General features: G+C 56.6%; 103 protein-coding genes and 2 pseudogenes (1 of these 105 running past the window's edge). 68 read left to right on the forward strand and 37 right to left on the reverse strand.

Annotated elements, in window-relative coordinates; all coding sequences use genetic code 11:
- Positions 1–142 precede the first annotated feature (142 nt).
- The 13 genes from ACESQ2_RS20260 (at position 143) to ACESQ2_RS20320 (ending at position 18,059) form a co-directional block, all read left to right on the forward strand.
- Positions 143–5,089 carry an alpha-2-macroglobulin gene (locus ACESQ2_RS20260; RefSeq protein ID WP_373171165.1) on the forward strand — a complete coding sequence of 1,649 codons (4,947 nt, stop codon included), beginning with the start codon at positions 143–145 and terminating at the stop codon, positions 5,087–5,089.
- On the forward strand, positions 5,090–7,414 hold the full coding sequence (gene pbpC / locus ACESQ2_RS20265) for a peptidoglycan glycosyltransferase PbpC (protein ID WP_373171167.1): 2,325 nt from the start codon (positions 5,090–5,092) through the stop codon (positions 7,412–7,414).
- Positions 7,415–7,584: 170 nt separating this feature from the next.
- Positions 7,585–8,016, forward strand: coding sequence for a nucleoside-diphosphate kinase (ndk, locus tag ACESQ2_RS20270; protein WP_004114414.1), 432 nt, complete (start codon positions 7,585–7,587; stop codon positions 8,014–8,016).
- A 352-nt stretch (positions 8,017–8,368) separates the two neighbouring features.
- Positions 8,369–9,535: a bifunctional tRNA (adenosine(37)-C2)-methyltransferase TrmG/ribosomal RNA large subunit methyltransferase RlmN gene (locus tag ACESQ2_RS20275; protein ID WP_224260666.1), complete on the forward strand. Its 1,167-nt coding sequence runs from the start codon at positions 8,369–8,371 to the stop codon at positions 9,533–9,535.
- Positions 9,536–9,812: 277 nt separating this feature from the next.
- On the forward strand, positions 9,813–10,784 hold the full coding sequence (gene rodZ / locus ACESQ2_RS20280; protein WP_025106603.1) for a cytoskeleton protein RodZ: 972 nt from the start codon (positions 9,813–9,815) through the stop codon (positions 10,782–10,784).
- A 26-nt stretch (positions 10,785–10,810) separates the two neighbouring features.
- Complete coding sequence (ispG, locus tag ACESQ2_RS20285) at positions 10,811–11,932, forward strand: flavodoxin-dependent (E)-4-hydroxy-3-methylbut-2-enyl-diphosphate synthase (RefSeq protein ID WP_004104485.1); 1,122 nt, start codon at positions 10,811–10,813, stop codon at positions 11,930–11,932.
- 91 nt (positions 11,933–12,023) lie between these two features.
- Complete coding sequence (gene hisS, locus ACESQ2_RS20290; protein ID WP_025106604.1) at positions 12,024–13,298, forward strand: histidine--tRNA ligase; 1,275 nt, start codon at positions 12,024–12,026, stop codon at positions 13,296–13,298.
- Between the two features lie 34 nt (positions 13,299–13,332).
- Positions 13,333–13,953, forward strand: a complete 621-nt coding sequence (locus ACESQ2_RS20295) for a YfgM family protein (RefSeq protein ID WP_025106605.1) — start codon at positions 13,333–13,335, stop codon at positions 13,951–13,953.
- Between the two features lie 10 nt (positions 13,954–13,963).
- Positions 13,964–15,142 (forward strand): outer membrane protein assembly factor BamB, encoded by a 1,179-nt coding sequence (gene bamB / locus ACESQ2_RS20300; protein WP_004104478.1) that lies wholly within the window; start codon positions 13,964–13,966, stop codon positions 15,140–15,142.
- A gap of 115 nt (positions 15,143–15,257) precedes the next feature.
- On the forward strand, positions 15,258–16,736 hold the full coding sequence (gene der / locus ACESQ2_RS20305; RefSeq protein WP_014230361.1) for a ribosome biogenesis GTPase Der: 1,479 nt from the start codon (positions 15,258–15,260) through the stop codon (positions 16,734–16,736).
- 159 nt (positions 16,737–16,895) lie between these two features.
- Positions 16,896–17,273 carry a TonB family protein gene (locus tag ACESQ2_RS20310; RefSeq protein WP_049069721.1) on the forward strand — a complete coding sequence of 126 codons (378 nt, stop codon included), beginning with the start codon at positions 16,896–16,898 and terminating at the stop codon, positions 17,271–17,273.
- 58 nt (positions 17,274–17,331) lie between these two features.
- The gene (locus tag ACESQ2_RS20315; RefSeq protein WP_049069722.1) at positions 17,332–17,724 is read left to right on the forward strand and encodes a cell envelope integrity TolA C-terminal domain-containing protein; all 393 of its coding nucleotides are present in this window, start codon (positions 17,332–17,334) and stop codon (positions 17,722–17,724) included.
- A gap of 119 nt (positions 17,725–17,843) precedes the next feature.
- Positions 17,844–18,059: a zinc ribbon domain-containing protein gene (locus ACESQ2_RS20320; RefSeq protein WP_014230359.1), complete on the forward strand. Its 216-nt coding sequence runs from the start codon at positions 17,844–17,846 to the stop codon at positions 18,057–18,059.
- Here ACESQ2_RS20320 and ACESQ2_RS20325 read toward each other — a convergent pair.
- The 3 genes and pseudogenes from ACESQ2_RS20325 to xseA all read right to left on the reverse strand — a co-directional run.
- Complete coding sequence (locus ACESQ2_RS20325) at positions 18,056–18,400, reverse strand: protealysin inhibitor emfourin (protein WP_014230358.1); 345 nt, start codon at positions 18,398–18,400, stop codon at positions 18,056–18,058. The genes ACESQ2_RS20320 and ACESQ2_RS20325 overlap by 4 nt on opposite strands.
- Positions 18,397–19,425 (reverse strand): M4 family metallopeptidase, encoded by a 1,029-nt coding sequence (locus tag ACESQ2_RS20330; RefSeq protein WP_038424769.1) that lies wholly within the window; start codon positions 19,423–19,425, stop codon positions 18,397–18,399. Before ACESQ2_RS20330 ends, ACESQ2_RS20325 begins: the two co-directional genes overlap by 4 nt.
- Positions 19,426–19,493: 68 nt before the next feature.
- Positions 19,494–20,880 (reverse strand): annotated as a pseudogene (xseA, locus tag ACESQ2_RS20335) (exodeoxyribonuclease VII large subunit); the annotation flags it as partial.
- A gap of 158 nt (positions 20,881–21,038) precedes the next feature.
- On the opposite strand from xseA, the gene guaB reads away from it, so the two are divergent.
- Both guaB and guaA read left to right on the forward strand, forming a co-directional pair.
- Positions 21,039–22,505, forward strand: a complete 1,467-nt coding sequence (gene guaB / locus ACESQ2_RS20340; RefSeq protein WP_014230355.1) for an IMP dehydrogenase — start codon at positions 21,039–21,041, stop codon at positions 22,503–22,505.
- Between the two features lie 68 nt (positions 22,506–22,573).
- Positions 22,574–24,151 carry a glutamine-hydrolyzing GMP synthase gene (gene guaA / locus ACESQ2_RS20345; RefSeq protein ID WP_004853173.1) on the forward strand — a complete coding sequence of 526 codons (1,578 nt, stop codon included), beginning with the start codon at positions 22,574–22,576 and terminating at the stop codon, positions 24,149–24,151.
- A gap of 136 nt (positions 24,152–24,287) precedes the next feature.
- Here guaA and ACESQ2_RS20350 read toward each other — a convergent pair whose 3' ends face one another.
- Entirely contained in the window at positions 24,288–25,484 is a 1,197-nt protein-coding gene (locus ACESQ2_RS20350; RefSeq protein WP_116280714.1) for an MFS transporter, read from the reverse strand.
- A 98-nt stretch (positions 25,485–25,582) separates the two neighbouring features.
- Between ACESQ2_RS20350 and ACESQ2_RS20355 the strand changes: the two genes are divergently transcribed.
- Entirely contained in the window at positions 25,583–26,470 is an 888-nt protein-coding gene (locus tag ACESQ2_RS20355; RefSeq protein ID WP_014230353.1) for a LysR family transcriptional regulator, read from the forward strand.
- A 14-nt stretch (positions 26,471–26,484) separates the two neighbouring features.
- Here the strand turns inward: ACESQ2_RS20355 and ACESQ2_RS20360 are convergent, their stop codons facing one another.
- The gene (locus ACESQ2_RS20360) at positions 26,485–26,676 is read right to left on the reverse strand and encodes a YfgG family protein (RefSeq protein WP_009654356.1); all 192 of its coding nucleotides are present in this window, start codon (positions 26,674–26,676) and stop codon (positions 26,485–26,487) included.
- 370 nt (positions 26,677–27,046) lie between these two features.
- On the opposite strand from ACESQ2_RS20360, the gene ACESQ2_RS20365 reads away from it, so the two are divergent.
- Positions 27,047–29,266, forward strand: coding sequence for an EAL domain-containing protein (locus ACESQ2_RS20365; RefSeq protein ID WP_373171173.1), 2,220 nt, complete (start codon positions 27,047–27,049; stop codon positions 29,264–29,266).
- A 39-nt stretch (positions 29,267–29,305) separates the two neighbouring features.
- Here the strand turns inward: ACESQ2_RS20365 and ppx are convergent, their stop codons facing one another.
- Positions 29,306–30,847 carry an exopolyphosphatase gene (ppx, locus tag ACESQ2_RS20370; RefSeq protein ID WP_004853121.1) on the reverse strand — a complete coding sequence of 514 codons (1,542 nt, stop codon included), beginning with the start codon at positions 30,845–30,847 and terminating at the stop codon, positions 29,306–29,308.
- A 3-nt stretch (positions 30,848–30,850) separates the two neighbouring features.
- Complete coding sequence (ppk1, locus tag ACESQ2_RS20375) at positions 30,851–32,911, reverse strand: polyphosphate kinase 1 (RefSeq protein WP_004123499.1); 2,061 nt, start codon at positions 32,909–32,911, stop codon at positions 30,851–30,853.
- A 177-nt stretch (positions 32,912–33,088) separates the two neighbouring features.
- On the opposite strand from ppk1, the gene ACESQ2_RS20380 reads away from it, so the two are divergent.
- Entirely contained in the window at positions 33,089–34,762 is a 1,674-nt protein-coding gene (locus tag ACESQ2_RS20380) for a hypothetical protein (RefSeq protein WP_373171174.1), read from the forward strand.
- A 3-nt stretch (positions 34,763–34,765) separates the two neighbouring features.
- Here ACESQ2_RS20380 and ACESQ2_RS20385 read toward each other — a convergent pair whose 3' ends face one another.
- Together ACESQ2_RS20385 and ACESQ2_RS20390 are read right to left on the reverse strand one after the other, a co-directional pair.
- On the reverse strand, positions 34,766–35,863 hold the full coding sequence (locus tag ACESQ2_RS20385; RefSeq protein WP_046878251.1) for a glycoside hydrolase family 105 protein: 1,098 nt from the start codon (positions 35,861–35,863) through the stop codon (positions 34,766–34,768).
- Complete coding sequence (locus ACESQ2_RS20390; protein WP_049079111.1) at positions 35,838–37,292, reverse strand: MFS transporter; 1,455 nt, start codon at positions 37,290–37,292, stop codon at positions 35,838–35,840. The genes ACESQ2_RS20385 and ACESQ2_RS20390 overlap by 26 nt, the downstream gene beginning before the upstream one ends.
- Positions 37,293–37,714: 422 nt before the next feature.
- Here ACESQ2_RS20390 and ACESQ2_RS20395 point away from each other — a divergent pair, with 422 nt between their 5' ends.
- Positions 37,715–39,073, forward strand: a complete 1,359-nt coding sequence (locus tag ACESQ2_RS20395) for a glycoside hydrolase family 28 protein (protein WP_046878249.1) — start codon at positions 37,715–37,717, stop codon at positions 39,071–39,073.
- Between the two features lie 43 nt (positions 39,074–39,116).
- On the opposite strand, the gene purN is transcribed toward ACESQ2_RS20395, so the two are convergent.
- Positions 39,117–39,758, reverse strand: a complete 642-nt coding sequence (gene purN / locus ACESQ2_RS20400) for a phosphoribosylglycinamide formyltransferase (protein ID WP_004853109.1) — start codon at positions 39,756–39,758, stop codon at positions 39,117–39,119.
- Positions 39,755–40,792 (reverse strand): phosphoribosylformylglycinamidine cyclo-ligase, encoded by a 1,038-nt coding sequence (purM, locus tag ACESQ2_RS20405; protein WP_046878248.1) that lies wholly within the window; start codon positions 40,790–40,792, stop codon positions 39,755–39,757. Before purM ends, purN begins: the two co-directional genes overlap by 4 nt.
- A 265-nt stretch (positions 40,793–41,057) precedes the next feature.
- Here purM and bglK point away from each other — a divergent pair, with 265 nt between their 5' ends.
- The 5 genes from bglK to ACESQ2_RS20430 all read left to right on the forward strand — a co-directional run bounded on the left by bglK (position 41,058) and on the right by ACESQ2_RS20430 (position 46,382).
- Positions 41,058–41,951: a beta-glucoside kinase BglK gene (gene bglK, locus ACESQ2_RS20410; protein WP_014230345.1), complete on the forward strand. Its 894-nt coding sequence runs from the start codon at positions 41,058–41,060 to the stop codon at positions 41,949–41,951.
- A gap of 9 nt (positions 41,952–41,960) precedes the next feature.
- On the forward strand, positions 41,961–43,391 hold the full coding sequence (locus ACESQ2_RS20415; RefSeq protein WP_025106615.1) for a 6-phospho-beta-glucosidase: 1,431 nt from the start codon (positions 41,961–41,963) through the stop codon (positions 43,389–43,391).
- Positions 43,392–43,573: 182 nt separating this feature from the next.
- Entirely contained in the window at positions 43,574–44,200 is a 627-nt protein-coding gene (gene upp / locus ACESQ2_RS20420; protein WP_004123492.1) for a uracil phosphoribosyltransferase, read from the forward strand.
- A gap of 95 nt (positions 44,201–44,295) precedes the next feature.
- Positions 44,296–45,585 (forward strand): uracil permease, encoded by a 1,290-nt coding sequence (uraA, locus tag ACESQ2_RS20425; protein WP_004853099.1) that lies wholly within the window; start codon positions 44,296–44,298, stop codon positions 45,583–45,585.
- Between the two features lie 95 nt (positions 45,586–45,680).
- Entirely contained in the window at positions 45,681–46,382 is a 702-nt protein-coding gene (locus tag ACESQ2_RS20430; RefSeq protein WP_211800913.1) for a DnaA inactivator Hda, read from the forward strand.
- Between the two features lie 26 nt (positions 46,383–46,408).
- On the opposite strand, the gene arsC is transcribed toward ACESQ2_RS20430, so the two are convergent.
- Both arsC and bepA read right to left on the reverse strand, forming a co-directional pair.
- A complete protein-coding gene (gene arsC / locus ACESQ2_RS20435; RefSeq protein WP_046878247.1) occupies positions 46,409–46,768 on the reverse strand; it encodes an arsenate reductase (glutaredoxin) in 360 nt (119 codons plus the stop codon).
- Positions 46,769–46,777: 9 nt separating this feature from the next.
- Positions 46,778–48,241 (reverse strand): beta-barrel assembly-enhancing protease, encoded by a 1,464-nt coding sequence (gene bepA / locus ACESQ2_RS20440; protein ID WP_046878246.1) that lies wholly within the window; start codon positions 48,239–48,241, stop codon positions 46,778–46,780.
- A gap of 229 nt (positions 48,242–48,470) precedes the next feature.
- On the opposite strand from bepA, the gene ACESQ2_RS20445 reads away from it, so the two are divergent.
- Positions 48,471–49,538 (forward strand): AI-2E family transporter, encoded by a 1,068-nt coding sequence (locus ACESQ2_RS20445; protein ID WP_004123481.1) that lies wholly within the window; start codon positions 48,471–48,473, stop codon positions 49,536–49,538.
- Between the two features lie 77 nt (positions 49,539–49,615).
- On the opposite strand, the gene bcp is transcribed toward ACESQ2_RS20445, so the two are convergent.
- Together bcp and ACESQ2_RS20455 are read right to left on the reverse strand one after the other, a co-directional pair.
- Complete coding sequence (bcp, locus tag ACESQ2_RS20450; RefSeq protein WP_004104423.1) at positions 49,616–50,086, reverse strand: thioredoxin-dependent thiol peroxidase; 471 nt, start codon at positions 50,084–50,086, stop codon at positions 49,616–49,618.
- Positions 50,087–50,089: 3 nt separating this feature from the next.
- Positions 50,090–50,659: a glycine cleavage system transcriptional repressor gene (locus ACESQ2_RS20455; protein ID WP_046878245.1), complete on the reverse strand. Its 570-nt coding sequence runs from the start codon at positions 50,657–50,659 to the stop codon at positions 50,090–50,092.
- Positions 50,660–50,812: 153 nt separating this feature from the next.
- On the opposite strand from ACESQ2_RS20455, the gene dapA reads away from it, so the two are divergent.
- The 6 genes from dapA to ypfH all read left to right on the forward strand — a co-directional run bounded on the left by dapA (position 50,813) and on the right by ypfH (position 57,340).
- Complete coding sequence (gene dapA / locus ACESQ2_RS20460; RefSeq protein WP_004853086.1) at positions 50,813–51,691, forward strand: 4-hydroxy-tetrahydrodipicolinate synthase; 879 nt, start codon at positions 50,813–50,815, stop codon at positions 51,689–51,691.
- Positions 51,692–51,707: 16 nt separating this feature from the next.
- The gene (gene bamC / locus ACESQ2_RS20465) at positions 51,708–52,742 is read left to right on the forward strand and encodes an outer membrane protein assembly factor BamC (protein WP_004853085.1); all 1,035 of its coding nucleotides are present in this window, start codon (positions 51,708–51,710) and stop codon (positions 52,740–52,742) included.
- A gap of 108 nt (positions 52,743–52,850) precedes the next feature.
- Entirely contained in the window at positions 52,851–53,564 is a 714-nt protein-coding gene (gene purC, locus ACESQ2_RS20470) for a phosphoribosylaminoimidazolesuccinocarboxamide synthase (protein WP_004104417.1), read from the forward strand.
- Between the two features lie 120 nt (positions 53,565–53,684).
- Positions 53,685–54,551, forward strand: coding sequence for a neutral zinc metallopeptidase (locus ACESQ2_RS20475; protein ID WP_014839185.1), 867 nt, complete (start codon positions 53,685–53,687; stop codon positions 54,549–54,551).
- Positions 54,552–54,563: 12 nt separating this feature from the next.
- Entirely contained in the window at positions 54,564–56,564 is a 2,001-nt protein-coding gene (locus tag ACESQ2_RS20480; RefSeq protein WP_224260686.1) for a tRNA(Met) cytidine acetyltransferase TmcA, read from the forward strand.
- Positions 56,565–56,641: 77 nt separating this feature from the next.
- Positions 56,642–57,340, forward strand: coding sequence for an esterase (ypfH, locus tag ACESQ2_RS20485; protein ID WP_004853078.1), 699 nt, complete (start codon positions 56,642–56,644; stop codon positions 57,338–57,340).
- Between the two features lie 459 nt (positions 57,341–57,799).
- On the opposite strand, the gene ACESQ2_RS20490 is transcribed toward ypfH, so the two are convergent.
- Genes ACESQ2_RS20490 through ACESQ2_RS20500 form a run of 3 tightly spaced genes read right to left on the reverse strand, consistent with a single transcriptional unit; the run spans position 57,800 to position 59,515 of the window.
- Positions 57,800–58,003 (reverse strand): YpfN family protein, encoded by a 204-nt coding sequence (locus ACESQ2_RS20490; protein WP_004123464.1) that lies wholly within the window; start codon positions 58,001–58,003, stop codon positions 57,800–57,802.
- Between the two features lie 27 nt (positions 58,004–58,030).
- The gene (gene dapE / locus ACESQ2_RS20495; protein ID WP_373171176.1) at positions 58,031–59,158 is read right to left on the reverse strand and encodes a succinyl-diaminopimelate desuccinylase; all 1,128 of its coding nucleotides are present in this window, start codon (positions 59,156–59,158) and stop codon (positions 58,031–58,033) included.
- A gap of 3 nt (positions 59,159–59,161) precedes the next feature.
- Complete coding sequence (locus ACESQ2_RS20500) at positions 59,162–59,515, reverse strand: ArsC family reductase (protein WP_014839182.1); 354 nt, start codon at positions 59,513–59,515, stop codon at positions 59,162–59,164.
- Between the two features lie 386 nt (positions 59,516–59,901).
- Between ACESQ2_RS20500 and ypfM the strand changes: the two genes are divergently transcribed.
- Positions 59,902–59,961 (forward strand): protein YpfM, encoded by a 60-nt coding sequence (gene ypfM, locus ACESQ2_RS20505; protein ID WP_100181659.1) that lies wholly within the window; start codon positions 59,902–59,904, stop codon positions 59,959–59,961.
- 137 nt (positions 59,962–60,098) lie between these two features.
- On the opposite strand, the gene acrD is transcribed toward ypfM, so the two are convergent.
- Positions 60,099–63,212: a multidrug efflux RND transporter permease AcrD gene (gene acrD / locus ACESQ2_RS20510; RefSeq protein ID WP_004853071.1), complete on the reverse strand. Its 3,114-nt coding sequence runs from the start codon at positions 63,210–63,212 to the stop codon at positions 60,099–60,101.
- 381 nt (positions 63,213–63,593) lie between these two features.
- Here acrD and aegA point away from each other — a divergent pair, with 381 nt between their 5' ends.
- The 3 genes and pseudogenes from aegA to ACESQ2_RS20525 all read left to right on the forward strand — a co-directional run bounded on the left by aegA (position 63,594) and on the right by ACESQ2_RS20525 (position 67,347).
- Entirely contained in the window at positions 63,594–65,558 is a 1,965-nt protein-coding gene (aegA, locus tag ACESQ2_RS20515) for a formate-dependent uric acid utilization protein AegA (RefSeq protein ID WP_025106618.1), read from the forward strand.
- Positions 65,559–65,616: 58 nt separating this feature from the next.
- Positions 65,617–66,214 (forward strand): annotated as a pseudogene (gene nudK / locus ACESQ2_RS20520) (GDP-mannose pyrophosphatase NudK).
- Positions 66,215–66,279: 65 nt separating this feature from the next.
- Positions 66,280–67,347: a DUF1176 domain-containing protein gene (locus tag ACESQ2_RS20525; RefSeq protein WP_373171180.1), complete on the forward strand. Its 1,068-nt coding sequence runs from the start codon at positions 66,280–66,282 to the stop codon at positions 67,345–67,347.
- Here the strand turns inward: ACESQ2_RS20525 and tkt are convergent.
- Positions 67,316–69,310, reverse strand: coding sequence for a transketolase (gene tkt, locus ACESQ2_RS20530; RefSeq protein WP_373171182.1), 1,995 nt, complete (start codon positions 69,308–69,310; stop codon positions 67,316–67,318). The genes ACESQ2_RS20525 and tkt overlap by 32 nt on opposite strands.
- Before the next feature lie 289 nt (positions 69,311–69,599).
- On the opposite strand from tkt, the gene maeB reads away from it, so the two are divergent.
- The 18 genes from maeB (at position 69,600) to eutR (ending at position 86,902) form a co-directional block, all read left to right on the forward strand.
- Positions 69,600–71,879, forward strand: coding sequence for an NADP-dependent oxaloacetate-decarboxylating malate dehydrogenase (gene maeB / locus ACESQ2_RS20535; protein ID WP_004853066.1), 2,280 nt, complete (start codon positions 69,600–69,602; stop codon positions 71,877–71,879).
- Between the two features lie 159 nt (positions 71,880–72,038).
- A complete protein-coding gene (gene eutS / locus ACESQ2_RS20540) occupies positions 72,039–72,374 on the forward strand; it encodes an ethanolamine utilization microcompartment protein EutS (RefSeq protein ID WP_004123425.1) in 336 nt (111 codons plus the stop codon).
- Between the two features lie 12 nt (positions 72,375–72,386).
- Entirely contained in the window at positions 72,387–72,866 is a 480-nt protein-coding gene (eutP, locus tag ACESQ2_RS20545) for an ethanolamine utilization acetate kinase EutP (RefSeq protein ID WP_009654912.1), read from the forward strand.
- Positions 72,844–73,536, forward strand: coding sequence for an ethanolamine utilization acetate kinase EutQ (gene eutQ / locus ACESQ2_RS20550; protein ID WP_373171185.1), 693 nt, complete (start codon positions 72,844–72,846; stop codon positions 73,534–73,536). The genes eutP and eutQ overlap by 23 nt, the downstream gene beginning before the upstream one ends.
- Complete coding sequence (eutT, locus tag ACESQ2_RS20555) at positions 73,533–74,336, forward strand: ethanolamine utilization cob(I)yrinic acid a,c-diamide adenosyltransferase EutT (RefSeq protein ID WP_014839175.1); 804 nt, start codon at positions 73,533–73,535, stop codon at positions 74,334–74,336. Before eutQ ends, eutT begins: the two co-directional genes overlap by 4 nt.
- Positions 74,333–75,349 carry a phosphate acetyltransferase gene (pta, locus tag ACESQ2_RS20560; RefSeq protein ID WP_032750862.1) on the forward strand — a complete coding sequence of 339 codons (1,017 nt, stop codon included), beginning with the start codon at positions 74,333–74,335 and terminating at the stop codon, positions 75,347–75,349. The genes eutT and pta overlap by 4 nt, the downstream gene beginning before the upstream one ends.
- 41 nt (positions 75,350–75,390) lie before the next feature.
- The gene (gene eutM / locus ACESQ2_RS20565; protein ID WP_000387720.1) at positions 75,391–75,681 is read left to right on the forward strand and encodes an ethanolamine utilization microcompartment protein EutM; all 291 of its coding nucleotides are present in this window, start codon (positions 75,391–75,393) and stop codon (positions 75,679–75,681) included.
- 114 nt (positions 75,682–75,795) lie between these two features.
- On the forward strand, positions 75,796–76,083 hold the full coding sequence (eutN, locus tag ACESQ2_RS20570; protein ID WP_004853058.1) for an ethanolamine utilization microcompartment protein EutN: 288 nt from the start codon (positions 75,796–75,798) through the stop codon (positions 76,081–76,083).
- A gap of 11 nt (positions 76,084–76,094) precedes the next feature.
- The gene (locus tag ACESQ2_RS20575; RefSeq protein WP_004853056.1) at positions 76,095–77,498 is read left to right on the forward strand and encodes an aldehyde dehydrogenase family protein; all 1,404 of its coding nucleotides are present in this window, start codon (positions 76,095–76,097) and stop codon (positions 77,496–77,498) included.
- A gap of 10 nt (positions 77,499–77,508) precedes the next feature.
- Positions 77,509–78,348 (forward strand): ethanolamine utilization protein EutJ, encoded by an 840-nt coding sequence (gene eutJ, locus ACESQ2_RS20580; RefSeq protein WP_049069735.1) that lies wholly within the window; start codon positions 77,509–77,511, stop codon positions 78,346–78,348.
- Positions 78,338–79,525, forward strand: coding sequence for an ethanolamine utilization ethanol dehydrogenase EutG (eutG, locus tag ACESQ2_RS20585; RefSeq protein ID WP_032720518.1), 1,188 nt, complete (start codon positions 78,338–78,340; stop codon positions 79,523–79,525). The genes eutJ and eutG overlap by 11 nt, the downstream gene beginning before the upstream one ends.
- Positions 79,526–79,719: 194 nt before the next feature.
- Positions 79,720–80,952 (forward strand): ethanolamine utilization protein EutH, encoded by a 1,233-nt coding sequence (gene eutH / locus ACESQ2_RS20590; RefSeq protein WP_004853049.1) that lies wholly within the window; start codon positions 79,720–79,722, stop codon positions 80,950–80,952.
- A complete protein-coding gene (gene eutA / locus ACESQ2_RS20595; protein WP_368762556.1) occupies positions 80,949–82,352 on the forward strand; it encodes an ethanolamine ammonia-lyase reactivating factor EutA in 1,404 nt (467 codons plus the stop codon). Before eutH ends, eutA begins: the two co-directional genes overlap by 4 nt.
- An 11-nt stretch (positions 82,353–82,363) precedes the next feature.
- On the forward strand, positions 82,364–83,725 hold the full coding sequence (gene eutB / locus ACESQ2_RS20600; protein WP_004104373.1) for an ethanolamine ammonia-lyase subunit alpha: 1,362 nt from the start codon (positions 82,364–82,366) through the stop codon (positions 83,723–83,725).
- 20 nt (positions 83,726–83,745) lie between these two features.
- The gene (gene eutC, locus ACESQ2_RS20605) at positions 83,746–84,639 is read left to right on the forward strand and encodes an ethanolamine ammonia-lyase subunit EutC (protein ID WP_032693169.1); all 894 of its coding nucleotides are present in this window, start codon (positions 83,746–83,748) and stop codon (positions 84,637–84,639) included.
- Positions 84,640–84,648: 9 nt separating this feature from the next.
- Positions 84,649–85,308, forward strand: coding sequence for an ethanolamine utilization microcompartment protein EutL (gene eutL, locus ACESQ2_RS20610; protein ID WP_004853042.1), 660 nt, complete (start codon positions 84,649–84,651; stop codon positions 85,306–85,308).
- Between the two features lie 10 nt (positions 85,309–85,318).
- On the forward strand, positions 85,319–85,801 hold the full coding sequence (eutK, locus tag ACESQ2_RS20615; RefSeq protein WP_014230327.1) for an ethanolamine utilization microcompartment protein EutK: 483 nt from the start codon (positions 85,319–85,321) through the stop codon (positions 85,799–85,801).
- Between the two features lie 48 nt (positions 85,802–85,849).
- Positions 85,850–86,902, forward strand: coding sequence for an HTH-type transcriptional regulator EutR (eutR, locus tag ACESQ2_RS20620; protein WP_025106630.1), 1,053 nt, complete (start codon positions 85,850–85,852; stop codon positions 86,900–86,902).
- 114 nt (positions 86,903–87,016) lie between these two features.
- Here the strand turns inward: eutR and hemF are convergent, their stop codons facing one another.
- Together hemF and amiA are read right to left on the reverse strand one after the other, a co-directional pair.
- Complete coding sequence (gene hemF / locus ACESQ2_RS20625; protein ID WP_014839170.1) at positions 87,017–87,916, reverse strand: oxygen-dependent coproporphyrinogen oxidase; 900 nt, start codon at positions 87,914–87,916, stop codon at positions 87,017–87,019.
- Positions 87,916–88,791 carry an N-acetylmuramoyl-L-alanine amidase AmiA gene (amiA, locus tag ACESQ2_RS20630; protein ID WP_004870750.1) on the reverse strand — a complete coding sequence of 292 codons (876 nt, stop codon included), beginning with the start codon at positions 88,789–88,791 and terminating at the stop codon, positions 87,916–87,918. The genes hemF and amiA overlap by 1 nt, the downstream gene beginning before the upstream one ends.
- Positions 88,792–89,002: 211 nt before the next feature.
- Between amiA and ACESQ2_RS20635 the strand changes: the two genes are divergently transcribed.
- The 4 genes from ACESQ2_RS20635 (at position 89,003) to ACESQ2_RS20650 (ending at position 91,496) form a co-directional block, all read left to right on the forward strand.
- Positions 89,003–89,428: a GNAT family acetyltransferase gene (locus tag ACESQ2_RS20635; RefSeq protein ID WP_004853033.1), complete on the forward strand. Its 426-nt coding sequence runs from the start codon at positions 89,003–89,005 to the stop codon at positions 89,426–89,428.
- A complete protein-coding gene (locus ACESQ2_RS20640) occupies positions 89,415–89,864 on the forward strand; it encodes a DUF2919 domain-containing protein (protein ID WP_004853030.1) in 450 nt (149 codons plus the stop codon). The genes ACESQ2_RS20635 and ACESQ2_RS20640 overlap by 14 nt, the downstream gene beginning before the upstream one ends.
- A gap of 63 nt (positions 89,865–89,927) precedes the next feature.
- A complete protein-coding gene (locus ACESQ2_RS20645) occupies positions 89,928–90,503 on the forward strand; it encodes an RpoE-regulated lipoprotein (protein WP_014839169.1) in 576 nt (191 codons plus the stop codon).
- Positions 90,504–90,596: 93 nt separating this feature from the next.
- Positions 90,597–91,496 carry a Dyp-type peroxidase gene (locus ACESQ2_RS20650; RefSeq protein ID WP_009654897.1) on the forward strand — a complete coding sequence of 300 codons (900 nt, stop codon included), beginning with the start codon at positions 90,597–90,599 and terminating at the stop codon, positions 91,494–91,496.
- Positions 91,497–92,106: 610 nt separating this feature from the next.
- Here ACESQ2_RS20650 and ACESQ2_RS20655 read toward each other — a convergent pair.
- From ACESQ2_RS20655 to ACESQ2_RS20680, 6 genes are all read right to left on the reverse strand, one after another.
- Positions 92,107–92,520, reverse strand: coding sequence for a hypothetical protein (locus ACESQ2_RS20655; protein ID WP_224260681.1), 414 nt, complete (start codon positions 92,518–92,520; stop codon positions 92,107–92,109).
- Positions 92,501–93,967: a PAAR domain-containing protein gene (locus ACESQ2_RS20660; protein ID WP_224260680.1), complete on the reverse strand. Its 1,467-nt coding sequence runs from the start codon at positions 93,965–93,967 to the stop codon at positions 92,501–92,503. The genes ACESQ2_RS20655 and ACESQ2_RS20660 overlap by 20 nt, the downstream gene beginning before the upstream one ends.
- Before the next feature lie 7 nt (positions 93,968–93,974).
- Positions 93,975–94,667, reverse strand: coding sequence for a hypothetical protein (locus tag ACESQ2_RS20665; RefSeq protein ID WP_224260679.1), 693 nt, complete (start codon positions 94,665–94,667; stop codon positions 93,975–93,977).
- A 157-nt stretch (positions 94,668–94,824) separates the two neighbouring features.
- Entirely contained in the window at positions 94,825–95,412 is a 588-nt protein-coding gene (locus tag ACESQ2_RS20670) for a hypothetical protein (protein ID WP_265798102.1), read from the reverse strand.
- Positions 95,393–95,614 (reverse strand): hypothetical protein, encoded by a 222-nt coding sequence (locus ACESQ2_RS20675; RefSeq protein WP_224260803.1) that lies wholly within the window; start codon positions 95,612–95,614, stop codon positions 95,393–95,395. Before ACESQ2_RS20675 ends, ACESQ2_RS20670 begins: the two co-directional genes overlap by 20 nt.
- A gap of 53 nt (positions 95,615–95,667) precedes the next feature.
- A complete protein-coding gene (locus tag ACESQ2_RS20680) occupies positions 95,668–96,168 on the reverse strand; it encodes an Arm DNA-binding domain-containing protein (protein WP_224260802.1) in 501 nt (166 codons plus the stop codon).
- Between the two features lie 394 nt (positions 96,169–96,562).
- On the opposite strand from ACESQ2_RS20680, the gene cysP reads away from it, so the two are divergent.
- From cysP to cysM, 5 genes are all read left to right on the forward strand, one after another.
- Positions 96,563–97,579 (forward strand): thiosulfate/sulfate ABC transporter substrate-binding protein CysP, encoded by a 1,017-nt coding sequence (cysP, locus tag ACESQ2_RS20685; RefSeq protein ID WP_014230322.1) that lies wholly within the window; start codon positions 96,563–96,565, stop codon positions 97,577–97,579.
- Positions 97,579–98,412 (forward strand): sulfate/thiosulfate ABC transporter permease CysT, encoded by an 834-nt coding sequence (cysT, locus tag ACESQ2_RS20690; RefSeq protein WP_004123378.1) that lies wholly within the window; start codon positions 97,579–97,581, stop codon positions 98,410–98,412. Before cysP ends, cysT begins: the two co-directional genes overlap by 1 nt.
- Positions 98,412–99,287, forward strand: coding sequence for a sulfate/thiosulfate ABC transporter permease CysW (cysW, locus tag ACESQ2_RS20695; RefSeq protein WP_046878231.1), 876 nt, complete (start codon positions 98,412–98,414; stop codon positions 99,285–99,287). The genes cysT and cysW overlap by 1 nt, the downstream gene beginning before the upstream one ends.
- Positions 99,277–100,371, forward strand: coding sequence for a sulfate/thiosulfate ABC transporter ATP-binding protein CysA (gene cysA / locus ACESQ2_RS20700; protein ID WP_014230320.1), 1,095 nt, complete (start codon positions 99,277–99,279; stop codon positions 100,369–100,371). Before cysW ends, cysA begins: the two co-directional genes overlap by 11 nt.
- A 66-nt stretch (positions 100,372–100,437) precedes the next feature.
- Positions 100,438–101,349: a cysteine synthase CysM gene (cysM, locus tag ACESQ2_RS20705; protein WP_014230319.1), complete on the forward strand. Its 912-nt coding sequence runs from the start codon at positions 100,438–100,440 to the stop codon at positions 101,347–101,349.
- On the opposite strand, the gene ACESQ2_RS20710 is transcribed toward cysM, so the two are convergent.
- The 3 genes from ACESQ2_RS20710 to ptsJ are packed head-to-tail and all read right to left on the reverse strand — an operon-like array spanning position 101,346 to position 103,819.
- A complete protein-coding gene (locus ACESQ2_RS20710; protein WP_224260800.1) occupies positions 101,346–101,753 on the reverse strand; it encodes a nuclear transport factor 2 family protein in 408 nt (135 codons plus the stop codon). The two genes, cysM and ACESQ2_RS20710, sit on opposite strands and share 4 nt — an antisense overlap.
- A gap of 45 nt (positions 101,754–101,798) precedes the next feature.
- Positions 101,799–102,506: a type 1 glutamine amidotransferase gene (locus tag ACESQ2_RS20715; RefSeq protein ID WP_224260799.1), complete on the reverse strand. Its 708-nt coding sequence runs from the start codon at positions 102,504–102,506 to the stop codon at positions 101,799–101,801.
- A gap of 14 nt (positions 102,507–102,520) precedes the next feature.
- Entirely contained in the window at positions 102,521–103,819 is a 1,299-nt protein-coding gene (gene ptsJ / locus ACESQ2_RS20720; RefSeq protein ID WP_046878228.1) for a transcriptional regulator PtsJ, read from the reverse strand.
- Positions 103,820–103,901: 82 nt separating this feature from the next.
- Here ptsJ and pdxK point away from each other — a divergent pair, with 82 nt between their 5' ends.
- The gene (pdxK, locus tag ACESQ2_RS20725) at positions 103,902–104,768 is read left to right on the forward strand and encodes a pyridoxine/pyridoxal/pyridoxamine kinase (protein WP_014230316.1); all 867 of its coding nucleotides are present in this window, start codon (positions 103,902–103,904) and stop codon (positions 104,766–104,768) included.
- On the forward strand, positions 104,765–105,004 hold the full coding sequence (locus tag ACESQ2_RS20730) for a hypothetical protein (protein WP_004104337.1): 240 nt from the start codon (positions 104,765–104,767) through the stop codon (positions 105,002–105,004). The genes pdxK and ACESQ2_RS20730 overlap by 4 nt, the downstream gene beginning before the upstream one ends.
- A gap of 41 nt (positions 105,005–105,045) precedes the next feature.
- On the opposite strand, the gene crr is transcribed toward ACESQ2_RS20730, so the two are convergent.
- From crr to cysZ, 5 genes are all read right to left on the reverse strand, one after another.
- Positions 105,046–105,555, reverse strand: a complete 510-nt coding sequence (gene crr / locus ACESQ2_RS20735) for a PTS glucose transporter subunit IIA (RefSeq protein WP_000522253.1) — start codon at positions 105,553–105,555, stop codon at positions 105,046–105,048.
- 42 nt (positions 105,556–105,597) lie between these two features.
- On the reverse strand, positions 105,598–107,325 hold the full coding sequence (gene ptsI / locus ACESQ2_RS20740) for a phosphoenolpyruvate-protein phosphotransferase PtsI (RefSeq protein ID WP_032750846.1): 1,728 nt from the start codon (positions 107,323–107,325) through the stop codon (positions 105,598–105,600).
- A gap of 44 nt (positions 107,326–107,369) precedes the next feature.
- The gene (ptsH, locus tag ACESQ2_RS20745; RefSeq protein ID WP_002913505.1) at positions 107,370–107,627 is read right to left on the reverse strand and encodes a phosphocarrier protein Hpr; all 258 of its coding nucleotides are present in this window, start codon (positions 107,625–107,627) and stop codon (positions 107,370–107,372) included.
- 381 nt (positions 107,628–108,008) lie between these two features.
- Positions 108,009–108,980, reverse strand: a complete 972-nt coding sequence (gene cysK / locus ACESQ2_RS20750) for a cysteine synthase A (RefSeq protein ID WP_046878226.1) — start codon at positions 108,978–108,980, stop codon at positions 108,009–108,011.
- A gap of 159 nt (positions 108,981–109,139) precedes the next feature.
- Entirely contained in the window at positions 109,140–109,901 is a 762-nt protein-coding gene (cysZ, locus tag ACESQ2_RS20755; protein WP_009654873.1) for a sulfate transporter CysZ, read from the reverse strand.
- Between the two features lie 230 nt (positions 109,902–110,131).
- Here cysZ and zipA point away from each other — a divergent pair, with 230 nt between their 5' ends.
- From zipA to ACESQ2_RS20770, 3 genes are all read left to right on the forward strand, one after another.
- On the forward strand, positions 110,132–111,145 hold the full coding sequence (gene zipA / locus ACESQ2_RS20760) for a cell division protein ZipA (protein WP_014230313.1): 1,014 nt from the start codon (positions 110,132–110,134) through the stop codon (positions 111,143–111,145).
- Between the two features lie 74 nt (positions 111,146–111,219).
- Entirely contained in the window at positions 111,220–113,244 is a 2,025-nt protein-coding gene (gene ligA / locus ACESQ2_RS20765) for an NAD-dependent DNA ligase LigA (RefSeq protein ID WP_219558538.1), read from the forward strand.
- Positions 113,237–113,455, forward strand: coding sequence for a DUF3820 family protein (locus tag ACESQ2_RS20770; protein WP_004852992.1), 219 nt, complete (start codon positions 113,237–113,239; stop codon positions 113,453–113,455). The genes ligA and ACESQ2_RS20770 overlap by 8 nt, the downstream gene beginning before the upstream one ends.
- Here ACESQ2_RS20770 and ACESQ2_RS20775 read toward each other — a convergent pair.
- Positions 113,452–114,450: a bile acid:sodium symporter family protein gene (locus ACESQ2_RS20775; RefSeq protein ID WP_004852990.1), complete on the reverse strand. Its 999-nt coding sequence runs from the start codon at positions 114,448–114,450 to the stop codon at positions 113,452–113,454. The genes ACESQ2_RS20770 and ACESQ2_RS20775 overlap by 4 nt on opposite strands.
- An 89-nt stretch (positions 114,451–114,539) precedes the next feature.
- Between ACESQ2_RS20775 and ACESQ2_RS20780 the strand changes: the two genes are divergently transcribed.
- Positions 114,540–115,343 carry the 5' portion of a LysR family transcriptional regulator gene (locus tag ACESQ2_RS20780; RefSeq protein ID WP_032693079.1) on the forward strand. It continues 123 nt past the right edge of the window, so only the first 804 of its 927 coding nucleotides appear in the window; its start codon is at positions 114,540–114,542; its stop codon lies beyond the right edge, outside the window.

Raw genomic sequence — 115,343 nt, forward strand, 5'->3', positions numbered from 1 at the left:
TATATCCGTTAAATTAATCCACTCCAGCTACCCGTGATCCCTACCAATATTGCTTGCTAGCGCGCTATTGGTAATTCTGCCGCTAACGCATAATAATGTGTTCACTGAAATTATCTGGCCTGCGGGCCGAGGGGTTAGAAGGATGAAACCATTTCGTTTGGCGGCGCTATCTCTGGCGCTACTTACCGCGCTATCGTTGACCGCCTGTGACGACAGCGGCAAACAGCAGGCGGTCGCGTCGGCGCCATCCGCGGCGGCAGATAGCGCGCCCGCGAAGCCGGACAGCGCCCAGCTGGCGGCGCTGGCTGAAAAAAGCAAAGGCAAAGCGTTAACGCTGCTGGATGCTTCTGAAGTTCAGCTCGACGGCGCGTCGACGCTGGTGCTGACCTTCTCAATCCCTCTGCAGCCGGATCAGGATTTCTCCCGCAGCGTGCATCTGGTCGACAAAAAAAGCGGCAAAGTCGATGGGGCCTGGGAGCTGGCGCCTAACCTGAAAGAGCTGCGGCTTCGCCATCTTGAGCCAAAACGCGAGCTGATTGTATCGGTAGATCCAACCCTGGCGGCGCTGAATAAAGCGACCTTTGACAGCAGCTTTGAAAAAACCATTACCACCCGCGATATTGCCCCGAGCATCGGCTTTGCCAGCCGCGGCTCGCTGCTGCCGGGGAAAGTGGTGGCCGGACTGCCGGTGATGGCGCTGAATGTCGATAACATCGACGTCAATTTTTTCCGCATCAAACCTGAATCGCTCTCCGCCTTCGTCAGCCAATGGGAATACCGCAATTCCCTGAGCAACTGGGAGTCGGACGAGCTGCTGAAGATGGCCGATCTGGTCTACACCGGCCGTTTTGACCTTAACCCGGCGCGCAATACGCGCGAAAAACTGCTGCTGCCGCTGGCGGATATCAAGCCGTTGCAGGAGCCGGGCGTCTATATCGCCGTGATGAACCAGGCGGGCCGCTACAGCTATAGCAACGCCGCGACGCTGTTCACCCTCAGCGATATCGGCGTATCCGCGCACCGCTATCACAACCGGCTGGATGTCTTTACCCAGAGCCTGGAAAACGGCGCGGCGCAGTCTGGTATCGATGTGCAGCTGCTGAACGCCAAAGGGCAAACCCTGGCGCAGGCGAAGAGCGACGCTCAGGGGCACGTGACGCTGCAAACGGACAAAGAAGCGGCGCTGCTGCTAGCGCGTAAGGACGGGCAAACCACTCTGCTGGATCTCAAACTTCCGGCGCTGGACCTGGCTGAATTTTCCATCGCCGGCGCGCCGGGCTTCAGCAAGCAGCTATTTATGTTTGGCCCACGGGATCTCTATCGTCCGGGCGAAACGGTTATTCTCAACGCGCTACTGCGCGATAGTGACGGTAAACCGCTCCCCGAGCAGCCGGTGAAGCTGGAAGTCGTGCAGCCGGATGGCCAGGTTATTCGTTCGACGGTCAGCAAACCGGTTAACGGCCTGTATCAGTTGACTTATCCGCTCGATAGCGGCGCGGCGACCGGGATGTGGCACATTCGCGCCAGCACCGGCGACAACCAGCCGCGCGAGTGGGATTTTCACGTTGAAGATTTTATGCCTGAGCGCATGGCGCTGAATCTCACGCCGCAAAATGCCCCGGTTTCGCCGGCTGCGGATGTCAGCTTTGCCGTGAGCGGGGCGTATCTGTACGGCGCGCCGGCCAGCGGCAACCCGCTGCAGGGTAAACTGTTCCTGCGTCCGCTGCGCGATGCGGTGCCTGCGCTGCCGGGCTTCCAGTTTGGCGACATTGCCGAAGAGAACCTTTCCCGCAGCCTGGATGAAGTGCAGACCACCCTGGACGATCGCGGACATGCGGAAGTCACCGCCGCCAGCCAGTGGCAGGAGAGCCGCTCGCCGCTGCAGGTGATCCTGCAGGCCAGCCTGCTGGAATCCGGCGGCAGACCGGTCACGCGCACCGTCAGGCAGCCGATCTGGCCGGCCGAAACGCTGCCGGGTATCCGACCGGAATTTGCCCTGAAAGAGGTTTACGACTATCGCACCGACAGCACTATCAAGCAGCCGGTGGTGGATGAAAACGGCACCGCCGCGTTTGAGATTGTGTATGCCGACGCCAAAGGTGAGAAGAAAGCGGTCTCCGGGCTGCAGGTTCGGTTGATTCGCGAACGCCGCGACTACTACTGGAACTGGTCCGAGAGCGAAGGCTGGCAGTCGCAGTTCGATCAAAAAGATCTTCAGGAAGGCGAGGAGTCGCTGGATATTTCAGCCGGACAAACGGCGAAAGTGAGCTTCCCGGTCGAGTGGGGTTCTTATCGCCTGGAAGTTAAAGGGCCGGATGATGCGGTCAGCAGCGTGCGCTTCTGGGCCGGATACAGCTGGCAGGATAACAGCGATGGCCAGGGGGCGGCGCGTCCGGACCGCGTCACCATGAAGCTGGACAAACCGGCCTATAAACCGGGCGATACGATCAAGCTGCATATCGCCGCTCCGGCAGCCGGTAAAGGCTACGCGCTGGTAGAATCAAGCGAAGGGCCGCTGTGGTGGCAGGAGATTGACGTCCCGGCGGAAGGGATGGAGTTATCGATCCCGGTGGATAAAGCGTGGAATCGTCACGACCTCTACCTCAGCACCCTGGTGATTCGTCCGGGGGATAAATCCCAGTCCGCGACGCCAAAACGGGCGGTGGGTCTGCTGCATCTGCCGCTTGGCGATGAAAATCGCCGTCTGAACCTGACGCTGGAAGCGCCGGATAAAATGCGCCCCAACCAGCCGCTGAAGGTCAACGTTAAGGCCAGCGTCAAAGAAGGCGAGACGCCGAAACAGGTTAACGTGCTGCTCTCCGCCGTCGATAGCGGCGTACTCAATATCACCGACTATGCAACGCCGGATCCGTGGAACGCCTTCTTTGGCCAGAAACGCTACGGCGCCGATATTTACGATATCTATGGTCAGGTGATCGAAGGGCAGGGGAGACTCGCCAGCCTGCGCTTCGGCGGCGACGGTGATGAACTCAAACGCGGCGGCAAACCGCCGGTTAATCACGTGACGATTATCGCTCAGCAGGCGCAGCCGGTGGTGCTGGATGAGAAAGGCGAAGGGACGGTGACTTTGCCGATTGGCGACTTTAACGGCGAACTGCGGGTTATGGCCCAGGCGTGGAGCGCAGAGGATTTTGGCAGCAGCGAAGGAAAAACGATCGTGGCGGCGCCGGTTATTGCCGAGCTGAATATGCCGCGCTTCCTCGCCAGCGGAGATACCACTCGCCTGGCGCTGGATCTCAGCAATCTGACCGATAAGCCGCAGACCCTCAACGTTGCGCTGGCCGCCAGCGGTCTGCTGCAGCTTGAAGGGGGAGAAATACCGCCGGTGCATCTGGCTCCCGGCGCGCGCAGCACCCTGTTTGTGCCGGTTCGCGCGCAGCAAGGCTTTGGCGATGGTCAGGTGAATGCCACCATCAGCGGCCTGAACCTGCCGGGTGAAACCTTCGCGCCGATGCAGAAGCAGTGGCAGCTGGGCGTGCGTCCGGCTTTCCCGGCGCAAACCGTGAATTCCGGCTCTGTCCTCCAGCCGGGTGAAAGCTGGCAGGCTCCGGCGGCGCAAAGCGAGGGCTTCTCGCCGGCCACGTTGCAGGGGCAGCTGGTGTTCAGCGGTAAGCCGCCGCTGAACCTGGCGCGCTATATACGCGACCTGAAAGCCTATCCTTACGGCTGCCTGGAGCAGACCACCAGCGGGCTGTTCCCGTCGCTCTATACCAACGCCGCCCAGCTTAAAGCCCTGGGGATCGGCGGCGATAGCGATGAAAAGCGACGCGCGGCGGTGGATATCGGCATTTCTCGTCTGCTGCAGATGCAGCGCGATGATGGCGGTTTCGCCCTGTGGGATAAAGAAGGGCCGGAGGAGTACTGGTTGAGCGCCTACGCGATGGACTTCCTCGTCCGGGCGGGCGAGCAGGGCTACAGCGTACCAACGAACGCCGTCAATAACGGCAACCAGCGCCTGCTGCGTTATTTACAGGAGCCGGGGCTGATGACCGTCCGCTATAGCGATGATGCCCAGGCCAGCCGCTTTGCCGCTCAGGCCTACGCCGCGCTGGTACTGGCCCGGCAGCAGAAAGCGCCGCTCGGCGCGCTGCGCGAAGTCTGGAGCCGTCATGACCAGGCGCGTTCCGGTCTGCCGCTGCTGCAGCTGGGCGTGGCCCTGAAATTGATGGGCGATGCGCCGCGCGGCGACGAAGCCCTGAAGCTGGCGCTGACGACGCCGCGGCAGGACGCGAACCGCTGGCTCGGCGATTACGGCAGCGAGCTGCGCGATGATGCGCTGAAGCTGGCGCTGCTGGAGGAGAACAAACTGCTGCCGGAAGCGCAAAATACGCTGCTCAGCCATCTGGCGGACGAAGCCTACGGCCAGCGCTGGCTCTCGACGCAGGAGAGTAACGCCCTGTTCCTGGCCGGGCGTACGCTGCAGGATCTCCCCGGCAGCTGGCAGGCGCAAACCTCCGTGCAGGCCGAACCGCTCTCCGGCGAGAAAGCGCAAACCCGCAACCTGACCGGTGACCAGCTGGCGGCCCTGCAGGTGACCAATACCGGCCAGCAGCCGCTGTGGCTCCGTCTCGACAGCAGCGGCTATCCGCAGAACGCGCCGCAGCCGGGGGGCAACGTACTCGGCATTGAACGGCAAATTTTCGATACCCAGGGCCAGCAGAAATCGCTCTCTTCGCTGCGCAGCGGCGAACTGGTGCTGGTGAAGCTGGAAGTGACGGCTAAGCGTAACGTCCCGGACGCGCTGGTGGTGGATTTACTCCCGGCGGGGCTGGAGCTGGAAAACCAGAATCTGGCCAACAGCAGCGCCAGCCTGCAGGAGAACGGCGAGGTGGTGCAGAATCTGCTTAACCAGATGCAGCAGGCCGATATTCAGCACATTGAGTTTCGCGACGATCGCTTCGTCGCCGCGGTGGCTATCAATGAAGGCCAGCCGGTGACGCTGGTTTATCTGGCGCGCGCGGTGACGCCGGGCACCTATCAGGTACCGCAGCCGCAGGTCGAGTCAATGTACGTGCCGCAGTGGCGGGCAACCGGCGCGGCCAGCGGACCGCTCACCGTTGCACCCTAAATGCGGGCACTGAAGCGCATTAAACGCCGCTGGCGCTGGCTGGCGGCGTTTATTTTTTTGCTGTGGCTGCTGCTGCTGGCCGCCGATCGCCTGTGGCCGCTGCCGCTGCGCGAGGTGACGCCTGCCAGAGTGGTGGTGGCGGAAGACGGGACGCCGCTGTGGCGTTTCGCCGACGCGCAGGGCGTCTGGCGCTATCCGGTGACCCTGGCTGACGTTTCGCCGCGCTATTTACAGGCGCTGATCCAGTATGAAGATCGCTGGTTCTGGGATCACCCCGGCGTTAATCCGTTCTCGATCGTTCGAGCCGCCTGGCAGGATCTCACTTCCGGGCGGGTGATCTCCGGGGGCAGCACCCTGACCATGCAGGTGGCGCGCCTGCTCGATCCGCATCCCCGAACCTTCGGCGGCAAGCTGCGTCAGCTATGGCGCGCGCTGCAGCTGGAGTGGCATCTGTCAAAAAGCGAGATCCTCACGCTCTACCTCAACCGGGCGCCGTTCGGCGGTACGCTGCAGGGGATAGGCGCAGCCAGCTGGGCCCATCTCGGTAAACCGCCCGCGCAGCTCAGCTATGGCGAAGCGGCGCTGCTGGCGGTACTGCCGCAGGCGCCGAGCAGGCTGCGTCCGGATCGCTGGCCGGAGCGAGCGCAGGCGGCGCGCGATAAAGTGCTGCTGCGGATGGAAAATCAGGGCGTGTGGCCATCGCTGCCGGTACGAGAAGCTATCGAAGAGCCCGTCTGGCTCTTTCCGCGGCAGATGCCGCAGCTGGCGCCGCTTTTTGCCCGCCGCGCGCTGGCGAGCAGCCGCGCAGAGAAGGTGGTAACGACGCTGGATGCCGGACTGCAGCGGCAGCTGGAAGACCTGGCGCTGAACTGGAAATCGCGTCTGCCGCCGCGCAGCTCTTTAGCCATGATCGTGGTTGACCATACCAATATGAAGGTGCGCGGTTGGGTAGGGTCGGTGGATATCAACGATGATAGCCGCTTTGGTCATATTGATATGGTCTCGGCGATCCGCTCCCCGGGCTCGGTTCTGAAGCCGTTTGTTTATGGTATGGCGCTGGATGAGGGGCTGATCCATCCGGCTTCGTTGTTACAGGATGTGCCGCGACGGTTTAGCGACTACCGGCCGGGGAATTTTGACAGCGGTTTTCACGGGCCGGTGAGCGCCAGCGACGCGCTGGTTCGCTCGCTGAACCTTCCGGCAGTGCAGGTGCTGGAGGCCTACGGGCCGAAGCGTTTTGCCGCCAGGCTACGCAATGCCGGATTGCCGCTGATGCTGCCCGCCGGCGCGGAGCCGAATCTGTCGCTGATCCTCGGCGGAGGCGGCGCGCGTCTGGCGGATATCGTGGCGGCGTACAGCGCGTTCGCCCGCCATGGTAAGGCGGGACAATTGCGCATCACGCCAGACTCACCGCTGGTTGAGAGGCCGCTGCTGTCGCCGGGCGCCGCGTGGATCGTGCGGCGCATACTGGCCGGCGAAGCGCAGCCGGTGCCCGATGCGTCGCTGGTGCAGGTGGTGCCGCTGGCGTGGAAAACCGGAACCAGCTACGGCTACCGCGATGCCTGGGCGATCGGCGTGAACGCCCGCTATCTGATAGGTATCTGGACCGGACGACCCGACGGCACGCCGGTCGTCGGGCAGTTTGGCTTCGCCAGCGCGGTGCCGCTGCTGAACCAGGTGAATAATATGCTGCTGGCGCGCCCGGCGATGAGCCGCGGCGGATTGCCGGCCGACCCTCGCCCTTCGTCGGTCAGCTCCGGGACGGTTTGCTGGCCCGGCGGGCAGAATTTACCCGCGGGCGACGCGAACTGCCGCCGACGGCTGGCCACCTGGCTGCTCGATGAGAGCCAGCCGCCGACCCTGCTGCTGCCCGGCCAGGAAGGTATTCGCGGGATTCGCTTCCCGGTGTGGCTGAATGAGAAAGGTCTGCGGGTGGCGGCAGATTGCCCCGGCGCGGTAGAGAAAAGCCTCGACGTCTGGCCGCTGCCGCTTGAACCCTGGCTACCCGCAGGCGAACGGCGTCGCGTCAGGCTGCCTGCGGTTTCGGCGGCGTGTCCGCCGGTGCAAACCGCGGATGCCGCTCCGCTGGTGCTCTCCGGTCTTCGTGAAGGCGCGGTGGTTAAACGGCTGCCCGGCGAGCAAAAGGTGATGCTGCCGCTGCAAACGACCGGCGGGGAGGGGCGCCGCTGGTGGTTTCTTAACGGTGAGCCTCTGCAGGTGGAAGGCGCCGGCGCGACCCTTAACATCGATCGCCCTGACCGTTATCAGCTGGTAGTGATGGACGAGGTGGGGCAAATTGTTGCCGCGAACTTCACCGTGCAATAAACGTAACGTGCCTTAATTGGCGGGATTTGTTGTTTAAGGTCGCTTTTTTTTAAAAAAATGTTACCTAAACACATAGGCAATCGCCTTAGATGATGATTATAATTCGCGCCGTATTTATCGGTCTCATCTGCTCATCTGCAAAACAGAACAACATATATAAAGAGGTTATCATGGCTATTGAACGTACTTTTTCCATCATCAAACCAAACGCGGTGGCAAAAAACGTTATTGGCGGCATCTTTTCTCGCTTTGAAGCTGCAGGGTTCAAAATTGTTGGCACCAAAATGCTGCATCTGACCGTTGAGCAGGCTCGCGGCTTCTATGCTGAGCACGAAGGTCGCCCGTTCTTTGACGGTCTGGTTGAATTCATGACTTCCGGCCCGATCGTGGTTTCCGTGCTGGAAGGCGAAAATGCGGTTCAGCGTCATCGCGACCTGCTGGGCGCAACCAACCCGGCGAACGCGCTGGCGGGTACCCTGCGCGCAGACTACGCTGACAGCTTCACCGAGAACGGCACCCACGGTTCCGATTCCGTTGAATCCGCTGCGCGCGAGATCGCGTTTTTCTTTGCTGAAGGCGAGGTTTGCCCGCGCACCCGCTAATCTCCCGCGTCTTTCACGCCACCGCTTTGTTGGCTTCATTCGCGCACCCCGGTCACATAGTTATCTATGCTCCCGGGATTTGCGAATTCGCCGCCTCGCCGTGACGTAAAATACTTTGGAGATACCATCCTCGTCGCCTTTTCGACCGTCGCGGTGTTGGCTGCGCGCGTTCACCCCGGTCACGAGGAGCTGCCTGGCAGTTACAGATTTTTTCATCATTGCTGCGTGCAGACGTAGTATTGATGGGCCAGAATTTGTAGAATACAGCGCCCCGGCTGAGCAGTCGCTCCCGGGGCGTTTCTTTTTAACCCTCCAGGGGCCATAACGTGTAATAACGAGGCCGGAATCAATTATGTCTGAACAAATAGTCACACCTGATAGCGCCGCACTGACGGTGCCGAACAAAGATGCCAAAATCAACCTGCTGGATCTGAATCGTCAGCAGATGCGCGAGTTTTTCAAAAACATGGGCGAAAAGCCTTTCCGCGCCGATCAGGTGATGAAATGGATGTATCACTACTGCTGCGATAACTTTGACGAGATGACCGACATCAACAAAGTTCTGCGCGGCAAATTAAAGGAAGTCGCGGAAATCCGCGCCCCGGAAGTCGTTGAAGAGCAGCGCTCCAGCGACGGCACCATCAAATGGGCGATTGCCGTTGGCGATCAGCGCGTCGAAACCGTGTATATCCCGGAAGACGATCGCGCCACCCTGTGCGTTTCTTCTCAGGTGGGCTGTGCGCTGGAGTGTAAATTCTGCTCTACGGCCCAGCAGGGCTTTAACCGCAACCTGCGGGTTTCGGAAATTATCGGCCAGGTCTGGCGCGCGGCGAAAATCGTCGGCGCGGTGAAGACCACCGGCGTACGTCCGATTACCAACGTGGTGATGATGGGGATGGGCGAGCCGCTGCTGAACCTGACTAACGTGGTGCCGGCCATGGAGATCATGCTCGACGACTTCGGTTTTGGTCTCTCAAAACGTCGCGTCACGCTCTCCACTTCCGGCGTGGTGCCGGCGCTCGATAAGCTTGGCGATATGATTGACGTCGCGCTGGCCATCTCTCTGCACGCGCCGAACGATGCCATTCGTGATGAAATCGTGCCGATCAACAAGAAATACAATATTGAGACCTTCCTGAACTCGGTGCGTGGCTATATTTCGAAGTCCAACGCCAACCAGGGACGCGTCACTATCGAATACGTCATGCTGGATCACGTCAACGACGGCACCGAGCATGCGCACGAGCTGGCCGCGCTGCTGAAAGATACGCCGTGCAAGATCAACCTGATCCCATGGAACCCCTTCCCGGGCGCGCCGTATGGCCGTAGCTCCAACAGCCGTATCGACCGTTTCTCCAAGGTGTTAATGGAGTATGGTTTCACCACGATCGTGCGTAAAACCCGCGGCGACGATATTGATGCCGCCTGCGGTCAGCTGGCCGGCGACGTTATCGACCGTACCAAGCGTACGCTGCGTAAACGTATGCAGGGCGAAGCCATCGACGTGAAGGCGGTCTGATAATCAATGATGCAGCGCACAGCCCTGGCGGTGCGCTGCATATTTATGTGGAATCGCCGGGCGAAATACGCTGTTGTGGTTAATAATTACGGTGCGTTTTTGTCGACTTTGAGGCAGTATGTAGCGGTACAACAACCGCTTAGCATTCAATATTGATAAGTCTCTGTGATACCAGGTCATACGGACTTATACTGTTTGTCTGACGTTGAGCAGATGTCTCGCGGCGCGGGGTCACCGGCGCTGAATTTTAAATTTCACGTACCAGTAGTTGTAGCGAATGAATACTGAAGCCACTCAAGACCATCAAGAAGCAAACACCACGGGCGCGCGTCTGCGTAATGCCCGCGAACAACTCGGGCTCAGCCAGCAGGCGGTGGCTGAACGCTTATGCCTGAAGGTTTCCACGGTTCGTGATATTGAAGACGATAAGGCACCCGCCGATCTTGCTTCAACCTTCCTGCGCGGCTATATCCGCTCTTATGCCCGCCTTGTGCACATTCCTGAAGAAGAGCTGCTGCCGATGATGGCCAAGCAGGCTCCGATCCGGGCGGCGAAAGTTGCCCCCATGCAGAGCTTCTCGCTGGGTAAACGCCGTAAAAAGCGCGACGGCTGGCTAATGAGCTTTACCTGGCTGGTGCTGTTCGTGGTGATTGGCCTCAGCGGCGCCTGGTGGTGGCAGGACCACAAAGCGCAGCAGGACGAGATCTCCACGATGGCCGATCAATCCTCCGCCGAACTGAATGCGGGCGATAGCAACAGCCAAAGCATCCCTCTGGATAATCAATCGGCGAATTCTGCACCGGATACCGCCGCCAACAGCGCGCCTGTAGAAACGTCTCCGGCGCCAGCGGCGTCGACTCCGGCCCCGGCTCCGGCCGAGAATAACGCCGTTGTCGCGCCTTCTCAGGCCAACGTCGATACGGCGGCAGCGCCGGCAACTTCGCCGTTACCGACCGACCAGGCAAACGTGACCGCTGCGGCGGCCTCCGCCCAGGATCTGGTGCTGAATTTTACCGCCGACTGCTGGCTGGAAGTGAGCGATGCGACCGGTAAAAAGCTGTTCAGCGGTTTACAGCGTAAAGGCGGTAACCTCAATCTGAGCGGCCAGGCGCCTTATAAGCTGAAAATCGGTGCCCCGGCGGCGGTACAGATACAGTATCTGGGTAAACCAGTCGATTTGAGTCGTTTTATCAGAACTAACCAGGTTGCACGTCTGACCCTCAATGCCGAACAATCACCGGCGCAGTAACAGACGGGTAACGCGGGAGATTTTTCATGCATAACCAGGCTCCGATTCAACGTAGAAAGTCAAAGCGAATTTACGTTGGGAATGTGCCGATTGGCGATGGCGCTCCCATCGCCGTACAGTCGATGACAAACACGCGCACCACCGATGTGGCGGCGACGGTAAATCAAATTAAAGCCCTTGAGCGCGTTGGCGCGGATATCGTGCGCGTTTCGGTACCAACGATGGACGCGGCGGAAGCGTTCAAGCTTATCAAACAGCAGGTTAGCGTACCGCTGGTTGCCGATATCCACTTCGATTACCGCATTGCCCTGAAGGTAGCGGAATACGGCGTTGATTGCCTGCGCATTAACCCGGGCAATATCGGCAACGAAGAGCGTATCCGCATGGTGGTGGACTGCGCTCGCGATAAAAACATCCCTATCCGTATCGGGGTGAACGCCGGCTCTCTGGAAAAAGATCTCCAGGAAAAATACGGTGAACCCACCCCGCAGGCGCTGCTGGAATCGGCAATGCGCCATGTCGATCACCTCGATCGTCTCAACTTCGATCAGTTTAAAGTCAGCGTGAAAGCTTCCGATGTGTTCCTGGCGGTTGAATCCTACCGCCTGCTGGCGAAACAGATCGATCAGCCTCTGCACCTCGGGATCACCGAAGCGGGCGGGGCGCGCAGCGGCGCGGTGAAGTCCGCGATCGGCCTCGGCCTGCTTCTGTCTGAAGGGATCGGCGATACGCTGCGCGTCTCCCTGGCGGCGGATCCGGTTGAAGAGATCAAAGTGGGCTTCGATATTCTCAAGTCGCTGCGCATTCGCTCTCGCGGGATCAACTTCATTGCCTGTCCGACATGTTCACGTCAGGAGTTTGACGTTATCGGTACCGTTAACGCGCTGGAGCAGCGGCTGGAAGATATCATTACGCCGATGGATATTTCGATCATTGGCTGCGTGGTAAACGGTCCCGGCGAGGCGCTGGTTTCCACCCTCGGCGTGACCGGCGGCAACAAGAAAAGCGGCCTGTACGAAGACGGCGTACGTAAAGACAGACTGGATAACGACGATATGATCGATCAGCTGGAAGCGCGTATTCGCGCTAAAGCATCGATGCTTGATGAGGCGCGTCGCATCGATATTCAGCAGGTTGAAGCGAAATAACGTGTTGGGAAGCGATACGCTTCCCGTGTATGATTGAACCTGCGGGCGCGAGGCGCCGGGGTTCATTTTTGTATATATAAAGAGAATAAACGTGGCAAAGAACATTCAAGCCATCCGTGGCATGAACGATTATCTGCCGGGCGAAACCGCTCTCTGGCAGCGCATTGAAGGCTCACTGAAGCAGGTGCTTGGTAGCTACGGTTACAGCGAAATCCGTTTGCCGATTGTAGAGCAGACCCCGTTATTCAAACGCGCTATCGGCGAAGTGACCGACGTGGTTGAAAAAGAGATGTACACCTTTGAGGACCGTAACGGCGATAGCCTGACTCTGCGTCCGGAAGGTACCGCTGGCTGCGTACGCGCCGGCATCGAACATGGTCTCCTGTACAATCAAGAACAGCGCCTGTGGTATATCGGGCCGATGTTCCGCCACGAACGTCCGCAAAAAGGGCGTTATCGCCAGTTCCACCAGATTGGCGCGGAAGCGTTCGGTCTGCAGGGGCCGGATATTGATGCCGAGCTGATTATGCTGACCGCCCGCTGGTGGCGCGAGCTGGGCATCTCCAGCCACGTTGCGCTGGAGCTGAACTCTATCGGTTCGCTGGAGGCTCGCGCTAACTATCGCGACGCGCTGGTGGCCTATCTTGAGCAGTATAAAGATAAGCTGGACGAAGACTGCAAACGCCGCATGTACACTAACCCGCTGCGCGTGCTGGATTCTAAAAACCCGGACGTCCAGGCGCTGCTGAACGACGCCCCGACGCTGGGCGACTATCTTGATGAAGAGTCCAAAGCGCATTTTGCGGGACTTTGCGCGCTGCTGGATGATGCCGGTATCCGCTATACCGTGAATCAGCGTCTGGTGCGCGGTCTCGACTATTACAACCGCACCGTGTTTGAGTGGGTCACCACCAGCCTCGGTTCCCAGGGCACCGTCTGCGCCGGCGGCCGTTACGATGGTCTGGTTGAGCAGCTTGGCGGTCGCGCAACCCCTGGCGTCGGCTTTGCGATGGGGCTGGAACGTCTTGTTTTACTGGTTCAGGCAGTGAATCCGGAATTTAAAGCCGATCCTGTTGTCGATATATACCTGGTAGCCTCCGGAACTGACACCCAGTCCGCAGCAATGCGTCTGGCTGAACAGGTACGCGATGCGTTACCCGGCGTTAAGCTGATGACCAACCACGGCGGCGGCAACTTTAAGAAGCAGTTTGCGCGCGCTGATAAATGGGGCGCTCGCGTTGCGCTGGTGCTGGGCGAGTCAGAAATCGCTGACGGAAACGTGGTAGTGAAAGATTTACGCTCAGGAGAGCAAACTACCGTAACGCAGGATAGCGTTGCCGCGCATTTGCGCACACTTCTGGGTTAATCTCCCGGGAATCATTAGTCAGGAGAAGGACTGCGTGGAACTTTACAATAACGAAAACGATCAGGTCGACGCGCTGAAGCGTTTCTTTGCTGAAAATGGCAAGGCGCTGGCCGTTGGGGTGATTTTGGGTGTTGGCGCGCTGGTTGGCTGGCGCTACTGGACCTCCCATCAGTTGGATACCGCCAGAGGCTCGTCTCTGGCTTATGAAAATGCGATTTCCGCCCTCAAATCGGATAAACCAGAAGCGCTGAACGCTGCGCAGAAATTTGCCGCCGACAGCAAAAACACCTATGGTGCGTTTGCTTCTCTTGAGCTGGCGCAGCAGTTTGTTGAGAAAAACGACCTGCAGAACGCTGAAAAGCAGCTTCAGCAGGGGCTTACGGCCGCTTCTGATGATAACCTGAAATCGGTTATCAATATGCGTCTTGCTCGCGTCCAGCTGCAGCTTAAGCAGCCTGATGCCGCGCTGAAAACCCTGGATGCCGTGAAAGGCGAAGGCTGGACCGCGATTGTCGCTGACCTGCGCGGCGAGATCCTGCTGAGCAAAGGCGATAAGCAAGGGGCGAAAGCAGCATGGGAAGCGGGCGCGAAAAGCGATGCCTCACCGGCGCTCAGCGAAATGATGCGTATGAAAATAAATAATTTGTCCATCTGAGAGGGACTCGATGCAATTGCGTAAATTACTTCTGCCAGGGCTGCTTTCCGTTACCTTATTGAGCGGCTGTTCGCTGTTTAACAGCGAAGAAGATGTGGTGAAAATGTCGCCACTGCCGACGGTGGAAAACCAGTTTACGCCGTCCACCTCCTGGAGCACCTCCGTTGGCGGCGGTATTGGCGAATTCTACTCTAACCTGCACCCGGCTTTTGCTGATGGCGTCGTGTATGCCGCAGATCGTAAAGGTACCGTTAAAGCCCTTAATTCAGGCGACGGCAAAGAGGTGTGGTCGGTTAATCTGGCAGAGAAAGACGGCTGGTTCTCCCGCGCGCCTGCGCTGCTCTCCGGCGGCGTGACCGTCTCCGGCGGCCACGTTTATATCGGTAGCGAAAAAGCGAAAGTTTATGCGCTGAACACCAGCGACGGTACCGTCGCGTGGGAAGCGAGCGTGGCGGGTGAAGCGATTTCTCGTCCGGTCGTCAGCGACGGCATGGTGCTGATTCATACCACTAACGGTCAGCTTCAGGCGCTGAACGAAGCCGATGGCGCGGTGAAATGGACCGTTAACCTTGATATGCCAGCGCTCTCCCTGCGCGGCGAATCCGCTCCGGCTACCGCCTACGGCGCAGCTATTGTGGGCGGCGACAACGGTCGCGTCAGCGCGGTGCTGATGCAGCAGGGCCAGATGATTTGGCAGCAGCGTATCTCTACCGCGACCGGTCCGACGGAAATCGACCGTCTTAACGACGTCGACACGACGCCGGTTATCGTGAACGGCGTGATTTACGCGCTGGCCTACAACGGCAACCTGACGGCGCTGGATCTGCGCAGCGGCCAGATTATGTGGAAACGCGAGCTGGGTTCAGTGAACGATTTCATTGTCGACGGCAACCGTATTTACCTGGTTGACCAGAATGACCGTCTGCTGGCGCTCACCACCGACGGCGGCGTGACGCTGTGGACGCAAAGCGATCTGCTGCACCGTCTGCTGACGGCGCCTGTGCTGTATAATGGCAATCTGGTTGTTGGCGATAGCGAAGGCTATATGCACTGGGTCAACCCTGAAGATGGTCACTTTGTGGCTCAGCAGAAGGTGGACAGCTCAGGCTTCCTGACCGATCCGGTTGTTGCTGACGGCAAACTGCTGATTCAGGCGAAAGACGGCACGCTGTACGCGATTACGCGTTAACAACAGCGGTAGTCTATTTTTGAGAAACGGCCCCTGGCAGACAGGGGCCGTTTTGGCTTTTTTAAAAACGCCGTGAAAACGGGCGTTGTATCGATTTTTGTATGAGGCATTTAACATGATACCTGTGGTCGCGCTTGTCGGGCGCCCTAACGTTGGAAAATCCACGCTCTTTAACCGCTTAACGCGCACTCGCGATGCGTTGGTCGCGGATTTCCCGGGGCTGACTCGTGACCGTAAGTACGGTCGTGCTGAAGTGGAAGGCCGCGAATTTATCTGTATCGATACCGGCGGGATCGACGGTACCGAAGATGGCGTAGAAACGCGAATGGCGGAACAGTCGCTGCTGGCGATTGAAGAAGCGGACGTGGTGCTGTTTATGGTCGATGCGCGTGCGGGCCTGATGCCGGCGGATTCGGCAATTGCGAAACATCTGCGCTCCCGTGAGAAACCGACTTTCCTGGTGGCAAACAAAACTGACGGTATCGATGCCGATCAGGCGATTGCCGATTTTTGGTCGCTGGGGTTAGGCGAGATTTATCCTATCGCCGCTTCCCATGGCCGCGGCGTCACCAGCCTGCTCGAGCACGTGCTGCTGCCGTGGGTTGACGAGGTGAACCCGCCGGAAGAAGTGGACGAAGACGCGGCATACTGGGCGCAGTTCGAAGCCGAGCAGAACGGCGAAGCGCTTGAAGAGCCGGAAGATGATTTTAACCCGCAGGATCTGCCGATTAAGCTGGCGATTGTGGGCCGCCCGAACGTGGGTAAATCAACGCTCACCAACCGTATCCTGGGTGAAGATCGTGTGGTGGTTTACGATATGCCGGGAACCACTCGCGACAGCATCTACATCCCGATGCAGCGCGATGAGCGTGAATACGTCCTTATCGATACCGCAGGCGTGCGCAAGCGCGGCAAAATTACCGATGTCGTCGAAAAATTCTCGGTGATCAAAACGCTGCAGGCGATTGAAGACGCCAACGTGGTGCTGCTGGTGATTGATGCGCGCGAAGGGATTTCCGATCAGGATCTCTCCCTGCTGGGCTTTATCCTCAACAGCGGTCGTTCGCTGGTGATTGTCGTCAATAAATGGGACGGCCTGAGCCAGGAAGTAAAAGAGCAGGTGAAAGAGACCCTGGACTTCCGTCTGGGCTTTATCGACTTTGCCCGCGTGCACTTTATCTCCGCGCTGCACGGCAGCGGCGTAGGCAATCTGTTTGAATCCGTGCGCGAGGCGTACGACAGCGCAACCCGTCGCGTGGGCACCGCTATGCTGACCCGCATCATGACCATGGCTGCCGAAGACCATCAGCCGCCGTTGGTGCGTGGCCGTCGCGTGAAGCTGAAATATGCCCACGCCGGTGGTTATAACCCGCCGATCGTGGTTATTCACGGTAACCAGGTTAAAGATCTGCCGGATTCTTATAAACGCTACCTGATGAACTACTTCCGTAAATCGCTGGAAGTGATGGGCACGCCGATTCGTATTCAGTTCAAGGAAGGGGAAAACCCGTTTGCCAACAAACGCAATACCCTGACGCCGAACCAGATGCGTAAGCGTAAGCGCTTGATTAAGCACATCAAGAAAAGCAAATAAGCTATCCGCCAGCATCAAAAACCTAAAGCCCGCATCCGCCGGGCTTTTTTTATTATCGCCATTGTCATGCGCAGAATAATAATAAACTCGCTTGAGGCTGGGTTATAAATGTGAGAAAAACCAGGGAGGATAAATATTTTTTGTGACAATGAGGTCTGAATGAAACGCCTTTTAACCCTCCTGATGCTGTTTCTTATTCCCATAGCCTGTGCCGCTGAATCACAACCGATTGAACCGCGCGTTAAGCCTGCTTATCCCGCGAAAGCCGAAAAAAAAGGGATACCGGGTCAGGTTAAAGCGCAATTTGACGTTGATGAGAATGGGCGTGTGACTCACGTTCGGTTATTAAGCTCCGATCCTTCCGGAATGTTTGATAATGAAGTCAGGGCCGCAATGGAAAAATGGCGATACGTCAAAGGGAAGCCTTCCAGCAATAACATCATTACCATTCATTTCACGCCGGGGCCGCCTTGCGTAGAGGTGCCAGCGCCAAACCAGCCCGGCAGTATTCAAAGCAGCGGCGTCCCTTTTCGCTAAAGTCGAACACAGGTAAATGAGCGTAGGGAGAATCGTGTCAAACGATGGGGGCAGGGATATGAAAAAAACAATAGTGATGGTCGGTTTGGTTATTTTAGCCAGCAGCTGTACGCCGTTTCATCCTTCTGACTGTCATAAGACATCAGCGCTTGGGAGCTGTAGCTCCGGACGCTTCAGCGATGACGATAAATATGGCAAACAGGCGAGAGCGATAAAAGAGTCTATTGATTCCCGGTTATCCAATCGCTATGGCTGGACGGGAAAAAAATGCAGAATACATCTGAGATTTAGCGATGAGGGGAAACTGAATAGCGTGACAACGAGTGAAGGTCATAAAGCCTATTGTGCCGCGCTGGTTGATGCCGCTAAACGGGCCACTTTTCCGCCGTTTACCGATAGGCAGGTCTATGATGCTTTTGCTCAGTCCCGATTCAGTATGCAGGGTGAATAAAATTAAAGGTGGCGGACCGCCTGGGGGCGAATAACCTGCTGGAGGATAATGACTGGTAGCAGCCACAGATTGTGCAACCGTGATAAAATAAAGCGATATACCCCTCGTCAGGAGTCACCATGGAATTTGATTGCCCCGTGTGCCATACGCAGCTTGCTGTGCAGGGCAATAGCGCCCGCTGCGAGCGTTGTGCGAAAGAGTATGTTGTCGAAGCCCGCTGCCCGGACTGCCACAAGCCGCTGGAGGTGTTAAAAGCCTGCGGCGCGGTGGATTATTTTTGCCAGAATGGCCACGGGCTGATTTCGAAAAAACGCGTCGAGTTTGTGCCGATTTAATCTTTATCGCTGACGCAGCCTTCGCCGTCGCGCCAGAGTTCAACCAGTGAATCTGGCGCACGATCCTCCGGGATGAGAATAATCAGGCTGTGGTAGCGCTGCTCGCTAACGATCTGGATGCGAAAAAAACGCTGGTCGCCCCGGCCAGGCGAGTCGGGCTGGCCCGGCGGCTTGCCCAGCGGTAGCGACTGTTGGAGAATCGTCGCGATCCGCTGCTTCTGTTGCTCGTTGAGCTTCGCCACGACGATCTTACGCATCCCGCTGAGCGCCGGGATCCAGGCAACGCCACCCTCGCGCGCCAGCTCAATCACCGCGTCATCGCTAAGATCGGCAAGATTCATAGCACCACTCCGACCCGCTCCCAGGCCTGAGTAATCGCCTCTGCGGTCTCTTTGCCAGAGCGTTTCTCGCCGTGGTGAATCGTCAGTCTGGCAAAGGCTGAGAAATCGGCGTCTTTTGCCAGAGATTGATCGCACACCGCGTCGTACCAGGCGTATCCCGCTTTCTCCCATGCAAAACCGCCGAGGGCGCTGGCGGCGAGATAAAAGGCGTGATTAGGAATGCCGGAGTTGATATGCACGCCGCCGTTATCCTGCTGGGTATGAACAAAATCTTTCATATGGGCGGGTTGCGGATCTTTGCCAAGGACAGGGTCATCGTATGCGGTACCCGGCTGCGACATTGAGCGCAGACCTTTGCCGTGGATGCCTTTCGCGAGTAGTCCCTCGCCAATGATCCAGTCCGCTTTGTCTGCCGTCTGCTGGCGCTGATACTGTTTGACCAGCGAACCGAAAACATCGGAAAGCGATTCGTTCAGCGCGCCGGATTGTTCGAAATAGATGAGACCGGCTTCGCTCTCCGTCACGCCGTGGCTTAGTTCGTGCGCCACTACGTCAATGGCGATAGTAAAACGATTAAAAATCTCGCCATCCCCGTCGCCAAACACCATTTGTTGGCCGTTCCAGAATGCGTTTTGATATTCGTGACCATAGTGGACGCTGCCGGTGAGCTTCAATCCGCGGTTATCCAGCGAATCGCGCTGGTAGCTCTTCCAGAAAAAATCATGGGTGATGCCGAGATAGTCATAGGCTTCATCAACGGCAACGTCGCCGTTGGAGGGCTGTCCCTCAAAACGGACCTGAGTACCCGGTAGATCCTGGGTCTGCCCGGCATCATAAATGTCGCGTTCAAGCAGGCCCGGCGTGGTGACGTGGGGCGCGGCAGGGCGCCCCGGAACGTGCGCCATCAGGGTCTGAACGTGGCTGAGGGTATTCTGCGCGCAGCGCTGCTGCTGAAGGGAACCACGATCGACAATGCGGCGTAAAATGTAGGGCGGAATCACATAACGAGGATAAGCATCTGGCATATCACGCTCCTTAGCCGGATAGAACCGTTTAAAAAGGGCATGACAGCAGTATAGTTATCCTCGGTCGAAATGGCAGGCTTATCCGGCTTTTTTGCGGGAACGGGTTTTCTTCACCGGCGTGATGTTCTTCACTTCGCTCTCTACCCAGCCATCGTTCAGACGGGTAGTGAGAACGTCTCCCTCGCGCACCTGTTTCGTTTGTTTCAGCACCTTACCGTCGCTGGCGGAAGTGACGCTATAGCCGCGGGCCAGCGTCGCCAGCGGGCTGACGGCTTCCAGGTGCGTGACCATATTACCGAAGCGTTCACGTTGCTCGCCAAGACGCGCGCGGATGTTTTCCGCCAGCCGGTATTCCAGCTGTTGAATACGGCTCTGGGCGCGGTGAATTCGCGGCTGTGGGTTTTGTTGATTCAGGCGCTGCGCGGCGCGCTGCTGGCGCTGGTCGGCGCGCTTTATTTGCGTCTCAAGAGCGAAACGCATGCGCTGACGCAATCTTTCAAGCTCCGTTTGCTGACGGGCCAGCCGCAGCTGAGGATGCTGCTGCTGCAGGCGGTGAAAAATCTGGGTAAAGCGACGATGGCGGTTGGCAAGGAAGTAGTCCATCGCCATTTCAAGGCGCTGCTGCCCGGACTGGAGCTGGCGCAGCAGCTCCTGCTGGTTGCGGCTGACCATTTCCGCCGCCGCGGAAGGCGTCGGGGCGCGCAGGTCGGCGACAAAATCGGCGATAGTGACGTCAGTCTCATGGCCTACGGCGCTGACGATGGCAATAGGGCTGGCAAAAATCGCCCGCGCCACTCGCTCATCGTTAAAGCTCCATAAATCTTCCAGCGAACCGCCGCCGCGCCCGACAATCAGCACGTCGCACTCCTGGCGCGCGTTGGCCAGCTCAATCGCGCGAACGATCTGCCCCGGCGCATCTTCCCCCTGGACGGCGGTCGGGTAAATAATCACCGGCAGGGAAGGATCGCGGCGCTTGAGCACGTGTAAAATATCGTGCAGCGCAGCACCGGTTTTTGAGGTGATGACGCCAACGCAGTGCGCGGGAGAGGGGAGCGTTTTTTTATGCTGCAGATCGAACAAGCCTTCCGCCGCCAGCGCGGTCTTGAGCTGTTCATACTTCTGCTGAAGCAGACCTTCGCCCGCAGGCTGCATGCTTTCCACGATGATCTGATAATCGCCGCGCGGCTCGTACAGCGTGATATTGGCGCGGACCAGCACCTGCTGCCCGTGCTGCGGACGGAACGTCACGCGGCGGTTGCTGTTGCGGAACATCGCGCAGCGCACCTGGGCGTTATCGTCTTTTAGGGTGAAGTACCAGTGGCCGGAAGCGGGCTGGCTGAAATTGGAAATCTCGCCGCTGATCCATACCTGACCCATTTCACGTTCGAGCAGCAGTCGAACCGACTGATTGAGGCGGCTAACCGTGTAAATTGAGGGGGATTGAGATGGCAACATGTGAGCAAGATCAAATTCTAAATCAGCAGGTTATTCAGTCGATAGTAACCTGCTGGGAGGGGATCGCAAGTATTATTTGCAAAAAAGGGTAGATGCAATCGGTTACGCTCTGTATAATGCCACGGCAATATTTATCCACCCTGGTCGAGATATTGCCCATGCTACGTATCGCTAAAGAAGCCCTGACGTTTGACGACGTCCTCCTCGTTCCCGCTCATTCAACCGTTCTGCCAAATACCGCCGATCTCAGCACTCAGCTGACGAAAACCATTCGTCTGAATATTCCAATGCTCTCTGCTGCAATGGATACCGTGACGGAAGCGCGTCTGGCAATTGCCCTGGCACAGGAAGGCGGCATCGGCTTTATTCATAAAAACATGTCCATCGAACGCCAGGCGGAAGAAGTTAAGCGCGTGAAGAAGCATGAGTCCGGCGTGGTTACCGACCCGCAGACCGTCCTGCCGACCACCACTCTGCGCGAAGTGAAAGAGCTGACTGAACGCAACGGTTTTGCTGGTTATCCGGTGGTGACCGAAGACAACGAGCTGGTCGGCATCATCACCGGTCGCGACGTGCGTTTCGTCACCGACCTGAATCAGCCGGTGAGCGTTTATATGACGCCGAAAGAGCGTCTGGTGACCGTTCGCGAAGGCGAAAGCCGCGAAGTGGTTTTTGCCAAAATGCATGAAAAACGCGTTGAGAAAGCGCTGGTTGTTGATGACAGCTTCCATCTTCTCGGCATGATCACCGTTAAAGATTTCCAGAAAGCGGAGCGTAAACCAAACGCCTGTAAAGATGAGCAGGGTCGCCTGCGCGTCGGTGCGGCGGTGGGAGCGGGCGCCGGTAACGAAGAGCGCGTGGATGCGCTGGTTGCCGCGGGCGTAGATATTCTGCTGATCGACTCCTCTCACGGCCACTCTGAAGGCGTATTGCAGCGTATCCGCGATACCCGTGCGAAATATCCTGACCTGCAAATCATCGGCGGCAACGTGGCGACCGGCGCGGGCGCACGTGCGCTGGCGGAAGCCGGCTGCAGCGCGGTGAAAGTGGGTATCGGTCCTGGCTCCATCTGTACGACTCGTATCGTGACCGGCGTGGGCGTTCCGCAGATCACCGCCGTTTCTGACGCGGTTGAAGCGCTGGAAGGCACCGGTATCCCGGTTATCGCCGACGGCGGTATTCGTTTCTCCGGCGATATCGCGAAAGCGATTGCCGCAGGCGCAGCCGCCGTCATGGTTGGCTCAATGCTGGCCGGTACCGAAGAGTCCCCGGGTGAAATCGAACTCTATCAGGGCCGTTCGTACAAATCTTACCGTGGTATGGGTTCCCTTGGCGCGATGTCTAAAGGTTCCTCCGATCGCTACTTCCAGACCGATAACGCCGCCGACAAACTGGTACCGGAAGGTATCGAAGGCCGCGTCGCCTATAAAGGCCGCCTGAAAGAGATCATTCACCAGCAGATGGGCGGCCTGCGCTCCTGTATGGGCCTGACCGGTTGTGGTACCATCGACACCCTGCGGACCAAAGCGGAATTCGTGCGCATCAGCGGCGCGGGTATCCAGGAGAGCCACGTTCACGACGTGACTATCACCAAGGAATCCCCGAACTACCGCATGGGCTCCTGATTTTCATCGCCCGGCCACGCGCCGGGCGATTTATTTAACCTGTATCACTTGTCTCGGAATTATCGTCAATGACGGATAACATTCATAAACATCGTATTCTTATCCTGGACTTCGGTTCTCAGTACACCCAGCTGGTTGCGCGTCGCGTTCGTGAATTAGGTGTCTACTGTGAACTATGGGCATGGGACGTGACTGAAGCTCAAATTCGTGAGTTTAATCCTAACGGCATTATTCTTTCCGGCGGTCCGGAAAGCACCACCGAAGATAACAGCCCGCGCGCGCCGCAGTATGTCTTTGAAGCCGGCGTGCCGGTATTCGGCGTATGCTACGGCATGCAGACTATGGCGATGCAGCTGGGTGGCCACGTTGAAGCCTCTAATGAACGTGAGTTTGGCTATGCGCAGGTTGAAGTGCAGACCGATAGCGCCCTGATTCACGGTATCGAAGATGCGCTGAGCGCGGATGGTAAGCCGATGCTGGACGTCTGGATGAGCCACGGCGACAAAGTCACCGCCATCCCGTCTGACTTCGTCACCGTTGCCAGCACCGAAACCTGCCCGTTCGCCATTATGGCTAACGAAGAGAAGCGTTTCTACGGCGTACAGTTCCACCCGGAAGTCACCCACACCCGTCAGGGTCTGCGCATGCTGGAGCGTTTCGTACGCGATATCTGCCAGTGTGAAGCGCTGTGGACCCCGGCCAAAATTATCGACGATGCTATTGAGCGCATTCGTCAGCAGGTTGGCGACGATAAAGTGATCCTCGGCCTGTCCGGCGGCGTGGATTCCTCCGTCACCGCCATGCTGCTGCACCGCGCCATCGGTAAAAACCTGACCTGCGTCTTTGTGGATAACGGTCTGCTGCGTCTGAATGAAGCCCAGCAGGTTATGGATATGTTTGGCGATCGCTTCGGCCTGAACATCGTTCACGTCGAAGGCGAGGCGCGTTTCCTGGCTGCGCTGGCGGGCGAAAACGATCCGGAAGCGAAGCGTAAAATCATCGGCCGCGTGTTCGTTGAAGTGTTTGACGAAGAAGCGCTGAAGCTGGAAGACGTGAAATGGCTGGCGCAAGGGACCATCTACCCTGACGTCATCGAGTCCGCGGCTTCCGCAACCGGTAAAGCGCACGTCATCAAATCTCACCACAACGTGGGCGGCCTGCCGAAAGAGATGAAGATGGGCCTCGTTGAACCGCTGCGCGAGCTGTTCAAAGATGAAGTGCGTAAGATCGGCCTCGAACTGGGTCTGCCGTACGATATGCTGTACCGCCACCCGTTCCCGGGGCCGGGTCTGGGCGTGCGCGTGCTGGGCGAAGTGAAGAAAGAGTACTGCGACCTGCTGCGCCGCGCGGACGCAATCTTCATTGAAGAGCTGCACAAAGCCGACCTGTACAACAAAGTGAGCCAGGCGTTCACCGTGTTCCTGCCGGTCCGTTCCGTTGGCGTCATGGGCGATGGCCGTAAGTACGACTGGGTCGTTTCCCTGCGTGCGGTTGAAACCATCGACTTTATGACCGCTCACTGGGCGCATCTGCCGTACGATTTCCTCGGCCGCGTATCCAACCGCATCATCAATGAAGTTAACGGTATTTCCCGCGTGGTGTACGACATCAGCGGTAAGCCGCCGGCGACCATTGAGTGGGAATAAACTTTATTCTTTGCGTTAATTGAATAAAAAATAATGCCATTAATGATTGACGTCATTAATGGCATTTTTCTTAACAAGATCGCCGGATTACGGCATTCCCTGAGACGATGAATACCGATACACCGGGTTTCTACTGTCAACCCCGTTCTTCAATCGCCGCTGGCGTATTCTCCCGCTGACACCATGCAATGGCCATCGCCAGAGCTGCCACCACCAGGGCCAGCGCGGCGGAAACCGCTAAACTACCCCTTATCCCGAGATGATCATTCAGCCACGCGTAGGCAAACGGCGAGGCGGCGGCCAGCAGCTGCGCGGGAATCAACAGAATACCGGTTCGCCGGGCATAATCCTCGGTGGCAAAAAGCTGCAGCGGCAGAGTGGCTTTAAATACGGTCGTCAGGCCGTTGATCGCGCCGTAACCCAGCACAAATCCGCCGGCCGCCCACGACAGATATGGCCCGCTCAGGCCGAGCGCAAAGCAGAGCGGCATCAACAGGGTGGTCAGTATCGTTAGCCGCAACGGCGTAAGGACAGAACCGGATGCCACTTCGAGAAAGCGCGCGCCGGTTTGCCCAATCCCCCACAGCATTCCCACCGCGACAGAAAGCCCGACGCTGGCGATATACTCGGGAAGATGCGTCGAGGTACCGTTGGAAACAAAAGTTACCAGCGCAATCAGCGACGCGTACAGGAGGGCAGGGCGTTTATCGCGGTGGGAGAGCCGCTGGCGTTGCATTATCCGTTTCGGTGACGGCAGTCTGTGATTTGGCATTTTCCACAGCAGCATCGCGCTAAGCAGGCCACACAGGGCATAAATCAGCAGCGCATGCCGCCAGTCCATCTGCGTCAACAACCCGGCGCCGAGCGGCCAGAACAGAGCCGAAGCCAGGCCGCCGGCCAGCGTCACGCGCGAGATAGTTAATCTGGCGCTTTGCCCATAGATATTCACCAGCGCGGCGAACAGCGCGTCGTAGAGCGCCAGACGCATCCCGGCGCCGGTCAGAACCCAGGCGGCGAACCAGCCCGGCAGACTCTGGACGTAAGCCATTACCAGGCAGCCCGCTGAAATCATCAGCGTACCCGTGACCACCACCCGTTGACCCCCAAAGCGGGCCAGTAGCCGGGCGACAAACGGGGAGAGCATCGCCATCATCAGCATGGCGATAGTCAGGCCAAAGTAGATTTCCGTTGCGGCCCAGCCGGTCTCCTGAGCAATAGCTCTGGCGAAAGTGCCGGGCATATAAAATGAGATTCCCCAGTTTATTAGCTGGTTGCACCCGGCGGCAAGCGTGACAGCGCCCGGCGCGGAGAGTGGTTTTGCAGATGTTTTCATGATCGTCCATTTTGTTACGCTGTTGTCGGCAGCATACCCTGCACGCTATTGTGGAGGCAGGCCGGTCCATTTATGACCCTTATAAGAGAAACTTTGTGATGATGACGCTCAATCTGGGAAATCTGGCGACGTTCCGCCTGGTGGTACAGCGCGGAAGCTTTTCCGCCGCAGCTGACCTGCTGGGGCTGTCGCAGCCTGCGGTAAGTCTGCAGGTACGTCAGCTGGAACAATTTCTCCAAACCAGACTGCTTGAGCGAACAGGACGAGGCATCAAAGCGACGGCGGCCGGCATCGCCCTGCTGGCGCACAGCGAGCGGATTGAACTGGCGGTGGGCGCGGCAGTGCAATCGGTTAGCGAATTCAATCGAGAAATCAGCGGCTCGATAACGTTGGGTACCGGGGCGACTGCCTGTATCCACCTGTTACCGCCGCTGCTGCAGAAGCTGCATCAGGATCACCCTCTGCTGACGGTGAGGGTAACGGTTGGCAATACCCTGGAAGTGGTTCGGGCTATCGAGGAGAACCGGCTTGATCTGGGCCTTTGTACGCTTCCGGCGAACGGACGCAGCCTGGCGGTGACGCCGGTTTTAGATGAAGAGTTTGTCGGTATTTTTAGCGATGCTCAGGACGACCTGCCCTCGCCGCTGACGCCAGAGGTTCTGCAATCATTGCCGCTAATTGCTTTTGAAGCGGGGAGCGGAACCCGGGATCTGATTGACGGCTGGTTTCGCCATAATGGACTGATGGTCGTGCCAGTCATGCAGTTAGGCAGCATTGAGGCGATTAAGCGGATGGTGCGAGCGGGACTGGGATACAGCATCGTGCCGCGTATGGCGGTAGAGGATCCGCAGGATCGCGTTGGCCTGAACGTGCAATCGTTGACTCCGCGCCTGTATCGGCAGTTAGGCATCGTCATGCGGCAGGATAAAATCATCAGCAAAGGCATCGCTGAAGTGCTGCGTTTGCTCTCTCAGGCCGGTTGCTGAACAACGTACCGCGCTTATTTTTGTACCGGCGTTTTTAGCGGATCTGAAGGTTCAACGGTGATAGTGGATTGCTGCGATTGCTTTTTGTCCTGATGATGGTACCAGGCACCGATGGAGGAGTAGACAAAGCGTCCAAAGAAGAAGATAAAGCTGATAAGCAGTACGATACGGGTCATGCGACGGTTAAATCGATGTCGTTTACGCATACTGGGTGCCTGACTCACAAAAGGTTCCTTAAAGTATACCCAAAGGATGGGCGATGTGCGTATTAAGGCACAGTAACGCGGAAGGGTCAATTGATGAGGATGTAAAAATCCCAGGGGTAAAACATTAATTAATGTTATATAAGATAATCCTCGTATTTACATGCTTTCTGCTTATCGCAAATTGATGTTAAAAAAAAGACATTATTAATATTAGCCACGTGATTTTTTGATTTATATCAATCGTCTATTCTCACCGACAACTAAAATCACCAGCCAGTTCCGCGTTGTTATTCCTTGCGCGATTATGACGGTTGGTTGGATGCCTGCCTGAATATACCCTGCAGGATTTAGGGTTATCCGTAGAGCATCTATGAACATTATTAAACTTTACAGACGATATCGGGATAAATGGTGGTCGCTGCCGCTCATCTTACCCATCCTTTTACTCCCCCTGGCAAGATGGGCGAACACCGTTGCTGTACTGAATGGTAATGAAGTTTATCTTTACTATTTACCTCTGGCGTTAGTGCTGAGCCTGATGCTGTTTTTCGGCTGGGCTGCTTTACCGGGGATCGTTGTCGGTTTGCTGCTTTCCATTACGCGCGGCATGGCGCTGGAAGATTCCATCGGCGTGATTTTCCATTTTCTTATTCCGACCGTCCTTTGCTGGGGCGGGTATCGCGTTTTTGTCCCGCGAAGACAGCAAATCTCGCATGGCAATGTGCGACTGATGCCTCAACGATTGTTCTGGCAAATGTTGCTGCCATCGCTGATCTTTCTTATCCTTTCCCAGCTCGCCGAGTATTTGGGGATCCATCCTCGCGCGACCGGGTTGATCGGAGTCAACCCCTTAAGTTTGCGTTCGCTTATCACCTTTCAGGCCCTGATGGCCGGATGCCTGACCGGCGTGCCGCTATGCTACTTTCTGATTCGAATTATCCGCAACCCGCTCTATATTCGGGGTTTTGTTTCTCAGATTCGCCTGCAGATCGATCCGAAAATAAAGTACTTTGAGTTTATTTTATGGGCGGTAGTGCTGTTAATTTTATTAGTTTTGCTATTAATGCCGCTAAGTAGTACGAGCACTATTTTTAGTACAAATTATACCTTGTCCTTGCTTATGCCGGTGATGCTGTGGGGGGCGATGCGTTTTGGCTATCGCTTCATTTCATTGGTCTGGTCCCCTATATTAATCGTTATTATCCACTTTCATTATCAATATCTCCCGCATTCACCGATTTACAGTAATCAGCTGGCTATTATCTCCTCAAGCTATCTGGTGTTTTCATTTATTATCGCCTATATGGCGATGCTGGCGACGCAGCAGAGAATTTTTTATGCGCGTATGCGGCGGATGGCCTTCATTGATCCGGTTGTACGCTTGCCCAATATCCGCGCGCTGAGCCGGGCGTTAAATAAATCCTCCTGGTCAGTACTGTGCTTCTTACGCATTCCCGAGCTGGAAATATTGGGCCGCCATTACGGCGTTCTGTTGCGCATTCAGTACAAGCAGCTGCTGGCCGAGTCGCTTGGCGATCTATTGCAGCCCGGGGAGGATATCTATCAGATGGCCGGGCACGAGCTGGTTATCCATCTGCACAGTGAAGACCATCAGCAGCGAGTCCCCCTGCTGTTTGACCGTCTCAAAAAGTTTCGCTTTGTCTGGAACGGTATGCCGCTGCAGCCGCCCGTGGGATTCAGCTATTGCAACGTTCGCTCTCCGGTGATGCATCTGCATTTACTGCTTGGAGAACTCAGCGGCGCGGCTGACCTTTCCCTGGCGACCGGAAGTCCTGAAAATTTACAGCGTCGCGGCGCCATTAATACGCAGCAGGAGCTGAAAGACAAAGTCATGATAATGAATCAGCTGGTGAAGGCGCTGGAGCACGATCGCTTCGTTCTGATGGCACAACCGATCGTCGGCATCCGGGGGGATAGCTATCATGAAGTTCTGCTGAGAATGCTGAACGACAACGATGAAATCATCATGCCGGATGTCTTTTTACCGGTGGCGCACGAGTTTGGACTGTCGGCGCGTATCGATAGCTGGGTCCTCGAACATACGCTGATCTTTATGGACAAGCGGCGCAAAAAGCTTCCTGGAATGCGCCTGGCGATAAATATCTCGCCGTTTTCAGTGAGTAACAGTTATTTTCATCAGCAGGTAAAAACGCTGCTGGAGCATTATGACATTGAACCCTGGCAGATTATTTTTGAGCTGACGGAGAACCATTCACTGACCAATCCCGAGCAGGCGCGGAAAACCCTGGCGCAGCTTCAGGACCTGGGCTGTCGGGTAGCGATTGATGACTTTGGCACCGGCTATGCCAGCTACGCGCGGCTGAAAACGATGAATGCGGATCTGCTGAAAATCGACGGTAGTTTTATTCGTAATCTGGTGACCAGCAGTCTGGACTATCAGGCCGTTGCCTCTATTTGCCTTCTAGCGAGGATGAAAAATATGCAGGTGGTGGCCGAATATGTCGAAACGCCCGAGATTCGGCAGGCTGTGGTTTCGCTGGGGATTGATTATATGCAGGGCTATGATATCGGCAAACCGGCCCCGCTTGAGGCGCTGGTTGAGGCTTGATAAGCGAATGGGCCGGACGTCCGGCCCATATGCGCGAAACTAGCTTGCCGCGTCAGGCTTCTCTTCTTCGCTGATTTTCAGCCACCAGTCAGGCACCCCTTCCCAGTATTCCTGCTCTTTTTCCAGGTCGAGCAGCACCAGCGCATTCTGGCTAAACCAGTCGTGCGGGAAGGTCAGCGTCCAGTGGTTTGCCTCGGTTTTCAGCGTAAGGCTCGGCGGCGTTGTCGTTGCCTGACGCTGGTTATTCAGCAGCACGCCAAGGCGCAGCAGCTGAATTAACGGCAGAAACTGCTTCTTCTTAAACAGCGTGAAACGCGGTAAATCATCCAGCTTAATCGCTTTACGGTGATAGCGAACTAAGGTGGCCATCAGCATCTGCTGTTCCTGATTAAAGCCCGGCAGATCGCTGTTTTGCAGGATATAAGCCGAATGACGGTGCATGCCGCTGTGGTTAATATTCAAGCCGACTTCATGCAGCATGGTCGCCCATTTCAGCAGCGCCGCCAGATGGGGGTTCGCGAGCTTGGGATTCTGCTCCTGCCATTGCTCATAAATATGCGTGGTGGTCTCCAGCACCCGACGCGCCTGCTCGCGATCGATATTGTACTGGTTCGCCAGGCTCTGCGCGGTGCGGCTACGGATATCCTGGTGACGGAAACGTCCTTCCATCTCGTACAGTACGCCTTCGCGCAGCGCGCCGTCGGACAAGCGCAGCTCTTTAATCGCCAGCGCGTCAAACACCCCGCACAGGATAGCCAGACCGGGCGCAAAAACGGCTTTCCGATCTTCAGACAGCCCGGGCAGGCTTAGCGAGTCGAAGTTTTTATACTTCAGCAGCTCTTCGACCAGCATCTCGAGGCGCTCGGGAGTGATGAAGCCGTCTTTCTCGCCCATGGCCACCAGCACTTCGTGAGCGGCTTTAATGGTGCCCGATGCGCCCAGAGCGACGTTCCACCCCTGGATGCGGAACTGCCAGGCCAGAGTTTCCAGCTTCTGCACGGCGGAAAGACGCGCGCGCTGGAAATTCTCTTTGTTGATGACGCCGCCAGCAAAGTAGGCCTGAGAGAAGCTCACGCAGCCCATACGGCGGCTTTCCACCAGGCGAGGCTCGAAATCCTCGCCGATAACCAGCTCGGTAGAGCCGCCGCCGATATCGATGACCAGCTTACGGCCTCGCTCCGGCTGCGTGTGCTCCACGCCCATAAAAATCAGACGCGCTTCTTCGTTGCCGGGAATGATTTCGATCGGGTAGGGGATGACCTGCTCCGCGCGCTTGAGGAACTCTGCGGCGTTTGTCGCCTGGCGCAGCGTGTGCGTGCCGACGATACAGACGCTTGATGGGTCAAAACCCTGCAGGCGCTCGGCGAACAGCGACAGGCAGTTCAGCCCGCGCGCAATAGCCTCTTCGCTCAGTACAGAGTTTTCATCCAGGCCGTCGGCCAGATGTACGCGCTGCTTCAGACGACCGATGATCTGCATTGCCCCGTCAACGACACGGGCGATCACCATATGAAAACTGTTCGAACCGAGGTCGACCGCAGCGAACTCCTGCGGCCGAGGGGCATTTTCGTTTATTGGCATAGGTTAATCGGGCTGTTCAAGTGATTTGAGGTAGTCGTATATCGCCATCTGTGCGCGCACTTTGCGGCGATTGCCGCGCGGCACGTAGCGATTACTCAGTTCTTTATCAAGATAGCGTGCTTTCACCGTATCGTTGAAGAGGAGATCGAAAATATCCAGCACCCGCTGTTTCAGGCGCGGATCCAGCAGCGGCGCGGCCACTTCGATACGATAGTCAATATTGCGCGTCATCCAGTCCGCGGACGATAGCCAAACCTGCTTATCGCCGCCGTTTTCAAAGCAATAAACGCGGTCATGCTCAAGGAAACGGTCAACAATGCTGGTCACGCGAATATTTTCGCTGATTCCTTCCAGACCGGGGATCAGCGAGCACATACCGCGAATAAGCAAATTAACCGGCACGCCGGAGCTGGAAGCGGCGTAGAGACGGTCTACCAGCCCCTTATCGACCAGGTTGTTCAGCTTCAGCATGATGCCCGACGGCTGGCCATTTTGCGCGTTGGCGATTTCACGATCGATCATCTCATAAAGCAGGCGACGCGAGTTTTGCGGCGACACCAGCAGATAATCGAAGCTGACCGGGCGGTAGGGGTTTTCGATAAAGTTAAATACCCGGCGGACTTCATTGGTGATGCGCGCATCGGCGGTCAGCAGCGAGTAGTCGGTGTAAAGACGCGCGGTTTTTTCGTTGAAGTTGCCGGTGCCGATATGCGCATAGCGCACGACTTCATCGCCCTCTTTGCGCGAAACCAGGAACAGCTTGGCGTGGATCTTGAGGCCCGGCGCGGAGAAGATAACGTGCACGCCGGCTTCGGTCAGGCGTTTAGCCCAATGAATATTGGCTTCTTCATCGAAACGCGCCTGCAGCTCCACGACGACCGTCACTTTCTTACCGTTGTGGGCGGCGTGAATCATCGAGTCGATAATCCGTGAATCTTTCGCGACGCGGTAGATGTTGATTTTGATAGCCAGCACGCTTGGGTCGAAAGAGGCCTGGCGCAGCAGCTCAAGGACGTGTTCAAACGTATGGTACGGGTAGTAAAGCAGCACGTCGCGTTCGCGGATTGCGTCAAAGCCGTTGCGGAATTTATCAAACCACAGATGACGCAGACGCGGCATCGGTTTGTTGACCAGATTGGCTTTGCCGACGTTCGGGAAGCCGATAAAGTCTTTAAAGTTGTGGTAACGACCGCCCGGCAGCATTGAATCGTAGTTGGAGATGGAGAGCTTATCGCGCAGCATTTCGACCATCGCGTCGGGCATATCGCGCTGATAAACGAAGCGCACCGGCTCGGCGGTCAGGCGCTGTTTCAGGCTGGAGGACATCAGCTCCATCAGGCTCGACTCCATCTCGTGCACCAGATCGTATTCGGCGTCACGGGTCATTTTCATCGAGTAGGCGTTCAGCGCGTCGTAATCAAAAAAGCCCTTGAAGATATCATCCAGGCAGTAGCGCAGGATGTTATCTAACAGAATCATCGGTTTGCGGCGGCGAGGCGCTTCCGGCGGCAGGTTCACAAAACGCGGCACCTTGTCTGACGGAATTTCAAGCAGCGCGTAATTGATGGTATCCCCGCGAATAATCTCGACGGCCAGGTAGGTGTAATCATCCTTCAGGAACTGCACCAGATCCGTTTCGCGGTTAATCAGGATTGGCGTGATGTGCTGACGAAGATACAGCTTGAAGTAGTTACGCAGCCAGGACTGCTGGTTGACGGAGAGCTGGCGTTCGTTGATCAGGAAAATCTGGTTACGCGCCATTTCCAGCAGCAGCTCGTTGTATAAGCCGTCAAACTCCTGATCGGCCTTGAGCACGCGGGCCTGAATTTTGCCCAGCAGATGGCGAGAGTGTGCGGTACTGCCTTGTTCTTCGCTGATGATGATGCGGCGCTTCAGCTCGGCAAAGCGCACTTTATAAAATTCATCGAGGTTATTGGAGTAAATCCCTAAAAAGCGCATGCGCTCGATCAGCGGGTTGCTTTTGTCCGCCGCTTCCTGAAGTACGCGCTCGTTAAAGGATAACCAGCTGAGTTCTTTTTCGATGTATAGCTTTTCCTGGCCCATTACAGCTCACACTCCGGTAGATGTATGTTGCTATTTCATTATGGCGAGCTTTGCCACTGAATGTCCAATTATGTCAAAGAAGTATGACTGTTTTCTTTCAGTATATAGCGAAGAAAAACAGACGATTTTCGCGACTTACGTTATGTTCAAGGCAAGGTGAGATTCAGGAGCAAAACCATGTGGGAGACGCGAGCGTTAGAACTGAATAATCAGGATATATGGAACTGGTCATCGGTATGCAATCTGGTCAGGTATGCCTCTCTGCATGGCTTTAATACTATCGTGGTGGGGCAGGCAGATCTCTTCGGTAAGCTGGTGTCCCCGAAGGGATATACGCCTTTTCACTATAACGATAGCGTTTCCAGTCAGCAGAGAGCGCGCTGTATCTACCTTAATCGTCTCGCCATGTATTGCCGCGAGCAGGGGCTGCGATTTTTTTTACAGGCAAAAGAGCTGGATTTCCCAACGGAATTGCTGTTGTCGCATAAGTATCTACTGGATAACCAGCAAGGGATCCTTTTTGATGTGGATTTCTGGAGCCGCTGGCTGACAGACAAAATTCGCGGCGTTTGTCAGGGAATTCCAGCTTTAACAGGGCTAATTATTGCGCTTTCCAGCACCGATGGTTTATTGCCGATTACGCGCCCTAAATGGGATATAAACGCCAGGGATGAGCCTGAAAATACCCGGCAACCGTCGCAAAGCTTTGTGCTCTATCGCCGTTGTTTTCAAGCGCTCAGCCAGGTGGTTACCGCACAAAATAAACATCTGGTTTTGCGGGTTTTCCCTGCAAGTAATGATGATCTTGGTACCGTTCTTGATGCTATCGAGCCGCTTCCGCCAAGCGTTTCGGTATCGATCAAGTTAACGCCAGAACGTTTCTGGCCAGCATTTCCAAATAATCCCGCACTGCTTCAGGTCACTATGCGAGACGTCTGGGTTGATATTGATTTAGCAGGCGAAGAGGTGGGCTGGGGCGTTATGCCTTTCTTGCGCATTGATGAGTTAAAAGGCCGACTGCTGTGGTGCCAAAGCGCGAATCCCAGAATCACCGGTGCGATATGCAAAACCAGTTGGGAGAGCGTTGATAACCACTGGATACCGGAAACGTTAAGCGAATGCAATCTGTTTGCCTGTAGCCAGCTGTTAGGTCATGGTGCGGGAAAGACCCAGGAGCAGCTGTTGGATCTCTGGCTGGCTGAGCGTTACGGCTGGTGCCCCGATGTTACAGTCGCCCGCCGTTTTCAGCAGCTACTTGAGCAGGCAACGGAGGTGCTTTACCAGGCGATTTATGTTCGCGATCACGTTTTTCACCGCCATAGTCAGCTACCGGAAAGCTATGGTCAGGCAGTATGGAGTTTGTACAGCCAGCTGGCGCGTAATCACTGGCTGCCGGGGTCGGCCCAGGATATCCACTTCACGCGTGACGATCCGCAAATATCGATGGAAAACCTCACCCGAATTGCGCAAGAGAAGGATGAGGTAGCGGCAGATGCCCTGAAGCTATGCGCGCAGGCGCTGGAGTTTGCCGAGAATGCCGCGTTTCCCACGGCGCTCTATCGGCTCTGGCAGAATGAATGGCGGGGGCTCGCTCTCTACTGTCAGCTGTTCACGCATGCACAGAAAGCTTTTTTTACGCTGCATTTTGCTCGTGAGGTGGAGAATAGCTGGAGTATGAGAGAAATCTGCCATATCAACGTGCAGGCGTTGTATCAGGGGGCATCCGAAATGGAGATGCTTTGCCAGCAGATGAACGAAGCATCACCTGGGTTTTATATCATGTTCGATGCGGGTCGGGTTCGTAGCCTGGCTGATAGCCTGAGTAGCGAACTAGCGGCACTCAGGCATTAGGTATTAACGCGTGCGGTATAAAGCCTCGACCAGGCTGAGTATCGCCAGCGCCTGGCCATATGGCATCGCAGTTAGGGGGATTCGTCGGTAATGGTCAAGGTCGTGTCCCATTGCCGTGCCAAATGAAACCTGGGTTAATTCTCCCTCCGGCGAGATATGCTCAATAATGCCTGCGATTGCTCGTTCGGCAACGGGTAGATAGCTGTCGTCCAGGTAGCCGAGACGTATCGCTTTCAGGATACCGGCTGCAAATCCCCCTGTTGCTGAGGCTTCAGCGTAGCTTGTTGCATCATCTAATAGCGTCGGCCATAGCCCGTTTTCACATTGACAGCGGGCGAGGGCGGATACCTGGCCCTGCAGGATGTTACAGAGCTGGCGATAGAAGGCGTCATGCTCATCAAGATTGAGCATTTCCAGTAGTTCAGGAATCGCCAGTGTTATCCAGCTATTGCCACGAGCCCATCGGGCACCGGCAAAATGATGCCTGCCGTCGAAATTCCAGCCGTGAAACCATAAACCACTTTTTCTATCCGTAAGGTATTGAATGTGCTGTAGAAATTGAAATTTTGCTTCTTCTACCCAGTAAGGTTTTTGCAATAAAAGCCCAATTCTGGCCAGAGGCAGGACCGCCATCATCAAGGTGTCATCCCAGATTTGCTGATAATGCGCGTTTTCGTAGGTGACATGCTGCATGCAGCCTTCATCAGTGCGCGGAATCTGACGATAAAGCGCATCTCCCCACACTTCCAGATACGCGCGCCATTCGTGACGAGCGTCCTGCTGGTAGCGACTGGCAAGCGTCAAAAAAGGGATCGCGGTATTAATATTCTTCTCCGGCGTTCCTTCGGCGAAACGGGCGCTGAACCAGTCGTCAATAATCTGCCTGGCGCGAGATGAGCCGGTAAGTTCATGGTAGCGGTAGAGACCAAACAAGCCGATACCATGTGTCCATTCCCATCCAGCCCAGCCTTTTGTATCAATCACGCGCCCGTCAGGCAGGCGCTGCAGGAATTGACCATTGTCATCCTGAATTGCGGTGAGGCTATCGATCAGTTTTTCGATAAGACGGATGATTTCAGGATGGCTTATTTTCTGCGACATAGTGATTCCTTTGCGCTGTCGTTTCAGCTGTATGCTGCCAGTGGGTATTCATATGCGGATGCCCGGTAAGTAACTCTACGGTTTGTCGTACCTGCGTTGATGCATCTTCGGGTTTACCGCCAGACCGCAGACGCTCTAGCTCGAAGGTAAGCGTCTTATGACACTCCTGGCTTAGACGAAAGCGAAACGCGCCGTACATCGCCAGCAGAGTGAGTAAACCCGGTCCGATAAGGAATACCCACCAGATGCCGTTTAGCGCGGCGGCATCTTGCGACTCTGCGCCTTTGGTAAAGCCAAACGCCTCCAGCGCCAGTCCAACAATAAACAGGGCCAGGGCCTGGGAAAATTTGCGCGTTAGCATCATGACGCCCGCGTAAATGCCTTCACGTCTGACGCCGGTATAAGCTTCATCCACATCAGGTAAAAAGTTGTAGACGTTCCATGGGATAAGATAGGTTCCGCCGCGTGCGATGCCCATCACGATGGCCCCGCCGAATAAGAACCCTGATAAATGGCTAATGGAGGCGGAAAGCTGGCTGAACCACAGTAGAGCGCACATAATCAGTGCAATTGCCAGTTTGTAGGCGTTGCCGTTGCCGATGCGAATACAAAGCCAGGTAAAGAAAGGGATGGCAAAAAATTGAAATAGCGTCATCAGGCTCATTGCCTGGGAAGCTAAGGATGCGCCGACCTGAAGTACATATGTAAGATAGTGCATAAACAGCGAGCCGAAAATATCCAGGGCGACGGCTCCGCCAACGTACATCATGATGTGAATGCGAAAAGTACGTAAACGGAAAGTTGAAGCCATTTCTCGATACAGCGAAATAATTGTTTTCCCCATCCCGCGCTGAGTCGAAGGCGGCGGGAGATTCTCCCGTTCCCAGGTTCCCCGCCAAACGAAGATCCACGGTAGGGCGAAGAGTACGGAAAAGACCAGGCCGATATATAAAAATGCCTGCGATTTATCGGCGACGTGCGCCAAAATTTGTCCTGGGATAAGTGCAGATAAAAACGCTGTCGCCTGGGCAAATAGCATCCGCGCGCCAGACATTTTTGAACGCAGATCGTAACGCGAGGTCATCTCCGCAGGCAGCGTATCGTAGGGCACCATCAAGAGGGTAAAAACGGTGCTGAATAACAAATAAGTACCAAGATACCAGGCATAGCCAAAACCGCTTACCCACATCAGGGCAAAGCAAAAGGAGAGCGGCGCGCCGATAATAAAGAATATTCGGCGTCGCCCCCAGCGCGTGCGAATATTGTCGGTGATATAACCCATGATCGGGTCGGTGATGCCATCCCAAATTTTGGCGATCGCAAAGATGGATGCGGCGGCGGCGGGAGAAAGGCCCGCCACTTCAATATAAAAATAAAGCAGCCAAAGCCCGGTGATCGTCATTGCCCCGCTGCCGAAGATATCGCCCATCCCCCAGCAGAGAATATTGCGTGTTTTTACTTCCCGTGGTGCCGTTACTGTCCTCGTCATTTTTCCTGTCTCTTCTGTCAGTAAAGAGGAAGTAGCACAGTAAAAGAGGTGAAAATTTTGCGGAATCGTCATTAAGGCGCTTTTGTTAAGAACTGAGAGCGGGGCGGAGAAAGCGGATTAAATGAAATAAATAGCGTGATATGGCCGGCAGTATTAGGACGGGCGAAAAAATGAAATGTGATAGCCATCGCTATTTCTGCGGAAGGAGCGAGAAGAAATGTGTCCGAAATCACAGATGCACTGCGGGAAAAAAGGACGTTGTGAGAACGGCGACAGATTACTTATGTCGATGCTGTTTTGCCCTACGGCGATCGATAATGACTGTGTTCAGATAGCATTCCCATTTCATCTCAGGAAATCCTATGAACATTTTTCTTTCAAACTGGCATCCGCACGCAGATGGTATTACTCGCGACACTGAGATTTTTCAAAAAGCGCTGGATACCTTATCGCAAGCGGGCGGCGGTACGCTGGTGGTGGAAAGTGGAAAATATTACCTTGGCGGGTTACGCATGGGGTCAAACACCTGCCTGTGGTTGTCACCCGGTGCAGAACTCATCGTCAGCGATAATTATGCTGACTTCACCCAGGCGGTGGCCTTAAGCCGCGCAGAGTGCTCAGACCGGGCTTTCCTCTATGCCCAGGATGCCGAAAATATCTCGATTTGTGGGGGCGGTACTATTTACGGTAATGCCGATGGTTGGTTCTCCTCATCGGTTGATGATATGGGCTATCGCACGCCCGCCGAACAGCGGCCGCGCATGATTCTTCTGGAAAATTGCCAGCGGGTCAGGCTGGAAAATATCTGTATACACCATGCGCCGATGTGGACAATTCATCTTGTTTCATGTTCACAGGTGGTGATTGATGGCATTACCGTCGATAACGATCTGACAATGGCAAATACTGATGCGCTGGATATCGATAGCTGTCAGCAGGTACACGTTGCTAATAGTTTTTTTAGTGCGGCGGACGATGCAATTTGTCTGAAAACCACCGATAAACCGGCGGCTATCCAACGTCCTCTACGTCAGGTGACGATCGTCAATTGTACCCTGCGCTCAAAAAGCTGCGCTTTTAAAATCGGCACGGAAACCTGGCAAGATATTGAAGATATTGTGGTCAGCAACTGCACTATCTATGATTCGAATCGCGGTATCGGCCTGATTTCACGAGATGGCGGCCGGCTACGAAGAATGCTCTTTACCAGCATGACTTTTGAGTGTGTGGCGGCGCCAGCCTGTCACTGGGGGGAGGCGGACCCGATTTTCCTCTCCGCGCGCCGCAGGAATCCGCAGATCGAGCCCGGTGAGATTACGCAAATCCAGTTTCGTGGGCTTTGCGGAGAATGTGAAGGCGCCATCAATATGCACAGTGAAACCCCTTCCATGATCAACCGAATACGACTCGAGAGTATTCAGCTTACCCAGCGACTGCATTGCCACGGTTGGCAGGGGAATTATGATATTCGTCCGCCGTGTAATCCTCTTTCGCCAACGGGAATGGGTATCGATAACGCCTGGTGCCTCAACCCAGAAACGGGAAAGGCCTGGGGAGTCGAACCCTATCCCGGAGGGCTACCCGTCCTGTTTGCGCAGGGGGTTTCCGATTTAGTCATCACAGAACTTGATTGGCAGCGTCCAGTTCCCCTACCGGCAGGCTGGAATACGCAAGCGCTGTGTCTGGAAAAATGCGAGCGGTCATCCGTGCGGGAAACCTGAGCTAATGAAAAACGCCTCCAGCGGACGCCAGAGGCGGGGAAGTTTACTCTTCTGCCGCATATCCCTGCGGTGGAAGAGGAACATTATCAAGCCAGGCTTCGTTTCCTTCCGCGCGCAGGCGGCCGTCGACAAACCAGCTGATAGCCAGGGGATAGATATCGTGCTCCTGCGCCTGTACGCGGGCGGTAATGTCGTCCTCGGTATCTTCAGCGAAAACCGGTACCTTTGCCTGCAGAACCACCGGACCTCCGTCCAGCTCATCGGTCACAAAATGCACCGACGTCCCGTGCTCCTCATCGCCATTTTCCAGCGCCTGACGATGGGTGTGCAGCCCCGGATATTTTGGCAGCAGGGAAGGGTGGATATTCAGCATGCGCCCCTGGTAGTGGGCGACAAAAGCCGGGCTAAGAATACGCATGTAGCCGGCGAGAACCACCAGATCCGGCGCGTAAGCATCGATCTCGTGCATCAGCTCGCGGTCGAAAGCTTCCCGGTTGGCAAACTGGCTGGCGGCGAGCGCGTGAGCCGGAATATTGGCCGCGCGCGCGCGCTCAAGGCCGAACGCGTCGGCCTTGTTGCTGAAGACTGCACGCAGGGTGCCGTTGATTTTTTTCCGGGCGCAGGCGTCAATAATCGCCTGCAGGTTGCTACCGTTACCGGAAATCAGCACCACGATGTTTTTCATTCAATGACCACACGCTGTTCGGAATCAGAGGCTTTGATATACCCTATTTTCCACGCGCTTTCACCTTTGTCGTTCAGGAAGGCAATGGCTTTATCCGCCTCTTCCGCCGGCAGCGCGATGACCATGCCGACGCCGCAGTTAAAGGTGCGATACATTTCGTGGCTGCTAACGTTACCCGCGGTTTGCAGCCAGTTGAACACGTCCGGCCACTGCCAGGAGGATTCATCAATGACCGCCTGGGTGTTGTCCGGCAGCACGCGCGGGATGTTTTCCCAGAAGCCGCCGCCGGTCAGGTGGGCGATGGCGTGCACGTCAACGTTGGCGATCAGGTCGAGTACGGATTTCACATAAATGCGGGTCGGCGCCAGCAGATGGTCGGCCAGCGGCTTACCGTTGAGATCGGTGGTTTGCGGGTCAACGCCGCTGACTTCGATAATTTTGCGCACCAGAGAGTAGCCGTTAGAGTGCGGGCCGCTGGAAGCCAGCGCCACCAGTACGTCGCCATCGGCCACTTTGCTGCCGTCGATAATTTCTGATTTTTCTACCACCCCAACGCAGAAACCGGCCACGTCATAATCTTCGCCGTGGTACATGCCCGGCATTTCCGCCGTCTCGCCGCCCACCAGCGCGCAGCCTGACTGCAGACAACCTTCGGCAATGCCGCTGATTACGCTCGACGCAGTATCGACATCCAGTTTGCCGGTCGCGTAGTAATCAAGGAAGAACAGCGGCTCTGCGCCCTGAACCACGAGGTCGTTTACGCACATAGCGACCAGGTCGATACCGATAGTGTCGTGACGCTTGAGGTCCATCGCCAGACGCAGCTTGGTGCCGACGCCGTCGGTGCCGGAGACCAGAACCGGTTCGCGATACTTCTGCGGCAGCGCGCACAGCGCGCCGAATCCGCCCAGTCCACCCATCACTTCCGGGCGGCGGGTTTTCTTCACCACGCCCTTAATACGGTCGACGAGAGCGTTGCCTGCATCAATATCCACGCCGGCATCTTTATAGCTGAGAGAGGTTTTATCGGTCACTGCGAAGTCTCCACGCGTTTGCGGTAGCAATAAAAAACGGCGCAATTCTAACAGGGATAGCAAACGTTTGCGAGCCTGCTTTGCAGCCGATGTAAAACGGCCGTTAAGTGCGCAAATTTGATACTGTTCACGAAAATGAAACCGGGTACATTCTTCTGCTTGCCAGCGTTGTCGGGAATAATCATCATGCCAGTGAAACCGGTTTCTTTCCTGATTTCTGGAGAGATAAACCGCGAATGTGATGGATTCTGGAGGAAAGCTGAGGATGAACATTGCCGCATTTGATATCGGTGGCACGGCGTTAAAAATGGGGGTAATGACGCGCGAAGGCACGCTGCTGGAGAAAGGAAAGCAGAACATCGTCGACAGCGACGGCGACCAGATCCTGCAGGCGATGCTGGCGTGGATCGCCGCTCACCCGGCGTGTGAAGGGGTGGCAATCAGCGCGCCCGGCTACGTTAACCCGCACACCGGCTTTATCGAAATGGGCGGCGCCATCCGTAAATTCGATAACTTCGCCATCAAGCGCTGGCTTGAGCAGCAGGTTCGCCTGCCCGTGGCCATTGAGAATGATGCTAACTGCGTGCTGCTGGCCGAGCGCTGGCGGGGTAAAGCCGCCGACATGAGCAACTTTCTGGTCCTGACCATCGGCACCGGCATCGGCGGGGCGATTTTCTGTAATAACCAGCTGGTCCACGGCGCGCGCTTCCGCGCCGGCGAGTTCGGCTATATGCAAACCGCGCGTCCGGGCACCCGCGATGTGCGGCGCTATTCGATGAACGAAAACTGCACGCTGCGCGTGCTGCGCCATCGCTACGCTGAACATATCGGCAAGGCGCTGGATGACGTCACTGGCGAAGAGATTTTTGACCGCTACGATGCGGGCGACGCCACCTGTCGACGTCTGGTCGCTGAATTCTTTAACGGCCTGGGTACCGGGCTTTACAACCTCGTCAACTTATTCGACCCGCAAACGATTTTGATCGGCGGCGGGATTGTGGAACGACCGGGCTTTCTGGCGCTGCTGCGCGAACATCTGGCCTGGTTTGGCATTGCGGAATATATCGACACCGTCAGCCACGGCAACGATGCCGGGCTGGTAGGCGCGGTTTACCATTTCAATCAGCAATACCGGTCGCAGAGCGGCGACTGCGCATAGGGAGAGAACATGTCCGGATTTAAAGAAGGTTTTCTGTGGGGCGGCGCGGTGGCGGCGCATCAGCTGGAAGGCGGCTGGAAAGAGGGCGGTAAAGGGGTGAGCGTCGCCGACGTGATGACCGCAGGCGCGCACGGCGTACCGCGCGAAATCACCGATGGCGTGCTGCCGGGGAAAAACTACCCCAACCACGAAGCGATCGATTTTTATCATCGCTATAAAGACGACATTCGGCTGTTTGCCGAAATGGGCTTCAAATGCTTCCGCACCTCTATTGCCTGGACGCGCATCTTTCCGCTGGGCGATGAGCAGGAACCTAACGAGGCCGGGCTGCAGTTTTACGACGACCTGTTCGATGAGTGCCTGAAGCACGGTATTGAGCCGGTGATTACGCTCTCCCACTTCGAAATGCCGTACCATCTGGTGACGGAGTACGGCGGCTGGCGTAACCGTAAACTGATTGATTTCTTCGTCCGCTTTGCCCGGGTGGTATTTACCCGCTACCAGCACAAAGTGAAGTACTGGATGACCTTCAATGAGATCAATAACCAGGCCAACTTCCACGAAGATTTTGCGCCGTTCACCAACTCCGGACTGAAATATCTGCCGGGGGAGGACCGCGAGCCGGTCATGTTTCAGGCGGCGCACTATGAGCTGGTCGCCAGCGCGCTGGCGGTTAAAGCCGCCCGCGAAATTAACCCGTCATTGCAGATTGGCTGCATGATCGCCATGTGTCCGATTTACCCGCTGAGCTGCGCGCCCAACGACATGATGATGGCGATGAACGCCATGCATCGCCGCTACTGGTTTACCGACGTTCACGTGCGCGGCCGCTATCCGCAGCACCTGCTGAACTACTTCGAGCGTCGCGGTTTTGCGCTGGACATCACCGAAGAAGACCGCGTGGCGCTGACTCAGGGCTGCGTCGACTATATCGGCTTTAGCTACTATATGTCGTTCGCCACGAAAGCAACGGATGATAATCCGCAGCTGGATTACGATGAAAGCAAGAGCCTGGTTTCCAACCCGTACGTGCAGAAGTCAGACTGGGGCTGGCAGATTGATCCGGTAGGGCTGCGCTACTCCCTGAACTGGTTCTGGGATCATTACCAGCTGCCGCTGTTTATTGTGGAGAACGGCTTTGGCGCCATCGACGTGCGCGAAGCGGACGGCTCGGTGGATGACCAGTATCGTATTGACTACCTTTCCGCCCATATCGCCGAAATGAAAAAAGCGGTTGTTGAGGATGGCGTCGACCTGATGGGCTATACCCCGTGGGGCTGTATCGACCTGGTTTCCGCGGGAACCGGTGAGATGAAAAAACGCTACGGCTTTATCTACGTGGATAAAGATAATGAGGGCAACGGCACGCTGGCACGTAGCCGTAAGAAATCTTTTGCCTGGTATCAGCAGGTTATCGGCAGCAACGGCGAAAATCTATAAACGGCCGTAAAGCCCCATTCAGCCCCGCCTTCGCGGGGTTTTTTTATTTTGTCTTATACTGGCTCAGGCAGCGTAAAGCATTTTGGTTGATCCCGGTCAAACATATCGGCTATGGCGTAAAAGGGAAAAGGCGGTATAATCCGGCGATTTTTTTTGTGGCTGCCCCTCAGAGGAGAAAGAGAATGAAGATCGTGGAAGTGAAACACCCACTCGTCAAACACAAGCTGGGCCTGATGCGTGAGCACGACATCAGCACCAAACGCTTCCGTGAACTCGCCTCAGAAGTTGGCAGCTTACTGACTTATGAAGCAACTTCCGATCTGGCGACCGAAAAAGTCACCATCGAAGGCTGGAACGGCCCGGTAGAAATTGAGCAGATCAAAGGCAAGAAAATTACCGTAGTGCCGATTCTGCGCGCGGGTCTGGGGATGATGGAAGGCGTGCTTGAGCACGTGCCGAGCGCGCGCATCAGCGTGGTGGGCATCTATCGTAACGAAGAGACCCTTGAGCCGGTGCCTTACTTCCAGAAGCTGGTATCCAACATCGACGAACGCATGGCGCTGGTGGTTGACCCGATGCTGGCGACCGGCGGCTCCATGATCGCCACCATCGACCTGCTGAAAAAAGCGGGCTGCTCCAGCATTAAGGTGCTGGTTCTGGTGGCGGCGCCGGAAGGCATCGCCGCGCTGGAGAAAGCGCATCCGGACGTTGAGCTGTACACCGCGTCCATCGACCAGGGCCTGAACGAGCACGGATACATTATTCCGGGGCTCGGCGACGCCGGCGATAAGATTTTTGGTACGAAATAAATGATGAAGTAGAAAAAGCCGACTTTGAGAGTCGGCTTTTTTTTGAATAAAACACACCAACAGCAATCAACAAACGACTCTCAGAGGAAAATGCCATGACGCGCCGTGCTATCGGGGTGAGTGAAAGACCGCCGCTTTTACAGACAATCCCGCTTAGTTTGCAACATCTGTTCGCCATGTTTGGCGCAACGGTACTGGTGCCCGTTCTGTTCCATATCAACCCGGCCACGGTACTGCTGTTTAACGGCATCGGAACGCTGTTATATCTTTTCATCTGCAAAGGCAAAATTCCGGCTTATCTCGGATCGAGCTTTGCGTTTATCTCCCCGGTGCTGCTTCTGCTGCCGCTGGGCTACGAAGTCGCTCTCGGCGGCTTTATCATGTGCGGCGTGCTGTTTTGTATCGTCTCCTTTATTGTCAAAAAAGCCGGAACCGGCTGGCTGGACGTGATGTTCCCACCGGCGGCGATGGGCGCGATTGTCGCGGTTATCGGCCTGGAGCTGGCGGGCGTGGCGGCGAATATGGCCGGTCTGCTGCCCGCTGACGGGCAATCGCCGGACAGCAAAACCATTATTATTTCGATGGTGACGCTGGCGGTGACGGTTTTCGGTTCGGTGCTGTTCCGCGGTTTCCTGGCGATTATCCCGATTTTAATCGGCGTCCTGGTCGGCTACGCGCTCTCCTTCGTGATGGGCGTCGTCGATACCACGCCCATCGCCGAGGCCCACTGGTTCGCGCTGCCGACCTTCTACACCCCGCGCTTTGAATGGTTTGCGATTTTCACCATTCTCCCCGCCGCGCTGGTGGTGATCGCCGAGCACGTTGGACATCTGGTAGTCACGGCCAATATCGTCAAAAAAGATCTGATCCGCGATCCGGGCCTGCATCGTTCAATGTTTGCCAACGGCCTGTCTACGGTGATCTCCGGCTTCTTTGGCTCCACGCCAAACACCACCTACGGCGAGAACATTGGCGTGATGGCGATCACCCGCGTCTACAGCACCTGGGTTATCGGCGGCGCGGCGATCATCGCGATTCTGCTCTCCTGCGTCGGCAAGCTGGCGGCGGCGATCCAGATTATCCCGCTGCCGGTAATGGGCGGCGTCTCGCTGCTGCTGTACGGGGTTATCGGCGCTTCGGGTATCCGCGTGCTGATCGAATCTAAAGTTGATTACAACAAGGCGCAGAACCTGATTCTGACCTCCGTTATCCTGATCATCGGCGTCAGCGGGGCAAAAGTGCATATCGGCGCCGCCGAGCTGAAAGGCATGGCGCTGGCGACCATCGTTGGCGTCGGGCTGAGCCTGATCTTCAAACTGATTAGCGTGCTGCGTCCGGAAGAGGTGGTTCTCGACGCTGCGGATAGCGAAGAAGCAAAACATTGATCCTTATACCGGGCGGCGATCCTGCCCGGTTCTCTCCTTGCGTATTTCTGTGCTAAACTCTCCGCGTTTTTCTGCAAGCCTATGTTGAGGTCCATCTGAACGCACCGGCACAGCTCTCTTTGCCACTGTATCTTCCCGATGATGAAACTTTCGCGAGTTTCTGGCCGGGCGATAACCCTTCTCTTCTTGCCGCCCTTCAGAACGTGCTGCGGCAGGAACATAGCGGATACATCTACATCTGGTCACGCGAAGGGGCGGGGCGCAGCCATCTCCTGCACGCGGCCTGCGCGGAGCTCTCCCAGCGCGGCGATGCGGTGGGCTACGTACCTCTGGATAAACGGACGTGGTTTGTTCCTGAAGTGCTGGACGGGATGGAGCACCTGTCGCTGGTTTGTATCGATAATATTGAGTGCGTAGCGGGCGATGAACTGTGGGAAATGGCGATTTTCGACCTCTACAACCGCATTCTCGAGTCCGGTAAAACCCGGCTGTTGATTACCGGCGACCGACCGCCGCGCCAGCTCAAGCTTGGCCTGCCGGATCTGGCTTCGCGTCTTGACTGGGGGCAAATCTACAAGCTGCAGCCGCTGTCGGATGAAGACAAACTCCAGGCGCTTCAGCTTCGCGCCAGACTGCGCGGTTTCGAAATGCCGGAAGACGTCTGTCGGTTCCTGCTTAAGCGGCTGGATCGCGAAATGCGTTCGCTGTTTATGACGCTCGATCAGCTCGATCGCGCTTCCATTACCGCCCAGCGCAAGCTGACCATTCCTTTCGTGAAAGAGATCCTCAAGCTTTAGCGGGCCGCGGCCTGAGGATCAACAACTTAGTTAACGATTTCCAGAACCTGCTCCGGCGGGCGACCGATACGGGCCTCGCCGTGGCTAACGACGATAGGCCGTTCAATCAGCTTTGGATTATCAACCATCGCCTGGATCAGCGCATCTTCGCTCAGCTGCGGGTTAGCGAGATCGAGGGATTTATAGAGATCTTCTTTCTGGCGCATTAAGTCGCGCGCGCTGGTCATCCCCAGCATCTTCAGCAGCTGGCGCAGCGTGGCGGCATCCGGCGGCGTCTCCAGATAGAGCACCACTTCGGGATCGATGCCGTTAGCCTTCAGCAGGCTCAGCGTGTCGCGACTCTTGGAGCAGCGCGGGTTGTGATAGATTTTGACCGTATCGGACATGAGGTCTCCTTACATTTTCTGGTACGGTTTGAAGCGTTCCTGCAACTGACGCAGCTGATCGATACGCGCATCGTAGCGGGCCTGCTGCAGGCTGCCTAATTTTACCTGTGAGCTGGCGCTGCTGAGCAGGGTAATGGCCTGATCGAGTCGGCCAACCAGCGCCATGCCTTCCGCTCGGGCTGCCAGCTCCTGATCGCGATTTCCCAGTTTAGCTTCCGCTTGCGCCAGCAAATCCCAACCATTGACGTCATCTTTATTATTGAAGGTATAGCGGTTAAGGATCGTCGCCGCTTCCCCCGGCTTCCCGCCTTCCAGCAGGGCGTTGGCGAGGTTGAGCTGCAGCACCGGATTAGTACGCAGCTCGCGGGCGCCCTTCAGGCGATTAATCGCGTCTGTGGCTCTCTTTTGCCCGAGATCGATATCGGTCGCCAGGTCAAGGTACCAGGCGTTCTGCGGTTCGGCGCTCAGCAGCGGCTGCAGCGTTTTGCGCGCCAGATCGTAATTGTTATTGCCCATGGCCAGCAGCGCGCGGCCGTACTGGGCGGCGTGCTGCTCGCGAATATTGCCTTTTTCCCAGCTGCTCAGCAGGTCGTTGCCCAGCTTATTGTCGCCGGAGGTGTACATGCCCAGCGTTCTGGCCTTCGCCAGGTAGAAGTCAGCGGAGGACTGCACGACAACCGGGCGCATCTGGTTCGCACGGTTGCGGGCGTCGGCGAGACGGCTTTCCGGTAAGGGGTGGGTCAGCAGCATTTCCGGCGGCCGGGTGGAGTAGCGCGACTCGTCGAGCAGCTTACCCATAAACGCCGGCATCGCCTGCGGGTCGAACCCGGAGCGCTGAAGGACCTGAATGCCAATGCGGTCGGCCTCTTCTTCGTTTTGACGGGTAAAGCTGATCAGCCCCTGCTGGCTGCCCGCCAGGGTGCCGGTCAGCGCGGCCATCCCGGCCTGCGGGCTGGCCATCGCCAGCAGAATCGAGCCCAGCGCGCCGACCCAGGTCAGCGGAGCGTTACGCTTTTGGTCTTCCATCGCGCGGGCGAGATGGCGCTGGGTGACGTGAGAAATTTCGTGCGCCATTACCGACGCCAGCTCGCTTTCATTATCCGAGTAGCGGAACAGGGCCGAGTGCAGTACGACGTTACCGCCGAAGAAAGCAAAGGCGTTTATTTGATCGTTATTAATCAGATAAAAGTGGAACGGGGTGCGAACGGAATTGGCGTGCGACACCAGGCGCATGCCTAAACCGTTAATATACTGCACCAGCAGCGGATCGTTGATTAACGGCGCGCTGCCGCGCAGCTGGCGCACGTAGTAATCTCCCATCTGCATTTCCTGGCCGATGGAGAGCGTGCTTCCTGCGGAGGTGCCCATGTCCGGCAGAGTGTCTGCGGTATCGGCAAAAGCAGGTAATATTGAACCCAGCGTCAGCGACGCTATGACGGTCGCCACCAGCGTTTTCTTCAACTGCCTGAACATAACCTCTGTCCTGTAATGTAGGTGTGCCAGTTTGACCGATTGTGCGGCGTAATGTTCCCTGACCGCAAGCAGGTCCAGCGAGTTTAGCCGTCGTTCGCGGCGTTGCAAATATGATATTCATCCGGCCAGTAATGTTTGTGGTTTTACCCATAAAAAGCGAAGTCTTTTTTGTGACATTTCGATACAATTCCTGAGATTGTTACAGCTCCGCTCTTCAGGGAAGGGTTTTATGCTCCAGATGTTAATGCAGTGGTACCGTCGTCGGTTCAGCGACCCGGAGGCGATAGCGCTGCTGGTCATTTTGCTGGCTGGGTTCGGCATTATGTTTTTCTTCAGCGGCCTGCTGGCACCTTTGTTAGTGTCGATTGTTCTGGCCTATCTGCTGGAGTGGCCCACCGTCAGACTGGAGCGTATCGGGTTTTCACGTACCTGGGCCACCTCGGTCGTTCTGATTCTGTTTGTCGGCATTCTGCTGCTGATGGCGTTTGTGGTGATGCCGGTTGCCTGGCAGCAGGGCATTTATCTGATTCGCGATATGCCCGGGATGCTGAATAAACTTTCCGATTTCGCCGCCACGGTGCCGCGCCGTTATCCGGCCCTCATGGATGCCGGCATTATCGATGCGATGGCGGAGAATATGCGCAGCCGGATGTTAACCGTCGGCGACTCGGTGGTGAAATATTCGCTGGCCTCCCTGGTCGGGCTGCTGACCCTGGCGGTCTATCTGGTGCTGGTGCCGCTGATGGTTTTCTTTCTGCTGAAAGATAAAGAGCAGATGCTTAACGCCGTACGCCGGGTGCTGCCGCGCAACCGCGGCCTGGCCGGGCAGGTATGGAAAGAGATGAACCAGCAAATTACCAACTATATTCGCGGTAAGGTGCTGGAAATGATCGTCGTCGGCGTGGCGACGTGGATTGGCTTTATCCTTTTTGGCCTCAACTATTCGCTGCTGCTGGCGGTGCTGGTAGGGTTCTCGGTATTAATCCCCTATATCGGCGCGTTTGTGGTCACCATTCCGGTGGTGGGCGTGGCGCTGTTCCAGTTTGGCGCGGGAACCGAGTTCTGGAGCCTGTTTGCGGTGTACCTGATTATTCAGGCGTTGGATGGCAACCTGCTGGTGCCGGTACTCTTCTCGGAAGCCGTTAACCTGCATCCGCTGGTGATTATTCTGTCGGTGGTTATTTTTGGCGGTCTGTGGGGATTTTGGGGAGTGTTCTTCGCTATCCCGCTGGCGACGCTCATCAAAGCGGTGGTGCACGCCTGGCCGGATGGCCTGATAGTGGAAGACGAGCATTAGCGCGAAGCCGCAAGGAATGCCCTAAAAAAGACGCCGGGTGGTTGAGAACGACCCGGCGTCTTGCGTTTGTCTTAGCGTCAGGCGTTTTCTTTCAGCCAGTTCAGCACCACGTCGTGGTGATTGCTGGTTTTGAAATCATCAAACACATGTTCGATTTTGCCGTTGGCGTCGATGAGGAAGCTAATACGATGGATACCGTCGTAGGTTTTCCCCATAAAGGTTTTTTCACCCCAGATACCAAACTGCTCGCATACCTGATGATCTTCATCAGACAGCAGAGTGAAGTTCAGCAGCTCTTTTTCGGCGAAACGGGAGAGTTTTTCTGGTTTATCCGTACTGATACCCAGTACTTCAACGCCTGCTTTTTTCAGGTCGTCCATATTATCGCGTAAACCGCACGCCTGTACGGTGCAGCCCGGGGTCATGGCTTTCGGATAAAAATAAACCAGAACACGCTGTCCCTGGAAGTCGGTCAAATTTACTTCCTCGCCGTCCTGGTCCGGTAAGCTAAATTTCGGTGCAATATCACCGGCTTTCAGTGGGTTCATCACTCAAACTCCATCCTGTTCATCATGCTGTGAATAATTAACAATGTTAATACTGCCTTGTGCATTCAGTTCTGTACATAGGGCTTTGAACGCTTGTTCGATATTTGATGCATTTTGCGTAGTCGGGCTGTGGGCGGTGATTTGAATAAAAAGCTGTGCTGACTCGTCGTCCGCTCCGGGCTGAGTGCGGGAAACCAGCTCGGCAATGTTCATTTTCCATGTATCGCACAGCGCCGTAAACCGCTCAATGATATGCGGCGAATCCGGCACCTCAACCTGAACCCAGACGGTGTTCTGCATCGCCTGAGGCGGTCTCGCGGTTGTACGCTTCATCACGATAAGCAGATCCAGCTCGGCGCCTTTCAGCGGCAGAGTGGATTCAATCAGGTTAATTGCATTCCACGAGCCGGAAAGCAGCATGATAAACGTAAACTCATCGCCAAGCATGGCCAGCCGACTGTCTTCAATATTACAGCCGCAGCTGCTGACGTGACGAGTGATCGTATTCACGATGCCTGGGCGGTCAGCACCCAACGCGGTAATAACCAGATAGTGTTGTAATGAGGCTGTCAAACCTGTTCTTCCTTTAAAAAGGTGAGGTAACGTTAGGAAAGCATAAAAAAAACCGGCATACAACATCCCTGATGGCATCGGGTCTCTTGCTTTTATTACGACTCCAAACGTAACATTGAGAATCTTGTCCCACTTATGCTCTGAGGATGGCCCATGTTTACGGGAAGTATTGTAGCGCTTGTCACGCCAATGGATGAAAACGGCAACGTCTGCCGGTCAAGCCTGAAAAAACTGATTGATTATCATGTCGCCAGCGGAACCTCGGCGATCGTTTCGGTAGGGACTACCGGAGAGTCCGCAACATTGAGCCATGAAGAGCATGGTGATGTGGTGATGCAGACGCTGGAGCTGGCCGACGGGCGTATCCCGGTCATTGCCGGTACCGGTGCAAATGCAACCGCAGAGGCGATTAGCCTGACCAAGCGATTTAACGATAGCGGCGTGGTTGGCTGCCTGACGGTAACGCCGTATTACAACCGTCCGACCCAGGAAGGGCTGTTCCAACACTTTAAAGCTATCGCAGAACATACTGACCTGCCGCAAATCCTGTATAATGTGCCGTCCCGTACCGGTTGCGATATGCTGCCTGAAACCGTTGGTCGTCTGGCGGAAATTAAAAATATTATCGGTATTAAGGAAGCGACGGGGAACTTAAGCCGCGTTCATCAGATCAAAGAGCTGGTTTCAGATGACTTTATTCTGCTGAGCGGCGATGACGCGACCGGAATGGACTTTATGCAGCTTGGCGGTCATGGCGTGATTTCCGTAACGACAAACGTTGCGGCGCGCGAAATGGCCGAGATGTGCCGACTGGCGCTAGCAGGTCAATTTGCCGAAGCTCGTGCGATTAACCAGCGTCTGATGCCATTGCATACCAAATTATTTGTCGAACCCAACCCTATTCCGGTCAAATGGGCCTGTAAGGCGTTGGGTCTTGTGGCGACCGATACGCTACGCCTGCCGATGACCCCGATTACCGAAAACGGTATTAAGGTTGTGACCGCAGCGCTGAAGCATGCCGGTTTGCTGTAAAGTTTAGGGAGATTTGATGGCTTACTCAGTACAGAAGTCGCGCCTGGCGAAGGTTGCGGGTGTTTCGCTGGTTCTACTCCTCGCGGCCTGTAGTTCTGACTCGCGCTACAAGCGTCAGGTGAGCGGCGACGAGGCCTATTTGCAGGCTACGCCGCTTAGTGAACTTCACGCGCCAGCAGGGATGATCCTGCCGATTCAGGTGGGTGATTATAATATTCCGGTTGCGACCAGCACCGGTAACACTGGCAAAGCCCTGGACATTCGTCCGCCGGCCCAGCCACTGGCGCTGGTCAGCGGCGCGCGTACGCAGTTTAACGGTGATACCGCGACGCTGATGGTGGAAAACGGACGCAGTGGTTCGCTGTGGGCGCAGGTGGCAAGCATCGTGCAGTCGAAAAACTACACTATCGCGAAACGCGACGATGCCAGCCAGACGCTGAATACCGACTGGGTCGAATGGAATCGCCTCGATGAAGACCAGCAGTATCGTGGTCGCTATCAAATCTCAGTTAAGCAGCAGGGCTATCAGCAGGCGGTGATCGTGAAGCTGGTGAATCTGGAGCAGGCGGGTAAACCTGTTGCCGATCCGGCTTCGCTGCAGCGCTACAGTACCGCCATGCTGAACGTCATCTCCGAAGGTCTGGATCTGAACGCCACCAGCGCGCAGAACGCCGCGCAGAAAAACGCCGGGGCGACCTTCGACGTGCAGAGCGGCGCTGATGATACCGGCCTGCCGATGCTGATCGTTCGCGCGCCGTTTAACCTGGTGTGGCAACGCCTGCCGGGCGCGCTGGAAAAAGTGGGCATGAAGGTCACCGATAGCTCTCGTTCTCAGGGCAGCTTCTCCGTCACCTATAAACCGCTTTCCGACAGCGGCTGGACCGATCTGGGCGCCCGCGACCCGCAGCTGGTTTCCGGCGATTATAAACTGCAGGTCGGGGACCTCGATAACCGCAGCAGTCTGCAGTTCATCGACCCGAAAGGCCATACGCTGACGCAGTCGCAAAATGATGCCCTGGTCGCCGTATTCCAGGCCGCATTAAGTAAGTAATTAACAGGGCTGGAGCAATCCGGCCCTTTTTAATGTATAGTGACGCAAACGTGTGCGTCGGCAGAAAAGCACAAATTTTTATCGTTAATCATCACTGGAGTGACAAAGATGCAAAAGCAAGCTGAGTTGTATCGTGGTAAAGCGAAGACGGTATACAGCACCGAAAACCCGGATCTGTTGATACTCGAATTCCGTAACGATACGTCAGCAGGGGACGGCGCTCGCATTGAGCAGTTCGATCGTAAAGGCATGGTGAACAACAAGTTCAACCATTTCATTATGAGCAAGCTGGCGGAAGCGGGTATCCCGACCCAGATGGAAGCGCTGTTGTCCGATACCGAGTGTCTGGTTAAAAAGCTGGATATGGTGCCGGTGGAGTGCGTGGTGCGCAACCGCGCTGCCGGTTCGCTGGTGAAACGCTTAGGGATTGAAGAGGGCATCGAGCTGAACCCGCCGCTGTTCGACCTGTTCCTGAAGAACGACGCCATGCACGACCCGATGGTCAACGAATCCTACTGTGAAACCTTTGGCTGGGTGAGCAAAGAGAACCTGGCGCGTATGCAGGAGCTGACCTACAAAGCTAACGATGTGCTGAAAAAGCTGTTTGACGATGCGGGCCTGATCCTGGTGGACTTCAAGCTGGAGTTCGGTTTGTTCAAAGGCGAAGTGGTGCTGGGGGATGAATTCTCTCCGGACGGCAGCCGTCTGTGGGATAAAAAAACCATGGATAAAATGGACAAAGACCGCTTCCGCCAGAGCCTTGGCGGCCTGATTGAAGCCTACGAAGAAGTCGCTCATCGCCTGGGCGTGAAGCTCGACTAATCCCCTGACGCCAGAAGAAGTTTTCTTCTTCTGGCGCTCTTCTTGCTGTTTCCTGTGGTAATCCTCCGCTGAACCGCCTACGATCTTATTCATTGGTTAATATGATGAATTGAGGTGCTTATGCGCTGGCAAGGACGTCGCGAGAGCGACAATGTGGAAGATCGTCGTGGTCAATCTGGTTCACCGATGGGCGGCGGAGGCGGTTTTCGTCTCCCCAGCGGTAAAGGCGGCATTGTACTGCTGATTATTGTTCTGGTGGCGGGCTATTACGGCGTGGATTTAACCGGCATGCTGACCGGCGAGCCGGTATCTCAACAGCAAACCACCCAACGCTCCATTAGCCCGCAGGATGAAGAGGCCGCGAAATTCACGAAGGTGATTCTGGCGGACACGGAAGATACCTGGGGCGCTATTTTTAAAGATATGGGCCGTCAGTATCCGCAGCCCAAACTGGTGATGTACCGCGGCGCGACGCGGACCGCCTGCGGCACCGGTCAATCGGTCATGGGGCCTTTTTACTGCCCTGCGGACAGCACGGTGTATATCGACCTGTCATTCTACGATGAGATGAGAAACAAGCTTGGCGCCGGCGGCGATTTTGCGCAGGGCTACGTTATCGCCCACGAGGTTGGCCATCACGTACAAAAGCTGTTGGGTATTGAATCGAAAGTGCGCCAGCTGCAGCAAAACGCTTCGCAGGCGGAAGCGAACCGTCTGTCGGTAAAAATGGAGCTACAGGCGGACTGTTTTGCCGGCGTCTGGGGCTACAACATGCAGAAGCAAGACTACATGGAGACCGGCGATCTGCAGGAAGCGCTGAATGCCGCAGAGGCGATTGGCGACGATCGCCTGCAGCAGCAGAGCCAGGGGCGCGTCGTGCCGGACAGCTTTACCCACGGAACGTCGCAGCAGCGCTATACCTGGTTTAAACGCGGTTTCGATAGCGGCGACCCGGCGCAGTGCAACACCTTCGGCAACGCGCTGTAATGCTCTGCTGTCATGGATGAACTGCGTCACCTGACGGCGCAGATGGCGCGCGAAGGCGTTCGTCGTCTGCTGGTTCTCAGCGGCGACGATGCCTGGACCCTGCGTCAGGCGCAAAGAGTACGTACCGCGCTGGCCGGAGACGGGCTGTGGGTCGGCCCGCGTCCGATGCCCGAGCCGTACGTCTCGTCTGCTGCCCTGAAATCGCTGCTGGGCCGCGAATTCCAGCACGCCTTTTTCGATGCCCGCGAGGGTTTTGATGTGGCGGCCTTTGCCGCATTAGCCGGTACGCTGCGCGCCGGAAGCTGGCTGGTATTGCTCACCCCCGACTTTGCGCAATGGCCGGCCCGTCCTGATGCGGATTCTCTGCGCTGGAGCGACGCACCCGACCCCATCCCTACGCCGAATTTTGTTTATCGTTTTTGCCAACAGATTAGTGCGGATAACGCGTCCATTCTCTGGCGGCAGGGCAATGAACTTGCGGTGCCCGCGTTACCCGTGCGCCCGCCATGGCATCCCGCCGACGGACATCCGCAGGCGGAGCAGGCTGTCGTGCTTGCCGAACTGGCCCGGTTCCCTCCCGGTATTGCGGCGCTAACCGCCGAGCGCGGGCGAGGCAAGTCCGCGCTCGCGGGAATGCTTATTCGCCATCTGGGGGGAGATGCCATCGTCACGGCACCGGCGCGGGGAGCAGCGGAGGTGATGGCGACATTCGCCGGGGAGGCTTTCCGCTTTATGGCCCCCGACGCATTGCTGGCTTCCGGCTGCACCGCCGGATGGCTGATTGTCGATGAGGCCGCGGCCATCCCCGGGCCGCTGCTGCGCCAGCTTGTCTCCCGCTTCCCGAGGACGCTGTTGACCACTACCGTTCAGGGGTACGAGGGGACGGGACGCGGCTTTTTGCTTAAGTTTTGCGCCAGTTTTGCGCACTTACGGCAGTTTAGCCTGACGACGCCCATCCGTTGGGCAAGCGGCTGCCCGCTGGAGGCAGCGATTGCGCGGCTGCTGCTGTTCAACGACGAGACCTTTCAGCACGCGCCAGGCGGCGATATCGCGCTGGAAAGCGTCAGCCAGGAGAGCTGGCGGCGACAGTCTGCGTTACCGGAAGCGATGTATCAGCTGCTCTCCGGGGCCCACTATCGCACGTCGCCGCTGGACCTCCGGCGCATGATGGATGCGCCGGGGCAGCATTTTACCTGCGCCCGCGGCGGGGAGCGCATCGCCGGAGCGCTATGGCTGGTGGAGGAGGGCGGTCTTGAGCCGCCGCTTAGCCAGGCGGTGTGGGCCGGCTATCGCCGTCCGCGCGGCAATCTGGTGGCGCAGTCGCTGGCGGCGCACGGCGGTAGCCCACTGGCGGCTACGTTGGCGGGGCTGCGCATCAGCCGTATTGCCGTGCATCCGGCTCGCCAGCGCGAAGGGCTGGGGCAGCGGCTGGTGGCCCGGGCGGCGTCGCAGGCTGCGGACCGGGATTATCTCTCGGTGAGTTTTGGCTACACGCCTGAGCTGTGGCGTTTCTGGCAGCGCTGCGGTTTTACGCTGGTGCGGCTGGGCACGCATCGGGAAGCCAGCAGCGGCTGTTACACCGCGATGGCGCTCTATCCTCTCAGCGAAGCGGGCCATCGCCTGGCAAGCGAAGAAGCCCAACGGCTGCAGCGCGACGAATTCTGGCTGCGCGAGTGGCGAGATGAACCTGTGCCGCTGACGGCGCTGAAAGCGACTATTCTTACTGAAGAAGACTGGCTGGAGGTGGCGGGTTTTGCTTTTGCCCATCGTCCGCTGCTGACCTCGGCGGGTAGCCTCAATCGCCTGCTTATATTGGTGGAGCTGCCGCTTCCGGCGCTGCGGGCCCGCCTGCAGCAGCAGGATGAGGCCGCGCTTTGCCGGACGTTAGGTTTATCCGGACGGAAAGCGCTGCTGGCCAGGCTGCGCGAAGAGGCGGCGCAGGCGCTGCTCAGCCTGGATGAAAACCGCGCCAACGACCTGCGCCGGCAGGTTAAAATGCTGCAATTTTTTTAACTAACTCCTTCAGTTAAATGGCATGGTCATATTTCGCCTGCGGCGTAAACTTCCTTGCAGACATTAAGGAGACAGCCATGAAACACGATCATTTTATTGTTCAGAGCCCCGCGACACCTGCACAGCAACTGCTGCTGCTGTTTCATGGCGTCGGCGATAACCCGGTGGCCATGGGGCAAATCGGTAGCTGGTTTGCGCCGCTGTTTCCCGATGCGCTGATTGTCAGTATCGGCGGCGCTGAGCCGTGCGGTCCGCCTCCGGGACGCCAGTGGTTTTCCGTGCAGGGCGTTAGCGAAGAAAATCGCCAGCAGCGGGTGGATGCCATCATGCCGACCTTTATTGAAACGGTGCGCTACTGGCAACAGCAGAGCGGCGTCAGCCCGCAGGCGACGGCGCTGATCGGCTTCTCACAGGGGGCGATTATGTCGCTGGAGAGCATTAAAGCCGAGCCGGGTCTGGCATCGCGGGTGATCGCCTTTAACGGCCGCTATGCGACGCTGCCGGAGACCGCGACGACCGCGACCACTGTTCACCTGATCCACGGCGGTGAAGATCGGGTGATCGATCTGGCGTGGGCGGTAGCGGGGCAGGAGGCGCTGCAGCAGGCCGGCGGTGACGTGACGCTGGATATTGTTGAAGATCTGGGGCACGCGATTGACGATCGCAGTATGCAGTTTGCCCTCGATCATCTGCGCTTTACCGTACCGAAGCATTATTTCGATGAAGCCCTCAGCGGCAGCACGCCGAAAGACAGCGATATTATTGAACTGCTGTGATAATAAACCCGGAGGCGGCGCGATGCGCCTGTCCGGGCTACCGGACCTGCAGACGAGCTGGAAACCCGTAGCCCGGGCAAGGCGCGTTAAGCGCCGCCCCCGGGAAAAGAGCGCAGAGTGGGATATTTTTCCGGAGGCGATGCTGCGCATCTGTCCGGGCTACCGGCCCGCAGACGGGGGGGAACCCGTAGCCCGGGCAAGGCGCGTTAAGCGCCGCCCCCGGGAAAAGAGCGCAGAGTGGGGTAATTTCCCGGAGGCGATGCTGCGCATCTGTTCGGGCTACCGGCCGGTAGACGAGCTGTAAACCCGTAGCCCGGGCAAGGCGCGTTAAGCGCCGCCCCCGGGAAAAGAGCGCAGAGTGGGATAATTTCCCGGAGGCGATGATGCGCATCAGTCCGGGCTACTTGACCCGCGTCGAACTCGCCGGGCGATTGCTTTATGGCAATCCGCAGTAAGATGTTACTTCTTCTTCGACGGGTCGTTCTTCGGCCAGTCGTCATCGTCGTCCCACTTGTCGTTGAAGTCGCGATGCGGCGGCAGATCCGGTTTATTGTTGAGAAATTTTTTGTGGTCAACGCGGGTCAGATCTTTAATCACGTTGATCATCACGCCCACCAAAAATACCAACACCAGAACCCACCAGTATTTCGTTAGCCAATCCATGCGCTTACCTCTTCTCTATTGATGCCGTCAGGCGACCAGCTGTTCCATTATGCGTTGGTACATCCGCGCCAGCAGCTGGAGGTCGGCGGCATTCACACACTCGTTTATTTTATGAATGGTGGCGTTCACCGGCCCCAGTTCAACCACCTGCGCGCCCATACGCGCGATAAAGCGACCGTCGGAGGTGCCGCCGTTGGTCAGCAGCTGCGGTTTTATTTCATTATAGTGCTCAATGGCGTTAACCACCGCATCAACCAGCTTACCGCGGCTGGTCAGGAACGGCTGGCCTGAGAGCCACCAGTCGACGCTGTAGCGCAGCGCGTACTTCTCCAGCAGCGCCACGACGTGCGCTTTAATCATTTCGTCGGTCAGCTCGGTGCTAAAGCGGAAGTTGAACTGGACGAACATATCGCCGGGAATCACGTTGTTGCTGCCGGTGCCGGACTGCACGTTAGCGATTTGCATACTGGTCGGCGGAAAGAACTCGTTGCCCTTATCCCATTCGATATTCACCAGCTCCGCCAGCATCGGCGCGGCGCGGTGCACCGGGTTATCGGCGAGATGCGGATAGGCCACGTGCCCCTGCACGCCGTGAATGGTCAGGTTGCAGGTCAGCGAGCCGCGACGGCCGTTTTTCACCACATCGCCGACGACTTCGGTGCTGGACGGTTCGCCGACCAGGCAATAATCCAGGCGCTCGTTGCGCGCCATCAGCGCTTCAACAACCTTAACGGTGCCGTTTTTGGCGCTGGCTTCTTCATCAGAAGTGATCAGGAAGGCCAGACGACCTTTATGATTCGGATACTGAGCGACAAAACGTTCGGCGGCGACGACCATTGCCGCGAGCGAGCCTTTCATATCCGCGGCGCCGCGGCCAAACAGCATGCCGTCGCGAATGGTGGGTTCAAAGGGGGGATTAATCCAGCGATCGGCGTCCCCCGACGGGACGACATCGGTATGGCCGGCAAACGCCAGCGTTTCCCCGCGCCCGCGCCAGGCCCAGAAGTTTTGGGTATCCCCGAAATCCATCGGTTCAACGGTAAAGCCAATCGCACGCAGACGTTCAATCATTAACGCCTGGCATCCCGCATCATCGGGGCTGAGGGAAGGGCGGCGAATAAGCTGCTGAGCCAGCTCAATGACCGGGCAAGACATAGACTACACCTCGTTAAACTGCTGATAACTTGATTCACTGAAACCCAGCAGCATAGGCTGACCGGGCGCGCAGAGCAATGGGCGTTTAATGATTGCCGGCATTTCCAGCATCAGTTTTGCCGCAGCGTCGGCGTTATTGATACCGGCGCGGACCGTTTCATCCAGCTTGCGCCACGTCGTCCCCCGGGTGTTAAGCAGGGCTTCCCAGCCGAGTTCAGCGATAAAGCTATCTAATAAAGTGCGATCCAGACCATCGACACGATAATCATGAAAGCGATATTCTATCTGCTGCGTCTCCAGCCAGCGGCGAGCCTTTTTTATGGTGTCGCAGTTTTTTATCCCGTACATGGTAAGCATGATTAAACCTTTTCCGTTGAATTAAACGATTGGCTAAGAATGTTCCGAATATATAAGCCCTGAATAAATAATACGTGAAATGCTTTAATAAATATCGTTTTTTCCCGTCGGGATATATTCATCGTTACATTTTGACCGTTTTTTAAACGCCCCCTGACGGCGTTTCCTGGCCTCAAGGCGGATTCCGGTGATTCAGGCTGATGAACAAATGTTGCTAAATGTTGCTGTTGGTCACATTAAAATGCGCAAAATCGGCTCATAGTACTTACGAATGAAAGAGAACGTTCCGCAGGGGGTAATGAAAGTTATCAGTACGATAGCGCAAACAGGCTTTTAACCATCAATGAATTTGCATAAAATCACCCATAATAATAAGAGAGGCTATTATGATTGAACACGAACTGGGGAACTGGAAAGACTTTATCGAAGGCATGCTTCGTAAATAGTTTTCCGCAATAAAAGCATGGCGATTTCACAGGCAGAATAATAATGCAGTTGAAGCGACCACATGAAAAAGGCGACCTGTCCGGTCGCCTTTTCTGTTATTTGGCCCTGGCGAAAATATCGTTGGGGCGCGTCCCGATTATTGCGGCCGTTCCTTGAGCGGGAAGCGGCGGCGTACCAGCACAAAGAACAGCGGCACGAAGAAGATAGCCAGCACCGTGGCGGAAATCATCCCGCCCATCACCCCGGTGCCGACGGCATGCTGGCTGCCGGAGCCCGCCCCGGTGCTGGTGGCCATCGGCAGTACGCCGAAGATAAACGCCAGCGAGGTCATCAGGATCGGCCGCAGACGCTGGCGGCAGGCGGAGAGCGTGGCGGTAAGCAGATCTTCGCCTTTCTGATTCAGCTCATTGGCAAATTCGACAATAAGAATGGCGTTCTTCGCCGACAGGCCGATAACCGTCAGCAGGCCTACCTGGAAATAGACATCGTTTTCCAGACCGCGCATCCAGGTCGCCAGCAGCGCGCCGATAACCCCCAGCGGTACCACCAGCATCACCGAGAACGGCACCGACCAGCTTTCATACAGCGCCGCCAGGCACAGGAACACCACCAGCAGCGAAATGGCGTACAGCGCCGGCGCCTGCGCCCCGGAGAGCCGCTCCTGATAAGACATCGCCGTCCATTCGAGACCAAAGCCGTTCGGCAGCTGCTGGGCCAGCTCTTCCATAATCGTCATGGCGGTACCGGTACTGACGCCCGGCGCGGCTTCACCGACGATCTCTACCGCCGAGTAGCCGTTGTAGCGCTCCAGACGCGGCGAGCCGGTCTCCCAGCGCGAGGTCGCGAAGGCGGAGAAGGGCACCATCGTACCGCTGCTGTTGCGCACGTACCACAGGTTGATATCGTCCGGCAGCATGCGATACGGCGCGGCCGCCTGAACGTAGACCTTCTTCACGCGGCCGCGATCCATAAAGTCGTTGACGTAGCTTGACCCCCACGCGGTCTGCAGGGTGTCGTTGATATCGTCGATAGAGACGCCCAGCGCCTGCGCTTTACGCTGATCGATGTCCACCTGAAGCTGCGGACTATCGTCGAGGCCGTTGTGGCGGACGCGGGTGAGCTGGTTATTTTTGCCGGCCAGCTCCAGCAGGGTATCGCGGGCGGCCATCAGCGCTTCGTGTCCGTTGCCCGCGTGATCCTCCAGCTCCATATCGAAACCGGCGGAGCTGCCCAGACCGCTGATGGCCGGCGGACTGCTGGCAAAGACGCGCGCTTCTTTAATTTTGTTAAACGCTTTGGTTGCGCGTTCGATGATGGCGAAAGATGAACCGGTTGTGGGATCGCGTTCGTCCCAGTCCTTCAGGCGTACGAACATACGCGCCACGTTCTGGCCGTTGCCGCCGGGGCCGGAGCCGATGGTCGCGAACACCGATTCGACGTTTTGCTTCTCATTGTTCAGGAAGTAGTCTTCCGCCTGCTGCACCACCTTCAGGGTTTGCTGTTGGGTTGAGCCGCTCGGCAACTGCACCGAAGTGGTAAACATGCCGCGGTCTTCCAGCGGCAGGAATGACGTGGGCAGATGCAGAAACAGAAAGACCATCCCGCCCAGCAGCAGGACGTAGATCATTATCCAGCGCAGCGAACGATGAAGAATTTTGCCGACCGCGGTTTCGTAGCGGCTGGCGTTACGGTTAAATGTGCGGTTAAACCAGCCAAAAAAGCCCCGCTGCCCGTGGGTTTCGCCTTTATGAACGGGTTTAAGCAATGTGGCGCACAGCGCCGGGGTGAGGATCATCGCCACCAGCACCGACAGCACCATCGCCGAGACGATGGTAATCGAGAACTGGCGGTAGATCGCGCCGGTGGTGCCGCCGAAGAAGGCCATCGGCACAAATACCGCCGATAGCACCATGGCGATACCGACCAGCGCGCCCTGAATCTGCCCCATTGATTTTCGCGTCGCTTCACGCGGCGAGAGGCCCTCCTCGCTCATGATACGCTCGACGTTCTCTACCACCACGATGGCATCGTCCACCAGCAGGCCTATCGCCAGCACCACCGCGAACATGGTTAAGGTGTTGATGCTGTAGCCGCAGGCGTAAAGGACGGCAAAGGTTCCCATCAGCACCACCGGAACGGCGATGGTCGGGATCAGCGTGGCGCGGAAGTTCTGCAGGAACAGATACATCACGAGAAAGACCAGCGCGATGGCTTCAAGCAGCGTTTTCACGACGTCGGTAATCGACGCCTTAACGAATGAGGTGGTTTCGTAAGCGACTTTATATTCCAGGCCGTGCGGGAAATATTGCGACAGCTCGTTCAGACGGCTGATGACGCGTTCAGCGGTCGCCATTTCGTTTGCGCCAGAGGCCAGCTTAACCCCCAGCCCGGACGCCGCCTGGCGGTTGTAGCGGCTGAGGTAATCGTATTTTTCCGCCCCCATCTCGACGGTGGCGACGTCGCCAAGGGTGACTTCCGAACCGTCCTGATTAACCCGCAGGGTAATATCACGGAACTGTTCCGGCGTTTGTAACAGCGATTGTGAATTAATCGTCGCGTTGAGCGCCTGTTTATCCACTGACGGCGTGCCGCCCAGCTGGCCGACGGCGATCTGCGCGTTTTGCGAAGAGATGGCATCAGTGACGTCTTTCGCCGTCATCTGAAAGCTGTTGAGTTTGGCCGGATCGAGCCAGATGCGCATCGAATACTGCGAACCATAGGCGTCAATATCTCCGACGCCGTTGACCCGGCTGAGCGGGTCCTGAATATTACTGGCGACGTAGTCGGCGATATCCTGTTTATCCATACTGCCGTCGGTAGAGACGAAGGCGATCGTCAGGATATTGGTATCCCCGGTTTTACGCACCGTTACGCCCTGGTTCTGGACGGCCTGCGGCAGTTTGCGCATCGCCGACTGTAGCTGGTTCTGCACCTGCTGGACCGCTTCATCCGGATCGGTCCCGGCGGTAAAGCTCAGCGTCACGGTGGCCTGGCCGGTGCCGCTGCTCTGGGATGACATATACATCAGGTTATCGAGGCCGGTCATATTTTGCTCGATAACCTGGGTGACCGTATTTTCCAGCGTCTGTGCCGAAGCGCCCGGATAGTTCGCTGTGATCCGTACGTTAGGCGGGGCAAGGTCGGGATATTGCTCAACGGGAAGCGACAAAATTGCGAGCGTACCGGTCAGGCATAAAAGTATTGCCAGTACCCACGCAAAAATGGGGCGATCGATAAAAAAATTCGCCATCAGAATTAGGACCTCATTTTGCACATTTTTTTGTTATTGCACAGCCTGTGACACTCTAGCGGCAAGCCCTCAGGCAATCGTGGAGAAAATAAGGAGATAGTGTAATTTATCGTGTGCCTTTTATGGCAGCGTAAAGAACTCTCTTTCTTCCTCTATCTGCTCCTTCCTTTCGGCGCGCCGCCGCGGTGGCGCATACGTAGCGCATTATTACTTAGCTAAATAAAACGTGATTTCATTTAAGTCAAAAAAATTGATCCACCTCGGGTTATTACCAAAAAATCGGCAACCTGTGCAAATGCACATTGTTCCGGCACCGTTTTGTCGGGTAATAGATAAGCATGCGAATTGAGGGGTTATTCACCACGAAGACTGAAGGATGTCATGAACCACTTTATTTTAAGCGATAGTCATAAGTGCATCGGATGCAAGGCTTGTGAAGTTGCCTGCGTCATGGCGCACAACGATGAGCAGCATGTTTTGACCCCGCAGCGTTTTTTGCCGCGCATTACGGTTATCAAAAACGAGCAAAAACGTAACGCCGTAACCTGCCACCATTGTGAAGGGGCGCCGTGCGCCCGCAGTTGTCCCAATGGCGCCATCAGCCAGCTTAACGACAGCGTCCAGGTTAATCAGGAGAAATGCATCGGCTGTAAATCCTGTATGGTTGCCTGCCCGTTTGGCGTGATGCAAATCGTCCTGACGCCGGTACAGGAGGAGAGGGTCAAAGCGACGGCGCATAAATGCGATTTGTGCAGCGGTCGCGAAGAGGGGCCCGCCTGCGTACAAAACTGCCCGGCCGAAGCGCTGGTGCTGGCAACGGACAGCACGCTGGTGAATCTGGCGAAACAGCGGCGTCAGCGCGCGGCGCGTCTTGGCCACCCCGGCGCGGCGATGGCGCCTTGCTCCGCGGGCAAAGTCGCGCAGATGGCCGCGACGCCGCCGCGCGGCGAGCCCGACAAGCTATCCGCCGAGGCGCGTAAGGCCAATTTTAGCGAAATTTATCTGCCGTTCAGCGCCGGGCAGGCCAACCGCGAGGCGGAGCGCTGCCTGACGTGCGGCGAGCACAGCATTTGTGAATGGACCTGTCCGCTGCATAACCATATTCCGCAGTGGATTGAACGCGTGAAAGAGGGGGATATTTCCGCCGCCGTGGAGCTTTCTCACCAGACCAACTGCCTGCCGGAAATTACCGGCCGCGTCTGCCCGCAGGATCGCCTGTGCGAAGGGGCCTGCACGCTGCGCGATGAGCACGGTTCGGTGACTATCGGCAACATTGAACGCTATATCTCCGACCAGGCGCTGGCCAACGGCTGGCGGCCGGATCTTTCTCAGGTCGTTGAAAGCGGCAAGCGGGTGGCGATTATCGGCGCGGGTCCTGCCGGGCTCGCCTGCGCCGACCGTCTGGTGCGTAACGGCGTGAGTCCGGTGGTCTTTGACCGTCACCCGGAAATTGGCGGTCTGCTGACCTTTGGTATTCCGGCCTTTAAGCTGGATAAATCTCTGCTTGCCCGGCGGCGGGAAATCTTTACCCAGATGGGCGTGCGCTTTGAGCTGAACTGCGAGATAGGCAAAGATATCCCGCTGACGACGCTGCTTGATGACTATGACGCGGTATTTATTGGCGCCGGCACCTATCGCTCGATGAAAGCGGATCTGCCGAATGAAGACGCGCCCGGCGTATATGACGCGCTGCCGTTCCTGATTGCTAACACCAAACAGGTGATGGGGCTGCTTGAGCTGCCGGAAGAGCCTTACGTTAACACCGAAGGGCTGAACGTCGTGGTGCTCGGCGGCGGCGATACGGCGATGGACTGCGTGCGTACCGCGCTGCGCCACGGCGCGAAGCAGGTTACCTGCGCCTATCGTCGCGATGAAGCCAATATGCCCGGTTCGAAGAAAGAGGTGAAAAACGCGCGCGAAGAGGGGGCGCAGTTTGAATTTAACGTCCAGCCGGTCACCCTGGAGCTGAACGAGAAGGGACACGTCAACGGCGTACGCTTTCTGCGTACCCGGCTGGGCGCGCCGGACGCTCAGGGGCGCCGCAGCCCGTCGCCAATCCCCGGAAGCGAGTTTGTCATGCCCGCCGACGCGGTGATCATGGCCTTTGGTTTCCATCCGCACGGTATGCCGTGGCTGGAATCGGTGGGCGTTAAGCTCGACAGCCGGGGTCGAATCAAGGCCAATGTGGAAAGCCGCTACCGCTACCAGACCACCCATCGCAAAGTATTTGCCGGCGGCGATGCGGTACGTGGCGCCGATCTGGTGGTGACCGCCATGGCGGAAGGCCGCCATGCGGCGCAGGGGATAATGGACTTCCTCGAGGTTAAATCGATTCCGCTTCACTGACGACAAAGCGGGCTTCACAGCGTAGTATGGCATCGTCATTTCACGCTGTGGGGCTCGTATGTCACTCAATATCAACGTTATCAAAGATAAAATCCTCTCCGAAAACTGGTTCCTTTTGCGCAACATGACCTATGAACTGACGCGCAGCGACGGCAGCGTGGTTCGCCATAGACGCGAAGTCTACGATCGCGGCAACGGCGCTACCATCTTGCTGTATAACCGCCATAAGCAGACCGTCGTGCTGGTTCGCCAGTTCCGCATCGCGACCTGGGTAAACGGCAACGAAGACGGGATGCTGATTGAAACCTGCGCCGGGCTGCTGGACAGCGATGAGCCGGAGGAGTGCGTGCGCAAAGAAGCCATTGAAGAGACCGGTTTCGAAGTCGGTGAAGTGCGCAAACTGTTTGAACTGTTTATGTCGCCCGGCGGCGTCACCGAGCTTATCTATTTCTTTATTGCCGAATATAACGATACTCAGCGGGCCAACGATGGCGGCGGCGTTGATGATGAAGATATTGAGGTGCTGGAGCTCCCTTATCATCGCGCGCTGGAGATGATGGCGAACGGGGAGATCCGCGATGGCAAAGCGGTGATCCTGCTGCAATATTTGCAAACCTCCGGGCTGATGAACGGGGATCTCTGATAAATCCGATTGAGTAAAACCTCGACGCTGGTGAACATAGCCGCTGTGTATGGCGTTTTCTCCGGGGTTGTGCCGCTCATGTTGCATCGGGTTATGTTGTTTCTGCTTTTCGGTTTACTGCCGACGTCGCTGGTGCGGGCGGCGCCGGCACAACAGCTCTTCAATGACTGGCAGGTAACCTGCAACAATCAGAACTTCTGCGTGGCCCGCAACGTCGGGCTGCATCACGGCCTGGTCATGACCCTCACCCGCAGCGCCGGGGCGGCTACCAGCGCCAGCCTGCGCATTGAACTCGGCGGCGTGGGCAATCCGGTCGCGGCGCTGGCGCCGATTGCGCCGCGCCTTCGCCTCGATGGTAAACCCCTGTCTCTGGGCGATAAACATTGGCAGACCGCCGACAAACTGCTTGAAACCGACGATAGCGTCACCATTGATGCCTTTCTGCAGCAGGTGCAGGCAGCAAAGGCGATAACCCTCGAAAATGGCCTGCAGGCCATCTCTTTACAGGGGCTGAAAGCCGCCCTGCTGTTTATCGATAGCCGGCAGAAGCGCGTGGGGAGCGAAACCGCGTGGGTAGGGAAGGGGGAAGAGCCGCCGCTCAGCGTTCCGCCCGCCCCGGCGCTGCGCTCGGTGGCGAGAATCGACGTGGCGGAGTCCCCCCTCAGCCGCGATGAACTTAACGATCTCATGGATTATGGCAACGAGCGCATGAACAGCAGCGCCTGTTCGCTGGATCCGTTTCGCCGCGAGGTGCGGGTTGCCGCGCTGACCGACGATAGGGTGCTGCTGATGACCAGCTGCGAAGCGGGCGCCTACAACACCATTTGGCTGGCCTGGCTGGTGTCGCGCCAGCGGCCGTATATTGCTCATCCGGTACGGCTCACTCTGCCTTTCCAGCCCCCCGGCGACGGGCCGCGCGATGTCGAACTGGTAAACGCCCGCTACGACGATCGACGCCAGGAACTGGTGACGCTGGATAAAGGGCGCGCGCCCGGCGACTGCGGGACGCAAACGCGCTGGCGCTATGACGGCCAGCGGTTTAGCCTGGTACGCTACGCGCGGCAGCCGCAGTGCGATAACTGGCAGGGGCCAGACGCCTGGCCCACGCTCTGGGTTACCCGTTCAGTACCTCGTCCCCCACGGTAACGATATGCTCAACGGTAAAGCCGAAGTAAGGGAAGAGCTTATCCGCGGGGGCCGATTCACCGTAGCCGGTCATGCCGACGATTTTGCCTTTTAGCCCCACATACTTATACCAGTAGTCGGCGATGCCGGCCTCAACCGCGACGCGGGCGCTGACGTCCGACGGCAGGACCGATTCCCGGTAGGCTTCCTCCTGGGCATCAAACACGTCGGTCGATGGGAGGGAGACCACGCGCACGTTCACCCCTTTGGCCAGCAGCTTCTCCGCCGCCAGCACGGTGATCTCGACTTCCGAACCGGTAGCTATCAGTATCAGGTCCGGCTTGCCGCCAGCGTCCTTCAGCACGTAGCCGCCGCGGGCGATATTCTGTACCTGCTCCGGCGTGCGCGCCATTTGCGCCAGATTTTGCCTTGAGAGGATCAGCGCCGTCGGCCCGCTGTGACGTTCGACCGCCTGCTTCCACGCCACCGCGGCCTCCACCTGATCGCACGGTCGCCAGGTGCTGAAGTTTGGCGTCAGGCGCAGGCTGGCCAGCTGTTCTACCGCCTGGTGCGTCGGACCATCTTCGCCGAGACCGATGGAATCGTGGGTATAGACCATGATTTGCCGCGCTTTCATCAGCGCCGCCATACGCGCCGCGTTGCGGGCATATTCGACGAACATCAGGAAGGTGGCGGTATAGGGGACAAACCCGCCGTGATGCGCGATGCCGTTGGCGATGGCCGTCATCCCGAACTCGCGTACGCCGTAGTGGATATAGTTACCCGCCGGATCCTCTTTCAGCGAAGTCGATCCTTTCCAGATGGTCAGGTTGCTGGGCGCGAGGTCAGCGGAGCCGCCCAGCAGTTCCGGCAGATGCGGGCCGTAGGCATCGAGGGCATTTTGCGAAGCCTTGCGGGTGGCGATTTTCGCCGGGTTAGCCTGCAGATCGGCAATATACTTCCGCGTCGTTTCATTCCACGACTCAGGCAGTCCGCCGCTCATGCGCCGCGTAAACTCCGCCGCCAGCTGCGGATGGGCCTGCTGATAGGCGGCAAACTTCTCCTCCCAGCTTTTCTGCGCCTTTTGTCCCTTTTCACGCGCGTCCCAGGCCCGGTAGATCTCTTTCGGGATCTCAAACGCCGGGTGATGCCAGCCCAGCTGCTGGCGCGCCAGCGCCACTTCCTGTTCTCCCAGCGCCGCGCCGTGTGCCTCTTCTTTCCCGGCTTTATTCGGTGAACCAAAGCCTATCACCGTACGGCAGATAATCAGCGAGGGTTTGTCCTTCACGCTCTGGGCTTCCAGAATCGCTTTCTTCACGGCTTCGGGGTCGTGGCCGTCAATTTCATGCACCACATGCCAGTGATAGGCCTCGAAGCGTTTTGCCGTGTCATCGGTAAACCAGCCTTTGGTTTCGCCATCAATGGAAATGCCGTTGTGGTCGTAGAAGCCGATCAGCTTGCCTAGTCCTAACGTCCCCGCCAGAGAGCACACTTCGTGAGAAATCCCCTCCATCAGGCAGCCATCGCCCATAAACACGTAGGTGAAGTGATCGACGATCTCATGGTCTGGCTGATTAAACTGGGCCGCCAGCGTGCGCTCGGCGATAGCCAGGCCCACGGCATTTGCCAGTCCTTGCCCCAGCGGACCGGTGGTGGTTTCCACTCCCGGCGTATAGCCAATCTCCGGGTGGCCCGGGGTTTTTGAATGCAGCTGACGGAAGTTTTTTATCTCTTCGATGGGCAGGTCATAGCCCGTCAGATGCAGCAGGCTGTAGAGCAGCATCGACGCGTGGCCGTTGGAGAGAATAAAGCGGTCGCGATCGTACCATTGCGGGTTTTCAGGATTGTGCTTGAGGAAATCGTTCCATAGCACCTCGGCGATATCGGCCATACCCATTGGCGCGCCGGGGTGGCCGGAGTTGGCTTTCTGGACTGCATCCATACTCAGGGCGCGGATGGCGTTGGCTAGTTCTCTACGGGACATAATGTGCTCCTGAAACAATAGGTTACATGAGTTTTTATTGGATTAGGATAGAGAGGGTGATGAGTTGCATAACTAAAAAGCATAGCAGACGGGGCTATCCTTGCTTCTGAAACTAAGTTACATAAACAATATAAATCGATAACAAATATAACTTTGTTATGGCGAGAGTTTGGCGGTGTTCAAAGTTTACGAAGCCGTCAGGCGAGATACTAGGTGGCCCTTTAGGGTGAACACCAGGTACGCGATAACGTTTCACCCCCTACGATCGATACGTGAAAGGAACGATAAAATGGATGAGCAGTTAAAACAAAGCGCCCTTGATTTCCACGAATTCCCGGTCCCCGGAAAAATCCAGGTCTCCCCGACAAAACCGCTGGCTACCCAACGCGATCTGGCCCTGGCCTACTCGCCGGGCGTCGCCGCGCCCTGTCTGGAAATCGAGAAGGATCCGCTGGCAGCCTATAAATATACCGCGCGCGGCAACCTTGTGGCGGTGGTCTCCAACGGCACGGCCGTTCTGGGGCTGGGCAATATCGGCGCGCTGGCCGGTAAGCCGGTGATGGAAGGCAAAGGCGTTCTGTTTAAAAAATTCGCTGGTATCGATGTGTTCGATATTGAAGTCGATGAACTGGACCCGGACAAATTTATCAACGTCGTCGCGGCGCTGGAGCCGACCTTCGGCGGTATCAACCTTGAAGATATCAAAGCGCCGGAGTGCTTCTACATCGAGCAAAAGCTGCGCGAGCGCATGAATATTCCGGTTTTCCATGACGATCAGCACGGGACAGCGATTATCAGTACCGCGGCGATTCTTAACGGTCTGCGGGTGGTGGAGAAAAACATCTCCGACGTGCGGATGGTGGTCTCCGGCGCGGGCGCGGCGGCGATTGCCTGTATGAACCTGCTGGTGGCGCTGGGGATGCAGAAACACAACATCGTGGTCTGCGACTCGAAAGGCGTTATCTATAAGGGCCGCGAGCCGAATATGGCGGAGACGAAAGCGGCCTATGCGGTTGAAGACAGCGGCAAACGCACGCTGGATGACGTGATTGACGGAGCGGACATTTTCCTCGGCTGCTCGGGCCCGAAAGTGCTGACTCAGGAGATGGTGAAGAAAATGGCCCGCGCGCCGATGATTCTGGCGCTGGCTAACCCGGAGCCGGAGATTCTGCCGCCGCTGGCGAAAGAGGTGCGCTCCGACGCCATTATTTGTACCGGCCGCTCCGACTATCCGAACCAGGTGAACAACGTGCTGTGCTTCCCGTTCATCTTCCGCGGCGCGCTGGACGTCGGCGCAACGGCGATTAACGAAGAGATGAAGCTGGCGGCGGTGCACGCGATTGCCGAGCTGGCGCACGCTGAACAGAGCGAAGTGGTGGCCTCCGCCTACGGCGATCAGGATCTGAGCTTCGGCGCGGAATATATCATTCCGAAGCCGTTCGACCCGCGGCTGATCGTCAAGATTGCTCCGGCAGTAGCGAAAGCGGCGATGGACTCCGGCGTCGCGACCCGCCCGATCGCCGATTTTGATGCGTACATCGAGAAGCTCAGCGAGTTCGTCTACAAAACGAACCTGTTTATGAAGCCGATTTTCTCGCAGGCGCGCAAAGAGCCGAAGCGGGTGGTACTGGCGGAAGGCGAAGATACCCGCGTACTGCACGCGACTCAGGAGCTGGTCTCCCTTGGGCTGGCGAAACCGATTCTGATCGGTCGTCCCGGCGTCATTGAGATGCGCATCCAGAAGCTGGGACTGCAGATCAAAGCCGGGGTTGATTTTGAGATCGTCAATAACGAATCCGATCCGCGCTTCAAAGAGTACTGGAATGAATATTACACCCTGATGAAGCGCCGCGGGATCACCCAGGAGCAGGCGCAGCGGGCGGTGATCAGCAACACTACGGTCATTGGCGCGATCATGGTGCAGCGCGGCGAAGCCGATGCGATGATCTGCGGCACCATCGGTGACTATCACGAGCACTACAGCGTCATTCAGCCGCTGTTTGGCTACCGCGAAGGGGTTCATGCGGCCGGGGCGATGAACGCGCTGCTGCTGCCGAGCGGCAACACCTTTATCGCCGACACCTACGTCAACCACGATCCCTCGCCGGAGCAAATTGCTGAGATCACCCTGATGGCGGCAGAAACCGTTCGTCGATTCGGGATTGAACCGCGGGTGGCGCTGCTGTCGCACTCGAACTTTGGTTCCTCGGACTGCCCGTCCGCCAGCAAAATGCGTCAGGCGCTGGAGCTGGTGAAGGCGCAGGCGCCGGAGCTGATGATCGATGGCGAAATGCACGGCGATGCCGCGCTGGTGGAAAGCATTCGTAATGAGCGGATGCCGGACAGCCCGCTGAAAGGTTCGGCCAATATTCTGGTGATGCCGAATATGGAAGCGGCGCGTATTAGTTACAACTTACTTCGCGTCTCCAGCTCTGAAGGCGTCACCGTCGGACCGGTGCTGATGGGCGTCGCAAAGCCGGTGCATATCCTGACGCCAATTGCTTCGGTACGGCGTATCGTGAATATGGTCGCGCTGGCGGTTGTTGAAGCGCAAACTCAGCCGCTGTAATTTTCATTTAATTATTTCAGGCGCGGGAATTCTCCCGCGCTTTTTTATTTCTGTTTAAAAGTGATCTATCTCACCTTTCAAATCAACTTGCCGAATTTTGTTATTTACTCCAGCGGAAACTTGTCACGATAAGCGCAAGTTTTAGCGGAGCGGTGAGCCATGGATAAAGAACGCATCATTCAGGAATTTGTACCCGGCAAGCAGGTGACGCTGGCGCATCTGATTGCGCACCCGGGGGCAGAACTGGCGAAAAAGATCGGCGTTCCCGAATCTGGCGCTATCGGCATTATGACCTTAACCCCTGGAGAAACCGCCATGATCGCCGGTGATTTAGCGATGAAGGCCGCCGATGTGCATATCGGTTTTCTCGACCGGTTTAGCGGCGCGCTGGTGATTTATGGCTCGGTCGGCGCGGTAGAAGAGGCGCTGCTGCAGACGGTGAGCGGGCTTGGCCGATTATTAAATTACACCCTCTGCGAGTTAACCAAAAGCTAATTAGAGGCGGCAATGAAACGTATTGCATTTGTCGGTACGGTGGGTGCGGGAAAAACAACGCTATTTAATGCGTTGCAGGGGAATTATTCCCTCGCGAGAAAAACGCAGGCCGTGGAATTTAACGAGAAAGGCGATATTGACACCCCGGGGGAATATTTCAGTCATCCGCGCTGGTACCACGCATTAATTACCACGCTGCAGGATGTCGATACGTTGATTTATGTCCACGCGGCAAATGATACCGAAAGTCGCTTACCCGCCGGGCTACTGGATATTGGCGCGAATAAACGACATATCGCCGCGATCAGCAAAACGGATATGCCGGACGCCGACGTCGCCGCGGTGCGGCAACTGCTGTACGGGATGGGGTTTCAGGAGCCGATTTTCGAACTCAACGCTCACGACCCGCAAAGCGTAGAGCATCTGGTGAATTACCTGAGTGAGCTCAGCCAAAAGGAGGAAGGGGCAGGTGAAGAAACTTATCACAGCTAACGATATTCGTGCGGCCCACGCGCGAGGCGAAGAGGAAATATCGGTTGTGCTGCGCGCCAGCATCATCACCCCGGAAGCCCGCGAAGTCGCGGAGCTGCTGGGCGTCGCCATCCAGGAGTGGGATGAATCCGCGCCAGAGCCGGCAGTCCCGGCGGCAGAGGAAAAAACCGAAAGCCAGCGCATTCGCGAAACCATTATCGCGCAGCTGCCGGAAGGGCAGTTTACCGAAAGCCTGGTGGCGCAGCTGATGGAAAAAGTGATGAAGGAGAAGCAGTCGCTGGGGATGGACGCTATGCAGCCCAGCTTTAAGGCGGTCACCGGTAAAGGCGGCGTAAAGGTCATTGACGGCAGCAGCGTGAAATTCGGCCGCTTCGACGGCGCCGAACCGCACCGCGTCGGCTTAACGGATTTGGTCACCGAGCAGGACGGCAGCAGCATGGCCGCCGGGTTTATGCAGTGGGAAAACGCCTTCTTCCCCTGGACGCTGAACTATGACGAGGTCGACATGGTGCTGGAGGGCGAACTCCACGTGCGCCATGAAGGTGAAACCATGGTGGCCAAAGCCGGGGACGTGATGTTTATCCCGAAAGGTTCGAGCATTGAATTCGGCACGCCGTCGACCGTGCGCTTCCTGTACGTCGCCTGGCCTGCGAACTGGCAATCGCTATGAAAGATTTTATTACCGAAGCCTGGCTCAGAGCGAACCATACGCTCAGCGAAGGGGCAGAAATTCATCTGCCCGCCGACGCCCGTCTGACGCCTTCGGCCCGGGAGCTGCTGGAAAGCCGCCGTCTGCGCATTAAGTTTCTCGACGAGCAGGGCAGCCTGTTTGTCGATGACGACGCGCAGCAGCCGCAGCCGGTACACGGTTTAACCAGCAGCGGTACGCATCCGCAGGCCTGCTGCGAGCTGTGCCGCCAGCCGGTAGACAAAAAACCGGACACCCTGACCCATCTGACGGCGGAGAAAATGGTCGCCAAAAGCGATCCGCGGCTGGGCTTTCGCGCCGCCCTCGACGCCACCATCGCCCTGGCGGTATGGCTGCAAATCGAACTGGCGGAGCCCTGGCAGCCCTGGCTGGCGGATATCCGCTCGCGCCTGGGCAATATTATGCGCGCCGACGCCGTGGGTGAACCGCTGGCGGCGCAGTCTATCGTCGGGCTGAACGAGGATGAACTGCATCGCCTTTCCCACCAGCCGCTGCGCTATCTCGACCACGATCATCTGGTGCCGGAAGCCGGCCACGGCCGCGATGCCGCGCTGCTCAATCTGCTGCGCAGCAAAATACGCGAAACGGAAACGGTCGCCGCGCAGGTCTTTATTACCCGCAGTTTTGAGGTCTTACGTCCGGACATTCTGCAGGCGCTCAACCGCCTCTCCAGCACCGTCTACGTGATGATGATTTTAAGCGTGGCGAAACATCCGCTAACCGTCAGTCAGATCCAACAGCGTCTGGGAGGGGAGCAATGATTATTCAACGCGCCCGTCAACTGGCTTTACGTTCGCCCGCCCGGGTGGTGTTTGCGGACGCGCTGGATATCCGCGTCCTCAAAGCGGCGCACTACCTCCAGCAGCAGGGGCTGGCAAAGCCGATTTTGATCGCCAGCCCTTTTGCCCTGCGCCAGTTCGCCCTCAGCCACCGCCTGCCGATGGACGGTATGCAGATCGTCGACCCGCACAGCAACCGGCAAATGCGCGAAGCGTTTGCCCGGCGCTGGCTTGCCCGCGCCGGAGAAAAAACGCCGCCGGACGCGGAGGAAAAACTCAACGACCCGCTGATGTTCGCCGCCGCCATGGTCAGCGCCGGGAAGGCCGACGTGTGTATTGCCGGCAATCTCTCCTCGACGGCGAACGTGCTGCGCGCCGGATTACGCATTATTGGCCTTCAGCCTGGCTGCAAAACGCTGTCGTCGATCTTTCTGATGCTGCCGCAGTACGTCGGACCGGCGCTGGGATTTGCCGACTGCAGCGTGGTGCCGCAGCCGACGGCGGCGCAGCTGGCGGATATCGCCATCGCCAGCGCGGAGACATGGCAGGCCATTACCGGCGAGGAGCCGCGGGTGGCGATGCTGTCGTTTTCCAGCAGCGGCAGCGCCCGTCATCCCAACGTCGCCAACGTACAGCAGGCCACAGAGATCGTACGTCAGCGCGCTCCACAGCTGATGGTGGATGGCGAACTGCAGTTTGACGCCGCCTTCGTGCCGGAGGTCGCCGCGCAAAAAGCGCCCGCCAGTCCGCTGCAGGGGCGGGCCAACGTGATGGTTTTTCCGTCGCTGGAAGCCGGCAACATCGGCTACAAAATCGCCCAGCGCCTGGGCGGCTATCGTGCGGTCGGGCCGCTGATTCAGGGGCTGGCCGCACCGCTCCACGACCTCTCCCGAGGCTGTAGCGTGCAGGAAATTATCGAACTGGCGTTAGTGGCAGCCGTGCCGCGCCGGAGTGACGTAAGCGGCGAGTGCCGCTTACCCACGCAGGTTGAATGAACGGTCCCGTTCTGGACCCCCTTAAGTAAGAGGAAAACACAATGGAAGCATTAGGAATGATTGAAACCCGGGGCCTGGTTGCGCTGATTGAGGCCTCTGATGCGATGGTGAAAGCCGCGCGCGTGAAGCTGGTTGGCGTGAAGCAGATTGGCGGCGGTCTGGTGACCGCGATGGTGCGCGGCGACGTGGCGGCCTGCAAAGCCGCTACCGATGCCGGCGCCGCTGCGGCGCAGCGCATCGGCGAACTGGTCTCGGTGCACGTGATTCCGCGTCCGCACGGCGATCTGGAGGAGGTGTTCCCCATCAGTTTTAAAGGCGACAGCAACATCTGATGGTCGGGCCGGATAAGACGCGCCAGCGTTGCCCTCCGGCATTAACGCGCGCCATTGCCTGATGGCGCTGCGCTTATCCGGCCCACGACTTACCACGCAATTCAGGGAGGCGGTATGAAACTGGCAGTCGTCACGGGACAGATTGTCTGCACCGTCCGCCATCAGGGGCTGGCGCACGACAAGCTGCTGATGGTGGAGATGATTGATGCCGCGGGCAAGCCCGACGGGCAGTGCGCCGTCGCCATCGACAGCATCGGCGCGGGGCCCGGCGAATGGGTGCTGCTGGTGAGCGGAAGCTCGGCGCGACAGGCACACCGCAGCGAGGCGTCTCCTGTCGATTTGTGCGTCATCGGTATCGTCGATGAAGCGGTGGCCGGCGGTCAGGTGATTTTCCATAAATAGGACTGAACATCATGAATCAACAGGATATTGAACAGGTGGTGAAAGCGGTACTGCTGAAAATGACGGCCAGCAGCCAGCCGGACGACGCCGTTCATGAGATGGGCGTCTTTGCCTCCCTGGATGACGCCGTCGCGGCGGCAAAGGTGGCCCAGCAGGGGCTGAAAAGCGTGGCGATGCGCCAGCTGGCGATTCACGCCATCCGTGAGGCGGGCGAAAAACATGCCAGAGAATTAGCGGAGCTTGCCGTCAGCGAAACCGGCATGGGTCGCGTTGAAGATAAATTTGCCAAAAACGTGGCCCAGGCGCGCGGCACGCCGGGCGTGGAGTGCCTCTCTCCGCAGGTGCTCACCGGCGATAACGGCCTGACGCTGATTGAAAACGCGCCCTGGGGCGTGGTGGCCTCGGTCACCCCCTCCACCAACCCGGCGGCGACGGTAATTAATAACGCCATCAGCCTGATTGCCGCGGGCAATAGCGTGGTGTTCGCCCCGCATCCGGCGGCGAAAAGGGTTTCCCAGCGGGCGATTATGCTGCTCAACCAGGCGGTGATTGCCGCGGGCGGTCCGGCCAATCTGCTGGTCACCGTGGCGAACCCGGACATCGAAACGGCCCAGCGGCTGTTTAAGTACCCCGGTATTGGCCTGCTGGTGGTCACCGGCGGTGAAGCGGTGGTGGAGTCCGCGCGCAAGCATACCAATAAACGTCTGATTGCCGCCGGCGCCGGTAACCCGCCGGTAGTGGTCGACGAAACGGCCGACCTGGCGCGCGCCGCGCGGTCCATCGTCAAAGGCGCCTCGTTTGATAACAACATCATCTGCGCCGACGAAAAGGTGCTGATTGTGGTCGATAGCGTCGCCGACGAGCTGATGCGCCTGATGGAAGGCCAGCAGGCGGTGAAGCTCAGCGCGGCCCAGGCCGAGCAGCTTCAGCCGGTGCTGCTGAAGAATATCGATGAGCGCGGTAAAGGTACGGTCAGCCGTGACTGGGTGGGACGTGACGCGAGCAAGATTGCCGCCGCCATCGGCCTGAACGTGCCGCCGCAGACGCGCCTGCTGTTCGTGGAAACCCCGGCCAGCCATCCATTTGCCGTGACGGAACTGATGATGCCGGTGCTCCCTGTCGTACGGGTGGCCAGCGTCGATGACGCTATCGCGCTGGCGGTGCAGCTGGAGGGCGGCTGCCACCATACGGCGGCGATGCACTCGCGCAATATCGACAACATGAATCAGATGGCGAACGCCATTGATACCAGCATTTTCGTTAAAAACGGGCCGTGCATCGCCGGGCTCGGGCTGGGCGGAGAGGGCTGGACCACCATGACCATCACTACGCCAACCGGGGAGGGGGTGACCAGCGCGCGCACCTTCGTTCGCCTGCGGCGCTGCGTGCTGGTGGATGCCTTCCGAATTGTATAAGGGATGACTCATGGCACACGACGAACAACGTTGGCTCACCCCCAGACTGCAAAAAGCGGCCGCCCTGTGTAATCAGACGCCTGCCGCCAGTGAATCACCGCTGTGGCTGGGCGTGGATTTAGGCACCTGCGACGTGGTGTCGATGGTTGTCGACAGCGAAGGGCAGCCGGTGGCGGTGTGTCTGGACTGGGCTGACGTCGTGCGTGACGGCATCGTCTGGGATTTCTTCGGCGCCGTCACCATCGTGCGCCGCCATCTCGATACGCTCGAACAGCAGCTTGGCTGTCGCTTCAGCCACGCGGCGACCTCGTTTCCGCCGGGCACCGACCCGCGTATTTCGATCAACGTACTCGAATCTGCCGGACTGGAAGTTAGCCACGTGCTGGATGAACCGACCGCGGTGGCGGATCTGCTACAGCTCGACAACGCGGGCGTGGTGGATATCGGCGGCGGCACCACCGGGATCGCTATCGTCAAACGGGGCGAGGTGACGTACTCCGCCGATGAAGCGACCGGCGGTCACCATATCTCCCTGACCCTCGCCGGTAACCGCCGCATCCCGCTGGAAGAGGCGGAGCAGTACAAGCGCAGCAACGCCCAGGAGATCTGGCCGGTGGTGAAGCCGGTATACGAAAAGATGGCCGAGATTGTTGCTCACCATATCGAAGGCCAGGGCATTGCTGATTTATGGCTGGCGGGCGGCTCCTGTATGCAGCCGGGCGTGGACGCGCTGTTTCGCAAGCGCTTCCCGGAATTACGGGTGCATTTACCGCAGCACAGCCTGTTTATGACCCCGCTGGCGATAGCCAACAGCGGGAGAGAGAAAGCGGAGGGAATCTATGCAAGCTGAACTGCAGACGGCGCTCTTTCAGGCATTCGATACCCTGAATCTGCAGCGGGTGAAAACCTTCAGCGTGCCGCCGGTGACGCTGTGCGGCCTCGGCGCGCTGAGCGCCTGCGGTCAGGAAGCGCAAGCGCGAGGCGTAAGCCATCTGCTGGTGATGGTCGACAGTTTCCTGCATCAGGCGGGAATGACCGCCGGGCTTGCGCGCAGCCTGGCGATGAAGGGGGTGGCGATGACCGTCTGGCCCTGTCCGCCGGGAGAGCCGTGCATTACCGACGTCTGCGCGGCGGTGGCGCAGCTGCGCGAATCGAAGTGCGACGGCGTGGTGGCCTTTGGCGGCGGTTCGGTGCTTGACGCGGCGAAAGCGGTCGCGCTGTTGGTCACTAACCCGGAGCAGACGCTCAGCGCGATGACGGAAAGCAGCGTACTGCGCCCGCGTCTGCCGCTCATTGCGGTGCCGACCACCGCCGGAACCGGCTCGGAAACCACCAACGTGACGGTGATTATCGATGCGGTCAGCGGGCGCAAGCAGGTGCTGGCGCACGCCTCGCTCATGCCCGACGTGGCGATTCTCGACGCCGCCCTGACCGAAGGCGTTCCGCCGCCGGTGACGGCGATGACCGGGATTGACGCGCTGACCCACGCCGTTGAGGCGTACAGCGCGCTCAACGCGACGCCCTTTACCGATAGCCTGGCGCTTGGCGCGATAGCGATGATCGGCCAGGCGCTGCCGAAGGCCGTGGGCTACGGCCACGACCTCGCCGCCCGCGAAAGCATGCTGCTGGCTTCCTGTATGGCGGGAATGGCCTTTTCCAGCGCGGGTCTGGGTTTGTGTCATGCGATGGCGCATCAGCCCGGCGCGGCGCTGCATATTCCACACGGGCAGGCCAACGCCATGCTGCTGCCGACGGTAATGCGGTTTAACCGCATGGTATGCCGCGAGCGTTTCAGCCAGATCGGCCGGGCGCTGACCGCTAAAAAAACCGACGACCACGAGGCTATCGCCGCCGTTGAGGCGCTGATCGCCGAAGTCGGCCTGAGCAAACGACTCTCTGACGCCGGGGCGAAGCCCGAACATTTCAGCGCATGGGCGCAGGCGGCGCAGGAGGACATTTGTCTGCGCACCAATCCACGCACCGCCACCCGGGAGCAGATTATCGATCTGTACGCGGCGGCGCGCTGATGCGGCCATTTTCCCGGAGGCGTGTGGCTGTCCCGGCTCGCGCTGCGCTTAGCCGGGCTACAGGATCGCAGCCGTCTGCTATTCCGTAGCCCGGGTAAGGCGTTCACGCCGCGACCCGGGAAAGCCCCCGGAGCGCGGTTAATGCCCCGGCGTTCACAGTATCTACAAATCATAAATGACAGGGAGTAAAGGCTATGGGAATTAACGAAATCATCATGTACATCATGATGTTCTTTATGCTGATTGCCGCCGTGGACAGGATCCTGTCGCAGTTTGGCGGCTCGGCGCGCTTTCTCGGCAAGTTTGGCAAAAGCATCGAAGGATCCGGCGGCCAGTTCGAAGAGGGGTTTATGGCGATGGGCGCGCTGGGCCTGGCGATGGTCGGGATGACCGCGCTGGCGCCGGTACTGGCGCACCTGCTCGGGCCGGTGATAATTCCGCTGTATGAAATGCTCGGCGCCAACCCGTCGATGTTCGCCGGAACGCTGCTGGCCTGCGATATGGGCGGCTTCTTCCTCGCTAAAGAGCTGGCGGGCGGCGACGTGGCGGCGTGGCTCTATTCCGGCCTGATCCTCGGGGCGATGATGGGGCCGACGCTGGTGTTCTCCATTCCGGTCGCGCTCGGCATCATCGAGCCCTCCGACCGCCGCTACCTGGCGCTGGGCGTGCTGGCCGGGATCGTCACGATTCCAATCGGCTGCATCGCCGGCGGCCTGGTGGCCATGTACTCCGGCGTGGAGATTAACGGACAGCCGGTGGAGTTCACCTTCGCGCTGATCCTGATGAATATGATCCCGGTGCTTATCGTCGCGGTGCTGGTGGCGCTGGGGCTGAAGTTTATTCCGGAAAAAATGATCAACGGCTTCCAGATCTTCGCCAAATTTCTGGTGGCGCTGATCACCATCGGCCTGGCCGCGGCGGTCATCAAGTTCCTGCTCGGCTGGGATCTGATCCCGGGGCTCGACCCGATCTTTATGGCTCCCGGCGACCAGCCCGGCGAGGTGATGCGCGCCATTGAAGTCATTGGCTCGATCTCCTGCGTGCTGCTCGGCGCTTATCCGATGGTGCTGCTGCTGACCCGCTGGTTTGAAAAGCCGCTGATGCGCGTCGGTAATCTGCTGAAAATCAACAATATGGCTGCCGGCGGGATGGTAGCGACGCTGGCCAACAACATCCCGATGTTCGGCATGATGAAGCAGATGGATACCCGCGGCAAAGTCATCAACTGCGCGTTCTCCGTCTCCGCCGCTTTCGCGCTGGGCGACCACTTAGGCTTCGCCGCCGCCAACATGAACGCCATGATCTTCCCGATGATCGTCGGCAAGCTGATCGGCGGCGTCACCGCCATTGGCGTAGCGATGCTGCTGGTGCCGAAAGATGAAAACGCACCGGCGGCGGCGAAAACCGAAGCGGAGGCGCAATCGTGAAAACTCGCCAGCTGCTGAGCGTCGGTATCGATATCGGCACCACCACCACTCAGGTGATCTTCTCCCGCCTTGAGCTGGTTAACCGTGCGGCGGTGTCGCAGGTGCCGCGCTACGAATTCATCAAACGCGAAATTAGCTGGCAAAGCCCGGTCTTCTTTACCCCGGTTGATAAGCAGGGCGGTCTGAAGGAGACCGAACTCAAGGCGCTGATTCTGGCGCAGTACCAGGCCGCCGGGGTTGCCCCCGAATCGGTGGACTCCGGGGCGATCATTATCACCGGCGAAAGTGCGAAAACCCGTAACGCTCGCCCGGCGGTGATGGCGCTCTCGCAGTCGCTCGGCGACTTTGTGGTGGCCAGCGCCGGGCCGCATCTGGAGTCGGTGATTGCCGGTCACGGCGCCGGCGCGCAGACCCTGTCCGAACAGCGCCTGTGTCGGGTGCTCAATATCGATATCGGCGGCGGCACCGCGAACTATGCCCTGTTTGATGCCGGCAAAGTCAGCGGTACCGCCTGCCTCAACGTCGGCGGGCGCCTGCTGGAAACCGACGCTCAGGGGCACGTGGTCCATGCGCATCAGCCGGGACAGATAATTGTCGATGCGGTTTTTGGCCCCGGCACCCGCGCGCTGGCGCTGACCGCCGGGCAGCTGGCGCAGGTGGCGCGCCGGATGGCGGAGCTGATCGTCGAAGTTATCGACGGCACGCTCTCTCCGCTGGCGCAACGGCTGATGCAAACCGGCCTGCTGCCCGCAGGCGCGGTACCCGAGGTGATAACCCTTTCCGGCGGAGTGGGCGAGTGCTACCGCAACCAGCCCGCGGATCCGTTCTGTTTTTCTGATATTGGGCCACTGTTGGCCACGGCGCTGCATGAACATCCGCGGCTGCGGGAGATGAACGTGCAGTTCCCGGCGCAAACCGTGCGCGCCACGGTGATTGGCGCCGGCGCGCATACGCTCTCTCTTTCCGGCAGCACCATCTGGCTGGAGGGGGTTCAGCTCCCGCTGCGCAATCTGCCGGTGGCGATCCCGCTTGATGAAGCCGATCTGCTGAGCGCCTGGCAGCAGGCGCTGATGCAGCTCGACCTGGATCCGGGATCGGATGCTTACGTGCTGGCGCTTCCTGCTTCGTTGCCGGTGCGCTACGCCGCCCTGCTGGTGGTGATTGACGCGCTGCTGGCTTTTGTCGCGCGCTTTCCCAACCCGCATCCCCTGCTGGTGGTGGCCGAGCAGGACTTTGGCAAAGCGCTGGGCATGCTGCTGCGCCCGCAGCTGCAACAACTCCCGCTGGCGGTCATCGATGAGGTGAGCGTACGGGCGGGGGACTATATCGACATTGGTACGCCTCTTTTTGGCGGATCGGTTGTGCCGGTGACGGTGAAATCACTCGCATTTCCTTCCTGAGGGAACGACTTATGAAACTAAAGACCACATTGTTCGGCAATGTTTATCAGTTTAAGGATGTAAAAGAGGTGCTGGCTAAAGCCAACGAACTGCGTTCGGGGGATGTGCTGGCGGGGGTGGCGGCGGAAAGTTCGCAGCAGCGCGTGGCGGCGAAGCAGGTGCTCTCCGATATGACGGTCGCCGATATTCGTAACAATCCGGTGATTCCTTATGAAGAGGACTGCGTGACGCGCCTGATTCAGGATGACGTCAACGAAACCGCCTATCAGCGGATTAAAAACTGGACCATCAGCGACCTGCGCGAATACGTGCTTAACGATGAGGTCACCAGCGATGACATCGCGTTTGTGCGCAAAGGGCTGACCTCAGAAGTGGTGGCGGCGGTGGCGAAGGTCTGCTCCAACGCCGACCTGATCTACGGCGCGAAGAAAATGCCGGTGATTAAAAAAGCCAACACCACCATCGGCCTGCCGGGCACCTTTAGCTGCCGCCTGCAGCCGAACGATACCCGCGATGACGTGCAGAGCATTGCCGCGCAAATCTACGAGGGGCTCTCGTTCGGCGCGGGCGATGCGGTGATCGGCGTTAACCCGGTAACCGATGACGTAGAAAACCTGACCCGCGTCCTCGATACCGTCTACGGCGTTATCGACAAGTTTAATATCCCGACCCAGGGCTGCGTGCTGGCGCACGTCACCACCCAGATTGAAGCGATCCGTCGCGGCGCGCCGGGGGGGCTTATTTTCCAGAGCATCTGCGGCAGCGAAAAGGGGCTAAAAGAGTTCGGCGTGGAGCTGGCGATGCTCGATGAAGCGCGGGCGGTCGGCGCCGAGTTTAACCGGATCGCCGGGGAAAACTGCCTCTATTTTGAAACCGGACAGGGCTCGGCGCTTTCCGCCGGGGCGAACTTCGGGGCGGACCAGGTGACGATGGAAGCACGTAACTATGGCCTGGCGCGGCACTACGATCCGTTCCTCGTCAATACCGTGGTGGGCTTTATCGGGCCGGAGTACCTCTATAACGATCGGCAGATTATTCGCGCCGGTCTTGAAGATCACTTTATGGGCAAGCTGAGCGGCATCTCGATGGGCTGCGACTGCTGCTACACCAACCATGCCGACGCCGACCAGAACCTCAATGAAAACCTGATGATTCTGCTCGCCACCGCCGGCTGCAACTACATCATGGGCATGCCGCTCGGCGACGACATCATGCTCAACTATCAGACCACCGCGTTTCACGATACCGCTACCGTCCGTCAGCTGCTGAATCTACGGCCGTCGCCGGAGTTCGAACGCTGGCTGGAAACCATGGGCATTATGGCAAACGGTCGTCTGACCCAACGGGCGGGCGATCCGTCACTGTTCTTTTGATGACGCGGGGATGACACATGATGGATCAAAAGCAAATTGAAGAAATTGTACGTAGCGTGATGGCGTCAATGGGACAACCGCAGACGGCAGCAGCAGCGCCTGAGGCGACGGTGACGAAATGCGCCAGCCGGTGCGAGGTCGCCGCGGAGAGCTGCGCGCTGGATTTAGGTTCGCCAGAGGCGAAAGGCTGGATTGGCGTGCAGCAGCCGCATCGTGCGGAAGTGCTGGCCGAACTGAAGCGCAGCACCGCGGCGCGCGTGTGTACCGGCCGCGCCGGTCCGCGTCCGCGCACCCTCGCGCTGCTGCGCTTCCTCGCCGACCACTCGCGCTCCAAGGATACGGTGCTGAAAGAGGTACCGGAGGAGTGGGTGAAAACCCAGGGATTGCTGGAGGTGCGCTCCGAAATTAGCGACAAAAACCTCTACCTGACGCGCCCGGATATGGGCCGTCGGCTGAGTCCGGAGGCGATTGACGCGCTGAAGGCGCAGTGCGTGGCGAATCCTGACGTTCAGGTGGTGGTATCCGATGGCCTCTCTACCGACGCGATTACCGTCAACTATGAAGAGATCCTGCCGCCGCTGCTGTCGGGCCTGAAGCAGGCCGGACTGAAGGTCGGTACGCCGTTCTTCGTCCGCTACGGGCGGGTCAAAATTGAAGATCAGATTGGCGAAATTCTCGGCGCGAAGGTGGTCATCCTGCTGGTAGGCGAACGTCCGGGGCTGGGGCAGTCGGAAAGCCTCTCCTGTTACGCCGTGTATTCGCCGCGCGTGGCGACCACCGTCGAAGCGGACAGGACCTGTATTTCCAATATTCACCAGGGCGGCACGCCCCCGGTAGAAGCCGCGGCGGTGATTGTCGATTTGGCCAAACGCATGCTGGAGCAGAAGGCTTCCGGCATCAACATGACTCGGTAAGGAGGCATCATGCCTGCATTAGATTTAATTCGCCCTTCGGTGACGGCCATGCGCGTGATTGCTTCAGTGAATGACGGCTTTGCCCGCGAGCTTAAATTACCGCCGCATATACGTAGCCTCGGACTCATCACGGCGGATTCGGATGATGTGACTTATATTGCCGCTGACGAAGCGACAAAACAGGCGATGGTGGAAGTAGTCTACGGTCGTTCTCTTTACGCCGGCGCGGCCCACGGCCCTTCGCCAACCGCAGGTGAAGTGCTGATTATGCTGGGCGGCCCGAACCCGGCGGAAGTGCGCGCCGGTCTGGATGCGATGGTGGCGCATATCGAAACTGGGGCCGCGTTCCAGTGGGCCAACGATGCCGAAGATACGGCGTTTCTGGCGCACGTGGTGTCGCGTACCGGCTCTTATCTCTCGTCTACCTCCGGCATTGCGCTGGGCGATCCGATCGCTTATCTGGTGGCGCCGCCGCTGGAGGCGACCTTCGGTATCGATGCGGCAATGAAATCGGCCGACGTGCAGCTGGTGACCTACGTGCCGCCGCCGTCGGAAACCAACTATTCCGCCGCCTTTTTGACGGGAAGCCAGGCCGCCTGTAAAGCCGCCTGTAACGCCTTTACCGATGCCGTTCTGGATATTGCCCGTCATCCAATCCAGCGCGCGTAAGGGGGAAGCGATGATCAACGCTCTGGGATTACTGGAAGTGGACGGCATGGTGGCCGCCGTTGACGCGGCGGATGCGATGCTGAAGGCGGCCAACGTGCGGCTGCTCAGCCATGAGGTTCTTGACCCCGGCAGGCTGACGCTGGTGGTGGAAGGCGACCTGGCGGCGTGCCGGGCGGCGCTGGATGCCGGCAGCGCTGCGGCGCAGCGTACGGGGCGCGTTATCAGCCGTCGGGAGATTGGACGCCCGGAAGAGGATACCCAGCGGCTGATCGCCGGTTTTCAACGGCTGCCGCAAACGCCGGAGCCGCCGGTGGTCGTGGAATCCTCAGAACCCTTGCTGACGCTGCTCTCTTCGACGCGTCAGGGAATGACGGCAGGGGAGGTGGCCGCCCATTTCGGCTGGTCGCTTGAAGAGGCCAGGAAGGCGCTGGAGCAGCTCTTTTCTACCGGAGCGTTGCGTAAACGCAGTAGTCGCTATCGCTTAAAAAATTAACCAGTCGGAGGTGCCGGGAACGCGAAAGCGCTCCCGGTTTATCAGATCATGAAAAAGAAAAAACCGGCCAACCTGCACCATCTTTATCATGAAGCATTACCCGAAGACGTTAAACTGACGCCGATGGTCGAGGTGGACAACGTCCATCAGCGGCGGACCACCGATGTCTATGAACATGCCCTGACGATTACCGCCTGGCAGCAGATTTACGATCAGCTGCATCCGGGGAAATTTCACGGTGAATTTACCGAAATCCTGCTCGATGATATTCAGGTCTTTCGCGAATATACCGGCCTGGCGCTGCGTCAGTCCTGCCTGGTGTGGCCGAACTCCTTCTGGTTCGGTATTCCGGCAACCCGCGGCGAGCAGGGGTTTATTGGCTCACAGTGTCTCGGCAGCGCCGAAATCGCCACCCGACCCGGCGGCACCGAGTTTGAGCTCAGCACGCCGGATGATTACACCATTCTGGGCGTAGTGATCTCGGAGGATGTCATTTCCCGCCAGGCCAGCTTCCTGCATCACCCGGAGCGGGTGCTGCATATGCTGCGTAACCAGTCGGCGCTGGAGGTCAAAGAGGAGCACAAGGCGGCGCTGTGGGGCTTTGTGCAGCAGGCGCTGGCGACGTTTAGCGAGAATCCGGAGAACCTTCATCAGCCCGCGGTGCGTAAGGTGTTGGGCGATAATCTCCTGCTGGCGATGGGGGCGATGCTGGAGGAGGCGCAGCCGATGATTACCGCCGAGAGCATTAGCCACCAGAGCTATCGGCGTCTGCTTTCCCGGGCGCGGGAGTACGTGCTGGAGAATATGTCGGAGCCGCTGACGGTTCTCGATTTATGTCAGCAGCTGCACGTCAGCCGCCGTACGCTGCAAAACGCCTTTCACGCCATTCTGGGGATCGGGCCGAACGCCTGGCTGAAGCGCATTCGTTTAAACGCGGTGCGCCGGGAGCTGATTAGCCCGTGGTCGCAGAGCACGACGGTTAAGGATGCGGCGATGCAGTGGGGATTCTGGCACCTGGGCCAGTTCGCTACCGATTATCAGCAGCTGTTCGCCGAGAAACCGTCGCTGACGCTGCATCAGCGGATGCGGCAGTGGGCGTGATGACGATCTATTTAGCGGATAGCGATTCGCGCCGTCATCGCAGGCCTGATAAGCGTAGCGCCATCAGGCAAAACGGCGCCGTATCTGGCCTGCGAACCGCACTATCAGGTAACGTTAAACCCAATCGCGCACCTGAATAAACTCGCTCAGCGCCGCTTCCGGGCTGCCCGCTTCCGGCTGGTAGTCGTATTCCCAGCGCACCAGCGGCGGCATCGACATCAGAATGGATTCGGTGCGGCCGCCGGTTTGCAGGCCGAACAGAGTACCGCGATCCCACACCAGGTTGAACTCCACGTAGCGCCCGCGGCGGTAGAGCTGAAAAGCGCGCTCGCGCTCGCCCCAGACCCTCTCTTTACGCCGCTCGACAATGGGCAGATACGCATCGGTGAAGCCATTGCCCACCGCCTGCATAAAGTCGAAACAATGGTCAAAGTTCGGGGTATTCAAATCATCGAAAAACAGGCCGCCGATGCCGCGCTGCTCGTTACGATGCTTGAGGAAGAAGTAGTCGTCGCACCACTTTTTATAGCGCGGATAAACCTCTTCGCCGAAGGGCTGGCACAGGTCGCGGGCGGTGCGATGCCAGTGAACGGCATCTTCTTCAAAGCCGTAGTAGGGGGTTAAATCGAAGCCGCCGCCGAACCACCATACCGGCTCGGCGCCCGGTTTTTCCGCGATAAAGAAGCGCACATTGGCGTGGCTGGTGGGGATATAGGGGCTGCGCGGGTGCACGACCAGCGAGACGCCCATCGCTTCAAAGCTGCGGCCCGCCAGCTCAGGGCGGTGCGCGGTTGCGGAGGCCGGCATCGCCTCGCCGTGCACGTGCGAAAAGTTAACGCCAGCCTGCTCAAAGATACCGCCATCGCGCAGCACCCGGCTGCGTCCGCCGCCGCCGCCTTCCCGCTGCCAGCTATCTTCGATGAATTCGCTGCCGTCAACGGCGCTGAGCTTTTGGCAGATAGCATCCTGGAGCTGGAGAAGGAAAGCTTTTACCTGGTGCGCATCGGGTCTCATTAACGTCTCTTCGAATGGGCTTTCTGGTTATCGAACCAGTGGAAATAGCTGATAATGCCGTTGGCAATCGCCGTGGCGATTTTCTGCCGGAACGCGGTGGTGCCGAGCAGTTTTTCTTCGTTCGGATTGGTAATAAACGAGGTTTCTACCAGAACCGACGGAATCGACGGCGATTTCAGCACCACAAACGCCGCCTGCTCGGTATTGCGGCTGTGCAGCTTATGCACCGGCTTGATCTTTTTCAGGATATGCGAACCGAGCGTCAGGCTGTTTTTGATGGTATCAGTTTGTACCAGGTCGAACAGCACTTGCTGCAATAGGTGGTCTTTATCCGTCGTTTTCTTGCCGGCCACTTCATCCGCCCGGTTTTCACGGTCCGAGAGATACTTTGCCATGGCGCTACTGGCGCCGCGGTTGGAAAGGGCGAAAACGGAGGCGCCGGCCGCGCTCGGGTTGGTGAAACCATCGGCGTGAATTGACATAAAAAGATCGGCGCCGTGCTGGTGGGCGATCTCCACCCGGTCATAGAGCGGAATAAAGGTATCGCCGCTGCGCGTCAGGCGCGCATCGATGCCGTTGCTGCGCAGAATGCTGCGCACGTTTTTAGCGATCGCCAGCACGACGTGCTTCTCTTTTGAACCGTTATGGCCGATAGCGCCGGTATCAATACCGCCATGGCCCGGGTCGAGCATCACGACGCGTTTGGCGCCTTTTTTCTTCGCTGCGGGTTTGCTGTGCCCATTGGATGTTTTCAATGGCTGTTGTTCTTTCGCGCTGGCCTGTGAGGCGATCCCTGAAAGCGTGATTGCTGCCAGCCCGGCTTTCAGCACCTGGCGGCGCGAAGCAAGTATTTTTAATGGTTTAAAAGTGCTCATTCGGCCTGAATTGCAAACAAGTGGTAACCAATGTTATATCGTATCGTCTTTTCTGATACGACCATTCAAAATAAGAATTGTTTTACTTTTCATTTCAATACATGACAAAGTCATAGTATGCCATTTTTTGCGGTTCATTGCGCCTGATATTGGCTATCGGGCACAATCACGCCATAATCTCTGTTTTTAACCGTCAATGGTGGGGAATACCATGGAGATACGCGTTTTTCGCCAGCAAGATTTCGAAGAGGTCATCACCCTGTGGGAGCGTTGCGATCTCCTTCGCCCATGGAACGATCCGGAAATGGATATTGAACGTAAGCTGAACCACGATGCCAGCCTGTTTCTGGTCGCCGAAGTTAACGGTGAAGTGGTTGGCACGGTGATGGGCGGTTATGACGGGCATCGCGGGTCTGCCTATTATCTTGGCGTGCATCCTGAATATCGCGGTCGCGGTATTGCTAATGCGCTGCTTAATCGGCTGGAGAAAAAGCTGATCGCCCGCGGCTGTCCGAAAATAAATATTATGGTTCGCGAAGATAATGACGTGGTGCAGGGGATGTACGAACGCCTTGGCTATGAGCATTCAGACGTGCTGTGCCTCGGCAAGCGCTTAATTGAAGATGAAGAATACTGAGTTTATCCCCGCCGATTTCGATACCCACGGCCGCCTGCGTTTGCCGTTTCTCTTTTGGTGCGTGCTGCTGCTTCAGGCGCGGACGTGGGTGCTATTTCTGATGGCCGGCGCGTCACGCCAGCAGGGCGACGCGCTGCTGAATCTGTTTTATCCGGACCACGATAATTTTTGGCTGGGATTGCTCCCCGGCATTCCGGCGGTGCTGGCGTTTATCATTAGCGGGCATCGTCAGCGCTTCCCCCGGCTCTGGCCCATGATGCGCTGGCTGCTGGTGCTTTCCCAGCTCTTGCTGTTGGTCTGGCAACCGCTGTTGTGGATGAGCGGCGAGTCGCCTTCGGCGGTGACCATCGGCCTGCTGGCGGCGGATCTTTACGCGCTCTGGTGGCTGTTAAGCAGCCGTCGGCTGAAAGCCTGTTTTCGCGAAGAACAGGTTTAACGGCACTTTTTGCCGATCGCGTACTCCAACTTGCGTTGAATACATCAGAAAGGACACTCAGTCATGAAATCGCTACGTTTACTTCTCTGCGCACTACCGCTGGCTTTAACCGGCTGCTCAACGATGAGCTCGGTGAACTGGTCGGCGGCTTATCCGTGGAACTGGTTTGGTTCCTCTATGGAGGTGAGCGAACAGGGCGTAGGCAACCTGACGGCGTCAACGGCGCTAAGCGAGCAGGCGATCGGCGACGCGCTCGGCAGCAGCTACCGCCTGCGCAGCGGCATGAAAACGGCTAACGGCAATATTGTGCGCTATTTCGAAGCGTTAAAAGATGACAAGGTCGCGCTGACCATCAACGGCGAGAGCGGGACTATTAGCCGCATCGACGTGCGCGATAGCAATATCAAAGCCGCCAGCGGCGTGAAAATCGGTACCCCGTTCAGCGATATCTACAGCAAAGCGTTTGGCAACTGCCAGAAAGGCAGCAACGATAACGGTGCCGTGGTGGAGTGCAAGGCCGAGGGTAGCCAGCATATCAGCTATGCCTTCACCGGCAACTGGAGCGGCCCTGAAGAGCTAATGCCCTCCGACGACACGCTGAAAAACTGGAAGGTGAGCAAGATTATCTGGCGTCGCTAATTTGATCTGAAGTGATTCGGGGTCCTGAAAAAGCGGGTACAATAGCGCCTTAAAAAGCCACAGCGTTGTGGTTGTACTATTTCAGGAGGAGCGATGTCTCAGGTTCAGAGCGGCATTTTGCCGGAACATTGCCGTGCGGCGATTTGGATTGAAGCAAATGTCAAAGGCGATGTTGACGCCCTGCGCGAAGCCAGCAAGGTGTTTGCCGATAAGTTAGCTACCTTTCAGGCGAAATACCCGGAAGCGAAGCTGGGGGCGGTGGTCGCTTTTGGCCATAACGTCTGGCGTCAGCTAAGCGGTGGCGTCGGGGCTGAAGAGCTAAAAGACTTCCCGTCCTATGGCAAAGGTCTGGCCCCGGCCACCCAGTATGATGTGCTAATCCACATTCTGTCCGCGCAGCATGAGCTGAATTTTTCTGTCGCTCAGGCGGCCCTCTCCGCTTTTGGCGCAGCGATTGATGTCAAAGAAGAGATTCACGGCTTTCGCTGGATTGAAGAGCGCGATCTGAGCGGCTTTGTCGACGGTACTGAAAACCCGGCAGGGGAAGAGACCCGCCGTGAAGTGGCGGTGATTCAGGATGGCGTCGATGCAGGCGGCAGCTACGTATTTGTGCAGCGCTGGGAGCACAACCTCAAGCAGCTTAATCGCATGAGCGTTCCCGATCAGGAGATGATGATCGGCCGTACCAAAGAAGCCAACGAAGAGATTGACGGCGACGATCGTCCGGATACCTCTCACCTGAGCCGCGTGGATCTGAAAGAAGAAGGTAAAGGGCTGAAGATTGTGCGTCAGAGCCTGCCGTACGGTACCGCCAGCGGGACCCACGGCCTCTACTTTTGCGCCTACTGCGCGCGTCTGCACAATATTGAACAGCAGCTGCTGAGCATGTTCGGCGATACCGACGGTAAGCGCGATGCGATGCTGCGTTTTACCAAACCGGTGACCGGCGGATACTACTTCGCGCCTTCGCTGGATAGACTGCTGGCGCTGTAAGATCTCCACTAAACCCTCTCCTGCGGGGAGAGGGCGGAGAAGCGGGAAAGTGATAAATTGTCTATATAAAACAAAAGAATAAAAGCAAATAACTCTATCAATGTTTTTGATTGGGTGCTGTAACGGGCGCTGTTACGCTCAACAATCATATGCATTCACGGGAATGCATATTCATGCATCTATTAATAAGAAACAATAAGCCAGGGAGCAAAAACAAACTTTACATTGATGTCATACCGACTTCATGGATATGTTGCATATGCTCAGTTACGATGCGTTTACGCATTGATCATATTAAGGCGAACGGTGCTGAGCACCGTTCTTAACCACCTCGCCAGAGCCTACCGAAGTATGGTGCTGGTTTATTAGCGCTGTTTTATGGGGATCCCTCAGCGCTATATAGCGGGATTTCAGATTGCTGACAAAGTGCGCTTTTCTGGAATTGCCCGGTGGCGGCTAGCGCCTTACCGGGCCTACGGGAGTGCATAACTTGATGATATTGATGGTTTTGTAGGTCGGGTAAGGCGTCAGCCGCCACCCGACAAGAATGCAGCACCATATCTAAACCAAGTTTGTCATCGGTCTCAGGGACTCAACAGAGTCCTTTTTTTTACTTGATAAAGAATTCCAATATAAACCCCACTACCATTCCAGCACCAATTACCCCCCATAAAAAAGCTTCAATTCTAAACCCTATTGTTAATTTAAGTGGCAAACCGTTAATATAATCATATTGTTCTCTTGTCATGTCATGATTAGTTATTTTATTATATGGTAATATTAGCGAGCCCATAATAAACCCTATTTTTGCATGATATGCCCCAGGAGTAGCGATCAAGCTCGCTTCTTTTGCTAATGCTGCTGTAATAGGCAGTCTTGTATATTTATCCATATATAGTTTGACGATTTTTTTATATGGTATGGTATTAATCATCGACATAATAAATATAATGAACATACCAAATGCTGAAATTGCAATTAACCACATACCTAAATTAGGATGATTATTTAAAAAGCTTTTCATACAAGATATTCTCTCCGAACCATTCACCAACGTCTTCTGCTTTTCCCTCTACCATTTTGGCTGCACCCATTCCCGCCCCGACACCTGTCACAAGACATAAACCCGCGCCGATTGCACCCACTTCCGTAGTTGCTAACCCTAATATCCACATACAGGCACTACGTGCAGCCCATCCGCCAGCAGTACCCGCGAAGTAACTTGCGCCTTGTTTAACCCCAAATTTACTATATTCTGTGATACCGGCCTTACGGCATTTACTTTCACGACCCTTCGAACATGCATCATAGACATTAGAAGTGTAACTTGCAAAATCTAAACCAATACCTACATAACCCACATTTTTCATGATCTTCATAAGCTTGGCGGATTTTTCAATATATGTAGCATATCCTTCTATATTATCAACACCTGTTCTATCCCAACGATGCATTATAGAGCTAGTTGATAAGCCTAATGCTCTTTTAATGCTCTGATATTCACCTAAATTAAGTTGAGCTTTAGAAAATCTAGTTAAAACCAGATCTAGTTGTTTGAATAATCTTGCTCGTTGACCAAAAAACTCTTGACCTGAAATAACACCGTTATTGCGGGTGTAAGTATTTTTATATAAACCCTCAATTTCTTTTAGAATTCTATTAATTTCTTCATAATAACTTTTTCCAATTTCACTGATATAGCCTAATCCATCACCAGCTATACTTAAGTTATCTCCAAATAGCTGGTAGGAAAAAGCATCCACGGATCCTCTGTTATCATGCAATAACTTTGCTTCCTGAATTGTCAAAGGTTCTAATGCAGCATCAATTCTGTCTCTTGCTCGCTGTAACGTCTCAACCTGTTCTGGTTCCTGCTTTTCAGGATCGACCACGATTAATATTGAGCCAGGCTTTTTCTTCATTTCTGGATTCAGTTGATAATAGAGTTCTTTTGTTCCCGCTGGCGGCGTAGTGAAAAGATACGGTTCATATGATGCGGGAGTCGCGCCATAAGGCAGGACACAGAATCCTGCATCTACAGGTTCCCGTTCTTTCTGTGGCTCTTCAGGCGCTTCAGCAGGTTCTACAGCTGGTGCTACAGGCTTTGGTGCTGGTGATGATTCTGGTAAAGGCCGCGAGTGCAACGGTGAAGTGGACAGGGTAGTTTTCACAGTGCTTTTGATAGCTTCAGATTCAAATCCGTAAATGCAATCAGTAAAAGAATTTATAAAATAGCATTTGCAGGAACACGTTCCCCTGCTATGTGCAGTCCCGGCTGCCTGAACGCCATGAATAAAATAATTGGGAATGCCTCCTGCGATATGATAAACTTTTTTATCTTTACCACAAATATACTTATCACCCATCCGTGCTGTAGCCTGACCATGTATAGAATGATTATCACATCCCTCTATAATGCTACCACCACAAGTTGTTTTATCACCACGAACTAAAAAAAATCCAGTACCCATAACATCCTCATTTAATCAAATTTAAAATTTCTGGATTATTAAAAATCCAATTATTTTGCCAGGTGGTAATATATTGACAGTCGTTTATGCCATTACATTCAGATAAGTTTAAATTGTTGTATGCGGTTAAGGCTTGTTCTTGAATGACTTTTTTATTCGAGCCTGCAAGAAATTCAGTATAATCTTTGAAATTTGAATATCTTCCTTTCCAGTGTTTTTGAAATTGTTCAATGACGCTTGAAGTTATTCGCAATATTGCATGACCTTGTTCATTTGCTACAGCATTGGAATTAAAGGTAACTGGAATCGTAACCTGTACCAAATGATAACCTGAATACAATAGTTGGTTATCTTTATTTGCCCAAAAACCTGCACTAAGCAATACATTATAATCGTCAGTGTTTTTAACAATCTGATTATGTATCATCATTTCTTTAATATTTAGCTCATTCAAAGAATAAACTACCCATTTTTCCTCGAATTTTTTCTCCAGATGAATGCTGTATATTGCCGCTTCTATTCGTGAAAAAAACACCATGATCCCCTCTAAACCTTCATGGTATCTCCTCCAGAGTGGCTCTAACATTTTTTCTTCTTTATTTGCATTGCTGTTATATAAATCAACGACACGCCCTAGAACCCATAGTTTATGTTGGCATATATACTGATGGATGGTTTTATCTTTCTGAAAAAAATACATGCGTGACTCATCTCCTTTCATTGAAAGTACAAAATCACATATTTATATAATTTAATAACGTGGCAACGATCACATTAATAATAAAAGAAGCCTGAATTTTTTCATTAAAATTCAGGCCGTAAATTGATATTCAATTAATAATCATCATGCGAATGATTCAAAGAGAATTTTGGTTCTCAACTATCATTTCAATTTCTTTAAGTCCCTCAATTGATAATAATAAATTTAAAGCTTTTACCCATTTTTCAGTTGTTTCACGTTTCTCAATGAAATAATCATATTTATCATAGTGCTTTTTACTGATTGTTTTGTTTACATGCTGATTTACAATGTCTCGTTCGTTTTCAGTAAAATGCAGCATCCCAGCCAGAGTTTTAAATGTACGGCGTATATCCCGCATCGTGAATGACTTATCAAAATGTTTCTTGGTAAAATCATTCATATGCTTCTTCCATGCGTCACTGTTAAGGCCAATTGTTGGTTTTTCAACACTGATAACGGGACTTCCTTTAATTTTCTTTTTGTATATCTTTAATTGTTCCACATAGTTAACATTAGGAAAGTAGAAATCGCTTTCAGGATATCGCGCTGCCTGTTCGTCCAGGATTTCTCTGGCTTTATTACTGATATAGATTACTGTTTCAATTCCTGTTTTCGAGAGCTCTTTAGCAAGAGTGATTTTATTTTGTTCCGGAAGATATCTGCTTTTTTGTAAGTGACATAACTCAAAAAGGACGTTGTCCACATGTATAGAAAACCAGCTCAATCAAACTATGAACATCTGGTGGCAAAATATCCTTTTCATTATTAAGCAGGCTTAACAAATAACGCAATTCTTTGAAATCGAGATAACGCTCACCTGGTGTTCCGGCGTCAATATTCTGAACATTCCGGACAGGATTAGGAGTAATTTGAAACTGCACACCATTACAAACTGTATCGCTCATGGGATCGTTATCAGCTACGACACCATATTCGTACAGAGCATGAAGCTTTTTCCTTACTTCTTTCGCCTTGACATAAAACCCTGTTTTGTCCAGTGCTGTATGCAGCGGGTAATCTGTACTGATGTAATCTCGTTAGCTGATTCATCACCTGTAAAATGTTTTAGTTTAATTAATTGCTCAAGGAGTGCGCCGTATTGACCAATCGGACTGCGATGGCCTGAGCGAGATTTATACGCTATGAAAGCCCCGAATAGCTCGCGCAGTGTTCCGGTGCGCATTTTTTTACCCATCGCGTCAGAACGCGCCTGGTGCGCCATACCTGCCAGTTCAGCATAACGTTGTGTCGCCTGTTCGAGCGTGAAATGAGGCCAGTCTCCCAGGGTTTTAAACTTACGTTTGCCGCCAGCCTGAAAACGATAGACGAAAGATTTACGTCCTGAAGGGAAAATTTTGATACCTAACCGTCCGGTTCCCCTTGTACCATCGTCCCGGAAAACGTAGTAAGCTGAATCTTTTGCGCGTAGTCCGCCGATCACACTATCATTTAACCGCATCGTTGCTTTCTCCTTTTGCATAAGCGGTGCATACAATTTGCATAACAGCGGGTGTTGTTGTGGGTGCTGTTACGTTGAAATCGTATGCATTCACTTGGGATTGCACAACTGTTAAATTGGCTTGTTAATCAGTGGGTTATAATAAGCTTGCGATTAAATTATAGTCAGTGATTTTGAATATTCCTCTCCCCGCATGGAGAGGGGACCGTTCGGCGCGGCCGGCAGGAGTCGAACGTTTTCCGGTTCTGCATGCGTGATTCAGATAAGCTTTGCCATTCCCTTATTCTCTTTTCGACTTCCAAATCGCCAAACGGTATATAAAACCGTTACTCCTTTCATAGCCGTTATAAATATGATGATCAGCAGAAAATCATCATATTGATAAGGGTGCGCAATGGCCGTTAAATCACTAAAAAAAGGATATCTGGCGCTGGCTGCTTCTGTGCTGCTGGTCGCGCAGGCGCAGGCGACGGAATTGCTGAACAGTTCCTACGATGTTTCCCGCGAGCTGTTTGCCGCCCTTAACCCGCAGTTCGAACAGCAGTGGGCGAAAGATAACGGCGGCGATAAGCTGACGATTAAACAATCTCATGCCGGGTCATCAAAACAGGCGCTGGCGATTCTGCAAGGGCTGAAGGCCGACGTGGTGACCTACAATCAGGTGACCGATGTCCAGATTCTGCACGACAAAGGCAAGCTGATCCCCGCCGACTGGCAAAGCCGTCTGCCGAATAACAGCTCGCCGTTTTACTCCACCATGGGCTTCCTGGTGCGTAAAGGCAACCCGAAGAATATCCACGACTGGAATGACTTAGTGCGTTCCGACGTGAAGCTGATTTTCCCGAACCCAAAAACCTCCGGCAACGCGCGTTACACTTATTTAGCGGCGTGGGGCGCGGCGGACAAGGCTGACGGCGGCGATAAAGCGAAAACCGAGCAGTTCATGACCCAGTTCCTGAAAAACGTCGAAGTGTTTGATACCGGCGGTCGCGGGGCTACCACGACCTTCGCCGAGCGCGGTCTGGGCGATGTGCTGATCAGCTTCGAATCGGAAGTGAATAACATCCGCAAACAGTATGAAGCGCAGGGCTTTGAGGTGGTTATCCCGAAGACCAACATCCTGGCCGAGTTCCCGGTGGCGTGGGTGGATAAAAACGTCCAGGCCAACGGTACCGAGAAAGCGGCAAAAGCCTATCTCAACTACCTGTACAGCCCGCAGGCGCAGACCATCATTACCGATTACTACTACCGCGTGAATAACCCGGACGTGATGAACAAACTGAAAGATAAATTCCCGCAGACCGAACTGTTCCGCGTGGAAGATAAATTTGGCTCCTGGCCTGATGTGATGAAAACCCATTTTGCCAGCGGCGGTGAGCTGGACAAACTGCTGGCGGCGGGGCGTAAGTAATGTTTGCAGTATCGACTAAACGCGTGCTGCCGGGCTTTACCTTAAGCCTCGGGACCAGCCTGCTGTTCGTCTGCCTGATCCTGTTGTTGCCGCTCAGCGCGCTGGTGATGCAGCTTGCCCAGATGAGCTGGGCGCAGTACTGGGACGTGGTGACCAACCCGCAGGTGGTGGCTGCCTATAAAGTGACGCTGCTGTCGGCGTTTGTCGCCTCCATTTTTAACGGCGTGTTCGGCCTGCTGATGGCGTGGATCTTAACCCGCTACCGCTTCCCGGGCCGCACGCTGCTTGATGCGCTGATGGATTTGCCGTTTGCGCTGCCGACGGCCGTTGCCGGCTTAACCCTCGCCTCGCTCTTCTCCGTGAACGGGCTGTACGGCGAGTGGCTGGCGAAATTTGATATTAAAGTCACCTATACCTGGCTCGGTATCGCGGTGGCCATGGCCTTTACCAGCATCCCGTTTGTGGTGCGTACCGTGCAGCCGGTGCTGGAAGAGTTGGGCCCGGAATATGAAGAAGCGGCGGAAACCCTGGGCGCCACGCGCTGGCAGAGCTTTCGCAAGGTGGTGCTGCCGGAGCTCTCCCCGGCGCTGATGGCGGGCGTTGCGCTGTCCTTTACCCGCAGCCTCGGTGAGTTCGGCGCGGTGATTTTTATCGCCGGCAACATTGCGTGGAAAACGGAAGTGACCTCGCTGATGATTTTTATCCGTTTGCAGGAGTTTGATTACCCGGCGGCGAGCGCGATTGCTTCGGTGATCCTCGCGGCCTCGCTGCTGCTGCTGTACTCGATTAACACTCTGCAAAGTCGCTTTGGTCGACGTGTGGTAGGTCACTGATGGCGGAAGTTACGCAATTGAAGCGATACGATGCGCCCCGCATCAACTGGGGTAAATGGTTTCTGATCGGTGCGGGCGTGCTGGTTTCCGCGTTTATTCTCGTTGTGCCGACGGTGTATATCTTCGTTCAGGCCTTCAGCAAGGGGCTGATGCCGGCGCTGGAAAACCTGGCGAACCCGGATATGCTGCACGCCATCTGGCTGACCGTGCTGATTGCGCTGATTACCGTGCCGGTGAACCTGGTGTTCGGTACCCTGCTGGCGTGGCTGGTGACGCGCTTTAACTTCCCGGGACGTCAGCTGCTGCTGACCCTGCTGGATATTCCTTTTGCCGTGTCGCCGGTGGTGGCGGGCCTGGTTTATCTGCTCTTTTACGGCTCCAACGGGCCGCTGGGCGGCTGGCTGGATGAGCACAACCTGCAGATCATGTTTGCCTGGCCGGGCATGGTGCTGGTTACCATCTTCGTGACCTGTCCGTTTGTGGTGCGCGAGCTGGTGCCGGTGATGTTAAGCCAGGGAAGCAACGAAGACGAAGCGGCGGTGCTGCTTGGCGCGTCAGGCTGGCAGATGTTCCGCCGCGTCACGCTGCCGAATATCCGCTGGGCGCTGCTTTACGGCGTGGTGCTGACCAACGCCCGCGCGATTGGCGAGTTTGGCGCCGTTTCCGTCGTCTCCGGCTCTATTCGCGGTGAAACCCTGTCGCTGCCGCTACAGATTGAACTGCTGGAGCAGGACTACAATACTGTCGGCTCCTTTACTGCCGCCGCGTTGCTGACGCTGATGGCTATTTTGACCCTGTTTTTGAAGAGTGTGGTGCAGTGGCGTTTAGAAAATCAGGAAAAACGTCAGCATCAGGAGGGAAATCATGAGCATTGAGATTGCCAATATTAAGAAGTCTTTTGGTCGCACCCAGGTGCTGAATGATATCTCGCTGGATATCCCTTCCGGACAAATGGTGGCGCTGCTCGGGCCGTCTGGCTCCGGTAAAACCACGCTGCTGCGTATTATCGCCGGGCTTGAGCATCAGACCAGCGGGCACATCCGCTTTCACGGCACCGACGTGAGCCGTTTGCATGCCCGGGATCGTAAGGTGGGCTTTGTATTCCAGCATTACGCGCTGTTCCGCCATATGAACGTATTCGACAATATTGCGTTTGGCCTGACCGTACTGCCGCGCCGCGAGCGCCCAAATGCGGCCGCCATCAAAGCGAAAGTGACCAAACTGCTGGAGATGGTACAGCTTGCGCATCTGGCGGATCGCTTTCCGGCGCAGCTCTCCGGCGGGCAGAAGCAGCGCGTGGCGCTGGCGCGTGCGTTAGCCGTTGAACCGCAGATACTGCTGCTGGATGAACCCTTCGGCGCGCTGGACGCCCAGGTGCGTAAAGAGCTGCGTCGCTGGCTGCGTCAGCTGCATGAAGAGCTGAAGTTCACCAGCGTCTTCGTCACCCACGATCAGGAAGAGGCGATGGAAGTCGCGGATCGCGTGGTGGTCATGAGCCAGGGCAACATTGAGCAGGTTGACGAGCCGGAGCAGCTCTGGCGTGAACCGGCGACCCGCTTCGTGCTGGAGTTTATGGGCGAGGTGAACCGTCTGCAGGGCACCATTCGCGGCGGACAGTTCCACGTGGGGGCGCACCGCTGGCCGCTGGGCTATACCTCCGCGCATCAGGGGCCGGTCGATCTGTTCCTGCGTCCGTGGGAAGTGGACGTCAGCCGCCGCACCAGCCTGGATTCGCCGCTGCCGGTGCAGGTGCTGGAAGCTAGCCCTAAAGGTCACTACACGCAATTGGTGGTACAACCGCTGGGCTGGTATACCGAGCCGCTGACCGTGGTCATGCGCGACGACGTCCCGCCGCACCGGGGAGAGCGCCTGTTTGTCGGTCTGCAGCATGCCCGTATTTATCACGGGAAGGAACGCATTGAGACGCGCGAGGATATTGCTCTGGCGGAGTCAGCCTGATAGGTTATCGCGTATGTTTTTCGCCCGGTGGCGTAATGCTTACCGGGCTTTTTATTGGGCAAAACCGTGAATACATTAGAACAAACAATCGGCAACACGCCTCTGGTCAAACTGCAGCGCATGGGGCCGGACAACGGCAGCGAAATCTGGGTCAAACTTGAAGGCAACAATCCGGCGGGGTCGGTGAAAGACAGGGCGGCCCTGTCGATGATTGTCGAGGCCGAAAAGCGCGGAGAGATTAAACCCGGAGATGTGCTGATTGAAGCGACCAGCGGCAACACCGGCATTGCGCTGGCGATGATCGCCGCGCTTAAAGGCTATCAGATGAAGCTGCTGATGCCGGACAACATGAGCCAGGAGCGCCGTGCCGCCATGCGCGCCTACGGTGCGGAGCTGATTCTGGTCACCAAAGAGCAGGGAATGGAAGGCGCGCGTGACTTAGCGTTAGCCATGGCGCAGCGCGGCGAAGGCAAGCTGCTCGATCAGTTCAACAACCCGGACAACCCGTACGCGCACTACACCACTACCGGGCCGGAAATCTGGCAGCAGACCGACGGGCGGATCACCCATTTTGTCTCCAGCATGGGTACCACCGGCACCATTACCGGCGTATCGCGTTTTCTGCGCGAGCAGGATAAAGCGGTGAGCATCGTGGGGCTGCAGCCGGAAGAGGGGAGCAGTATTCCCGGAATTCGCCGCTGGCCTGCCGAATATATGCCGGGCATTTTTAACGCGCAGCTGGTGGACGCGGTGCTCGATATCCATCAACAGGATGCCGAAAACACCATGCGGATGCTGGCGGTGAAGGAGGGAATTTTCTGCGGCGTCAGTTCCGGCGGCGCGGTGGCGGGCGCGCTACGCGTGGCGGGTGAAAATCCTGGCGCGGTAGTGGTGGCGATCGTTTGCGATCGCGGCGATCGCTACCTTTCTACCGGCGTATTTGGCGAAGAGCACTTTACCCAGGGCGCGGGAATTTAAACCTCGGGCGCGTCGAGCAGGTCCGTACCGTAGGAGTTATCCACGGTGCAGAGCCAGCGTTCGCCCTGCTGACGAAAGACATAGGTTGCGCGCCGCGTGACCTGTGTTATCCCGGCTTCCGCCGTCGGGATATCCAGCCGGGTCTCCATAATCACCAGCGCATTGCCGCCGCCTTCGATAATCTCCATTTTTCCCTGCGTCACCACCAGCCGGTGCTGGAAATAGTCGGCAATGGCGATAAACGCGTTGCGGATATTTTCTTTGCCCCGCACCACCATGCCTGGCTTGACGACCAGCGCGGCGTCTTCAGCGTAATACTCCATCAGTGTCGCGTAATCCTCCAGGGAGATAGCGCGATCGCAGGCTTCGATGGCGGCTTTAAGCTGTGGGTTGGGATTGTGCATTTCTGGCGATCCTTAAACTGTCGGGCTTTAATAAAAGCCTTTTGCTTACTTTGCCGTCAGCTTATCAAGAAACGTCCACAGCTTCTCATTCATTTCGCGATAATCCCAGGCACGCATCTCCTGTTCACTACGAATGAAACGCCTGCCTCTGGCGGCGCTAAGCTCCTGCTGCGAATGGGCGATCAGCAGCTCGATGACCTCAGCATCAAACTCCATGTGGCACTGGAAGCCATAGACCCGGTCGCTGTATTTCACAATTTGCCGCGGGCAGCCTTCGCTGGAGGCCATCACTTCCGCCTCCGGGGTCAGGCCGGGCATATCGTTATGCCAGTGGCCGACGACCAGCGAGGGGCCAAAATGGGCCAGTTTGTCATCCTGCAGGCCCGCGGTGGTGAGCGTGATGGGATAGTGACCCACCTCTTTTTCCGGACTTTGCATGACCGGCGCGCCCAGCGCTTCACCGATAAGCTGCGAGCCGAGGCAAATCCCTACCACGATCCGTCCTGCGGCAATGGCCTGCGCAATCAAACGCTGCTCGGCGTGGCTATCAAACCAGGGGCACTCAGATAATGTCGTGCGCGGCGACTGCGGACCGCCGAGCACAACCAGCATATCAAAAGCGTTGGCGTTTTCCGGTAGCCTGTCCCCCGCGTATACCCGCGACCAGCTGATACCGTAGCCGCGCGCCTGCGCCCAGTGCAGGTAAGCTCCCGGCGCTTCAAAGACTTCATGGACGATAAAGTGGATCTGCATAGCGTTAACTCCCGTCACTGTTGTTGTAATATCTGGTATAAGTCATTGGCGAGCTTATTCATTTCATTGTCGCTGAGCGTCGCAAGCGACAGCCTCAGCCCGTGCGAAGGGGCGCGAATGCCGAACGTTTCGCCTTCGCGAACCAGCCAGCCGGCGTGCGCCAGACGGAGCGCTACCGGCTGGCTCGGCTCTTCCAGCGGGAACCAAAAATTAAGGCCGTCTCCCGGCGTCAGGTGGGTGATTCCGCGGCTGGCGAGGGCGGCAATCAGCTTTTCATGCTGCTGACGATAGTGGCGCCGGGTTTCCGCCAGAGAGGCCATAAAGGTGTTGTCGTTAAGGCAGGCGATGACCAGATCCTGCAACAGATGGCTGACCCATTGGCTACCGGAATTAAGCCTCAGGCGCAGCGCCGCCGACGTGTCAGCGTCGCTGGCGACGATGGCCAGACGCAAATCTGGTCCCAGGGTTTTTGACAGGGAGCGTACCAGCGCCCAACGCTGACTTTCCGCGGCGATAGGGGAGTACCAGGGCGTGGCGGAGAGCAGCGCGAAATGGTCGTCAACAATCACCAGAACCTGCGGATAGCGGGCCAGTATTTCGCGTATTGCCCGGGCGCGGGATTCGCTGAGGCTACAGCCGGTCGGATTGTGCGCGCGCGGGGTAATAATGACCGCCCGGGCGCCGTTGCGCAGCGCCTCTTCAAGGGCCTCAGGCTGCATGCCTTCCCCGTCGACCGGTACCGGCGAAGGGCTAAAACCGGCGTAGCGCAGCATATTGATGCTGCTGAGAAAGCAGGGGTCTTCGATGGCCACGCTATCGCCGGGCAGCAGCAGGGCGCACAGCAGGCGCTCAAGCGCATCGACTGCGCCGCTGGCAAGGTTAATATCGGCATCCAGGTTCACATCGTTGTTAACCCAGCGGCTGGCCCACGCGGCCAGCCGTGGTTCAACCGCCGCATCGCCGTACAGACGAGGCGCTGGCGCAATTGCGCCGAGATAGTGCTTGAGGTTTGCCAGGCGAGCGGGGTCGGGATTGCCGCTGGAGATATCCTTCAGCGGCGAAGAGGGATCGCCACCTTCAAGGGCGGGAAGGGTATTATGCGTTTTAATGGCGGTACCATTACGCCCCTTGCTGATAGCCAGGCCAGAGGTCACCAGTCGCTTATAGGCGGCAGCGACGGTATTGCGGTTAACCGACAGCTTGCCCGCCAGCTCGCGGACCGGCGGTAAAACATCGCCAGGCTTGAGTGCGCCGCTTTGTACCAGATGGCGGATGCTATCGAAGATCTCACTGGCAGTTTTTCCAACGATCATTATTGACCTATGACAAAATGAATTTTAGCATAGGACGAATGATAATCAGAGTATGACCCGCTGTCCAGCGGGGGGAGAAAGGATGGGCCAGCAAGATGAAATACAATCGGTGCTCTTCAACGATAAAAGTCGGGCGCTTCAGGTCGATATTGTGGCCGTGCAGTCGCAGGTGGTCTACGGCAGCGTAGGCAACAGTATTGCGATACCGGCGATAAAGCAGCACGGCCTGCGGGTCATCGCGGTGCCGACGGTGCTGTTCAGCAATACGCCGCACTATGATACTTACTATGGCGGCGTTATCCCGGAAGAGTGGTTTGCCGGCTATTTAAAGGCGCTGGAGGAGCGTGACGCCCTGCGCGAGCTGCGGGCGGTAACGACCGGCTATATGGGCAGCGCCGTGCAGATTAAGCGTCTGGCGCAATGGCTGCTGCGCATTCGCGAGCAGCATCCTGAACTGTGTATTCTCGTTGATCCCGTCATTGGCGATGTGGATAGCGGTATTTACGTCAAGGCCGAGATCCCTGAAGCCTATCGTACGCATTTGCTCCCGCTGGCGCAGGGGATCACGCCCAATCTGTTTGAGCTGGAGACGCTAAGCGGTCTGCCTTGCCATAATCAGCAGGAGGCGATTATTGCCGCCCGTAGTCTGCTCTCTGATTCACTGAAATGGGTCGTTATCACCAGCGCGCCGGGAGAAAATAGCGCCACGATCAACGTGCTGGTGGTTAGCGCGCAGTCGGTCGAGGTGGTTGAACATCCGCGCGTTGAAACCGATCTGAAGGGAACGGGCGACCTTTTTTGCGCCGAGCTGGCGAGCGGCCTGGTATGCGGAATGCCGCTGGGCGAGGCCGCCCACGCTGCCGCGCAGCGGGTGCTGGCGGTTATGACCTGGACCAATGAACAGGGCTGCGATGAGCTCATTCTTCCGCCGCATAGGGAGGGAGAATGAAGAGCTATCGTTTAGTGGTGCGTCAGCAGGGAAGAGTCGTCGGCCATTTTGAGACCACCGGCAGCGAAGCCCTTGAGGATGTCTGCGAAGTGGGATCTTTATTTGGCGCCGTTGGCGGATATCAGTGTGATTTACAGGTTTCTGACAGCGAGAAGCGGATTCTGGAAAGCGGCCCGGAAGGGATGAAAATACTTTCGCGGGAGAAGTGCTATCGGCCGTTTAAAGCGGCGAGATAAAAAAATGGCGCCCGAGAGGCGCCATTCTTCTGCGGCAAGAATTACTTCTTGATGCGGATAACCGGTGTTTCACCCACGGTTACGCTACCGGACAGTTTGATCAGCTCTTTGATCTCGTCCATGTTGGAGATAACAACCGGAGTCAGGGTAGACTTGGCTTTCTCTTCCAGCAGCGGCAGATCGAATTCGATAACCGGGTCGCCGACTTTCACACGCTGGCCTTCTTCGGCGATACGTTTGAAGCCTTCGCCTTTCAGCTCAACGGTATCAATACCGAAGTGAACGAACAGTTCAATGCCGCTATCAGATTCGATTGAAAAAGCATGGTTGGTTTCAAAAATTTTACCGATGGTACCATCTACCGGCGCAACCATTTTGTTGCCAGTAGGTTTGATAGCAATGCCATCACCCACAATTTTTTCCGCAAAAACTACATCCGGCACGTCTTCAATGTTGACGATCTCGCCAGAGAGCGGGGCAACAATCTCAATAGTTCCGGTGTCTTTTTTATCATCAGAAACCAGAGATTTCAATTTATCGAACAAACCCATGATCTTCTCCTAAGCAGTAATTTGGGCCGCGCATCTCGTGAATTAGCAGATTGTTTTTTCTTCAATGAACTTGTTAACCAGCGTCATTAACTCGTCCGTTGTCGGTTGAGCAAGAGCCTGCTCTGCTAATACTTTCGCATCTTCGAAGTTCGTGTTACGGATAATCTTCTTGATGCGCGGGATGGAAATGGCGCTCATAGAGAACTCGTCCAGACCCATACCCAGCAACAGAAGTGTAGCACGTTCATCGCCCGCAAGCTCACCGCACATGCCAGTCCATTTGCCTTCAGCATGAGAAGCATCAATAACTTGCTTAATCAGCGTCAGCACGGACGGGGACATTGGCTGGTAAAGATGTGAAATCATATCATTACCACGGTCAACTGCCAGAGTATACTGCGTTAAATCATTGGTACCGATACTAAAGAAATCAACTTCTTTGGCTAAGTGACGCGCAATTGTCGCAGCGGCTGGGGTTTCCACCATCACGCCAATCTCAATTGCCTCATCAAAAGCCTTACCTTCGAGCTTAAGTTCCTGTTTGTAGATTTCGATCTCTTTCTTCAGTGCACGCACTTCTTCAACAGAGATGATCATCGGGAACATGATGCGCAGTTTACCGAAAGCGGAAGCGCGCAGGATGGCACGAACCTGGTCGCGCAGAATCTCTTTGCGATCCATGGCGATGCGCACTGCGCGCCAGCCGAGGAACGGGTTCTCTTCTTTCGGGAAGTTCATGTACGGCAGCTCTTTGTCGCCGCCGATGTCCATGGTGCGAACGATAACCGCCTGCGAGCCGCACGCTTCGGCAACGGCTTTGTATGCTGCGAACTGTTCTTCTTCAGTCGGCAGCGAGTCGCGGTCCATGAACAGGAATTCTGTACGATACAAACCAACGCCTTCCGCGCCGTTACGTTCGGCACCTTCAACGTCGCGTACGGTACCTATGTTGGCGCAGACTTCAACCTGATGGCCGTCCAGCGTAATGGCCGGCAGGTCTTTCAGCTTAGCCAGTTCCGCTTTCTCTTCAGCGACCTGAGCCTGCAGGTTGCGCAGTTCTTCGATTTGTTGATCGCTCGGGTTAACCAGAACCTGATTATTCACCGCGTCGAGAACCAGATAATCGCCGTTTTTCACCTGGGTAGTCACGCTACCGGTGCCCACGATGGCCGGCAGTTCAAGGGAACGCGCCATGATGGAGGTATGGGAAGTACGGCCGCCCGCGTCGGTGATGAAACCCAGCACCTTGTTCAGGTTCAGCTGTGCGGTTTCAGACGGGGTGAGGTCAGCGGCTACCAGGATAACTTCATCCTGAATCGCGCTCAGATCGATGATGGCCAGACCGAGGATGTTGCGCAGCAGGCGCTTACCGATGTCGCGTACGTCAGCGGCACGCTCTTTCAGGTATTCGTCATCCAGTTCTTCCAGGGCAGTAGCCTGACCTTCGATAACTTCATTGGCTGCCGCATCGGCAGTCATATGCTTATCTTTAATCAGGGCTATGATTTCCTGCTCAAGCTCCTCATCTTCCAGCAGCATGATGTGCCCTTCGAAGATGGCTTCTTTTTCTTCACCGAAGGTTTCACCAGCTTTGGTTTTGATGACCTCCAGCTGGGCGGAGGCCTTGGTGCGGCCATTCAGAAAACGTTCAACTTCCTGATCAACCTTATCGGCAGAAATTTTCTTCCGGTCGATGACAATTTCATCTTCTTTCAGCAGAAGTGCCTTGCCGAAAGCGATACCCGGGGATGCTAAAATGCCTGAAATCATAACCCTACCTTACTTGTGACTGATATTAAAAAGAACCCGTGAACTTACTCGAGTTCAGCCATCAGTTTTACCAGATGCTCAACTGCTTTTTGCTCGTCTTCGCCTTCGGCAGAGAGAGTGACAACGGTACCCTGGGTCAGGCCCAGAGTCTGCAGTTTGAACAGGCTTTTGGCGCTGGCGCTTTTGCCGTTGGAGGTTACAGTGATCTCAGAAGTGAAGCCTTTTGCTTCTTTAACAAACTGAGCAGCAGGGCGGGTGTGCAGACCGTTCGGAGCGGTAATAGTAACTTCTTGCTGGAACATTATATTTCCCCAACTTATAGGTTTAGTGTTGTGGACCTAAAGTTTAGCCTAACGGCCAAACTTTAGCCTGTATCGTTAGCGCCGGCATCACGTATCCGGCTCCGGCACCATCAGCGGAAAATTGCTGTGGAAACCTTCAGGCCGTTAACGTCTACCACGTCATTAAACATTATGCCGCTAAAGGAAGACTTGAACCAAATCATAAAATCGATTCAGCTTATGGAAATCCAAATCGGAATAATTTCGCGCATCGAAATAAATGTGCTGGTTAAATACCAGACCCAACGAAGTGAATCAATGCCAGGAGGGGTAAAAGTTTGATGTACGCCACAAAAAAGCACCTGAAAAGGTGCTTTTTTACACGATATTAACAAGCTGGCATTACTGTTGCAGTTCTTTCTCGGTGAAGAGATCGGCAAACAATGCGGTGCTTAAATAGCGCTCACCTGAAGAGGGTAGGATAACCACAATATTCTTGTTGGTAAAGGCTTCATCCTCCTGCAGCTTCAGCGCAGCGGCAACGGCAGCGCCGGAAGAGATGCCGGCCAGAATGCCTTCCTCTTCCATCAGGCGACGGGCGGTGGAAATGGCTTCTTCATTGGTAATAGCCACTACTTTATCCACCAGCTTCAAATCCAGGTTGCCTGGGATAAAGCCTGCGCCAATACCCTGGATTTTGTGCGGGCCTGGCTTCAGCTCTTCGCCTGCCAGCGCCTGGGCGATAACCGGGGAGTCGGTAGGTTCAACGGCAACGGTAATCAGATCTTTTTTACCTTTGGTGCCTTTGATATAGCGGCTCACGCCGGTCAGCGTACCGCCAGTACCGACGCCGGAGATGAAGACGTCGATTTGACCATCGGTATCTTCCCAGATTTCCGGGCCGGTGGTTTTTTCATGAATTTCCGGGTTTGCCGGGTTGCTGAACTGCTGGAGCAGGAGGAATTTTTCCGGGTCGCTGGCGACAATTTCTTCGGCTTTCTGGATGGCGCCTTTCATCCCCTTGGCGCCTTCGGTCAGCACCAGGTTAGCGCCCAGGGCCTTCAGCAGCTTGCGGCGTTCGATGCTCATGGTCTCCGGCATCGTCAGCGTCAGTTTATAACCGCGCGCCGCAGCCACGTACGCCAGCGCGATACCGGTATTACCGCTGGTCGGTTCCACCAGCTCAACGCCGGGCTTCAGCACGCCGCGTTTTTCGGCATCCCAAATCATATTGGCACCGATACGGCATTTTACGCTAAAGCTCGGGTTACGAGATTCTACCTTTGCCAGGATGCGTCCGTTACCGATGCGGTTCAGTCGTACCAGCGGCGTATGGCCGATAGTCAGGGAGTTATCTTCAAAAATCTTACTCATGGCCCGTCCTTAACTGTATGAAATTTGGGAGTACGGCTTCAGCATACCCGCTTAAAGAATATGCGGAAGTAAGGATTTAGCATATCTATATTCAGAAGAGAAATAATGGCAAGCCAGAAGTAATAAGGAGCGGCATAAGCCGCTCCGAAAGCGATAGCGCTACTTCCACATGGCGTGTTTGTCACGGTAGCAATCGACCCACATCGCCGTCGCGCCGCAAATCGCGACGGGCAGGATGACCAGGTTTAGCACCGGGATCATGGTAAACAGGCTGGTCAGGGCGCCAAACTGCATATTGGTCACTTTGCGCGTGCGCAGCGCCTGACGCATCGTTTTAAACGGCACCTTATGGTTATCAAAAGGGTAATCGCAGTACTGAATCGCCAGCATCCAGGCGCTGAACAGGAACCACAGCACGGGGGCGACGGTCTGGCCGATACCGGGGATAAAGTAGAGAAGCAAAAGGACGATGGCCCGCGGCAGGTACCAGGCGAACTTCTGCCATTCGCGCTTCATGATGCGCGGCACATCTTTCAGGATGCCGAAAACCCCGACGTCCGGCGGCGTCGCGCCCGTCAGGCGCGCTTCAAGCTGCTCGGCCAGCAGGCCGCTAAAGGGCGCGGCAATCCAGTTGGCGATTGTCGAGAAGAAGTAGCCGAAGACAAGCAGAATAGAAATGACCACCATGGGCCACAGCAGATAGTTAAGCCATTGCAGCCATTCAGGAACATGGCTCATCAACGAAGGGATCCAGCTGTCCAGACGCGTGAACAGCCACCAGAATGCGCCGCCCATCAGAATAATGTTGACGAGTAAAGGGAGGAATACGTATCGACGGATCCCCGGCAGCCCGATCAGCTTCCAACCCTGCGAAAAATAGTAGACGCCACTGCGCGGGGTCGTTACGGATGATGAAACCATAGTCAGGTAATGCTCCTTTTTTGACATCCAGGCTGAATGCCGGGCTATTTTATCGGGTTAGCAGACAATAACCAGTTAGGAAATGTTCGAAAAAACAGCAAAAAGCACGATTTAGTTCATCTTTATGTAGTGAAAGCCCCCGACGCACTTGCACTTGATGTAATCGGCAAATACTCTTAGTGAGTAAATGTTTGCCGTGGTGGCAAGGTGTTAGAACAACAGAGAATATAATGATGCAGGATTTGCGTCTGATATTAATCATTGTTGGCGCGATCGCCATAATCGCTTTACTGGTGCACGGTTTCTGGACCAGCCGTAAAGAACGCTCCTCGATGTTTCGCGATCGCCCACTGAAACGTATGAAGTCTCGCGACGATGAAGCGTCGGAAGGCGACGACTTTGATGACGATGTTGAAGGCGTTGGTGAAGTCCGGGTTCATCGGACCAGTCATGCGCCGAATGGCGTTCATGGGGAGCATGAAGCACCTCGTCAGCCGCAGCACCAGTATCAGCCTCCTTATGAGCGTCAGGCGCAACAGCCACCTGTGCGCCCGGAAGAGCCTGTCCGTGCACCGCAGCCGCCGCAACATCAGCCCGTTCACGCCCAGGCCCCGGTCCAGCAGCCGCAGCGCGCTGTGCCGCCTCAGCAGCCGGTACAGCCGCAGCCCGTTCCGCATGTGCAGCAACCCGTTCAGCATGCGCAGCAGCCCGTTCAGCATGTGCAGCAGCCGGTTCAACAACCTGCCGCCGCTCCAGAGCCGCAGCCGGCGCCGGAACCTCAGGCCCCTGAGCCGCAGCAGGCCGCGCCGCAGCCTAAAGAGCGTAAGGAGACGGTCATCGTGATGAACGTCGCTGCGCACCACGGTTCGCAGCTCAACGGCGAGCTACTCATCAATAGCATCCAGCAGGCGGGCTTCAAATTTGGCGATATGAATATTTTCCATCGCCACCTCAGCCCGGACGGCAGCGGTCAGGTGCTCTTCAGTCTGGCCAATATGGTTAAGCCTGGCACCTTCAATCCTGACAGCATGGCGGATATGATGACGCCCGGGGTGACTATCTTTATGCAGGTTCCGTCCTTTGGCGATGAACTGCAAAACTTTAAGCTGATGCTGCAGTCCGCGCAGTACATTGCCGATGAAGTCGGCGGCGTAGTGCTGGATGACCAGCGTCGTATGATGACGCCGCAAAAATTGCGTGAATATCAAGACCGAATTCGTGAAGTGAAAGAGGCTAACGCCTGATTCATCTTCTTGCGTTTCATCTACTTATCCTGAACCCCCGCCCGTCGGGGGTTTTTTATCATTGATGGTGTGATATGGAATCGAACGAACAAAAACTGACTGAACTGCGAACCACGCTTCGCCATCATGAATATCTCTACCACGTCATGGATACGCCGGAAATCCCTGATGCGGAATACGATCGGTTAATGCGCGAACTGCGCGAGCTGGAAGCTCAGCACCCTGAGCTGATCACCCCGGACTCGCCCACCCAGCGCGTCGGTGCCGCACCGTTAGCCTCTTTTAGCCAGATTCGCCATGAAGTCCCGATGCTGTCGCTGGACAACGTTTTTGATGAGGATAGCTTCCTCGCGTTCAACAAGCGGGTACAGGATCGCCTGAAAAATACCGATAACCTGACTTACTGCTGCGAGCTCAAGCTGGATGGCCTGGCGGTCAGTATCCTGTATGAAAACGGCCTGCTGGTGCAGGCGGCGACCCGCGGCGATGGAACGACCGGTGAAGATATTACCTCCAACGTGCGTACCATCCGCGCGATTCCCCTGAAGCTACGTGGTGACAATATTCCGCAGCGGCTTGAGGTGCGCGGAGAGGTGTTCCTGCCGCAGGCAGGGTTTGAAAAAATTAATGAAGAGGCGCGGCGAACCGGAGGTAAAGTCTTTGCTAACCCGCGTAACGCGGCGGCGGGGTCTTTACGCCAGCTCGATCCGCGAATTACCGCGAAGCGTCCACTCACTTTCTTTTGCTACGGCGTGGGCGTGCTGGAAGGCGGCGAGCTGCCTGCCAGCCACTCGGCGCGCTTGCAGCAGTTTAAGTCCTGGGGGCTGCCGGTCAGCGAGCGTGTAAAGCTCTGCCATACGCCAGAGGAAGTGCTTACTTACTATCGCCAGGTTGAAGAGGATCGGCCGAAGCTGGGGTTTGATATCGACGGCGTGGTCATCAAGGTCGATTCGCTGGCGCTGCAGGAACAGCTTGGCTTCGTAGCCCGCGCGCCGCGCTGGGCGGTGGCGTTTAAGTTTCCGGCGCAGGAACAGATGACTTTCGTGCGCGACGTTGAGTTTCAGGTCGGGCGCACTGGCGCCATCACGCCGGTTGCGCGTCTGGAGCCGGTACACGTCGCCGGGGTCCTGGTCAGCAACGCGACGCTGCATAATGCTGATGAAATTGAGCGTCTGGGGCTGCGTATCGGCGATAAGGTGGTCATTCGCCGCGCCGGCGATGTTATCCCTCAGGTCGTGAACGTCGTGCTCTCAGAACGCCCGGAGGAGACGCGTGAGATCGTGTTCCCCACCCATTGTCCGGTATGTCATTCCGACGTTGAACGCGTGGAAGGCGAAGTGGTGACGCGCTGTACCGGCGGTCTGATCTGCGGCGCCCAGCGTAAAGAAGCGCTCAAGCATTTTGTCTCCCGTCGCGCCCTGGACGTTGACGGTATGGGCGATAAAATCATCGATCAGCTGGTTGAAAAAGAGTACGTGCATACGCCGGCCGATCTCTTCCAACTGACGCCGGGTAAACTCACCGGGCTCGATCGCATGGGGCCCAAATCAGCACAGAACGTGGTGGATGCCCTGGAGAAGTCCAAAGAGACCACTTTTGCCCGTTTCCTGTATGCGCTGGGGATCCGCGAAGTCGGTGAGGCGACCGCAGCCGGTTTAGCGGCCCATTTTGGCACCATTGAGGCGCTGGAGCAGGCTTCAATTGACGATCTGCAAAAAGTGCCCGATGTCGGGATTGTGGTTGCCACGCACGTGCGTAATTTCTTTGCCGAAGAGAGCAACCGCGAAGTGATTGCTCAGCTGCGTAAAGAAGGCGTCCGCTGGCCGGCGCCAGTCGTGGTCAATGCGGAAGAGATTGATAGCCCCTTTGCCGGCAAAACGGTGGTTCTGACCGGTAGCCTGAGTCAGCTCTCCCGTGACGATGCGAAAGCCCGGCTGGTTGCGCTGGGGGCGAAGGTGGCGGGCAGCGTGTCGAAGAAGACCGACCTGGTCATCGCCGGGGAGGCGGCGGGCTCTAAGCTTGCCAAAGCGCAGGAGCTGGGAATTGCGGTGATCGATGAAGACGAAATGCTGCGTCTGCTCGGAGAGTCGCGTGGATAAAGATCGGCTTATTGAGATTGCCAATACGGAAATGCCGTTTGGTAAATACAAAGGGCGGCGCTTAATCGATGTGCCGGAAGAGTATTTGCTGTGGTTTGCCCGTAAGGATCAATTTCCCGCCGGGCATCTTGGCGAGCTGATGGCATTAACGCTATTGATTAAAACGGAGGGGCTGACCAGCCTGGTCGAGCCCCTTAAGCGCCCGCGTTAGGCTTCGGAGGCGCGGCTTTTCTCCTGCGCCTGTAACGCTTCGGCCTGGCGCTTATAGCGCCGCGCCAGCACCGCACAGACCATAAGCTGAATCTGATGGAAGATCATCAGCGGGAGAACCATTATCCCCAGGATAGAGGTCGGGAAGAGAATGTTGGCCATCGGAATGCCGTTCGCCAGGCTCTTTTTCGACCCGCAAAAGACAATCGTAATTTCATCCGCTTTATTAAACCCGCACCTGCGCGCCACAAAGACGTTAATCGCAATCACAATCGCCAGCAGCACCATGCTGACAATAACGATAAACAGCAGCGAACCAACGCCGACTTTGTGCCAGATACCGTTAACAACCGCCTCGCTGAACGCCGAATAGACCACCAGCAGGATGGAGGTCTGGTCGGTTTTCGAGATCCACTTTTTATGTTTTGCCACCCAGTTGCCAATCCATGGACGAGAGAGATGTCCCAGCACAAACGGCAGCAGCAGCTGCAGCATGATTTTGCCAACCTGCTCCAGACTCCCCCCCGCACCGTGCAGGTTCATCAACAGGCCGACCAGCAGCGGCGAAATGAAGATCCCCAGCAGGCTTGAGGCCGAAGCCGAGCATACCGCAGCCGCCACGTTGCCGCCCGCCAGAGAGGTAAACGCAATGGCTGACTGGACGGTGGCGGGAAGAATGCAGAGATAAATAAACCCGGTATAGAGCGCCGGATCGACGTTGACAGGCGCCCACCAGGCAAACAGCACGCCAAGCACGGGAAAAACGATAAACGTGCTGCACATGACCCAGAGATGTAAACGCCAGTGGCTTCCTCCGGCAACGATCGCCTCACGGGAGAGCTTGGCGCCGTGCATAAAGAACAGCAGCGCGATGGCGGCGGTAGTTAAATGCTCAAAGAAGGGGACAAATCCGCCGCGAGCAGGAAAAAAAGAGGCCAGCAGGACGACGGTGACTAACGTTAGGGTGAATGGATCAAGAATGCGGAAAAATTTCATAAACGCTCCTGAAAATCGATGTCGCTATTGTGCTTTCTTTAGTTTGAGAAATAAAATCGATTTATTGCATCTATTCATGAAAAAAAGAGATGAATTATTCGCTACGTCAGTTGAAGGTTTTTGTGACCGTTGCTCGCGTCAAAAGCTTTAGCCGGGCAGGGGAGAGTATTGGCCTGAGTCAGTCAGCGGTAAGCCACAGCGTGAAAGAGCTGGAACATCAGACCGGCGTACGCCTGCTTGACCGAACGACGCGCGAAGTGGTGCTCACGGAAGCTGGACAGCAGCTGGCGGCCCGGCTTGAGCGCCTGCTGGATGAGTTAAACGGCACGTTGCGTGAGGCCGGGCGCGTCGGGCAGCAGCTTATGGGAACCGTGCGGGTGGCGGCCAGCCAGACCATTTCCGCCCATCTGATCCCGCAGTGCATCGCCTACAGCAACCGTCGCTATCCGGAGATAGATTTCGTTCTGCACGATCGCCCCCAGCAGTGGGTGCTGGAGAGCATCCGTCAGGGAGAAGTGGATTTTGGCATTGTTATCGACCCTGGCGCCGCGACCGATTTGCAGTGTGAGGCGGTTCTCGCTGAACCTTTCCTGCTGCTTTGCCGTCGCGATCACCCTTTCGCTAAAAGGGACGCGGTGAGCTGGCATGCGCTGCATGACCAGCGGCTGGTTTTGCAGGATTATGCTTCGGGTAGCCGGCCGCTGATTGACGCCGCGCTCGCGGGATTCGCCGTTACCGCAAATATCGTGCAGGAAATCGGTCATCCGGCCACGCTATTTCCAATGGTTGAGTCGGGGATAGGCATCAGCATCCTACCTGCGTTAGCGCTGCCGCTTCCTCAGGGAAGTCATCTGCAGGTGAAGCGGCTCACCCCGGTGGTGGAACGCCAGCTG

The organism is Klebsiella sp. Q11 (genome assembly GCF_964241505.1).
In the GTDB taxonomy this organism is placed as follows: Bacteria; Pseudomonadota; Gammaproteobacteria; order Enterobacterales; family Enterobacteriaceae; genus Klebsiella; species Klebsiella michiganensis.

Bases quoted from the DNA above. Each gene is read 5' to 3' on its own strand.
- upp (WP_004123492.1), top strand. From the start codon at position 43,574: ATGAAGATCGTGGAAGTGAAACACCCACTCGTCAAACACAAGCTGGGC.
- ACESQ2_RS20260 (WP_373171165.1), top strand. From the start codon at position 143: ATGAAACCATTTCGTTTGGCGGCGCTATCTCTGGCGCTACTTACCGCG.
- acrD (WP_004853071.1), bottom strand. From the start codon at position 63,212: ATGGCGAATTTTTTTATCGATCGCCCCATTTTTGCGTGGGTACTGGCA.
- crr (WP_000522253.1), bottom strand. From the start codon at position 105,555: ATGGGTTTGTTCGATAAATTGAAATCTCTGGTTTCTGATGATAAAAAA.
- eutC (WP_032693169.1), top strand. From the start codon at position 83,746: ATGGATCAAAAGCAAATTGAAGAAATTGTACGTAGCGTGATGGCGTCA.
- ACESQ2_RS20475 (WP_014839185.1), top strand. From the start codon at position 53,685: ATGCGCTGGCAAGGACGTCGCGAGAGCGACAATGTGGAAGATCGTCGT.
- ACESQ2_RS20445 (WP_004123481.1), top strand. From the start codon at position 48,471: ATGCTCCAGATGTTAATGCAGTGGTACCGTCGTCGGTTCAGCGACCCG.
- guaB (WP_014230355.1), top strand. From the start codon at position 21,039: ATGCTACGTATCGCTAAAGAAGCCCTGACGTTTGACGACGTCCTCCTC.
- ACESQ2_RS20525 (WP_373171180.1), top strand. From the start codon at position 66,280: ATGTTGCATCGGGTTATGTTGTTTCTGCTTTTCGGTTTACTGCCGACG.
- ACESQ2_RS20715 (WP_224260799.1), bottom strand. From the start codon at position 102,506: ATGCAGATCCACTTTATCGTCCATGAAGTCTTTGAAGCGCCGGGAGCT.
- ACESQ2_RS20385 (WP_046878251.1), bottom strand. From the start codon at position 35,863: ATGTCGCAGAAAATAAGCCATCCTGAAATCATCCGTCTTATCGAAAAA.
- ACESQ2_RS20350 (WP_116280714.1), bottom strand. From the start codon at position 25,484: ATGAAAACATCTGCAAAACCACTCTCCGCGCCGGGCGCTGTCACGCTT.
- ACESQ2_RS20640 (WP_004853030.1), top strand. From the start codon at position 89,415: ATGAAGAATACTGAGTTTATCCCCGCCGATTTCGATACCCACGGCCGC.
- hemF (WP_014839170.1), bottom strand. From the start codon at position 87,916: ATGAGACCCGATGCGCACCAGGTAAAAGCTTTCCTTCTCCAGCTCCAG.
- ACESQ2_RS20575 (WP_004853056.1), top strand. From the start codon at position 76,095: ATGAATCAACAGGATATTGAACAGGTGGTGAAAGCGGTACTGCTGAAA.
- aegA (WP_025106618.1), top strand. From the start codon at position 63,594: ATGAACCACTTTATTTTAAGCGATAGTCATAAGTGCATCGGATGCAAG.
- pbpC (WP_373171167.1), top strand. From the start codon at position 5,090: ATGCGGGCACTGAAGCGCATTAAACGCCGCTGGCGCTGGCTGGCGGCG.
- ACESQ2_RS20480 (WP_224260686.1), top strand. From the start codon at position 54,564: ATGGATGAACTGCGTCACCTGACGGCGCAGATGGCGCGCGAAGGCGTT.
- purC (WP_004104417.1), top strand. From the start codon at position 52,851: ATGCAAAAGCAAGCTGAGTTGTATCGTGGTAAAGCGAAGACGGTATAC.
- maeB (WP_004853066.1), top strand. From the start codon at position 69,600: ATGGATGAGCAGTTAAAACAAAGCGCCCTTGATTTCCACGAATTCCCG.
- ligA (WP_219558538.1), top strand. From the start codon at position 111,220: ATGGAATCGAACGAACAAAAACTGACTGAACTGCGAACCACGCTTCGC.
- pdxK (WP_014230316.1), top strand. From the start codon at position 103,902: ATGGGCCAGCAAGATGAAATACAATCGGTGCTCTTCAACGATAAAAGT.
- ypfH (WP_004853078.1), top strand. From the start codon at position 56,642: ATGAAACACGATCATTTTATTGTTCAGAGCCCCGCGACACCTGCACAG.
- eutT (WP_014839175.1), top strand. From the start codon at position 73,533: ATGAAAGATTTTATTACCGAAGCCTGGCTCAGAGCGAACCATACGCTC.
- bamC (WP_004853085.1), top strand. From the start codon at position 51,708: ATGGCTTACTCAGTACAGAAGTCGCGCCTGGCGAAGGTTGCGGGTGTT.
- zipA (WP_014230313.1), top strand. From the start codon at position 110,132: ATGATGCAGGATTTGCGTCTGATATTAATCATTGTTGGCGCGATCGCC.
- cysZ (WP_009654873.1), bottom strand. From the start codon at position 109,901: ATGGTTTCATCATCCGTAACGACCCCGCGCAGTGGCGTCTACTATTTT.
- ptsI (WP_032750846.1), bottom strand. From the start codon at position 107,325: ATGATTTCAGGCATTTTAGCATCCCCGGGTATCGCTTTCGGCAAGGCA.
- eutB (WP_004104373.1), top strand. From the start codon at position 82,364: ATGAAACTAAAGACCACATTGTTCGGCAATGTTTATCAGTTTAAGGAT.
- ACESQ2_RS20390 (WP_049079111.1), bottom strand. From the start codon at position 37,292: ATGGGCGATATCTTCGGCAGCGGGGCAATGACGATCACCGGGCTTTGG.
- cysK (WP_046878226.1), bottom strand. From the start codon at position 108,980: ATGAGTAAGATTTTTGAAGATAACTCCCTGACTATCGGCCATACGCCG.
- bglK (WP_014230345.1), top strand. From the start codon at position 41,058: ATGAACATTGCCGCATTTGATATCGGTGGCACGGCGTTAAAAATGGGG.
- ACESQ2_RS20655 (WP_224260681.1), bottom strand. From the start codon at position 92,520: ATGAAAAGCTTTTTAAATAATCATCCTAATTTAGGTATGTGGTTAATT.
- ACESQ2_RS20635 (WP_004853033.1), top strand. From the start codon at position 89,003: ATGGAGATACGCGTTTTTCGCCAGCAAGATTTCGAAGAGGTCATCACC.
- ACESQ2_RS20325 (WP_014230358.1), bottom strand. From the start codon at position 18,400: ATGAATCTTGCCGATCTTAGCGATGACGCGGTGATTGAGCTGGCGCGC.
- bepA (WP_046878246.1), bottom strand. From the start codon at position 48,241: ATGTTCAGGCAGTTGAAGAAAACGCTGGTGGCGACCGTCATAGCGTCG.
- ACESQ2_RS20365 (WP_373171173.1), top strand. From the start codon at position 27,047: ATGAACATTATTAAACTTTACAGACGATATCGGGATAAATGGTGGTCG.
- ACESQ2_RS20360 (WP_009654356.1), bottom strand. From the start codon at position 26,676: ATGCGTAAACGACATCGATTTAACCGTCGCATGACCCGTATCGTACTG.
- arsC (WP_046878247.1), bottom strand. From the start codon at position 46,768: ATGTCCGATACGGTCAAAATCTATCACAACCCGCGCTGCTCCAAGAGT.
- tkt (WP_373171182.1), bottom strand. From the start codon at position 69,310: ATGTCCCGTAGAGAACTAGCCAACGCCATCCGCGCCCTGAGTATGGAT.
- ACESQ2_RS20710 (WP_224260800.1), bottom strand. From the start codon at position 101,753: ATGCACAATCCCAACCCACAGCTTAAAGCCGCCATCGAAGCCTGCGAT.
- dapA (WP_004853086.1), top strand. From the start codon at position 50,813: ATGTTTACGGGAAGTATTGTAGCGCTTGTCACGCCAATGGATGAAAAC.
- cysT (WP_004123378.1), top strand. From the start codon at position 97,579: ATGTTTGCAGTATCGACTAAACGCGTGCTGCCGGGCTTTACCTTAAGC.
- ACESQ2_RS20660 (WP_224260680.1), bottom strand. From the start codon at position 93,967: ATGGGTACTGGATTTTTTTTAGTTCGTGGTGATAAAACAACTTGTGGT.
- eutR (WP_025106630.1), top strand. From the start codon at position 85,850: ATGAAAAAGAAAAAACCGGCCAACCTGCACCATCTTTATCATGAAGCA.
- ptsJ (WP_046878228.1), bottom strand. From the start codon at position 103,819: ATGATCGTTGGAAAAACTGCCAGTGAGATCTTCGATAGCATCCGCCAT.
- bamB (WP_004104478.1), top strand. From the start codon at position 13,964: ATGCAATTGCGTAAATTACTTCTGCCAGGGCTGCTTTCCGTTACCTTA.
- ACESQ2_RS20395 (WP_046878249.1), top strand. From the start codon at position 37,715: ATGAACATTTTTCTTTCAAACTGGCATCCGCACGCAGATGGTATTACT.
- ptsH (WP_002913505.1), bottom strand. From the start codon at position 107,627: ATGTTCCAGCAAGAAGTTACTATTACCGCTCCGAACGGTCTGCACACC.
- amiA (WP_004870750.1), bottom strand. From the start codon at position 88,791: ATGAGCACTTTTAAACCATTAAAAATACTTGCTTCGCGCCGCCAGGTG.
- cysA (WP_014230320.1), top strand. From the start codon at position 99,277: ATGAGCATTGAGATTGCCAATATTAAGAAGTCTTTTGGTCGCACCCAG.
- eutP (WP_009654912.1), top strand. From the start codon at position 72,387: ATGAAACGTATTGCATTTGTCGGTACGGTGGGTGCGGGAAAAACAACG.
- eutK (WP_014230327.1), top strand. From the start codon at position 85,319: ATGATCAACGCTCTGGGATTACTGGAAGTGGACGGCATGGTGGCCGCC.
- guaA (WP_004853173.1), top strand. From the start codon at position 22,574: ATGACGGATAACATTCATAAACATCGTATTCTTATCCTGGACTTCGGT.
- ACESQ2_RS20315 (WP_049069722.1), top strand. From the start codon at position 17,332: ATGAAAAAAACAATAGTGATGGTCGGTTTGGTTATTTTAGCCAGCAGC.
- ACESQ2_RS20675 (WP_224260803.1), bottom strand. From the start codon at position 95,614: ATGAGCGATACAGTTTGTAATGGTGTGCAGTTTCAAATTACTCCTAAT.
- ispG (WP_004104485.1), top strand. From the start codon at position 10,811: ATGCATAACCAGGCTCCGATTCAACGTAGAAAGTCAAAGCGAATTTAC.
- cysW (WP_046878231.1), top strand. From the start codon at position 98,412: ATGGCGGAAGTTACGCAATTGAAGCGATACGATGCGCCCCGCATCAAC.
- eutM (WP_000387720.1), top strand. From the start codon at position 75,391: ATGGAAGCATTAGGAATGATTGAAACCCGGGGCCTGGTTGCGCTGATT.
- ppk1 (WP_004123499.1), bottom strand. From the start codon at position 32,911: ATGGGCCAGGAAAAGCTATACATCGAAAAAGAACTCAGCTGGTTATCC.
- bcp (WP_004104423.1), bottom strand. From the start codon at position 50,086: ATGAACCCACTGAAAGCCGGTGATATTGCACCGAAATTTAGCTTACCG.
- ACESQ2_RS20775 (WP_004852990.1), bottom strand. From the start codon at position 114,450: ATGAAATTTTTCCGCATTCTTGATCCATTCACCCTAACGTTAGTCACC.
- ACESQ2_RS20645 (WP_014839169.1), top strand. From the start codon at position 89,928: ATGAAATCGCTACGTTTACTTCTCTGCGCACTACCGCTGGCTTTAACC.
- eutL (WP_004853042.1), top strand. From the start codon at position 84,649: ATGCCTGCATTAGATTTAATTCGCCCTTCGGTGACGGCCATGCGCGTG.
- dapE (WP_373171176.1), bottom strand. From the start codon at position 59,158: ATGTCTTGCCCGGTCATTGAGCTGGCTCAGCAGCTTATTCGCCGCCCT.
- ppx (WP_004853121.1), bottom strand. From the start codon at position 30,847: ATGCCAATAAACGAAAATGCCCCTCGGCCGCAGGAGTTCGCTGCGGTC.
- ndk (WP_004114414.1), top strand. From the start codon at position 7,585: ATGGCTATTGAACGTACTTTTTCCATCATCAAACCAAACGCGGTGGCA.
- ACESQ2_RS20330 (WP_038424769.1), bottom strand. From the start codon at position 19,425: ATGCCAGATGCTTATCCTCGTTATGTGATTCCGCCCTACATTTTACGC.
- eutN (WP_004853058.1), top strand. From the start codon at position 75,796: ATGAAACTGGCAGTCGTCACGGGACAGATTGTCTGCACCGTCCGCCAT.
- ACESQ2_RS20275 (WP_224260666.1), top strand. From the start codon at position 8,369: ATGTCTGAACAAATAGTCACACCTGATAGCGCCGCACTGACGGTGCCG.
- ACESQ2_RS20415 (WP_025106615.1), top strand. From the start codon at position 41,961: ATGTCCGGATTTAAAGAAGGTTTTCTGTGGGGCGGCGCGGTGGCGGCG.
- ACESQ2_RS20310 (WP_049069721.1), top strand. From the start codon at position 16,896: ATGAAACGCCTTTTAACCCTCCTGATGCTGTTTCTTATTCCCATAGCC.
- eutJ (WP_049069735.1), top strand. From the start codon at position 77,509: ATGGCACACGACGAACAACGTTGGCTCACCCCCAGACTGCAAAAAGCG.
- pta (WP_032750862.1), top strand. From the start codon at position 74,333: ATGATTATTCAACGCGCCCGTCAACTGGCTTTACGTTCGCCCGCCCGG.
- ACESQ2_RS20500 (WP_014839182.1), bottom strand. From the start codon at position 59,515: ATGCTTACCATGTACGGGATAAAAAACTGCGACACCATAAAAAAGGCT.
- rodZ (WP_025106603.1), top strand. From the start codon at position 9,813: ATGAATACTGAAGCCACTCAAGACCATCAAGAAGCAAACACCACGGGC.
- ACESQ2_RS20730 (WP_004104337.1), top strand. From the start codon at position 104,765: ATGAAGAGCTATCGTTTAGTGGTGCGTCAGCAGGGAAGAGTCGTCGGC.
- ACESQ2_RS20665 (WP_224260679.1), bottom strand. From the start codon at position 94,667: ATGTATTTTTTTCAGAAAGATAAAACCATCCATCAGTATATATGCCAA.
- der (WP_014230361.1), top strand. From the start codon at position 15,258: ATGATACCTGTGGTCGCGCTTGTCGGGCGCCCTAACGTTGGAAAATCC.
- ACESQ2_RS20320 (WP_014230359.1), top strand. From the start codon at position 17,844: ATGGAATTTGATTGCCCCGTGTGCCATACGCAGCTTGCTGTGCAGGGC.
- ACESQ2_RS20650 (WP_009654897.1), top strand. From the start codon at position 90,597: ATGTCTCAGGTTCAGAGCGGCATTTTGCCGGAACATTGCCGTGCGGCG.
- purN (WP_004853109.1), bottom strand. From the start codon at position 39,758: ATGAAAAACATCGTGGTGCTGATTTCCGGTAACGGTAGCAACCTGCAG.
- ACESQ2_RS20490 (WP_004123464.1), bottom strand. From the start codon at position 58,003: ATGGATTGGCTAACGAAATACTGGTGGGTTCTGGTGTTGGTATTTTTG.
- ACESQ2_RS20380 (WP_373171174.1), top strand. From the start codon at position 33,089: ATGTGGGAGACGCGAGCGTTAGAACTGAATAATCAGGATATATGGAAC.
- ACESQ2_RS20680 (WP_224260802.1), bottom strand. From the start codon at position 96,168: ATGCGGTTAAATGATAGTGTGATCGGCGGACTACGCGCAAAAGATTCA.
- eutG (WP_032720518.1), top strand. From the start codon at position 78,338: ATGCAAGCTGAACTGCAGACGGCGCTCTTTCAGGCATTCGATACCCTG.
- eutS (WP_004123425.1), top strand. From the start codon at position 72,039: ATGGATAAAGAACGCATCATTCAGGAATTTGTACCCGGCAAGCAGGTG.
- cysP (WP_014230322.1), top strand. From the start codon at position 96,563: ATGGCCGTTAAATCACTAAAAAAAGGATATCTGGCGCTGGCTGCTTCT.
- eutH (WP_004853049.1), top strand. From the start codon at position 79,720: ATGGGAATTAACGAAATCATCATGTACATCATGATGTTCTTTATGCTG.
- uraA (WP_004853099.1), top strand. From the start codon at position 44,296: ATGACGCGCCGTGCTATCGGGGTGAGTGAAAGACCGCCGCTTTTACAG.
- ACESQ2_RS20355 (WP_014230353.1), top strand. From the start codon at position 25,583: ATGATGACGCTCAATCTGGGAAATCTGGCGACGTTCCGCCTGGTGGTA.